This window comes from Wolbachia endosymbiont (group A) of Hylaeus communis (assembly GCF_947251915.1).
Lineage (GTDB): Bacteria > Pseudomonadota > Alphaproteobacteria > Rickettsiales > Anaplasmataceae > Wolbachia > Wolbachia pipientis.
The window spans coordinates 57,672-173,014 of record NZ_OX366396.1 but is presented as its reverse complement, the minus strand read 5'-3'; the positions used below and the strand labels follow the sequence as shown (position 1 = coordinate 173,014).

111 protein-coding genes, 5 tRNA genes and 13 pseudogenes (2 of these 129 cut by a window edge) are annotated in these 115,343 nt (G+C 35.5%); 61 read left to right on the top strand and 68 right to left on the bottom strand.

Annotation, left to right across the window (positions count from 1 at the left end; all coding sequences use genetic code 11):
* Nucleotides 1-486, bottom strand: a pseudogene (locus OPR52_RS00910) (IS5 family transposase); it reaches 347 nt to the left of the window's first position.
* Nucleotides 487-538: 52 nt separating this feature from the next.
* On the opposite strand from OPR52_RS00910, the pseudogene OPR52_RS00905 reads away from it, so the two are divergent.
* The 3 genes and pseudogenes from OPR52_RS00905 to OPR52_RS00895 form a co-directional block, all read left to right on the top strand.
* Nucleotides 539-1,246: pseudogene (locus OPR52_RS00905) on the top strand (magnesium transporter MgtE N-terminal domain-containing protein); the annotation flags it as partial.
* Between the two features lie 41 nt (nt 1,247-1,287).
* Nucleotides 1,288-1,779 (top strand): hypothetical protein, encoded by a 492-nt coding sequence (locus tag OPR52_RS00900; RefSeq protein ID WP_265038276.1) that lies wholly within the window; start codon nt 1,288-1,290, stop codon nt 1,777-1,779.
* A 97-nt stretch (nt 1,780-1,876) separates the two neighbouring features.
* Nucleotides 1,877-2,308 carry a hypothetical protein gene (locus OPR52_RS00895; protein WP_264723158.1) on the top strand — a complete coding sequence of 144 codons (432 nt, stop codon included), beginning with the start codon at nt 1,877-1,879 and terminating at the stop codon, nt 2,306-2,308.
* A gap of 77 nt (nt 2,309-2,385) precedes the next feature.
* Here OPR52_RS00895 and ccmE read toward each other — a convergent pair whose 3' ends face one another.
* The 8 genes from ccmE to OPR52_RS00860 are packed head-to-tail and all read right to left on the bottom strand — an operon-like array spanning nt 2,386 to nt 9,502.
* Nucleotides 2,386-2,778: a cytochrome c maturation protein CcmE gene (gene ccmE / locus OPR52_RS00890; RefSeq protein ID WP_265038275.1), complete on the bottom strand. Its 393-nt coding sequence runs from the start codon at nt 2,776-2,778 to the stop codon at nt 2,386-2,388.
* Nucleotides 2,762-2,899, bottom strand: coding sequence for a CcmD-like small membrane protein (locus OPR52_RS07810; protein ID WP_167482792.1), 138 nt, complete (start codon nt 2,897-2,899; stop codon nt 2,762-2,764). Before OPR52_RS07810 ends, ccmE begins: the two co-directional genes overlap by 17 nt.
* A complete protein-coding gene (locus OPR52_RS00885; RefSeq protein ID WP_265038274.1) occupies nt 2,896-3,939 on the bottom strand; it encodes a biotin--[acetyl-CoA-carboxylase] ligase in 1,044 nt (347 codons plus the stop codon). The genes OPR52_RS07810 and OPR52_RS00885 overlap by 4 nt, the downstream gene beginning before the upstream one ends.
* Nucleotides 3,940-3,956: 17 nt before the next feature.
* Complete coding sequence (locus OPR52_RS00880) at nt 3,957-5,321, bottom strand: NADH-quinone oxidoreductase subunit N (protein ID WP_265038273.1); 1,365 nt, start codon at nt 5,319-5,321, stop codon at nt 3,957-3,959.
* On the bottom strand, nt 5,318-6,760 hold the full coding sequence (locus OPR52_RS00875; protein ID WP_264373714.1) for a complex I subunit 4 family protein: 1,443 nt from the start codon (nt 6,758-6,760) through the stop codon (nt 5,318-5,320). Before OPR52_RS00875 ends, OPR52_RS00880 begins: the two co-directional genes overlap by 4 nt.
* Nucleotides 6,761-6,763: 3 nt before the next feature.
* The gene (gene nuoL, locus OPR52_RS00870; RefSeq protein WP_264723153.1) at nt 6,764-8,611 is read right to left on the bottom strand and encodes an NADH-quinone oxidoreductase subunit L; all 1,848 of its coding nucleotides are present in this window, start codon (nt 8,609-8,611) and stop codon (nt 6,764-6,766) included.
* 4 nt (nt 8,612-8,615) lie between these two features.
* Complete coding sequence (gene nuoK / locus OPR52_RS00865; RefSeq protein WP_010962953.1) at nt 8,616-8,924, bottom strand: NADH-quinone oxidoreductase subunit NuoK; 309 nt, start codon at nt 8,922-8,924, stop codon at nt 8,616-8,618.
* Nucleotides 8,915-9,502: an NADH-quinone oxidoreductase subunit J gene (locus tag OPR52_RS00860; protein ID WP_010962952.1), complete on the bottom strand. Its 588-nt coding sequence runs from the start codon at nt 9,500-9,502 to the stop codon at nt 8,915-8,917. The genes nuoK and OPR52_RS00860 overlap by 10 nt, the downstream gene beginning before the upstream one ends.
* 212 nt (nt 9,503-9,714) lie before the next feature.
* Between OPR52_RS00860 and OPR52_RS00855 the strand changes: the two genes are divergently transcribed.
* Both OPR52_RS00855 and OPR52_RS00850 read left to right on the top strand, forming a co-directional pair.
* A complete protein-coding gene (locus tag OPR52_RS00855) occupies nt 9,715-10,134 on the top strand; it encodes a WD_0964 family protein (protein ID WP_319803688.1) in 420 nt (139 codons plus the stop codon).
* A gap of 127 nt (nt 10,135-10,261) precedes the next feature.
* Nucleotides 10,262-12,178 (top strand): ATP-dependent helicase, encoded by a 1,917-nt coding sequence (locus tag OPR52_RS00850; protein WP_265038272.1) that lies wholly within the window; start codon nt 10,262-10,264, stop codon nt 12,176-12,178.
* Between the two features lie 154 nt (nt 12,179-12,332).
* Here the strand turns inward: OPR52_RS00850 and OPR52_RS00845 are convergent, their stop codons facing one another.
* From OPR52_RS00845 to OPR52_RS00825, 6 genes are all read right to left on the bottom strand, one after another.
* Nucleotides 12,333-12,545 carry a hypothetical protein gene (locus OPR52_RS00845; RefSeq protein WP_065094389.1) on the bottom strand — a complete coding sequence of 71 codons (213 nt, stop codon included), beginning with the start codon at nt 12,543-12,545 and terminating at the stop codon, nt 12,333-12,335.
* Nucleotides 12,546-12,707: 162 nt separating this feature from the next.
* Nucleotides 12,708-12,929 carry a hypothetical protein gene (locus OPR52_RS07565; RefSeq protein ID WP_341818000.1) on the bottom strand — a complete coding sequence of 74 codons (222 nt, stop codon included), beginning with the start codon at nt 12,927-12,929 and terminating at the stop codon, nt 12,708-12,710.
* Nucleotides 12,930-12,954: 25 nt separating this feature from the next.
* Entirely contained in the window at nt 12,955-13,089 is a 135-nt protein-coding gene (locus OPR52_RS00840; RefSeq protein WP_255324781.1) for a hypothetical protein, read from the bottom strand.
* A 33-nt stretch (nt 13,090-13,122) separates the two neighbouring features.
* Entirely contained in the window at nt 13,123-13,326 is a 204-nt protein-coding gene (locus OPR52_RS00835) for an IS5 family transposase (RefSeq protein ID WP_007549940.1), read from the bottom strand.
* Nucleotides 13,327-13,417: 91 nt separating this feature from the next.
* A complete protein-coding gene (locus OPR52_RS00830; protein WP_265038271.1) occupies nt 13,418-14,584 on the bottom strand; it encodes an aspartate kinase in 1,167 nt (388 codons plus the stop codon).
* Between the two features lie 404 nt (nt 14,585-14,988).
* Nucleotides 14,989-16,002: a hypothetical protein gene (locus OPR52_RS00825; protein WP_265038270.1), complete on the bottom strand. Its 1,014-nt coding sequence runs from the start codon at nt 16,000-16,002 to the stop codon at nt 14,989-14,991.
* Nucleotides 16,003-16,567: 565 nt separating this feature from the next.
* Here OPR52_RS00825 and OPR52_RS00820 point away from each other — a divergent pair.
* Entirely contained in the window at nt 16,568-17,842 is a 1,275-nt protein-coding gene (locus OPR52_RS00820; protein WP_010082345.1) for an APC family permease, read from the top strand.
* 259 nt (nt 17,843-18,101) lie between these two features.
* On the opposite strand, the pseudogene OPR52_RS00815 reads toward OPR52_RS00820, so the two are convergent.
* Nucleotides 18,102-18,934: pseudogene (locus OPR52_RS00815) on the bottom strand (IS5 family transposase).
* 117 nt (nt 18,935-19,051) lie between these two features.
* Here OPR52_RS00815 and OPR52_RS00810 point away from each other — a divergent pair.
* Entirely contained in the window at nt 19,052-19,219 is a 168-nt protein-coding gene (locus OPR52_RS00810) for a hypothetical protein (protein ID WP_265038269.1), read from the top strand.
* Nucleotides 19,220-19,332: 113 nt separating this feature from the next.
* Here the strand turns inward: OPR52_RS00810 and lon are convergent, their stop codons facing one another.
* The 5 genes from lon to OPR52_RS00785 form a co-directional block, all read right to left on the bottom strand.
* Nucleotides 19,333-21,786 (bottom strand): endopeptidase La, encoded by a 2,454-nt coding sequence (lon, locus tag OPR52_RS00805; RefSeq protein ID WP_265038268.1) that lies wholly within the window; start codon nt 21,784-21,786, stop codon nt 19,333-19,335.
* 15 nt (nt 21,787-21,801) lie between these two features.
* On the bottom strand, nt 21,802-23,079 hold the full coding sequence (gene clpX / locus OPR52_RS00800; protein ID WP_006279985.1) for an ATP-dependent Clp protease ATP-binding subunit ClpX: 1,278 nt from the start codon (nt 23,077-23,079) through the stop codon (nt 21,802-21,804).
* Nucleotides 23,079-23,705, bottom strand: coding sequence for an ATP-dependent Clp endopeptidase proteolytic subunit ClpP (gene clpP / locus OPR52_RS00795; RefSeq protein WP_006280254.1), 627 nt, complete (start codon nt 23,703-23,705; stop codon nt 23,079-23,081). Before clpP ends, clpX begins: the two co-directional genes overlap by 1 nt.
* Nucleotides 23,706-23,716: 11 nt before the next feature.
* Nucleotides 23,717-25,051, bottom strand: coding sequence for a trigger factor (gene tig, locus OPR52_RS00790; RefSeq protein ID WP_155968869.1), 1,335 nt, complete (start codon nt 25,049-25,051; stop codon nt 23,717-23,719).
* A 158-nt stretch (nt 25,052-25,209) separates the two neighbouring features.
* Nucleotides 25,210-25,291, bottom strand: a tRNA-Leu gene (locus OPR52_RS00785).
* A 140-nt stretch (nt 25,292-25,431) separates the two neighbouring features.
* Between OPR52_RS00785 and OPR52_RS00780 the strand changes: the two genes are divergently transcribed.
* Both OPR52_RS00780 and gshB read left to right on the top strand, forming a co-directional pair.
* Nucleotides 25,432-26,022: a BON domain-containing protein gene (locus tag OPR52_RS00780; RefSeq protein WP_236514819.1), complete on the top strand. Its 591-nt coding sequence runs from the start codon at nt 25,432-25,434 to the stop codon at nt 26,020-26,022.
* Between the two features lie 60 nt (nt 26,023-26,082).
* Nucleotides 26,083-27,012, top strand: coding sequence for a glutathione synthase (gene gshB / locus OPR52_RS00775; protein ID WP_265038267.1), 930 nt, complete (start codon nt 26,083-26,085; stop codon nt 27,010-27,012).
* Here the strand turns inward: gshB and murG are convergent.
* Nucleotides 26,997-28,028 (bottom strand): undecaprenyldiphospho-muramoylpentapeptide beta-N-acetylglucosaminyltransferase, encoded by a 1,032-nt coding sequence (gene murG / locus OPR52_RS00770; RefSeq protein WP_264722783.1) that lies wholly within the window; start codon nt 28,026-28,028, stop codon nt 26,997-26,999. The genes gshB and murG overlap by 16 nt on opposite strands.
* 69 nt (nt 28,029-28,097) lie before the next feature.
* Here murG and OPR52_RS00765 point away from each other — a divergent pair, with 69 nt between their 5' ends.
* The gene (locus OPR52_RS00765) at nt 28,098-28,490 is read left to right on the top strand and encodes a hypothetical protein (protein WP_006279962.1); all 393 of its coding nucleotides are present in this window, start codon (nt 28,098-28,100) and stop codon (nt 28,488-28,490) included.
* Nucleotides 28,491-28,495: 5 nt separating this feature from the next.
* On the opposite strand, the gene lpdA is transcribed toward OPR52_RS00765, so the two are convergent.
* Complete coding sequence (lpdA, locus tag OPR52_RS00760) at nt 28,496-29,869, bottom strand: dihydrolipoyl dehydrogenase (RefSeq protein WP_044471191.1); 1,374 nt, start codon at nt 29,867-29,869, stop codon at nt 28,496-28,498.
* 75 nt (nt 29,870-29,944) lie between these two features.
* Nucleotides 29,945-30,858 (bottom strand): annotated as a pseudogene (locus OPR52_RS07805) (IS110 family transposase).
* Between the two features lie 700 nt (nt 30,859-31,558).
* Between OPR52_RS07805 and OPR52_RS00745 the strand changes: the two are divergent.
* From OPR52_RS00745 to OPR52_RS00735, 3 genes are all read left to right on the top strand, one after another.
* Nucleotides 31,559-32,380 carry a hypothetical protein gene (locus OPR52_RS00745; RefSeq protein ID WP_265038266.1) on the top strand — a complete coding sequence of 274 codons (822 nt, stop codon included), beginning with the start codon at nt 31,559-31,561 and terminating at the stop codon, nt 32,378-32,380.
* A 33-nt stretch (nt 32,381-32,413) separates the two neighbouring features.
* Nucleotides 32,414-33,273 (top strand): IS630 family transposase gene (locus OPR52_RS00740; protein ID WP_265037751.1). Its coding sequence is split into 2 segments (ribosomal slippage): nt 32,414-32,738 and nt 32,738-33,273, totalling 861 coding nucleotides; the frame shifts between segments, so codons are not numbered across the junction.
* A gap of 90 nt (nt 33,274-33,363) precedes the next feature.
* A protein-coding gene (locus OPR52_RS00735) for an IS5-like element ISWpi1 family transposase (protein WP_265038265.1) occupies nt 33,364-34,196 on the top strand; the annotation gives its coding sequence in 2 pieces (ribosomal slippage) (nt 33,364-33,733 and nt 33,733-34,196; 834 coding nt in all).
* Between the two features lie 24 nt (nt 34,197-34,220).
* On the opposite strand, the pseudogene OPR52_RS00730 reads toward OPR52_RS00735, so the two are convergent.
* Nucleotides 34,221-35,210: pseudogene (locus OPR52_RS00730) on the bottom strand (DUF4815 domain-containing protein); the annotation flags it as partial.
* Nucleotides 35,211-35,226: 16 nt separating this feature from the next.
* On the bottom strand, nt 35,227-35,910 hold the full coding sequence (locus OPR52_RS00725; RefSeq protein ID WP_065095316.1) for a hypothetical protein: 684 nt from the start codon (nt 35,908-35,910) through the stop codon (nt 35,227-35,229).
* Nucleotides 35,911-36,161: 251 nt separating this feature from the next.
* Here OPR52_RS00725 and OPR52_RS00720 point away from each other — a divergent pair, with 251 nt between their 5' ends.
* From OPR52_RS00720 to OPR52_RS00695, 6 genes are read left to right on the top strand one after another with little or no spacing between them, the layout of a single operon-like run.
* Nucleotides 36,162-36,650, top strand: a complete 489-nt coding sequence (locus OPR52_RS00720; RefSeq protein WP_065095315.1) for a sigma-70 family RNA polymerase sigma factor — start codon at nt 36,162-36,164, stop codon at nt 36,648-36,650.
* Nucleotides 36,651-36,702: 52 nt separating this feature from the next.
* Nucleotides 36,703-37,515: an ATP-binding protein gene (locus tag OPR52_RS00715; protein ID WP_265038264.1), complete on the top strand. Its 813-nt coding sequence runs from the start codon at nt 36,703-36,705 to the stop codon at nt 37,513-37,515.
* 21 nt (nt 37,516-37,536) lie between these two features.
* Nucleotides 37,537-38,343 carry a helicase RepA family protein gene (locus OPR52_RS00710; RefSeq protein WP_265038263.1) on the top strand — a complete coding sequence of 269 codons (807 nt, stop codon included), beginning with the start codon at nt 37,537-37,539 and terminating at the stop codon, nt 38,341-38,343.
* Between the two features lie 32 nt (nt 38,344-38,375).
* Nucleotides 38,376-38,867 carry a hypothetical protein gene (locus OPR52_RS00705; RefSeq protein WP_065095312.1) on the top strand — a complete coding sequence of 164 codons (492 nt, stop codon included), beginning with the start codon at nt 38,376-38,378 and terminating at the stop codon, nt 38,865-38,867.
* On the top strand, nt 38,864-40,048 hold the full coding sequence (locus tag OPR52_RS00700; RefSeq protein WP_065095311.1) for an AAA family ATPase: 1,185 nt from the start codon (nt 38,864-38,866) through the stop codon (nt 40,046-40,048). The genes OPR52_RS00705 and OPR52_RS00700 overlap by 4 nt, the downstream gene beginning before the upstream one ends.
* 35 nt (nt 40,049-40,083) lie before the next feature.
* Nucleotides 40,084-42,165: an AAA family ATPase gene (locus OPR52_RS00695; RefSeq protein ID WP_082941387.1), complete on the top strand. Its 2,082-nt coding sequence runs from the start codon at nt 40,084-40,086 to the stop codon at nt 42,163-42,165.
* Nucleotides 42,166-43,272: 1,107 nt separating this feature from the next.
* Here the strand turns inward: OPR52_RS00695 and OPR52_RS00690 are convergent.
* The 3 genes from OPR52_RS00690 to OPR52_RS00680 form a co-directional block, all read right to left on the bottom strand.
* Nucleotides 43,273-44,388, bottom strand: a complete 1,116-nt coding sequence (locus OPR52_RS00690) for a hypothetical protein (protein ID WP_265038261.1) — start codon at nt 44,386-44,388, stop codon at nt 43,273-43,275.
* Nucleotides 44,354-44,542 (bottom strand): hypothetical protein, encoded by a 189-nt coding sequence (locus OPR52_RS00685; RefSeq protein ID WP_265038260.1) that lies wholly within the window; start codon nt 44,540-44,542, stop codon nt 44,354-44,356. The genes OPR52_RS00690 and OPR52_RS00685 overlap by 35 nt, the downstream gene beginning before the upstream one ends.
* A 113-nt stretch (nt 44,543-44,655) precedes the next feature.
* Complete coding sequence (locus OPR52_RS00680) at nt 44,656-45,585, bottom strand: hypothetical protein (protein ID WP_265038258.1); 930 nt, start codon at nt 45,583-45,585, stop codon at nt 44,656-44,658.
* A gap of 218 nt (nt 45,586-45,803) precedes the next feature.
* Between OPR52_RS00680 and OPR52_RS00675 the strand changes: the two genes are divergently transcribed.
* The 7 genes and pseudogenes from OPR52_RS00675 (at nt 45,804) to OPR52_RS00645 (ending at nt 53,910) form a co-directional block, all read left to right on the top strand.
* The gene (locus OPR52_RS00675) at nt 45,804-46,295 is read left to right on the top strand and encodes a crossover junction endodeoxyribonuclease RuvC (protein ID WP_265038256.1); all 492 of its coding nucleotides are present in this window, start codon (nt 45,804-45,806) and stop codon (nt 46,293-46,295) included.
* A gap of 59 nt (nt 46,296-46,354) precedes the next feature.
* Complete coding sequence (locus tag OPR52_RS00670; protein WP_265038254.1) at nt 46,355-47,518, top strand: DNA modification methylase; 1,164 nt, start codon at nt 46,355-46,357, stop codon at nt 47,516-47,518.
* 179 nt (nt 47,519-47,697) lie between these two features.
* Nucleotides 47,698-49,599 (top strand): hypothetical protein, encoded by a 1,902-nt coding sequence (locus tag OPR52_RS00665; RefSeq protein WP_265038253.1) that lies wholly within the window; start codon nt 47,698-47,700, stop codon nt 49,597-49,599.
* A gap of 183 nt (nt 49,600-49,782) precedes the next feature.
* Nucleotides 49,783-50,253 carry a hypothetical protein gene (locus OPR52_RS00660; RefSeq protein WP_265038251.1) on the top strand — a complete coding sequence of 157 codons (471 nt, stop codon included), beginning with the start codon at nt 49,783-49,785 and terminating at the stop codon, nt 50,251-50,253.
* Between the two features lie 18 nt (nt 50,254-50,271).
* Entirely contained in the window at nt 50,272-51,756 is a 1,485-nt protein-coding gene (locus tag OPR52_RS00655; protein ID WP_265038249.1) for an ankyrin repeat domain-containing protein, read from the top strand.
* Nucleotides 51,753-53,578, top strand: a pseudogene (locus OPR52_RS00650) (phage terminase large subunit family protein). The gene OPR52_RS00655 and the pseudogene OPR52_RS00650 overlap by 4 nt, the downstream one beginning before the upstream one ends.
* 107 nt (nt 53,579-53,685) lie before the next feature.
* Complete coding sequence (locus tag OPR52_RS00645) at nt 53,686-53,910, top strand: gpW family head-tail joining protein (RefSeq protein WP_065095024.1); 225 nt, start codon at nt 53,686-53,688, stop codon at nt 53,908-53,910.
* 81 nt (nt 53,911-53,991) lie between these two features.
* On the opposite strand, the gene OPR52_RS00640 is transcribed toward OPR52_RS00645, so the two are convergent.
* On the bottom strand, nt 53,992-55,317 hold the full coding sequence (locus OPR52_RS00640) for an IS4 family transposase (protein ID WP_265037763.1): 1,326 nt from the start codon (nt 55,315-55,317) through the stop codon (nt 53,992-53,994).
* Between the two features lie 65 nt (nt 55,318-55,382).
* Entirely contained in the window at nt 55,383-56,153 is a 771-nt protein-coding gene (locus tag OPR52_RS00635; protein ID WP_265038248.1) for an IS110 family transposase, read from the bottom strand.
* Nucleotides 56,154-56,612: 459 nt separating this feature from the next.
* Here OPR52_RS00635 and pheS point away from each other — a divergent pair, with 459 nt between their 5' ends.
* The gene (gene pheS / locus OPR52_RS00630; protein WP_264723232.1) at nt 56,613-57,656 is read left to right on the top strand and encodes a phenylalanine--tRNA ligase subunit alpha; all 1,044 of its coding nucleotides are present in this window, start codon (nt 56,613-56,615) and stop codon (nt 57,654-57,656) included.
* Complete coding sequence (gene glmU / locus OPR52_RS00625) at nt 57,657-58,949, top strand: bifunctional UDP-N-acetylglucosamine diphosphorylase/glucosamine-1-phosphate N-acetyltransferase GlmU (protein WP_320109385.1); 1,293 nt, start codon at nt 57,657-57,659, stop codon at nt 58,947-58,949.
* A 141-nt stretch (nt 58,950-59,090) separates the two neighbouring features.
* Here glmU and OPR52_RS00620 read toward each other — a convergent pair whose 3' ends face one another.
* Complete coding sequence (locus tag OPR52_RS00620) at nt 59,091-60,416, bottom strand: IS4 family transposase (protein WP_265037763.1); 1,326 nt, start codon at nt 60,414-60,416, stop codon at nt 59,091-59,093.
* A 340-nt stretch (nt 60,417-60,756) separates the two neighbouring features.
* On the opposite strand from OPR52_RS00620, the gene OPR52_RS00615 reads away from it, so the two are divergent.
* Nucleotides 60,757-60,924 carry a hypothetical protein gene (locus OPR52_RS00615; protein ID WP_265038244.1) on the top strand — a complete coding sequence of 56 codons (168 nt, stop codon included), beginning with the start codon at nt 60,757-60,759 and terminating at the stop codon, nt 60,922-60,924.
* An 85-nt stretch (nt 60,925-61,009) separates the two neighbouring features.
* Here OPR52_RS00615 and OPR52_RS07775 read toward each other — a convergent pair whose 3' ends face one another.
* The gene (locus tag OPR52_RS07775) at nt 61,010-61,267 is read right to left on the bottom strand and encodes a hypothetical protein (protein ID WP_213863100.1); all 258 of its coding nucleotides are present in this window, start codon (nt 61,265-61,267) and stop codon (nt 61,010-61,012) included.
* 219 nt (nt 61,268-61,486) lie between these two features.
* On the opposite strand from OPR52_RS07775, the gene rplU reads away from it, so the two are divergent.
* The 11 genes from rplU (at nt 61,487) to ruvC (ending at nt 68,133) form a co-directional block, all read left to right on the top strand.
* The gene (gene rplU, locus OPR52_RS00605; protein ID WP_006279565.1) at nt 61,487-61,789 is read left to right on the top strand and encodes a 50S ribosomal protein L21; all 303 of its coding nucleotides are present in this window, start codon (nt 61,487-61,489) and stop codon (nt 61,787-61,789) included.
* Nucleotides 61,790-61,799: 10 nt separating this feature from the next.
* Nucleotides 61,800-62,069: a 50S ribosomal protein L27 gene (gene rpmA / locus OPR52_RS00600; RefSeq protein ID WP_006279564.1), complete on the top strand. Its 270-nt coding sequence runs from the start codon at nt 61,800-61,802 to the stop codon at nt 62,067-62,069.
* A gap of 9 nt (nt 62,070-62,078) precedes the next feature.
* A tRNA-Ile gene (locus OPR52_RS00595) sits at nt 62,079-62,155 on the top strand.
* A gap of 57 nt (nt 62,156-62,212) precedes the next feature.
* On the top strand, nt 62,213-63,385 hold the full coding sequence (gene metK / locus OPR52_RS00590) for a methionine adenosyltransferase (RefSeq protein WP_265038243.1): 1,173 nt from the start codon (nt 62,213-62,215) through the stop codon (nt 63,383-63,385).
* A 126-nt stretch (nt 63,386-63,511) separates the two neighbouring features.
* Complete coding sequence (locus OPR52_RS00585; protein ID WP_265038242.1) at nt 63,512-63,646, top strand: hypothetical protein; 135 nt, start codon at nt 63,512-63,514, stop codon at nt 63,644-63,646.
* Between the two features lie 33 nt (nt 63,647-63,679).
* Nucleotides 63,680-64,539, top strand: a protein-coding gene (locus OPR52_RS00580) for an IS630 family transposase (protein ID WP_265037751.1) whose coding sequence is annotated in 2 segments (ribosomal slippage) — nt 63,680-64,004 and nt 64,004-64,539 — 861 coding nt in all. Because the reading frame shifts where the segments join, the coding sequence is not laid out codon by codon here.
* A 90-nt stretch (nt 64,540-64,629) separates the two neighbouring features.
* Nucleotides 64,630-65,462, top strand: a protein-coding gene (locus OPR52_RS00575) for an IS5-like element ISWpi1 family transposase (RefSeq protein WP_094189578.1) whose coding sequence is annotated in 2 segments (ribosomal slippage) — nt 64,630-64,999 and nt 64,999-65,462 — 834 coding nt in all. Because the reading frame shifts where the segments join, the coding sequence is not laid out codon by codon here.
* Nucleotides 65,455-66,066 carry a TenA family protein gene (locus OPR52_RS00570; protein ID WP_265038240.1) on the top strand — a complete coding sequence of 204 codons (612 nt, stop codon included), beginning with the start codon at nt 65,455-65,457 and terminating at the stop codon, nt 66,064-66,066. Before OPR52_RS00575 ends, OPR52_RS00570 begins: the two co-directional genes overlap by 8 nt.
* 44 nt (nt 66,067-66,110) lie before the next feature.
* Nucleotides 66,111-66,770 (top strand): TenA family protein, encoded by a 660-nt coding sequence (locus OPR52_RS00565; protein ID WP_265038238.1) that lies wholly within the window; start codon nt 66,111-66,113, stop codon nt 66,768-66,770.
* A 46-nt stretch (nt 66,771-66,816) separates the two neighbouring features.
* The gene (locus OPR52_RS00560; protein ID WP_264723237.1) at nt 66,817-67,644 is read left to right on the top strand and encodes a cytochrome c oxidase subunit 3; all 828 of its coding nucleotides are present in this window, start codon (nt 66,817-66,819) and stop codon (nt 67,642-67,644) included.
* Nucleotides 67,645-68,133 carry a crossover junction endodeoxyribonuclease RuvC gene (ruvC, locus tag OPR52_RS00555; RefSeq protein ID WP_209473140.1) on the top strand — a complete coding sequence of 163 codons (489 nt, stop codon included), beginning with the start codon at nt 67,645-67,647 and terminating at the stop codon, nt 68,131-68,133. It begins immediately after the preceding gene.
* Nucleotides 68,134-68,177: 44 nt separating this feature from the next.
* On the opposite strand, the gene ruvX is transcribed toward ruvC, so the two are convergent.
* On the bottom strand, nt 68,178-68,645 hold the full coding sequence (gene ruvX, locus OPR52_RS00550; protein WP_010082183.1) for a Holliday junction resolvase RuvX: 468 nt from the start codon (nt 68,643-68,645) through the stop codon (nt 68,178-68,180).
* Nucleotides 68,646-69,100: 455 nt separating this feature from the next.
* On the opposite strand from ruvX, the pseudogene OPR52_RS00545 reads away from it, so the two are divergent.
* Nucleotides 69,101-69,829 (top strand): annotated as a pseudogene (locus OPR52_RS00545) (IS4 family transposase); the annotation flags it as partial.
* A 24-nt stretch (nt 69,830-69,853) separates the two neighbouring features.
* Here the strand turns inward: OPR52_RS00545 and OPR52_RS00540 are convergent.
* The 14 genes and pseudogenes from OPR52_RS00540 to rpsD all read right to left on the bottom strand — a co-directional run bounded on the left by OPR52_RS00540 (nt 69,854) and on the right by rpsD (nt 80,949).
* Nucleotides 69,854-70,686, bottom strand: a pseudogene (locus tag OPR52_RS00540) (IS5 family transposase).
* 90 nt (nt 70,687-70,776) lie between these two features.
* A protein-coding gene (locus OPR52_RS00535; RefSeq protein ID WP_265037751.1) for an IS630 family transposase occupies nt 70,777-71,636 on the bottom strand; the annotation gives its coding sequence in 2 pieces (ribosomal slippage) (nt 70,777-71,312 and nt 71,312-71,636; 861 coding nt in all).
* Between the two features lie 155 nt (nt 71,637-71,791).
* Nucleotides 71,792-73,498, bottom strand: coding sequence for an arginine--tRNA ligase (argS, locus tag OPR52_RS00530; protein WP_265038237.1), 1,707 nt, complete (start codon nt 73,496-73,498; stop codon nt 71,792-71,794).
* A gap of 93 nt (nt 73,499-73,591) precedes the next feature.
* Nucleotides 73,592-73,810: a hypothetical protein gene (locus tag OPR52_RS00525; protein ID WP_010962563.1), complete on the bottom strand. Its 219-nt coding sequence runs from the start codon at nt 73,808-73,810 to the stop codon at nt 73,592-73,594.
* A 195-nt stretch (nt 73,811-74,005) separates the two neighbouring features.
* On the bottom strand, nt 74,006-75,712 hold the full coding sequence (locus OPR52_RS00520; RefSeq protein WP_265038235.1) for an ABC transporter ATP-binding protein: 1,707 nt from the start codon (nt 75,710-75,712) through the stop codon (nt 74,006-74,008).
* 68 nt (nt 75,713-75,780) lie between these two features.
* Nucleotides 75,781-76,899, bottom strand: coding sequence for an FtsW/RodA/SpoVE family cell cycle protein (locus OPR52_RS00515; protein ID WP_264723332.1), 1,119 nt, complete (start codon nt 76,897-76,899; stop codon nt 75,781-75,783).
* The gene (gene ubiE / locus OPR52_RS00510; protein WP_010962557.1) at nt 76,896-77,612 is read right to left on the bottom strand and encodes a bifunctional demethylmenaquinone methyltransferase/2-methoxy-6-polyprenyl-1,4-benzoquinol methylase UbiE; all 717 of its coding nucleotides are present in this window, start codon (nt 77,610-77,612) and stop codon (nt 76,896-76,898) included. Before ubiE ends, OPR52_RS00515 begins: the two co-directional genes overlap by 4 nt.
* A gap of 53 nt (nt 77,613-77,665) precedes the next feature.
* A complete protein-coding gene (gene lipA / locus OPR52_RS00505) occupies nt 77,666-78,529 on the bottom strand; it encodes a lipoyl synthase (protein WP_265038233.1) in 864 nt (287 codons plus the stop codon).
* Nucleotides 78,522-78,836, bottom strand: coding sequence for a 50S ribosomal protein L28 (gene rpmB / locus OPR52_RS00500; protein ID WP_006279619.1), 315 nt, complete (start codon nt 78,834-78,836; stop codon nt 78,522-78,524). Before rpmB ends, lipA begins: the two co-directional genes overlap by 8 nt.
* 37 nt (nt 78,837-78,873) lie before the next feature.
* The gene (locus OPR52_RS00495; protein WP_010082513.1) at nt 78,874-79,215 is read right to left on the bottom strand and encodes a DUF721 domain-containing protein; all 342 of its coding nucleotides are present in this window, start codon (nt 79,213-79,215) and stop codon (nt 78,874-78,876) included.
* A gap of 7 nt (nt 79,216-79,222) precedes the next feature.
* The gene (locus OPR52_RS00490; RefSeq protein ID WP_264723334.1) at nt 79,223-79,660 is read right to left on the bottom strand and encodes a hypothetical protein; all 438 of its coding nucleotides are present in this window, start codon (nt 79,658-79,660) and stop codon (nt 79,223-79,225) included.
* Between the two features lie 347 nt (nt 79,661-80,007).
* Nucleotides 80,008-80,208: a Fe-S cluster assembly protein IscX gene (iscX, locus tag OPR52_RS00485; RefSeq protein ID WP_007552114.1), complete on the bottom strand. Its 201-nt coding sequence runs from the start codon at nt 80,206-80,208 to the stop codon at nt 80,008-80,010.
* 30 nt (nt 80,209-80,238) lie between these two features.
* A tRNA-Leu gene (locus OPR52_RS00480) sits at nt 80,239-80,325 on the bottom strand.
* 9 nt (nt 80,326-80,334) lie between these two features.
* Nucleotides 80,335-80,949 carry a 30S ribosomal protein S4 gene (gene rpsD, locus OPR52_RS00475; protein WP_010962555.1) on the bottom strand — a complete coding sequence of 205 codons (615 nt, stop codon included), beginning with the start codon at nt 80,947-80,949 and terminating at the stop codon, nt 80,335-80,337.
* Nucleotides 80,950-81,062: 113 nt separating this feature from the next.
* On the opposite strand from rpsD, the gene tkt reads away from it, so the two are divergent.
* On the top strand, nt 81,063-83,105 hold the full coding sequence (gene tkt / locus OPR52_RS00470; protein WP_265038231.1) for a transketolase: 2,043 nt from the start codon (nt 81,063-81,065) through the stop codon (nt 83,103-83,105).
* Between the two features lie 240 nt (nt 83,106-83,345).
* Here the strand turns inward: tkt and OPR52_RS07800 are convergent.
* Nucleotides 83,346-84,311 (bottom strand): annotated as a pseudogene (locus OPR52_RS07800) (IS110 family transposase).
* Nucleotides 84,308-85,645, bottom strand: coding sequence for an IS110 family RNA-guided transposase (locus OPR52_RS00455; protein ID WP_265037784.1), 1,338 nt, complete (start codon nt 85,643-85,645; stop codon nt 84,308-84,310). The pseudogene OPR52_RS07800 and the gene OPR52_RS00455 overlap by 4 nt, the downstream one beginning before the upstream one ends.
* Before the next feature lie 263 nt (nt 85,646-85,908).
* On the opposite strand from OPR52_RS00455, the gene OPR52_RS00450 reads away from it, so the two are divergent.
* From OPR52_RS00450 to OPR52_RS00435, 4 genes are all read left to right on the top strand, one after another.
* A complete protein-coding gene (locus OPR52_RS00450; protein ID WP_265038229.1) occupies nt 85,909-86,148 on the top strand; it encodes a TrbC/VirB2 family protein in 240 nt (79 codons plus the stop codon).
* A 59-nt stretch (nt 86,149-86,207) separates the two neighbouring features.
* A protein-coding gene (locus tag OPR52_RS00445) for an IS630 family transposase (RefSeq protein WP_265037751.1) occupies nt 86,208-87,067 on the top strand; the annotation gives its coding sequence in 2 pieces (ribosomal slippage) (nt 86,208-86,532 and nt 86,532-87,067; 861 coding nt in all).
* A gap of 90 nt (nt 87,068-87,157) precedes the next feature.
* Nucleotides 87,158-87,990, top strand: a protein-coding gene (locus tag OPR52_RS00440) for an IS5-like element ISWpi1 family transposase (RefSeq protein WP_265037890.1) whose coding sequence is annotated in 2 segments (ribosomal slippage) — nt 87,158-87,527 and nt 87,527-87,990 — 834 coding nt in all. Because the reading frame shifts where the segments join, the coding sequence is not laid out codon by codon here.
* Nucleotides 87,987-88,193, top strand: a complete 207-nt coding sequence (locus tag OPR52_RS00435; RefSeq protein WP_265038227.1) for a hypothetical protein — start codon at nt 87,987-87,989, stop codon at nt 88,191-88,193. Before OPR52_RS00440 ends, OPR52_RS00435 begins: the two co-directional genes overlap by 4 nt.
* Before the next feature lie 11 nt (nt 88,194-88,204).
* On the opposite strand, the gene ubiG is transcribed toward OPR52_RS00435, so the two are convergent.
* Nucleotides 88,205-89,380, bottom strand: a complete 1,176-nt coding sequence (gene ubiG / locus OPR52_RS00430; RefSeq protein ID WP_264723381.1) for a bifunctional 2-polyprenyl-6-hydroxyphenol methylase/3-demethylubiquinol 3-O-methyltransferase UbiG — start codon at nt 89,378-89,380, stop codon at nt 88,205-88,207.
* An 867-nt stretch (nt 89,381-90,247) separates the two neighbouring features.
* Here ubiG and OPR52_RS00425 point away from each other — a divergent pair.
* The 7 genes from OPR52_RS00425 (at nt 90,248) to OPR52_RS00395 (ending at nt 96,699) form a co-directional block, all read left to right on the top strand.
* The gene (locus OPR52_RS00425; protein ID WP_264722787.1) at nt 90,248-90,676 is read left to right on the top strand and encodes a hypothetical protein; all 429 of its coding nucleotides are present in this window, start codon (nt 90,248-90,250) and stop codon (nt 90,674-90,676) included.
* On the top strand, nt 90,661-91,962 hold the full coding sequence (gene ltrA, locus OPR52_RS00420) for a group II intron reverse transcriptase/maturase (RefSeq protein ID WP_265037833.1): 1,302 nt from the start codon (nt 90,661-90,663) through the stop codon (nt 91,960-91,962). Before OPR52_RS00425 ends, ltrA (OPR52_RS00420) begins: the two co-directional genes overlap by 16 nt.
* A 152-nt stretch (nt 91,963-92,114) precedes the next feature.
* Nucleotides 92,115-93,752 carry an aminopeptidase P family protein gene (locus tag OPR52_RS00415; RefSeq protein WP_264723482.1) on the top strand — a complete coding sequence of 546 codons (1,638 nt, stop codon included), beginning with the start codon at nt 92,115-92,117 and terminating at the stop codon, nt 93,750-93,752.
* A 120-nt stretch (nt 93,753-93,872) separates the two neighbouring features.
* Entirely contained in the window at nt 93,873-94,238 is a 366-nt protein-coding gene (locus tag OPR52_RS00410) for a hypothetical protein (RefSeq protein WP_265038224.1), read from the top strand.
* Between the two features lie 409 nt (nt 94,239-94,647).
* Nucleotides 94,648-95,292, top strand: a complete 645-nt coding sequence (locus OPR52_RS00405; protein WP_006280463.1) for an alpha/beta hydrolase — start codon at nt 94,648-94,650, stop codon at nt 95,290-95,292.
* A 5-nt stretch (nt 95,293-95,297) separates the two neighbouring features.
* Entirely contained in the window at nt 95,298-96,104 is an 807-nt protein-coding gene (locus OPR52_RS00400; protein ID WP_264723180.1) for an SDR family oxidoreductase, read from the top strand.
* Between the two features lie 232 nt (nt 96,105-96,336).
* The gene (locus OPR52_RS00395) at nt 96,337-96,699 is read left to right on the top strand and encodes a transposase (RefSeq protein WP_265038116.1); all 363 of its coding nucleotides are present in this window, start codon (nt 96,337-96,339) and stop codon (nt 96,697-96,699) included.
* On the opposite strand, the pseudogene OPR52_RS00390 reads toward OPR52_RS00395, so the two are convergent.
* Nucleotides 96,674-97,506: pseudogene (locus OPR52_RS00390) on the bottom strand (IS5 family transposase). The gene OPR52_RS00395 and the pseudogene OPR52_RS00390 sit on opposite strands and share 26 nt — an antisense overlap.
* Nucleotides 97,507-97,630: 124 nt before the next feature.
* On the opposite strand from OPR52_RS00390, the pseudogene OPR52_RS00385 reads away from it, so the two are divergent.
* Nucleotides 97,631-98,274 (top strand): annotated as a pseudogene (locus tag OPR52_RS00385) (IS630 family transposase); the annotation flags it as partial.
* 11 nt (nt 98,275-98,285) lie between these two features.
* Here the strand turns inward: OPR52_RS00385 and OPR52_RS00380 are convergent.
* Nucleotides 98,286-99,611 (bottom strand): IS4 family transposase, encoded by a 1,326-nt coding sequence (locus tag OPR52_RS00380; RefSeq protein ID WP_265037763.1) that lies wholly within the window; start codon nt 99,609-99,611, stop codon nt 98,286-98,288.
* A 99-nt stretch (nt 99,612-99,710) separates the two neighbouring features.
* On the opposite strand from OPR52_RS00380, the pseudogene OPR52_RS00375 reads away from it, so the two are divergent.
* Nucleotides 99,711-99,908, top strand: a pseudogene (locus OPR52_RS00375) (transposase); the annotation flags it as partial.
* Nucleotides 99,909-100,090: 182 nt separating this feature from the next.
* A complete protein-coding gene (gene lepB / locus OPR52_RS00370; RefSeq protein ID WP_010962911.1) occupies nt 100,091-100,837 on the top strand; it encodes a signal peptidase I in 747 nt (248 codons plus the stop codon).
* A 7-nt stretch (nt 100,838-100,844) separates the two neighbouring features.
* Here lepB and OPR52_RS00365 read toward each other — a convergent pair whose 3' ends face one another.
* From OPR52_RS00365 to iscU, 4 genes are read right to left on the bottom strand one after another with little or no spacing between them, the layout of a single operon-like run.
* On the bottom strand, nt 100,845-102,809 hold the full coding sequence (locus tag OPR52_RS00365; protein ID WP_264722860.1) for an Hsp70 family protein: 1,965 nt from the start codon (nt 102,807-102,809) through the stop codon (nt 100,845-100,847).
* Nucleotides 102,787-103,245 (bottom strand): iron-sulfur cluster co-chaperone HscB C-terminal domain-containing protein, encoded by a 459-nt coding sequence (locus OPR52_RS00360; protein WP_320109392.1) that lies wholly within the window; start codon nt 103,243-103,245, stop codon nt 102,787-102,789. The genes OPR52_RS00365 and OPR52_RS00360 overlap by 23 nt, the downstream gene beginning before the upstream one ends.
* Nucleotides 103,238-103,651 carry a HesB/IscA family protein gene (locus OPR52_RS00355; RefSeq protein ID WP_007548854.1) on the bottom strand — a complete coding sequence of 138 codons (414 nt, stop codon included), beginning with the start codon at nt 103,649-103,651 and terminating at the stop codon, nt 103,238-103,240. The genes OPR52_RS00360 and OPR52_RS00355 overlap by 8 nt, the downstream gene beginning before the upstream one ends.
* 12 nt (nt 103,652-103,663) lie before the next feature.
* Nucleotides 103,664-104,047: a Fe-S cluster assembly scaffold IscU gene (iscU, locus tag OPR52_RS00350; RefSeq protein ID WP_151808025.1), complete on the bottom strand. Its 384-nt coding sequence runs from the start codon at nt 104,045-104,047 to the stop codon at nt 103,664-103,666.
* A 178-nt stretch (nt 104,048-104,225) separates the two neighbouring features.
* On the opposite strand from iscU, the gene ftsY reads away from it, so the two are divergent.
* Complete coding sequence (ftsY, locus tag OPR52_RS00345) at nt 104,226-105,137, top strand: signal recognition particle-docking protein FtsY (RefSeq protein ID WP_264722862.1); 912 nt, start codon at nt 104,226-104,228, stop codon at nt 105,135-105,137.
* Here ftsY and radA read toward each other — a convergent pair.
* From radA to OPR52_RS00290, 11 genes and pseudogenes are all read right to left on the bottom strand, one after another.
* A complete protein-coding gene (gene radA, locus OPR52_RS00340; protein ID WP_265038219.1) occupies nt 105,124-106,467 on the bottom strand; it encodes a DNA repair protein RadA in 1,344 nt (447 codons plus the stop codon). The two genes, ftsY and radA, sit on opposite strands and share 14 nt — an antisense overlap.
* 177 nt (nt 106,468-106,644) lie before the next feature.
* Nucleotides 106,645-106,812, bottom strand: coding sequence for a hypothetical protein (locus OPR52_RS00335; protein ID WP_265038217.1), 168 nt, complete (start codon nt 106,810-106,812; stop codon nt 106,645-106,647).
* A 329-nt stretch (nt 106,813-107,141) separates the two neighbouring features.
* A pseudogene (locus OPR52_RS00330) lies at nt 107,142-108,130 on the bottom strand (IS630 family transposase).
* Between the two features lie 116 nt (nt 108,131-108,246).
* On the bottom strand, nt 108,247-108,984 hold the full coding sequence (locus tag OPR52_RS00325; RefSeq protein ID WP_265038215.1) for a putative folate metabolism gamma-glutamate ligase: 738 nt from the start codon (nt 108,982-108,984) through the stop codon (nt 108,247-108,249).
* 1 nt (nt 108,985) lies between these two features.
* Nucleotides 108,986-109,465 carry a dihydrofolate reductase gene (locus tag OPR52_RS00320; protein ID WP_265038214.1) on the bottom strand — a complete coding sequence of 160 codons (480 nt, stop codon included), beginning with the start codon at nt 109,463-109,465 and terminating at the stop codon, nt 108,986-108,988.
* Nucleotides 109,462-110,742 (bottom strand): dihydropteroate synthase, encoded by a 1,281-nt coding sequence (folP, locus tag OPR52_RS00315; protein WP_265038213.1) that lies wholly within the window; start codon nt 110,740-110,742, stop codon nt 109,462-109,464. Before folP ends, OPR52_RS00320 begins: the two co-directional genes overlap by 4 nt.
* Nucleotides 110,739-111,125, bottom strand: coding sequence for a dihydroneopterin aldolase (locus tag OPR52_RS00310; protein ID WP_264722868.1), 387 nt, complete (start codon nt 111,123-111,125; stop codon nt 110,739-110,741). Before OPR52_RS00310 ends, folP begins: the two co-directional genes overlap by 4 nt.
* A gap of 39 nt (nt 111,126-111,164) precedes the next feature.
* A complete protein-coding gene (locus OPR52_RS00305; protein WP_265038212.1) occupies nt 111,165-111,821 on the bottom strand; it encodes a CADD family putative folate metabolism protein in 657 nt (218 codons plus the stop codon).
* Nucleotides 111,822-111,899: 78 nt separating this feature from the next.
* Nucleotides 111,900-111,976 (bottom strand) — tRNA-Ile (locus OPR52_RS00300).
* A 42-nt stretch (nt 111,977-112,018) separates the two neighbouring features.
* Entirely contained in the window at nt 112,019-112,342 is a 324-nt protein-coding gene (trxA, locus tag OPR52_RS00295; RefSeq protein ID WP_006279168.1) for a thioredoxin, read from the bottom strand.
* Nucleotides 112,343-112,458: 116 nt separating this feature from the next.
* On the bottom strand, nt 112,459-113,079 hold the full coding sequence (locus OPR52_RS00290; protein WP_265038211.1) for a ribonuclease D: 621 nt from the start codon (nt 113,077-113,079) through the stop codon (nt 112,459-112,461).
* A gap of 172 nt (nt 113,080-113,251) precedes the next feature.
* Between OPR52_RS00290 and OPR52_RS00285 the strand changes: the two genes are divergently transcribed.
* From OPR52_RS00285 to ltrA (OPR52_RS00270), 4 genes are all read left to right on the top strand, one after another.
* A tRNA-Gly gene (locus OPR52_RS00285) sits at nt 113,252-113,324 on the top strand.
* 1,037 nt (nt 113,325-114,361) lie between these two features.
* A complete protein-coding gene (locus OPR52_RS00280) occupies nt 114,362-114,487 on the top strand; it encodes a hypothetical protein (protein WP_265038209.1) in 126 nt (41 codons plus the stop codon).
* Complete coding sequence (locus OPR52_RS00275) at nt 114,477-114,905, top strand: hypothetical protein (RefSeq protein WP_264722787.1); 429 nt, start codon at nt 114,477-114,479, stop codon at nt 114,903-114,905. Before OPR52_RS00280 ends, OPR52_RS00275 begins: the two co-directional genes overlap by 11 nt.
* Nucleotides 114,890-115,343 carry the 5' end (the start) of a group II intron reverse transcriptase/maturase gene (gene ltrA / locus OPR52_RS00270; RefSeq protein WP_265038130.1) on the top strand. The gene runs 848 nt beyond the window's last position, so only the first 454 of its 1,302 coding nucleotides appear in the window; it begins with the start codon at nt 114,890-114,892; the stop codon falls past the right edge of the window. The genes OPR52_RS00275 and ltrA (OPR52_RS00270) overlap by 16 nt, the downstream gene beginning before the upstream one ends.

The following is a 115,343-nucleotide window of genomic DNA, read 5'->3' as shown; positions in this document are numbered from 1 at the left end:
TTAATGCTATTTTAATACCATCTCTATCATTTTCGTTAGCAGCGCCTACGTAACAACCTAGTATAAAACCCTGAGTGTCTGTAATTATATGCCTTTTTCTACCCTTTACTTTTTTACTTCCATCATAGCCTTTGATCCCCCCTTTTCTGTAGTCTTTACAGATTGACTATCTACTATACAGGCACTCGGCTGCTCATTCCTTCCTATTTTTCTTCTACTATATTTTGTAATTTCATAATTCATTTTCTCAAAAATTCCCTGCTTCTTCCATTGCCTGAACTGCTCATACACAGTCTTCCATAGCGGAAAATCATTTGGTAAATACCGCCATTGACACCCTGTACGCAATACATAGAAAATTGCTTCTAATATTTCTCTTTTGCTATACTTTGGCGGCCTTCCTCCTTTCTTGTATGATACTCTGAAGTGTTTTTCTATTCTTGCCCATTCCCTTTCGCTTAGATCTGTTGGATACTTTTTTCTCATCTTTACCCCGTACTAAAATTTCAGATATTATAGCCTTTTACTTGTTTCCGGACAACCTCTAAATCCAGAAAAGTTACAAATAATTGTTCCTATTTTAAATGATACTCAGCTTGAAGCTCTAGTGAGAAAATTAAATTCAGAGCAAGTAAAAGAAATTTTACCTCACTTAAAAGTGGATCAGTTCAAAGCACTTATTAAAACTTTAAATGACGAGCAATTTACAGTGCTTGCAAAAGACTTGGCTGAGCACCACTTGACAATACTCTCCAAAGAATTAGAAGGTGATCAGTTGAAAGCTTTAGTAAATAGTCTGCAAGAAGACCAACTGAAAGACTTAGTTAATAAGCTTGATCATGAGAAACTCGAATTAATTGCTCAAGATTTAACTGATTCTAATAGGATTCAGGTTATCATCAAGTCTTTAGTTAATAATCCAGAAAAACTTCAAGCTTTTGCTCGCAATATGTCTAATGAGCAGTTTAAAGAACTTTTGGATAACGTAAGCGCAGAAGAGCTTAAAGACATCATTCACAAACTGCCTTATGAGAAAGTGACAGCTGTGATTGGTGATCTCAGCAATCAAGATCAGTCTAAAGCTATTATTAATGCGTTAAAAGGGGAACTTGAAGAGCAGAGTAAACAGAACAAGGAAATGATTGAGATGCTCAAGCAAATCAAGGACGATATGCCAGGCATTGCAGAAGCTCCAGATTTTACAATAGTAGAAAACAATAACGATTCAATGCTACTTGTATGGTAGCAATTTATGAAAATCAATTTTTTTATAGGAGGTAACTTATTATGAGTAAAAACAATGTAGAATTATATTTTAATGAAAAGATTTCAGACCAAGAGAAATTAATAGAACTTAAGGACCCGAGTTTTACAAAACCAGATTTTGTAAAACCAAATATAGATTCAATAAAAATTGATAATAAAGACAAAAATGCTGATATTAAGAAGTTAGATTTTGATATAAATCAGCCACTGGACAAAATACCTGTAGAGCAAATGAAGCCAACAAACGTAGGTATAACATACCTTAAAAAGGTTTATGATGGCTTGATAGACAGTATTAATGAGTATAACACAAGTTTAAGCAGTAACATTACAACTGGCATAGTGGAGCCACTGTCAACAACTATATCAAATATAGGGAACAATACAACTGAAATAAAAAGTCAACTTCAAACTCTTCGAGATGAGCTTCAGGAATTTCGTGATGATCAGCCAGGCATTGCAGAAGCTTCCATATTCCCTCATGCTACTGGTGAAGAGAACGGGTTGCTTTAATAAAAAAGGTAATAGCTTGCTAGCTGTTACTCTTTCCACATACCACTTCAATGTAGCTGAGTTGATTTTAAAAGTATAATTTTTTATAGGAGTTAATATGAGTAATTACAGTGTAAAAGAAAGCGGAGAAGACTTTGAACCAGTAAGCAGAATAGTCGAAGACGAATATAGAATAATAGATGACATAGAAGTCAAAATTAAGCCTAAATCTTTTGAGAGCAATAAAGAAAAGAATGCGTCAGTTGGTTATGTTCACAAAGTTCTAGACAAACTAATCACAGAATTAAACGACACATTTGTTTCTGACTTGGATTACCAATTGAGGCTTAATGCAAACTATGTTCAGAATAAATTGAGTAAGGATTTATATGATTTGGACAAGGTAGTTATGGGTACTAATCAGAATTATGAAATTTTGGAAAAAAACTTTAATAATCTAAGAGAAGAAGTTGAAAAATTAAAAACAGGAACGGTTAGTGATGACAACATAGATGAATGGGAAGCACCAACTCACTCTGATATATTGTAGTAGTTAGGAAAGTCACAGCTTGCTAGCAGGCTGTGACTCTCTCTACATACCGTTTCAATACAGCCAGGTTAAGGAATCTATTTTAAGACTTTCGGCATATAGTTCTCATCATGTTTTGCAAACACCGTATCTGCAAGAAAGGTATTATTATCAGACATTTTACCTTGCACAACAACACCACTTTTTTCTGAAAACATCGGTGGAAGTATTCCCTGGTATTTTACCACAACGCTTTTGTTAAAATCTGTCATTTGAAAAACTACTTCACTTTCGCTCCGTATCACGCTATTTTCAACAACCATTCCACCAACACGGATTGGCTTTTGATTATTTGGCAAGACTATGGCTTCACTTACTGTATAGAAAAATGAGATATTTTCTTTGAGCGTCGTTAAAATAAAAAAGACTATGCAGCTTAAAAAGCAGAAAATTCCTGAAGTTATAAGTAATCGCTTATGTTTCTTCTTCATTATTATCTTTCAGGCTTTCTAGAATTTTTTTACTTTTAATATAGCAAGAAATGGTAAAAATCAGTTCTCCGGTAATCAACGTAAAACTAATAAGGTAAGCAAAAATTACATACGTATTCATAATGCACTGACAATAAATAACTCACCTGCATCAAAATAAATTAAGCTTCCATCCTTTTGCTGCAACACCAATTTACCACTTTTATCTATATCAGCAAAAATTCCTTCATACAATTTGTCAGCTAACTTTACACTGATTTGCTCATTCATTTTGAATGCTTTTTTTAACCACATTTCTCTTATAGCATAAAACCCATCAAATAGCCATTGCTTTCTTAGCTTATTAAAATTTATTATTAATTTTTTTAGTAGATCTATGTTAGACACAGACTCACCGTAATTGCTAATGCACGTTGTTCCTGGAAGTGGTGCATGATTGACATTAATTCCAATTCCTATAACCAGCCAACTTAAATTTGATTTTTTTTCAAGCAATATTCCACTTATTTTCTTGCCATCAATAAGGACATCATTTGGCCACTTATACTGGAGATTTAGACCATTTATAAATGACAGTATAGTATTTCCAACAGCAAGAGCAGTAACAAAAGTCAATTCTGTTAATTTGCTAACTTGATTCATTGAACCTCTTTCTATCATCCCAGTATTTTCCCCAGTGCTTGACACATAACTATGCGAACATTGCAATTTGCAGGTGGTATGTGGTGTCATTCCAGTGCGTGACACTGGAATCCAGTTCTTATTACACAGTTGCCTGATGTGCCCATTTGTAATTAAGTTTTCTGGATCCCAGTGTCTGAGCACTGGGATGACATCATCCTTGGTGGGAATACCACAACGTTTGTACAGTTGTGTGCTTGACCATTCTTCTTTTTTTCTAGATTCCAGCGTCACGCGCTGGAATGACACCGAAAGCTGGCTTTCACTTAGATAATCGTTAAAGAGGTTTATCACCAAACTCGCATAAAAATTACCCTCGGGAGAAATCCAGTTTTTTCCAATGCGCCCTCTACCCTCTGTTTGTTTGTCGGCAATAATAATGGTTTCATTTGATATTCCTTTATCAATTAAATCCAACGCTTCTTTATTAGTGCTTGAAACTTTTTTGTAATGATGAATATGAAAACCCTCAGGGGTCACCTTGTCAGCCCTTTAGTTCAATGAGTGAGTAAAACGTACAAGAAAAGAACGAGGTTGATCAGCGAAGCCACCAAAGTGATAATGAATAGGCCCTTAGAATAAGCAACCTTATTACCACTAGCTTTATCGAAATACATAGCTTTTATAATATTTAGATAATAGTAACACGATACAACACTCGCCACCACAAGGGTCAAAGACAGGCTGATAAAGCCAGAATTTATTAAACTTTTGAATATAAAAAATTTAGCGATAAAACCTGCAAGTGGAGGTATTCCCGACATCGAGAGTAACAGTACAGAAAGATGAAATGCTACAATTGGGTGTTTCTTCCCTATACCAGACAAGTTTGCGATATTGCAATCATCATCGTTCATTTGTATGAAATATGAGAATAGTCCTATGCTTGTGATGATATATATCACCAAATACATTAAGGCACTATCTGTTCCTGCTTGTGTAAAAATAGAAAGTGAAGCAAATATAAAACCAATGTGACCAATTGAACTGTAAGCAAGCAGCCTTTTTAAGTTTTGCTGACGCAAGGCCCCAAAAGCTGAGATAAGCACAGACAATGCTGAAACGTATAAGAAAATAGGCTGAACATAACTTTTTACATTTACTAACTCTTCATTCATCAATCGAATTAAAAATGTTACAAGTGCAGCTTTTGGGGCCGTAGAAAAAAACGCAGTTACTATGGTAGGTGCACCTTGATAGACATCTGGAGCCCACATATGAAAAGGAGCAATAGCAAGCTTGAAACACAAACCAATTAGGATAAAGACTAATCCAAAAACTATTCCATAAGTTATCTGATGGCTTTGCAAGAATGAACCGAGCTCAGAGAAATTGACTTGTCCTGTATATCCATAAAGCAGCGACATTCCATATAGCATAATGCAGGAAGATAGTGCACTAAGTGTAAAATATTTCACTCCTGCTTCACATGAATAAGCTGAATCTTTATTAAAGCTCGCAAGAACATACAAAGATATACTCATCAACTCAAAAGCTAAATAAAAAGAAATCAGACTATTTGCTGAAACCAAAGTTATCATGCCAAATAGCGCAAAAAGAATCAGTATTGAAAATTCATATTTATAGTCATATTTTGATAAATTCAGCATCAAAAGTATTAAAATTCCTGTGCTGAGAATTAACCCTTGGGCTGACCTGATGTATAAATTGAGTTTTAACAACGAATTAAAGAGAAAAATTTCATTGTTTTCTGCCGAAATAATTAAAATAATCAAAGTTACCACTGTGCAGCCAAGTGCTAATAAGTTGATAGTTCGGCGGTTAAATATAATTCCAAGCAGTAGCAACACTAACGAGGAGATAATAGAGAACGTTTCCGGCAATATCTGTATATAATTCATAGCGCATTATATTTGACTAACAAATTTGCCATACATGGCTTCAAATAATTCAGTGCAAGGGTTGGGTAGAATCCAAGCAAAATAACAAACACTGCAAGCAGAATTAAGACAGAAAATTCTATGCTATCCAAGCGGTTATTTAATAATTTAGAATAGCTAACCCCCCATATTATTTGCTTACATAAATTCAGCATATAAACTGCGCTTAAAATAGTGCCAAGTGCGATAAATCCTGTAAAAAACCCTATGCTCTTAAACATTCCAACCATAGCCAAAAACTCACCTATGAATCCAGATGTTCCAGGTAGCCCTATTGAAGCCATTGAAAATAAAATGAACATAAAACCAAATTTTGGCATTGTGTTTACTATGCCAAAATATTTTGCAATCTCCAAAGTTCCAGTTCGAGTATATAGCATTCCAACACACAAAAATAAAGCAGCAGAAATAAGGCCATGACTAATCATTTGAAATATGCTACCCAGTACTCCTTCCTCACAAAATGAAAAGAGGCCAGCAGTAACGATCCCCATATGTGCTATTGAAGAATAAGCTATTAACTTCTTTATATCATCTTGAGCAAACGCAACTAGCGAAGCATATATCACCGCAATAATGCTCAGCACAACAACGAAATTTGAAAAATATAAACTTGCCTGAGGAAGCATTGGAATAGAAAACCTTAAAAATCCATATCCTCCCATTTTAATAAGCAAGCCAGCTAAAATCACAGATCCAGAAGTTGGTGATTGTACATGCGCATCAGGAAGCCAAGTGTGAAATGGAAACATCGGTACTTTTATTGCAAAAGAAATAAAAAATGCAATCCACAGCAATGACTGCACTTCAAGATCAAGGCTTGGCACTAATGTAGCTAATTTTTGTATATTAAACGTTCCAAAAATGTTATAGATGTAAACCAATCCAAGTAGAAATAATAATGAGCCAGTTAATGTATAAAGAAACAACTTAAACGTTGCATATACCCTGTGTTTTCCTCCCCAGATGCCAATAATAAAGAACATTGGTATTAAAACAGCTTCAAAAAACACATAAAAGCTTATAGCATTCAGTGAAACGAAAAAACCGACTACAAAACTCTCAAGCAGTAGAAACAATGCCATATAGGCTTTTAGGGTCGTATAACTCATTTTGCAGTTGTAGAGTATACAAATTACAAACAAGAAAGTTGTAAGCAGAAGGAAAAGCAACGATATACCATCTATCCCTATTCCAACATTTCTAATTGGGTAGCTGACAAACTGAAAGTCCGCATTGTTATAATCAAATTCTATACAAGCTACAATGCTAAGCAAAAATGGAAGTACAGCAAAAAATAGAGCAAGGAATCTTAAGTGTATAGATTGATGATTAATCCTGATTAAGGATAAAATCAACGCTCCTATCAGTGGAAGCAAGAATATACTAAGTAACAACACCTTCTATTTAATTCCAATAATATATAAAGCACCGATTATTAGAGTAACAAACATAATAAATGCATAATCAAATATATAACCAGTTTGTAACTTTATAGAACTTTTTGAACATTCATTAACCAACCTTACAACACCATTTGGTCCAAATGAATCAATAGCCTTAACATCAAACTTCCATAGAAGCCTAGATATAAACCTTATCGGTGCAATTATAACAAACTCATACACCTCATCAAAGTACCATTTATTCTGCAAAAACTTAAGTAAAAATTTACTCTTAATTTGCCTAATTACTTGATATTGGTAAATTAGGTACGCAAGTGCTATTCCACTTAGGCTTGCTAAGGTTGGCAGTAGTTTTATAAAGAAATTATGAACTCCATGCTCATCAATCATCACTAAACTTGATTTCCAAAACGCATTACTAGTTATGTTCAAAATATTTGCTCCCCATATTCCAGAAAATACTGATCCAAAAGCGAGTATCAGTAATGGTATAAGCATAATCTTTGGTGCCTCATGTATATTAATTTTACTTTGTTTTTGGCTGTGGAACACAAGAAGCAATAACCTCCAAGAGTAAAACGCTGTGAAGAATGCAACAACTAAGCTTATTACAAAAGCAAAGCTATCCGTGCTATAAGCATGTTCAATTATCAAATCCTTTGAATAAAAACCTGCAAATGGGAATATCCCAGAAAGCGCAAGAGATCCAATCCACATGAGAGCGTAAGTGCAAGGGATTTTCTTCCAGCAATTTCCCATTTTCTGAATGTTTTGCTCATGATGCATTGCATGAATCACATTGCCAGCACCAAGAAATAGTAGAGCTTTAAAAAAAGCGTGTGTCATTAAATGAAAAATAGCAACATTGTAAGCAGAAAGCCCACATGCCATGAACATATAACCAAGTTGACTGCAGGTTGAATAAGCAATTATTTTTTTTATATCATTCTGAGTAATCGCAACGGTGGCTGCAAAAAAAGCAGTGAGTGCTCCAACGATAACTATTAATTCTCGTGCCACATTTGATAACTCAAACAATGGAGAACACTTTGCTACTAAAAATATACCTGCTGTTACCATCGTTGCTGCGTGAATAAGTGCAGAAACAGGAGTTGGCCCTTCCATTGCATCTGGCAACCAAACATGTAAACCAAGCTGTGCAGATTTACCCATACAGCCAATAAAAAGTAATATGCATATTATATGAATTATTTTAAATTCACAGCAGAACACACGAATGTTTTGAGTGCCAAGAAAATCAGGTGTATCAAATATATATGCAAATTCTAGAGAATTAAATGTGTAATAAATAAGAAAAATTCCAATTAATAGTGCAAAGTCTCCTACCCTATTCACAACAAATGCTTTAATTGCTGCATTATTTGCAGAATATTTTTGGAACCAAAATCCTATGAGTAAATAAGAACATAGGCCAACCCCTTCCCAGCCAAAAAAAAGCTGCACGAAATTATCGCTTACAACCAGCACAATCATGCAAAACGTAAATAGCGATAGGTAAGAAAAAAACCTCGACTTCCCCTTATCATGCTCCATATAACCGATAGAGTAGAGATGTACTACCAGTGAAACGGTGGTAATAACAATAAGCATTAAGGATGAGAGAGCATCCACACTAATTGCCCAATTTACTTTTAAGATGCTCAATGAAAACAAAGGAAATAAACTCAAGTGATAATTTTCAGAGAAGGTGAGAAAAACATACCAAGATAAAACTGCAGATATTCCAATCCCTGCCGTTGTAACTAACTGACTTTTTCTAAAAAGTGCTGCAAATAGCGAACCAAAAAGTGGCAAAAATACTATTAATTTCAGTATATCCATCATACTTTCATTCTTTCATTAAATTTGCTTGTTCAACATCTATATTGCCACGGCTTCTATAATATACAACCAATATTGCAAGCCCAACTCCTGACTCTGCTGCCGCAACAGTCAACACAAACATCACAAAAATTTGCCCAACTATATCATTCATAAAGGCAGAAAAAGCAACTAGATTGATGTTAATCGCCAACAATAATATTTCTATTGATAACAATATATTGATTATGCTCTTACGGTTGATGAAAATACCGCACACCCCAACAGTGAACAAAATAGCAGCAACTATCAAAAAATGATTTAATCCTATTTCCATTCCACTCCTTTTCCAAATTTAGCCTTAACCAATTTTACAGATGAAGATTGCGTCAATTGCTTTAATACATTCTGTTTTTTAACTCCTTTTTTCTTGTCCTGCAAAGTAAGAGCAATTGCACCGACAATTGCAACAAGTAGCAAAATTCCAGAAAGATGAAAAGCGTACATGTAGTCAGTGTAGAGCAAATTACCGATAGCTTTCACGTTATTGGCATTATAGTTTATAACATTACTTATATTCAGCGTTGAGCTGCGGATTACAAAACTGATAATCAAAAAAAACACACCACACAATATAGCACCAAGAGTGAAATGCTTCGCAAAACCCTGGCGCAATCTTATGTAGTCAATATCGAGCATCATAACTACAAAGAGGAACAACACTGCAACTGCACCGATGTATACTATCAGTACCATCATAGCGATGAATTCAGCTCCAAGGAGAATGAAAAGCACTGCAGAGTTAACGAAGGTGAAAATTAAAAATAATACTGCATGCACAGGATTTCTTACACTAATTACGCATACAGCAGATAAAATGCTAAGAATTGCAAAAAAATAAAAGAAAAAAGGCATTGATACTTTAACTGCAACAATAGTTACTAATTTAAAGTGACTATCGTTGTAAAGTCAATATTATATTAAACGTTTGAAAACATTGTACTACAAAGCTCCAGCTCCATTTTAAATTATTATACAGAGCGCTTTCTAAGTGCTTAATCAATACACTAAATCCTTAATTTATCAATATATAATATGTGTATGTTAGTAATTAATGGCGGCTCAAAATGTACAACATATTTGGTTATTTTAAAAGCAACAATAGTTCTAACGCACAAAGTAGCAGACTAGATGGAGAAAGTTATCAATACACCACAAGAGACTATATGACAATTTACTTTAATAACACACTAGCAAGTTTCAGTAGATCATTGAGAGAATTTAAAGAAAAAGCGTATGGATTTATGTATGATATCGGAACTTGGTTGAAAGAAACATATGAAAATCTCACTGAACGACCTGCAACGCATAATCGCTATACCCCAAAAGAAAAACCCCTTGTTGAAGTTGAAGAAATAGAAATGAAGGAACTAAACCGTACATATAAGCCATTCCAAACTCCACTTATCCACCCAACAACTGGTGCCAATACCTCAAATCAAGTTGTTGTTACTCGACATACACCTGAAACTACTAAAACAAAATAGATGTAAAACCTACGTTTAAATATATAGTACTTGAGTGAAGCATTCTTTAACTGTTCTATTCAATAAAACCTTTACAATATTTCAATCATAGGTTTAACTTTACGAAGTTATAATCTATAGGGCTACGATGAACTATTATCTCTCACTGCTAAATCCAGAACAACAATCAGCTGTAACTAACATAGATGGACCAGTTTTGATACTGGCAGGAGCCGGGACGGGAAAAACAAGAACGATTACTTCAAGAATAGCACACATAATTAGAAACTGTCACGCTTATTCTGATGAGATATTAGCAGTTACATTTACAAATAAAGCAGCAAATGAGATGGTATCAAGGGTACTTGAGCTAACGGGCACAAACATACCATGGCTTGGCACTTTCCATGCAATTGCAGCAAAAATCTTGCGCCTGCACGCAGAAATTGTGGGCTTAAACCCCAATTTTACAATCATTGGTGTGGATGACCAATTACAGGTAATAAAAAATATTATCAATGAAATAAATCCTGATTACCTATCAGAAAAATGTAAGACCATTATGAATATTATTCAGCAATGGAAAGAGAAGTGCTTATTGCCATCTGAAGTGGAAGATATTCAATCATTTAGGCCAGTATATGTAACTGCACTCAAAGTCTATCACCAGTATCAGGAAAGGTTGAAATTCCTTAATTCTGTCGATTTTGGTGACTTATTGCTATATAACATACAGCTCTTTAATCAAAAGACCGAAGTTCTGTCCTACTACCAAAACAAGTTTAAATATGTTATGGTAGATGAATATCAAGATACAAATGCGATACAATATCTTTGGCTAAAATACCTTGCAAAAGAGCACTCAAATATTTGCTGTGTAGGAGATGATGACCAGTCGATATATAGTTGGCGTGGTGCAGAAGTTGAAAATATTTTGAAGTTTTCTGATGATTTTAAAAATGCAAAAACCGTTAAACTAGAGTGTAACTACAGGTCAACATCCCACATACTTGCAACTGCGTCATATGTTATCAATCACAATAAGACTCGCTTAGAAAAAAAATTGTGGACAACAAACATTGAAGGGGAAAAGGTAAATCTAATAAAATTATGGGATGGGAAAGCTGAAGCAAGGTTCATAAGCGAACAGATATTAAAGCTCAATAAATACAGATTTAGTGACATTGCAGTGCTGGTAAGGGCCACTTTTCAAACTAGAGTTCTGGAAGAGTATTTTATAAAATATTCAATTCCCTACAAGATTATAAGTGGCGTAAAATTCTACGAACGTCAGGAAGTCAGGGATATAATTGCATATTTAAGACTTGTTACAAACAATAACGATGACTTAGCTTTCGAAAGGATAGTAAATCGGCCAAAAAGAAGCATAGGAGCTACAACTCTAAAGAAAATATACACGACTGCTCAGGATAACAAAATTTCTTTTTTTGAGGCAGCAAAAATATTAGTTAATAGTAATCAGGTAACCGAAAGAATTAAACTCTCACTCAACGATTTTTTAAATAAAATTAAAGCTTGGGAAGAAATAGTAAGCGTAAAACCACTGCATGAATTCGTTAAAATCGTAGCAAACCAATCAAGATATATTGAAATGCTTGAAAATGAGGAGGTAACAGGCTTAGCACGAATAGAAAATGTTAAAGAGCTCATCTCATCTTTAAAAAATTTCGATAATGCCACAACTTTCTTGGAGCATATAAGTCTGGTGATGGAAGTGGATAATATGAATAACGATGACACCGTATATGTTATGACTCTTCATGGAGCCAAAGGACTTGAATTCCCGTGCGTGTTTCTACCTGGTTGGGAAGAGGGATTATTTCCTCATCAAAGATCTTTTGATGACAAAAGTGGTAAAGCTTTAGAAGAAGAAAGGAGACTCGCATATGTTGGCATAACCAGAGCCAAAGAAAGGTTAATCATTTCATGTGCAGATAGGAGGGAAATTAACAACCAGTGGCAACCGATGCGCACTTCTCGGTTCATTAAAGAATTGCCAAGAGAAAATGTTGAGGTAATTAAAAGCAACATTGCCTACTGTTGAAGCTATAATTGCAGATAAACATATCTTACAAATCTGAATTACTTCAACTATATGTTTCTCCTGGCAAAAATTCTGTAACCGTTCACACTTAATTCTTCAATCTCATACCAATTTCTATTACATAACAAACAAATAGACAATAGAAGTGGGAAGGTTATACTAAGGCAGTATAATGATGGAGTTTTGGAATGGCATTGGTATCAGGTTGCAATTTTAGCTTACATTGTGCCAATCTTTCTTCGATTGCTGCTCGCATAAATTCTGCCTGTCTTTTAGTTCTGCAGTGCACTATCGCATCATCCACATATCTTTCAAATGGTACTGTTGGGTGATTTTGTTTCATCCATATATCAAATGCATGGTGCATAAATATGTTTGAAATGATTGGGCTTATTGAACCTCCTTGCGGAACTCCTTTTTTCCCTAACTACCTTACTGCCATCTGCTTGCTGAATAGGGAATTTCATCCACCTTTCAACATACAGTATGACCCATTTGCAGTCTGTGTGCTTCTTGATAGCCTGCAGTGCTAAATTGTGGTCCAGATTGTCGAAAAATCCTGTAACATCAACAGCTTTCTTGGTAATCGTATCCTGTCTCCAATAAACAGCGGTTTTGCTATGTATCCTTGACCAGCAAAAAACTTACGTAAAGTTGGAGCCTTGTATTTAGCTTGAGTGAAAAGATTTAGAGCACCATCACGATCTTGAACACTTGCACTATGAACATCAGCCGCAATAATTAAGCCCACTGTATCTACAACAATATGACGTTTTCTACCCTTTATTTTTTTTCAGCATCATATCCTCTGGATCCCCTTTTTGAGTGGTTTTTACTGATTGACTGTCAATTATTCCTACTGAAGGTGTTTCATTTTTACCAAACATTTTTCTTACCTCTTTTACTAGCATATTATGTATTTTTTCCAATTTGCCATTACTACGTCACCTGAGAAAATAGTCATACACCGTCTTCCATGGAGGAAAATCTTTCGGCAGCATTCTCCATTGACAACCACCTCTCATTATATACCTTATTGCATTAATAATTGTTCTGATATTGTGCTTTCTTGGCCTCCCTATCTTTCCTTGTGCAACATGTGGCTCCAAAATTTCCCATTCCTTATCACTTATATCACTTGGATACAATTTTCCCTCCTATTTTTTACTTACACTATCATATTTTTTTCCTCATTCCTTTTCAAGACATACTCTTAGACAACTGGACGTCAAGCCTATCCTAGTGCTGCATATCAAGCTCATACTCAGTATGTAAATCTTTGACTAAAGCTACAGCGCATTCTTTTTGAACAATTATACTGATTTTGATTTCAGATGTTGTGATAGCAAGTATTTCTATCTTTTTTTCGCTTAAAACCTTGAGTGTGCGGTGCATCACTTCAGTGTTAGACATAACACCAATACCAATTATTGAAATTTTAGCTACATTATCGTTTATAGCATAATTTTCATTCTTATTCAGTAACTTTTCCATTAAATCAATATCAAATTTGGAGATAACAAAACTTGACCCATGTATCATATCAATTTTAACGTTTGCTCCTGCTATATCTCTTAAAGTACGCAAGTTATTTGCAAGGTTAGTGAAAGTTACAAGAGCTTCATTAGTGCTATAAGTTATTCCAGTAATTAAGTATCTCTCTAGTACATCCCTTTTGTATAGCACTGTGGTGCCTTCTACTTCCTTAAAAGTGGATAGCACTTGCACTTTAATGTTATGTTTCATTGCAAGTTGTACTGAACGATTATGCAGTATTTTAGCACCAGATGACGACATTTCCAACATTTCATCGTAAGAGATAAATTTGAGCTTGCGTGCCTTTGGAACAATTCTCGGGTCTGCTGTATATATTCCATCAATATCAGTAAAAATTTCGCAAATTCTAACACCAAAGGCTACCGCGAAGGCAACTGCTGATATATCAGAGCCTCCTCTTCCAAAAGTAGTGATTCTATCATCATTTATACCCTGAAAACCAGCAATGATCGCAGCAGTATAACCCTCAGCAAAAGATCTTTTCACACGGTCAATCTTTATTGTTTTTATTTTAGACTCAGAATAAAAATCATCAGTTACAATTGGTAACTGCCAGGCAAGCCACGATTTAGCATTAACTCCGATCGATTGGAGAGTGATAGCTAATAGACCGCAAGAGATTTGTTCTCCTGCTGAAAGCATAACGTCATACTCTGATAACTCTTGTCTGCAACTTAAATTTGAGATTTGCCTAGCCTGAAAAGCCATTTGGTCAGTAAATCCTGCAACAGCAGATACAACAACGATTACATTACAACCTTTCTCAATATCGTTTTTTATCAAATTTGCAACTCGGTTTAAATCAGTTAGCGAAGTCCCACCAAATTTTTTTATGATTATTTTGTCCATAGTTACAATATAACTCTCTTCTGAAGAAAAACATAGTTTTTGTAGAGATAGCAGCTTGCAAGCCATTCAGAAAAGGGAAGATAAAACTATAAAAAACCATAGGCGCCAGTTGGTTTTTAGCTAAAGTCAAGTGTCTGGAATTTTAGGCATAGAATCCCCCATATGAACAAGATTCAGAAAAAATGCAACGCACATTGGGCAGAGATTAAGTATGCGTGTGCACCCACATACACTGAAGAAGATACGCCACATTTTTAACTGAAATTTAAATGAAAAGTCTGCAGACGGAGACAAATTTTGAGCTCGAGAAACATCTCTAATTGTCATTATAATGAGGTTTCAAGTATGCGGAAGTAATTTTTTTAGCTAAAGTCAAAATTTTCTACCATGACATGAGCCCACCACTAAGCAGCAGGAGACCTTGCATGACCTCCAAAAAATGCTTTTACTCTTTCAAGATAAGTAGGTGGTTCTGCAGGGATTTCTATATTATACATTGAATAATACACTGCTTCCTTTATACTATCATCTGTAACTAATTCCCTTAATTTTTGCTTTATGGCACCTCTTTGAATACTTTTTCCATACTCTTCGTAAAATTTTATGTAAAGCTCTTTAAAGACAAATTCTCTTATTTCTATTATTGATTGGTTAATGTTGCTCTTCACCTCATCGCTTATATTATTTTTATCCGCATAATCTTCGGAGTAAAAATCTTCAAACTTGTCTACCAAAATTTTTAATTTTTTATAATTGCAATATTCTTTTAAAAATCTTTCAGTAAATTTAGGTGTTAATACGTTCACTGCTCCATTTATTTGAACCAAGAAATTATTTTTCGCTTCAAGACAACTAAGCGAATAAATAATACGATCGAACATTCCCAGAGTACATAAACCAAGTCCATCCTTTAAATTCATTAGTAATAGTGAATTCACATCTGATTTTTGATTCTTAGCAGCAGTTGAAACTAAGTTTGTAGCTTGTGTGAGAGTTAGTCCAGTTTTTGATTCTTGCCAAGCTGCTTCATTGGAACCATTAAAGTTAAGATAAAGTTTTAATTGCTCTTTTTGCTCAGTTGTAAGCTCATCTGAATTATTTATGTAGTCTTCAAACTCTTTATTGAGTACATTTGGTTGAGTTCCAAATTTCTGTTTTAGTTCTTCAGCGCAGTTTATGACACTTTCCTCAAAACTTCTAGTATGAACACTTTGACTACCAGTGCCCACATCACTTACATTAAACAAAAAGCTTAGCTGCTTTACATTCAAACCCAAAGGTGAAAAGAGTTTTACTGATGGATATTTTATTAACTCAAGAAGTGCTACTGGAATTAGCAGTGCATAATTTAACAATAATAAACCAAAATTAAATATAAGAAACCCACGTAGAGCTGATACCTTTGATGCAATATACAAAAATGGAAGCTGTAGGTAATATATCAAGTGTATACTGAAGAATAAGATTTTGTCCTTTAATTTTATTGTTGGATCTTTATAAACCTCAAACAACATGCTATTGCTATCAATATTGTTGTTTTTAAAGGAGGTATAGTTGTTTATGATCTTCTCTTGCAAGGGAAGAAGCATTTTATTCAGGCAAATAAACGCAGCAATAACAATAAAACCTGTAGCCAAAAATGCTAGTGCAGGGCTAGAAGTGCTTGTAGATAAATAGGCATAAAGACCATCAACAATTAAGTTTTTGTATAATCTTTCAAAGGGACGAACTAGAATCGGGTCAAGGATATAGTTAACAAGAAGATTTAATAATACACGAGAAACAAAAGTGCAATCAAAAATGCAATAATACTACAAACAACCAAAAATGCTTTTAATCTCGGATTCATAACCCCCTCTTAATAATCTGTTAATATAATCTATTTTAGGAATAAATTGAAAAAATGCAAGTTTTTATGTTAAAAGATCAATTGAAATTTCTGAGTTTAGGGTATATTGTTAATCTATTTAGATAAGAATTATTGTGTCAAATAAAATAGGTTTTTGGGCTATTTTTGCCTTAGTGATTAGCAGCCAAATTGGCTCTGGAATTTTTATGCTTCCAATTAGCCTTGCTCCATATGGCATGTATAGCCTTATAAGCTGGATAATATCAGGGCTTGGTGCTATATCTCTTGCTTTAGTTTTTGCCTCACTCTGCGCAAAATTTCCGGAAACGGGTGGCCCTCACGTCTATGTAAAGCATGCTTTTGGCCCTGCTGCAGCTTTTTTTGTTGGTTGGACGTATTGGGTGATCTCATGGGTTAGCACAACAGCCGTAATAGTTGTGGGTGTTGGTTATCTTACACCATTTTTCCATGAAGATATTCAAAACGTACATCTGTTTTTAGAGATGTTATTACTTACAATTATTACACTAATAAATTTTAGAGGAGTAGCTACTGCTGGACGTGTTGAGTTTTTATTGACGGTGATAAAAATTTCTGTATTGCTTGTAATACCTATAGCAGCATTGTTTTTTTTTGATAGAAATAACTTCATCATAAGTGAAGAAATATCAAATCTTACAACATCGCAGATTCTTGCCCGTTCTACACTTATTACTCTATGGGGTTTTATTGGAGTTGAATTGGCAACAGCACCTGCAGGGTCAGTTGATAATCCAGCTAGAACAATACCAAGAGCTGTGGTACTTGGAACAATCTCTGTTGCTGTTGTGTATTTTATCAACAATCTTGCAATTATGGGATTAATAAATGGCAATGATTTAGCAAGTTCAAGAGCACCATATGTTGACGCAATAAAAATTATGGCCTCTGGCAATTGGCACTTGATTATTTCTATAACTGCGTTCATTTTTTGTGTTGGTACTTTAAACGCTTGGGTACTAGCTAGTGGACAAGTGGCCCTTGGCCTTGCAAAAGATAAACTGATGCCACAGTTTTTTGCTCAAAGAAACAAGCACGGTTCTCCTTTCTGGGGCATAACAACTAGCTCAGTTGGAACTGCAACTTTACTAATCCTCACTTCAAGCAACAATTTTGCTAAGCAGATCACATCAATTATCGACTTTTCTGTAGTTTCATTTTTATTTGTTTACCTTGCATGCAGTCTTGCTTTTCTCAAAGTTATTGTGCAAGAAAAGAGTTGTTACAAATTTTTAATTGGCAGTATAGCAACAACCTTTTGCTGCTGGGTAATATTTGAAACTTCTGTGAATACCTTGCTGATCGCAAGCTTATTCACTGCAAGTGGCGTACCTCTTTATTTATTTTGGTATCGCAGAGTTTCTGTATAGCAAATGTTATGTATCTGTTCAGCAGAGTGGCAAAATAAGGTAGACGAGAAAAGACAACTATAGGAAGAAATGGGTGTCATGCCAGTGCGTGACACTGGCATCCAGTTCTTTCGCGCAGTTCCATCAAAAACGTTGTAAAGGATTAATCGCTTTCGTGTTTACCAACTTAGTGCCCAATCTGGATCCCAGATACTGTCTCTGCTGTCAAACAAATTATCCAACAAAATTACAATTAGAGGTTGTCCGGAAACAAGTAAATTCAAGCATATTCCCTCTTTAACATAACCCTACTCATAGCTAGGTATATGAAATTCTCAGTGGATGTTGTGAGTAAATCATACTCCTTCGATAGCCTTCTATTCCTATTAACCCAAGCAAAAGTCCTTTCTACAACCCATCTTCTTGGCTGTACTTTAAACCCTTGTTCTCTTGTTGGTAGTAGCTCAGGTGGCGTATCTTTGTGCACCCAAAATCTACATGTAGGCCTTTTAACAATTTCAATATCTATGTCATATTCTTCCTTTATGTGATTCTTTAAATTTCTTCCTTGGTATCCCATGTCAGCCCACATTTTTTTAACTTTAGTATATTTTGTTCTCATATTGTTTAATGCTATTTTAATACCATCTCTATCATTTTCGTTAGCAGCGCCTACGTAACAACCTAGTATAAAACCCTGAGTGTCTGTAATTATATGCCTTTTTCTACCCTTTACTTTTTTACTTCCATCATAGCCTTTGATCCCCCCTTTTCTGTAGTCTTTACAGATTGACTATCTACTATACAGGCACTCGGCTGCTCATTCCTTCCTATTTTTCTTCTACTATATTTTGTAATTTCATAATTCATTTTCTCAAAAATTCCCTGCTTCTTCCATTGCCTGAACTGCTCATACACAGTCTTCCATAGCGGAAAATCATTTGGTAAATACCGCCATTGACACCCTGTACGCAATACATAGAAAATTGCTTCTAATATTTCTCTTTTGCTATACTTTGGCGGCCTTCCTCCTTTCTTGTATGATACTCTGAAGTGTTTTTCTATTCTTGCCCATTCCCTTTCGCTTAGATCTGTTGGATACTTTTTTCTCATCTTTACCCCGTACTAAAATTTCAGATATTATAGCCTTTTACTTGTTTCCGGACAACCTCTAAATCCATTACCAAAGCCAAAAATACATTTTTCTTTATATGCATAAGAGGGACGACTGTGAAAACTAATATTGATGAGCCGTGTGCGGGAAATCTGCAAGCACGGTTCTTTAGGGGGAGTTGTAGTAATAAAACTCAAACGAGAGGAGTAAAGCTACAGCTTCTACCGAACAAAAGGACTATTATAATATATCATCTACTTGAATTAAACTGGGAGATAGAATAAGTAAAAAATATGAATGACATAACAACAAAGCAAGTCATATCCTTATGGGATGCACAAGTTGGTGGATTTTTGCCGGATAAAAGAGAAATGGAGATTGATAATATTTTTTTAATCTAATGCTTCAATGTTTCCGACATAGGAAAAGTATCATCTTTACTTTCTATAGAGGAAGGCACACTATTTTGATTATCATCACCATCAATTGGAGTAGTAGGGTGCATTAAAGCAACTTTCATAACTTCATCAATATTCTTAGCAAAAACTACGTTGATCCCCTCTTTGATGCTTGCCGGAATCTCTTGCATATCTTTCTCATTTTCACTTGGTATAATCACAGTTTTGATTGATCCTCTGAGCGCTGCAAGCAATTTTTCTCTTAAGCCCCCAATAGCTAAAACTCTACCACGCAATGTCACTTCGCCTGTCATAGCAACATTTTTGTTAACTGGTATATTCGTCATAAGAGAAACAATAGACGTACATACCGCGCCGCCAGCAGAAGGGCCATCTTTTGGTACCGCACCCTCAGGTACATGTAAATGTATATCATTATTTTGGAATTTTTCGGGCTTTATACCAAAAAACAAACAATTTGATCGAATATAACTATACGCAGCTTTTATAGATTCTTGCATAACCTCTCCAAGCTTTCCTGTGTATTTTATTTCTCCCTTGCCCGGAATTAGGACTGATTCTATCATCAAAATATCACCACCTGTTTCAGTATAGGCGAGCCCAGTTACTATTCCTACTAAACTCTCATTTTCCGCAATGCCAAAGGTATATTTACGTACCCCTAAATAATCTTGTAAATTGTCAACCCCTACGGATATTTTCTTATTTTTATCAGTCAATATTTCTTTAACTGCCTTTCTCATGAGCTTTGCAAGCTCCCTTTCCATACTCCGCACACCACTTTCACGTGTATATAAACGTATCAACTCGTATAACGCCTCATTAGTTATGTCCCATTCCTTCTGATACAAACCATGCTCCTTCTTTAACTTCGGAATAAGGTGGTGTGTAGCAATACTGATTTTTTCATCTTCAGTATACCCGGACAATTGTATAATTTCCATCCTATCACGCAAAGGATGTGGTAAATTTAAGCTGTTTGCCGTAGCTACAAACATTACACTTGAAAGATCAAACTCAACTTCCAAGTAATGATCCGTAAAGTGTTTATTGTGCTCAGTATCTAAAACCTCAAGTAATGCCGATGCAGGATCGCCACGCGAATCAGAACCCATCTTATCTATTTCATCAAGCAGAAAAAGCGGGTTGCATGAATTAGCTTTTTTCATGTGTTGAATGATTTTACCAGGCATTGAGCCAATATAAGTTTTCCTATGCCCTCGTATCTCAGACTCATCACGCACACCACCAAGAGCTATGCGAACAAAATCTCTTCCTACTGCTCTTGCCATAGACTTAGCTAAAGAAGTTTTACCAACACCTGGCGGTCCAACTAAGCAAAGTATAGGACCTTTTATCTCTTTTACTCTTTTTAATACCGCTAAAAATTCTATTATTCTATCTTTTACTTTCTCTATGCCATAATGATTTTCATCTAAGATTTTCTTAGCTGCATTTAAGTTAATTTTTGCATCTTTGTACTTTCCCCATGGCAACTCAAGCAACCAATGCAAGTAACTAGATATAACTGTAGCTTCAGGAGAAATGGGATTCATTTTCTTGTATCTCTTCAAATCAGTTATAGCTTTCTCTCTTGCTTCCTGAGAAAGCTTTGTTTCATTTATCTTTTTTTCAAATTCATTGAGTATATTCCCTTCATCACCATTCTCAAATTCGCCTAATTCTTTCTGTATAGCTTTCAATTGTTCGTTAAGGTAGTAAACTTTCTGAGTGCTTTCAACTTGCGATTTAATTGTCTTATATAAACGGTTTTGTGCGTTCAAAATACTCATTTCTCTCTCAATAAAAGCAAAAGCTTTTTTTAAACGCTCTTCTGGGTCATAAGCCTCAAGTATGCTTTGTTTATCTGATACTTTTATATTTAAATGTGAAGCTACCGTTTCTACAAGTTGATCAACTTCTTTGATTTGATCAATGGAGTTAATGGCAACCTCGGGCTGATTTTTCTTGTTTAGCTTACACCAGCTATCGAACGCGTCTACAACAGATCGCCTTAAAGCTTCTAAGTCAATATTGTCTTCATCTTCTTTATAATAACTGTCTAACTCTACCCTGGCTTGTAATAAAGTATGAGAGCTAATATATTCTACAACTCTTCCCCTTCTTATCCCCCGGATTATAACTTTTACTGCATTGTCAGGTAATTTTATTAACGGTTGTACAATGCTTGCTAACACACCTACTTCATAAAGATCTTCAGGCTCTGGATTATCAACAGAGCCATCTTTCTGTGCTACAAGAAAAATCTCATTTTGGTGATTACTACTACTTATTGCATACTCTAGTGCATTAACAGATTTTTCTCTGCCTATGAATAAAGGCACCATTATATTTGGAAAAATTACTACATCTCTTAAAGGTAATACTGGCAATGCAGTAAAACTAGAGCTTACAGCACGTTCAATGTTCATAATATATGCCTCAAATTAATCATTAACCGTTATAACATTGCCATTGTTATTATGATTAACCGTTGCTTTTCCTAATTCTACCATTTTCTTAGTGATTACTATAGTGCTACCTTCAAAGCCTCCGTTTCCAGATGTATACATAATGTCAAGCAAAAGTGACTCCAAGATAGCACGTAACATTCTTGCACCTGTTTTGTAGCTTATAGCCTTTTTAGCAATAGCTGATATTGCTTCATCTGAAAACTCAAGGTTTACTTTGCTAAACGCAAGCAATGCTTTGTACTGTTTTATTAGTGCATTCCTTGGCTCTGTCAACACATGTATTAAATCTTCATGATCCAGCTCATCTAAAACAGCAGTTATTGGAACCCGCCCTACAAATTCGGGTATTAAACCGAATTTGATTAAATCTTCAGGTTGAACATCATGTAAAGCATTCTTTTTCTTTTGCTCTTTAGACTGACTTATATCTGCTCCAAAGCCAACTGACGTTCCCTTTTTTCTCGCTTCAATAATTTTATCGAGGCCTTCAAAAGCTCCTCCACAAATAAACAGTATGTTACTAGTATCCACTTGTATAAACTCTTGTTGTGGGTGTTTTCGCCCTCCTTGTGGCGGAACATAAGCAACTGTACCCTCCATAATCTTAAGCAGAGCTTGCTGGACCCCTTCACCTGAAACGTCACGGGTTATTGAAGTGCTTTCAGATTTTCTTGTAATCTTGTCTATTTCATCTATAAACACTATACCACGCTGTGCTTTTACAACGTCATAATTTGCAGCTTGTAATAAACGCGACAACACGCTTTCTACATCATCACCCACATAACCTGCCTCAGTTAAAGTTGTCGCATCAGCCATAGCAAATGGCACATCTGAAACTTTAGCAAGTGTTTTGGCTAGCAAAGTCTTACCAGAACCAGTGGGACCAATAAGCATTATATTTGACTTCTCGATTTCAATATCACTTATAGCATGAAATTGTACCATGGATTGACAATGGTTATACATAGCTACAGATAAAACGTGTTGCGCGTGTTCTTGACCTACAACATGCTTGCTGAGAAAGTTTTTTATATCCTCAGGTTTCTTTAGTAATAGCTTCATATCAGATATACGATCTGAATTAAAAGATCTATCTTTCTTTTGACTTATTGCTTTATGGGATAATTCTATGCACTCATTACAAATAAACACCTTTAAACCATCCGAAGAGTTAGTAATCAATTTATCTACTTCATCTTGCGCCTTGTTGCAAAAAGAACAGTAGTGTAAATCATTATTGTTATCCATTAACCCACCTTTTGTTTAACTTTAATATTTTCAATTTCAATATCTGTACGCTCAGCTATCACCCTGTCAATTAAGCCAATTTTCCTTGCTTCTTCAGGATCCATGAATTTATCTCTTTCCATCATTCCTTCAATTTTCTTCAGTGAATTTCCAGTATGTTTTTCATAAATTTGATTTAGTTTTTTCTTAACCCGCAAAATTTCATTAGCATGTATTTCTATATCAGTTGCTTGACCATGATAACCACCAGATGGCTGATGTATCATAATTCTTGAATGAGGTAGAGAGTAGCGCTTACCTTTTGTACCAGCTGCAAGCAATAAAGAACCCATAGACGCAGCTTGACCTATACATAAAGTTGAAACGTCTGGGTTTATATACTGCATTGTATCGTAGATCGACAAACCAGCAGTTACAACACCACCTGGTGAGTTGATGTACATACAAATGTCTTTATCGGGATTTTCCGATTCTAAAAATAAAAGCTGTGCTACTATTACACTGGCCATATTGTCTTCAATAGGACCTGTTACAAAAATTATTCTTTCTTTCACTAGTCTTGAATATATGTCATAAGCGCGCTCACCGCGACTAGTTTGTTCAACTACAATTGGTATAAGAGTCATACCTTTTCCTATTAAATATTATCAAATAATTCCTTTAATTCTTTCACAGAAACAATCTGCTCTTCTTTACTAACTTTTTCTATTATATAATCTGTCACTTTATACTCAAGCGCTTGCCCTCTAACTAATTCTTGAAATTGTTTATTTGATTCAAAATGCTTAAGTACTCTGTCAAATTGCACATCTTTACTGACATATTGATTTACAATAACACTCAAAACATCATTTTGAGTTAATGATATTTTATGTTCTGCACTAAATTTCATAAATAACATAGCAAGCTTTACACGTTTTTCAGCTTCTTTACGAGAATCATTTTGAGCACCCAATTCTCCTTCCATTCTTTGTTGCTCCTGTTTTACTATGTCTGTGGGTAAATCAAAACTATAATTAGCATCCAAATAATCAAACAGCTCCTTTTTAATTAAGAGATTTCTCATTTCGGTGCACTGATCACCAATCATTTTTTTTGCATGATTTATTAGCAAAGAATAATCTTTAAACCCAATACTCTTAGCTATTTCATCATCATTTTCAAAATCTTTGGCAATTTGAATCTCATTAACTCGCACAGAAAAATCAGCTTCCTGTCCTGCAAGGGAAATGGCTTGGTAATTTTCAGGAAATTTCAACTTAAAGTTCTTTGTTTCTCCCTTTTTCATACCAGTTAATTGATCTTCAAAACCATTAATAAATGTGCCAGACCCTAAATTAACGGCAAAATCTTTGCTACTTCCACCTTGAAAGAGCTTATTCCTAATCCTCCCTTCAAAATCAATTATCAATTTATCCCCATCTTTCGCTTGATAAGAAGCATCATCAACAGAGGCAAAATTGGGGAACTTTGTTTTGATAGAATCAATAAATTCTTTTATATCTTCCTCTTCAATCTTTGCTTCAATTTTCTTTAAGTTTATTTTGTCAAGATCTATCATCGGTACTTCAGGCATCGACTCAAAAGATAGCTTGTATACAAAATTGCCCTCCTCATTTTCTTTGCCCAGATCTGGTAATGATATAACATCAACCTTAGGATAAATGTGAGACTTGACTTCAATTTTTTTCATCAAATCACTTGAGCAATAATCAATTGTATTATTTATCACATATTCCAAAGCCTCGTTTTTATAATTTGCAACAACAAGGTCATAGGGCATCTTTCCAGCCCTAAATCCAGGTGATTTTGCATTTTCTGCTATCTCTTGCAACCTGGAATTTACCTTTTGTTTTATATAATCACTACCAACTGTGATTTCATACTCATACTTTAGTTTATCTATACTAAGCTCTTTGTAGGTATATACGCTACTTACTTCGACTGTATTTTGAGGTATATTATTAGACATCATAATTCATTTATTAACATTTTAATTCATATCTTAATAGAGTCATTTTACCAGAATTTAAGTTAAACACAATCCTTAAGAACAGGTTTTTACACAAACAAAAGTGTATTTAGTGATTATAAATTTTCCCTTAAAACCTAAGTTACATGACTTTAAAGTGCGGATAGAGGGACTTGAACCCCCACGAGCAAGCTCACCAGGACCTAAACCTGGCACGTCTACCAATTCCGCCATATCCGCAAGAAATTTTCAGTACCCTATTATAGGTATTCCATTAAAAATATTCAAGGTTTAAAGTCTTACTTAATTTATGGTATTTACACAATCAAAAAAGCTTATTAACATTTCTTAATGAAAGCTCTAAACCATGAAAATCAATAATGAGATTAATAACAAGCTTCTTACTCGCAATTTTTTTGATTACACAAAGTGGTTGCACAACCCTTATAATAGGTGGTGTGGTGGCTACAGCGACAGCAATAACAATGCAGGACAAATCCTTGGGAAATATCATTGATGATACGACTATGGTCATCAGAATTAATAAGGGGCTCTTAAAACATGGGCTATTTTCATCCATAAAGGTTAAAGTAAGTGAAGGAAGAGTATTGCTCATTGGAAGTGTTGACACTCCTGAAAAACAACTTACAGCAGAAAAAATAGCTTGGCAGCAAAAAGAAATTAAAGAAGTGATAAATGAAATAAGAGTAATACCAATTCAAATGGCTTCCATGCTAGACACCACTGTAGATGGCATGATAACAGCGGAAATAAGAACAAGACTCCTGGGAAAAAGAAATATTAAGTCAATTAATTATAGCGTTAATACGGTTGATAGAGTTGTTTATTTGATGGGTATAGCCCAAAATAAAGCGGAATTAAAAGCTGTAATAGCAATTGCAAGAAAAGTAAAGGGAGTAAAACAAGTTGTAAGTTATGTACGATACAGGTACAGTAAGTTACGCCATTAGGCAAAAATCGCTTTCAAATTATAACATTTGTACAGTTGTGACAATAGGTAGAGAACATAAATGAAAATTGCCTTTCAGATGGATGAAAATATAAATTTTGAAACTGACACTACATTCGTGCTAATAAAGGAAGCACAAAGGAGGAAGCACGAAGTTTTTGTCTATGCTCCTAACAATTTAGCACTAAAGCTAAACCATCCAATTGCTCTGGCTCAGAAAGTCAGCGTTGATGATTTTAGTTTTATCTCTAAAGAGGATGTAGCAATCAACTTGAATGAAATGGACATCATATTTATCAGACAGGATCCACCCTTTGATATGCGTTATATTACAACAACATATATCTTAGAAAAAACCAGCGCATTGGTAATGAACAATCCAACAGAAATAAGAAATTGTCCTGAAAAATTGATAACTTCATTATTTCCAGAGCTAATTCCGCCAACTTTGATTACTGAAAATATATCAATGATTAGAGATTTCTACTACAACTATCAAGATATTATTCTGAAGCCATTGTATAGTTATGGAGGAAACGATGTGATAAGAATACAAGATGAGAATAGTATTCAAGTAGTAGTGGATCTCATGATAGCAAAATACGAATGCCCTGTGATTGCACAATCATTTTGTAAAAACATAGATAAAGATAAAAGAATATTGCTACTTTATGGCCAACCAATTGGTGTAATGAAACGAATTCCAAAAATCAGTGGAGAGATCAGAACAAACATGCGACTTGGAGCAAGTTTTGAGCCCGCTCAAATGAACGATAGAAACAATGAAATATGTAACAAAATTGGTCCTGAATTAAAGAAAAGAGGGCTAATATTTGTTGGTATTGATATTATAGATGACTTCCTGCTCGAAATTAACACAACTTCACCCACGGGAGTAGTTTATATCAATAAATTGTATAATATATCGCTAGAAAAGGATCTTTGGGACGTGTTTGAAGAAAAAGCAAGCAGCCATCAACTAAACCTGTGAACAATCACCTTAACAAACTCAGTAGTCCCATTCTTTATCCCTGTTTTTTCTGTACTATTGGTCATATCACGCAATTTTTGAGAATTATTTAATAGATCAAATAGTACCTCTGTTAGATTTTTTTTTGCTTCACTATTCTGCTCAACTATTATAGCTGCTCTCGAGTTTTCAATATATTTTGCGTTATAAAATTGGTGATTATCTTTTGAGTAAGGGTAAGGAATATATATAGCAGAACGCCTAGCAAGAGTGATCTCCGCTATTGAAGTTGCTCCTGCTCTGCTAATTACCAAGTGAGCATTGGCCAGTCTATTCTCCATATCATCAAAAAATTCACTCAATTCACAATCGATCTTTTCACTTTTGTATAGACTTTTGACCTTGTTTACATTTTTCTTCGTACATTGCTGCGTCACTCTAATTTTCTTTTTCATTTTAATAGGTAAATCACAAATTACGCTGCTTACTACATCATCAAAAAAATTTGCACCTTGGCTGCCTGCTATGACCAATATATTTAGGATTTTCTCAGTGCTAGAATGGCTCTGTGCTTTTATATCAACAAAATTTCCTGTAAAAATACATTTATTGCCCTCTGCATATTTAGTCTCCGGAAAGCTGGTTGCAATTAATTTTGCACTCTTGAAAAAGAATCTATTTACTCTCCCTAAAACTGTGTTTTGTTCATGTAAAATTATAGGTATAGAAAGAACTCTTGCTGCAAGAAGAGTTGGAAAAGAAGCATAGCTACCAAAACCAATGACCGATTTTGGTTTTAATTTTCTTACTTGATACAGTGCTAACATAGAGCTGTATATCAAGAAAAGGAAAAACTTAAATTTGTTGCTGCTTGGTCTACGTAATGGTAAGGTGTAGCTTTCTATGTCGGTATTTTTATTTGTTTTTTTATCAGTGAATAATATGCAATTGTATCCTTGTGTCTTTAGTGCTTTTGCTAAAGCTATGGCCGGAAAGATATGCCCACCTGTGCCACCTGTTGCTAAAATAATATCCATCTGTAAATAATAAATCCTAGATTGTTAACTGTTATTTAACAATTTGCACGTAGAATTTTATTAAGCGTTATGATAGTTGAGTTAAAAATGCCTAAAAGTAATAGTAAAAAAGAACCTAATGAGAAAAATAAACCTCAAGAACAAAGAGAAGGCAGAAGCGGAGGTTTTTTAGAACTGCTAAAAAATATAATAAAAATTCTTTTCAATTCGGTCGTTGACCTACCTGAGCACGAGCAGCATAATAAAATGAAAAGCACTAATCTACAACAAGGTTTGGATACTAAAGGAAAAGGCCCAGAAGATCTTCATCCAAAGGCAAAGCTTGAAGTTAAAGAAGCAGCTAAGGGATTGAAAGAAGAGTTACAGAATTCTGATGCTGGTGGTAATCAATCTATTGAAACTAAAGTGCCTAATCAAACTACTACTCAAGACATTGACAACTCTAAAACGATGGAACGTTAGTTCAACTATTTAACATCTGCAGCAAGCACTGATTCATGTATCATCTCTGAAATGGTTGGATGAGGAAAAATCGTAGATTTTATGTCGAAGTCTGTTCCTTCTAGTTGCTTTGCAAGAGCAAAATTGCTAATTAACTCCGTTACTTCTGCACCTATCATGTGGCTACCCAGAATTTCTCCGGTTTTTTTATCTATAATCGTTTTCACTAACCCTTCAGTTTCACTGAGTGCAACAGACTTACCATTAAAGTTAGAGTGAAATTTTCCTATTTTTATATCATACCCACCTTTTATTGCCTGTTCCTCAGTAAGGCCGATGCTCGCTATTTGTGGATGAGAATAAGTGCAATTTGGTATGCATTCTTTTTTTAACGCATGAGCATTTTTACCAGCAATCTTTTCAATGCAGATCACGGCTTCATGGCTCGCTTTATGTGCTAAACATGGTGGGCCAGCTACATCACCTATTGCATACACATTTGATTCACTAGTTTCATACCATTCATTCGTTTCAATAAAGCCAGAAGGGCTTAATTTAATTTTTGTATTTTCTAAACCTATATTTTCAATATTTGCTTGAATTCCAACCGCAACAATCACCCTCTCAAATTCTTTGCTCTCACCACTACTTAGTAGCACTTGAGCAGAGTCTTTACTTTTAGTAAGAGCTTTTACGCTACTGCTTGTATATATTTCTATCCCCTGTTTTGTGAATATTTCTTGTGCTAAATCTGAAATGTCCTTATCCTCCAGCGGCAAAATAGTGCTCTTTATCTCTATGATTGTTACATCAACCCCCAAAGTACTATAAAAACTTGCAAATTCTATTCCAATTGCACCAGACCCTATAATTAGTAGCGATTTTGGTAATCTCTCTGGAGTCATAGCGTGCTGCGCATTCCATATTAAATCTCCATCTGCCTCTATTCCAGGCAGATTCCGTGCTCTCACGCCTGTTGCTAAAATGATATGCTTGGAAACAATTTCTTGTTCTTCCTTATCGCCAGCAACTTTTATAGTACCATTGCCTGCAAGTTTACCAAAACCTTGATGAACTTTGATATTATTTTTTTTCATCAAATATGCAACACCGCTTGACAATTTATCAACAACGTTTCTTGAGTATTTCACTATTGATTGTATATCAAAATTCGCTCCCTTTACTTCTATACCAAACTCTTTTGATCTTTTTATTAGCCTATAAACCTCAGATGCTCTAAGCAGTGATTTTGTTGGTATACATCCCCAATTTAAGCATATACCGCCTAAATTTTTTTCTTTTTCCACAATTGCAGTTTTAAACCCAAGCTGTGCCGCCCTAATTGCCGCTATATAACCACCAGGACCGCTACCTATAACCGTAATATCATACTCATTCATCAGTTTTCTTCGTATTCAAAAAGATTATATATAACAGATGGAACCCATACAATCAATGGTCTGTCATCTACCGTCTTAAGAGTCAAGATAAAAGTTGTTATTTTTTATCATGGCATTTAAACAAACGATAATTTTTCTCATGACAGCAACTAATGCAACCTTAGCAGCTTTGCCAGAATCAACCAAACGCTGATAAAACGCTTTCATTTTTCTGTTGTGGCGCATAGCAACAAAAGCTGACATGTATAGTGCTTTCCTTGCATAAAACCTGCCTCCTTTGATTTGAGCTTTGCCAACTTTTCTTCCACTTTCACTAGTTTTAGGTGCAACTCCAACTAAGCATGCAATTTCTCTATTCTCTAATCTACCAAGCTCAGGCACCTCTGTCAGTAGAACGCTCGCCGTCTTTGATCCAATACCTTTATAGCTGATTAAAAGCTCATTTTTTCCTTTCAATTCAGCTATTGCGTCTTCTATGTCTTGCCTAATTTCTTTCAATTGTTTTTCAGCAAACCCTATCTGTCTTTCTATGTATTCTCTAGCTTTTCCCGTCGCACTTTGCAGGCGACACTTGTTTGCATGAATTGCATCATTTAAATTACGCTCAACTGCCCCCAGCTCCTTTAATTCCTCTTGCTTTTTTGAAATTACACATCCTTTTACTTCACCGTCTTTACTGACAAATTCAGCGTATTTTTCCAGTAATTTAGCATCTAACTTGTCAGTTTTTGCAAAATGATTGCAAGCTTTGGCAAATGCATATACCCGATTCGGATGAGCTTTATGGACAGTTATCTTGCAACAATTTTATGATGAGCTTTTCATAGCCACCAGTTTACACATAACTTGATGGGTAAATCGACTATATTTGTTTCTATAAACTTAGATATAGCATCACTCACGTTTGCTATGCGCTTATGCTTGCCATTAATTGAGATGTCCAATGCTTCCTTGGAAACATCTACTCCCATGAAAATTATTCTAGCCATTTTTGTACCTATAAATATCATCAAACAATAATGCAAAATGCTGTATACAGGATTGTAATTCGATCTTTTAGATCCACCTACCGTTCGTACTACATTTTGCTTTAAGCCTTACTATTACCCACAAATAAAAACATAGTATTGTATTTATTCAAATAATTTAATTTTATTAACCTGAAAGCTTATTAGATTAAAATTATTAAACTAAGAGTTATAATTTTAGCAACTAAAAGCTGTAAATTGCACCATATAAACAGTTATTTCAAGCAAAAGTTATGCCATTAAGAGCTATGCAACAAACATTTATATTTGTGGGTAATAGTAAGATCTAAATCCGATAGAGCATTGTTGGCACACCATCAAAAGTCGCCTCAGACCTCTAATGCATCAATGTACAGACTTACACCTTTTAGTTGGTAATACCATTTTAGATGTTTATCATTCGTTTTAGAAAATACTATAGTAGCGGAATGACGAATTTTTGTTTTTCAAATTGTCAGTAAATCTAAGTCAGTTTAGCTATATAAAACATAGTATAAAAAGAGCTATTTTAGCAAAATTTTAAACAAATAAAGTTAATTACTTCACAATTGATACCTTACGAGAAAAGCACATTTGATACAGATTTAAAATACAAGTTAACGAATTATTATGATTTTTACCAAGATAATAATATAGTAAGGTTTGGTAGTGAGATATCAAAATGGGAAAATACACTAATGCATGGTTTTATAAGAAGACTGACCCAAATCATCACGATTGTGCAAATGATGGCACTTGCGGGCAATCTATACAAAATTGTGAAATTGGTAATACAGACATTTCTTTTTTTGATAGTAACAAAAACTTAATTGCCAAAGTACCTAAACTACCAAAGTATTCTAGTGATAAATATGGGCATCAATTGTATAAGGAAGCCGAGTCAAAGCAGTTCAATTATTTTTCCACAAATATACATGATATTTTGTCTAACAGCTTTACCGTTAAATACGGGTATATAAATTGTACTATAAAATACGACAACTTATCTGAGCAGGAACAAAACCAAATAGAAACAGACATTAAAACTGCCTATGGGGCATTTAAAGAAAAGTTTTGCTTCAAAGATAGTAGCATAATTAAAGATATAAAGGTTTACATTTTCAATAATAGAAGCGATTATATAAAGTATAACAATCTTCTCGGCATAGATGAAGACGGTGGTCCAGGATATATTACACGAGGAGTAACAGATTATCAGAATATTCTGACATATAAGCAAAGTGCCATGGATTTTGTTCTAGGTCATGAGCTAGGTCACATATTTCAATTACGTTTTTCACCATCAGCAACAGTCCGAACTTTGAATATTCTGGATACTGAACTCATAGCAAATGTTGTTGGACGAGAGGTAGAAGAAAAAAATTATAAAGCTATTTGCAAGCAGATGGGTGTAGATGAATATAAAGACCGTGGATGGATGTTTCAATTTAAATATAAGGACACAACTGGTAGTATAGCTCTTTCCATAAAAGTCCGGATGTGATAGGATAAGGGTAGATGATGATAAGGAGGTTGAATGCCAGCAGCATATAGTTATGATTTAAGAAAAAAAGCAATGGAAGCGCTAGACGAAGGAGAAAGCAGAGAAACAGTGGCAGCAAGATTTAAGATTGGACGAACTACTTTATGGGAGTGGCAGCAAAGAAGAAAAGAAACAGGAGACTTTCAATCAAAAAAACTTGGAAATGGGGGTTACAATCACAAAATTACCGACTGGGATACCTTTGCCAAATTTGCCAGAGAACACGGAGGAAAGACTCTATCGGAAATGGCTAAACTTTGGAACAACGTTAGTATCCAAACGATCTATCGAGCCCTTAAAAAAATTGAATTTACGCGCAAAAAAAGACATATGGATACAAGGAAAGAAACGAAGAAAAACGTGCTGAATTTTTGAAAATTATAGCGACAAAAGAACCTAAAAACTTAGTGTATATAGATGAGTCTGGCATTGATAACACCGAAGACTACCCCTACGGATATTGCCAGAAAGGACAGCGGTTTTATGCCTTAAAATCTGGAAAGAAAACTCAACGAATCAGTATGGTTGCAGCCTTAAGTGGAAGAAAGATAGTTGTTCCGTTAACCTTTGAAGGCCACTGTAATATGGATGTTTTTAATGGATGGTTTGAGCAATTTTTGACACCGATCTTGGAACCTGGACAGACTGTCATTCTTGACAATGCTACTTTTCATAAGTCTGATAAGATTATCGAGCTTGCTAAAGGGGTTGGTGCAGAAATTTTGTATCTGCCGCCTTATTCTCCAGATTTCAACAAAATTGAGCATCATTGGTTTGCTATAAAAAACAGAGCCAGGAAAAACATTCCTCTATTCGAATCCTTTCGTCGTGCTGTTGATTCTGCCTTCCTATGACCTGTTCGGACTATTATGAGAAATGCTATAAGAGGTTGTCCGGAAACAAGTAAAAGGCTATAATATCTGAAATTTTAGTACGGGGTAAAGATGAGAAAAAAGTATCCAACAGATCTAAGCGAAAGGGAATGGGCAAGAATAGAAAAACACTTCAGAGTATCATACAAGAAAGGAGGAAGGCCGCCAAAGTATAGCAAAAGAGAAATATTAGAAGCAATTTTCTATGTATTGCGTACAGGGTGTCAATGGCGGTATTTACCAAATGATTTTCCGCTATGGAAGACTGTGTATGAGCAGTTCAGGCAATGGAAGAAGCAGGGAATTTTTGAGAAAATGAATTATGAAATTACAAAATATAGTAGAAGAAAAATAGGAAGGAATGAGCAGCCGAGTGCCTGTATAGTAGATAGTCAATCTGTAAAGACTACAGAAAAGGGGGGATCAAAGGCTATGATGGAAGTAAAAAAGTAAAGGGTAGAAAAAGGCATATAATTACAGACACTCAGGGTTTTATACTAGGTTGTTACGTAGGCGCTGCTAACGAAAATGATAGAGATGGTATTAAAATAGCATTAAACAATATGAGAACAAAATATACTAAAGTTAAAAAAATGTGGGCTGACATGGGATACCAAGGAAGAAATTTAAAGAATCACATAAAGGAAGAATATGACATAGATATTGAAATTGTTAAAAGGCCTCCATGTAGATTTTGGGTGCACAAAGATACGCCACCTGAGCTACTACCAACAAGAGAACAAGGGTTTAAAGTACAGCCAAGAAGATGGGTTGTAGAAAGGACTTTTGCTTGGGTTAATAGGAATAGAAGGCTATCGAAGGAGTATGCTTTACTCACAACATCCACTGAGAATTTCATATACCTAGCTATGAGTAGGGTTATGTTAAAGAGGGAATATGCTTGAATTTACTTGTTTCCGGACAACCTCTAACTTATAGTCTATACTATTTTCATAAATAACATTGCCTTGTTTAATTTGAATAATCTCAAGTACCGCAGAGTCAGGTATTGGATCAACAGCTCCTGAGTATGAACCGTGAGTAATGGTAATGGTTTTTTGAACGGTTATATCTACTTTTTTGATTTCACTTATTGGAAAATCATTAACCTTCAGTTCCATTACTCTTTGGCTATTTGGCTGAAAAGTATGTGGTTCTGATTCAACTGATTTTATATCCGGATCTTCATCAAAAGAAACACGAATACTGTGAGGAAGTTCAATCTCATAGCCATCAACATGAGCTTTGCCCTCATTAATCACAAATATTTTTTTTCCTCCTTCTCCCTCTTCCTTTTGCAGGAACATTACTTCAAGACCATTTACGACGTAGGAACCATTTGCCTCTTTGTCATAACGAGCAAGAGCAGTAGTTACTATGTTTGCTTGTGGAGGTGGTGAATGTTCTATTAATACTCCATTTTCAATGTTATAGATTGGATAAAACTCTCCTTCAGAAAAACGTGGAGAAAGACCTTCTGCTTGATAACCCCAAGTGATAGTAGCTCTAAGCCTTGCAGCTCCTACTTCCTGATAGTTTCTTGTACCAATAGCAGGATCACGAAGGTTTTCATCCTCAAGTTCTGTAATCGTAGATTCTACATAATAAACACCTATGCGAACTGTGGTACTCAGTGGAATAACAAATTCTTCTTTTTCAACTTTTCTAACTGCACCGCGCAGATAGATTTTTCCTGATTCAAGCGTAACTTTACCAGTTTCTCTATCTATAATACAATTGCTTCCCGTTATCACATCACCATCACGAAATATTGCATCTCCTATGCCTTTAAGCTTAGAAAGAGCATACTCCTGAGTCTCATTTAATTCTGCAGACTGTAGACCTCTTCCAGCAAGAAATAAGCTTTTCTCATATTCTTTGTCAGGATTAAAGCGGTTATAATAGGCGTTTAAAGTCATTTAATGCTAGAAAAATTCAAAAAGTTACAACAAAGGAAAAAGTTTCCCGAGTTGCTGCAGTTCGAATAAGTGGTACCGTATGTTCAAGTACCAACAAAATTCCTGAATCTTCAATGTCTTTTGGCTCAAAATATCTCTGTCCTGTAGGTAATCCTTTTTTTACTTTAGTACCAACCATAACCCCAAGTTCCCTGATAACTTGATTTGCTGCGTCCGTGAAATCGAAAGTAAATTTAAGATAGAGATTATTAGTTGGTACATTTGAGGGCCTAAACCTTCCGGAGGGAGTAACAAGCTCTCCATTCTCATCACCTGTGCAGAAGAGCACTTCGTTCGCAGTACGTCTGCCAAGCTCATTGAGCAGTTTTTCAGAAGTTATCAGCTCTGGTGGTGTGCTTTCACTATATTCTACAGTAACTGCACTATTTGCCCTGATAGAGCTATTTTCCGTACGTTTTATTACACCACTACTGCTATCAACTATATAATCTATACTTGACTGATAAGTTGTTTGTCCTGTAAAAACCCTTACATCTTTAATAGTGTGGTGATCTAGAGCTATTTCACCCTCAACAAAAACTTTTTCGACCTGATGGCTACTTCCAGAGCTTGAATCACCTGTTCCCCAAGCAAGATGTATAACTTGCTCTTTTATGCTGGCTGCTATTGCTGCTCTTCCTGATTGTGTAAGAATTGACACCTGTGATGAGTTTGAAAGGCTTATATAATATATATTCAGGATTTGGAAAATTTTTGTCCAAAAAAAATGAATTTTTGCCTAATTTTTTGTTGCAGTATTATTTAAAAATCGAACTGTATTATTCTCGAAAAAAAACAATAGAATATCAATAGGTTAAAAATTGCATCTGTATTATTTATTTTTGCTCCTGTCCTACAAAGTGCACCTATAAGTTCTCATCCTTAAAGCATTAATTGTTTTAGGGAAAAGTTATGAAACTAAAAACTGCCATAGTTGTTCAAAATATACGGTATCAAGCTAAGAGATTAAAACTTTTTGAATGCTTTGCTCATGAAACTCATGAAGATCTTGAGCAAGAACTTTTCTGTGAAATTTGGACTTATCTTGATAGATATGATGAAAGTAAAGGTAGCTTTAACACTTTTGTAGCAAGATTAACTGAACGTCGTGCCAATAACTTATTGGAGAAACAACTATGTATTAAACGCAACATTAATAACTACGTCAATATTGAGAAAACAGAAGCTTTTGAAGATGAAGTAGCAAAACGTACTGATGTAGATTACATGATTTCAACGCTACCAAGAAAGATGCAAAAGATATGCGAACAACTCAAGTACTTTAACTTATATGAAGTTGCTAAGATGAACAACATATCAAGAACTACTTTAAATACTATGGTAAGAAAAATACGTATAAAACTCTCTTCCATCTACTACAAGAGCAAAAAGAAAAATTGAACATAAATTCTACCTTTCCTGAATATATAACATATACCATTGAGGTGAATAAATGACTTTTAAAATTTTAAACAATAATGAAAGATTGAAAACAACTACAGGCATAAAAGTAGTAATTTTTGGTCCTTACGGTATTGGTAAAACCAGCCTCTTAAAGACTATAAGTGAACCAACACTATGTCTTGACTTTGAAGCAGGTCTGCTTGCTGTTCAAAATTGGCAGGGAGATTCAATTAGTGTTCGTACTTGGAATCAAGCTCGGGATATTGCCTGCCTAATTGGTGGTCCAAACCCTGCGCTGAAATCTGACCAAGCATACAGTCAAAAACACCATGAACATGTATCTGGCAAGTATAAAGATCTTCTTTCTGAGACTTCTAAATACCGATGCATCTTTGTAGATAGTATAACCGTTGCTTCACGTTTATGTCTTTTATGGGCAAGGATGCAACCTGAGTGTTTTTCTGATAGATCGGGAAAAGAAGACAAAAGAGCTGCTTATGGGTTACTTGCTCAAGAGATGATGGCTTGGCTCAATCAGTTTCAACATATCAGAGATAAAGACATCATCATAGTTGGCACATTAGGTCAATATCTCGATGACTGCAATCGTCCAACTTGGCTACCTCAATGTGAAGGAGCTAAAACTGCTAGTGAGATTCCAGGTATTGTTGATGAGGTAATCAGCATGGTTGGAATTAAGAAAGATAATGGCACAGAAGTACGTTCATTTATCTGTCAGACTATTAATACTTGGGGATACCCTGCTAAAGATCGCAGTGGCTGCCTGAATATGGTTGAAGAACCGCATTTAGGTAAATTACTTGCGAAAATTAAAGCCAAAACCTTGGCTTCTATTATTTAATTAAAAATTGGAGAAATTATTATGGAACAAAGCTTTTTCAATATCGGTCAAAAAATTCCCTTTTTCAGTGTGAAAGAATACTTGAATGATCAATCGCCAATACCAGAAGATATAATTTCCCCTAGAATTCTAACTAAAAGAGGTTTGTTAGTACTAGGTGGCCCACCTAAAATTGGCAAGAGTGACTTTTTGATCTCTTGGCTTGTCCACATGGCTGCTGGTAGATCATTTCTTGGCATGACACCAAATAGACCTTTGAAAATTTTCTACATGCAAACTGAAATTGAGTATGAATACATGAAAGAGCGTTTACAGCAACTGACATTCGACCAAGAACTTTTGGATATAGCTGCCAATAACTTAATTATCACGCCAAGAGTGCAATTATCTTTCAGCAGTGAAGAAATAGATGAGATCAAAAGCACCGTTAAAGAGCGTTTCAAACCTGATATTATTGCAATTGATCCTCTTCGTAACATTTTTAACTCAAGTGAATATGGTAATGAAAATGACAACAGCGCTATGCTATTCTTTTTGCAAAAAACGCTTGAAAGACTGAGGAACATTATTAATCCAGATGCAGGTATAATCCTTACCCACCACACAAAAAAACTATCCAAAAAGATGCTGGAAGAAGATCCATTTCAAGGCCTAAGCGGTGCTGGATCTTTACGTGGATTTTATAGCACTGGCATGGTGATGTTTGCTCATGATGAAGAAAGCACTACCCGTCAAATAGTGTTTGAGCTGCGAAATGGTGAACGTGTGGCAAGCAAGCTTGTCGATAAGATAAATGGTCGTTGGAAACTTGTAGACCAATGGAGTTGATTCTTTTTTTTACTTAATTTATAGGGAACAATATGCTAACAGATTTTTTAACTGATTTTAATACTGCAAAATTACAGAGTAATTTAATACCAAAAGGTACAATAGTCAAGGTAAAAATGGCAATTAAACCAGGAGGTTATGAAAATTGGTTCACGAAAAGCTACACTACTGGCAGCATCTATTTAAACGTTGAATTTACTGTCACTGAAGGTCCATATGCAAAACGCAAGATTTTTCAAGTAATTGGTATTAAAAGTGGCAAAGCAAGAGTTGAAGGAGAAGATACTTGGGGAGAATCTGGTCGTTCTATGCTTAGAAGTATTTTGGAGTCAGCACGGAACATTCATTCAAATGACACTTCAGAAAAAGCAGCTATTGCTAGAAAAGTCAACTCTATAGCTGACTTTAACGGGGTAGAGTTTACTGCAAAAGTTGGCATTGAAGCTGATCGGTATGGAGAAAAGAACAAGATTGCTACGGTTATTACTCCAGAACAATCTGAAGTTGATTGGTTGCCATTTTGAAGTACGACGAAGAGAAGCTCTGGATTGCTGTAATTGAGAGAGCTATCAAAGATGCAGCAGGAAAAAATCTAGAGCTAAAGAAAGAAGCAATTAAATGGTTTGATTCAGAGTCTTTTGAAACTGTTTGTGAGCTAGCTAATCTCAGCTCTAAACGTATGAAAAGTATGTATGGGGGTTTTATGCAGAGAAAGGAAATAAAAGGATTATTGATTGATAATATTAAGGAGTGTGTACCTTACCTAATTCCAAACGGTAATTTTTATCGAGAGAGGACTTATGTTGGCAACTGTGACGGGGATATGATTACAGTTAAAATAGTGGGTAAAGAAGCTGGAAATTGGCATAATTTTACTAAAGGAATTAGTGGTGATATCATTGATCTTTGGACTTTAGTGAAAGGTGATATAAATTCCGCTAAGAAGTGGTTAAATACTAAAGAAAACACAACAAAACATAAAATTACATCGTTTTCAGCAAGGCATTACTTGAATGATAAATCACCAATGCCAAAAGATATAATAGGCCCAAGAATTCTAACTCCAAGTGGTCTTTTGGTCATAGGTGGAACTCCAAAAATAGGAAAAAGTAATTTTCTACTTTCCATGTTAGTACATTTAGCTGCTGGAGTATCATTTCTTGGTATGAAGCCTGCAAAGCCACTTAAGATATTCTATCTACAGAATGAAATGGAATATGATTACATAAGAGAGCGCTTACAGAAGCTAAGAATCAGCAAGAAAATCCTTGATGAAGGAACAGAAAACTTAGTTATTACTAAAAAAGTACAGTTAACTTTGAATGTGGAAAAAATAAAGGAAATTATGTCGGAAAATCTCGATGTAAAAACAGTTGATCTTATAGTAATAGACTCTGTTTTTGATTATAGGAGTATGATCTCTTTTCTGCAAAATAGTATTGATGAACTACGCTCTATAACTAATCCTACGGCTGGAGTAATAGTTACACATTACACAAAAAAAGTGTCAACAACCACGTTAAAAAAGAATCCATTTCAAGCATTGAGTGGTGCTAATGTTTTAAGAAGTTTATATACATCTGGAGTAATGATATTTAGGCCAGAAAGGAATACTCTGCAATTGATGTACGAACTTAAAAACGGCAAACCAATACCAACAAAATTCATAAACATGGTTAACGGACGCTGGATAGCCACAGCTTAACCAAATTTCTAAACTTTAAATATATTGGAGATTTTATGGGTATCTATTGTGATTTTAATACTGCAGCTCCACGAAAAAATGCACCGTTAGTAGAAAAAGAACAACTTAAAGCTCAGCTTCTGTTAAATATCAGATCATGCCTTTCATATCTATTACCAAGAGGAACTTTTCGTGGTGATAAGTTTTATGTAGGCAATGTACAAGGTGATAAAGGAAAGAGTCTAGTAGTAGAATTAAGTGGTAGTGAAGCTGGCCTATGGCATGATTTTGCAACAGGAGAAGGTGGTGACATTATCGACCTTTGGGCGGGAGTAAATAGAAAAAGTACAAGAATAGAGTTTCCTGAAGTAATGGCTTCTATAGCTGAGTGGCTTGGTCATTTCAAAACTTCAAGTAGTCCAACTGCATATTGGGATTATTACGGTGAAAACGGCCAAGCTATTGTTAGAATCTATCGTTACGATGATGATAATGGGAAGCGATATCTTCCTTTTGATATAAAAAAGTCCGACTTTGGTGCACCGAAGATAAGGCCACTCTATAATATTCCAGGTATTTTGAAGTCCGATAAAGTTATTCTTGTTGAAGGAGAAAAATGTGCAGAAGCGCTGATAGAGAAAGGAATAACTGCAACAACAGCAATGTCTGGAGCAAATGCACCTATTGAAAAAACAGATTGGACTCCACTTAAAGGTAAACACATTATTATATGGCCAGATAATGATGAAGCAGGTAAGAAATACGCTGAAAAATCTGCTATGAAACTTACTTGTCTTGGAGTTGAAGAACTTTGCATTTTGGAAATACCTAAAGATAAACCAAAGGGTTGGGACGCTGCTGATTGCGTGAAAGAAGGTGTAAATGTTAAAGAGTTCATCCTTAGTACAAAAAAGGCTCCTTCAAAAAAATCGTTGAGAATAGATACCAGAGCTTGGGCTAATATTGCTCCAGAAAGAGAATGGATTGTTAAAGATTGGCTTCCTATTGGAAGTGTTACGGCTCTCTACGGTGATGGTGGTATGGGAAAGTCTCTACTTGCTCAACAACTAATGACAGCAGCGAGCACAGGTAAATCTTGGTTGGGAATGGAAATTGAGCAGATGAAGACATATGGTGTATTTTGTGAAGATGATACAGAAGAGCTGTGGCGAAGACAGTGTGCTATAAATAGATTATATCAGTTAGATATGGAATCCTGTGACTTTCATGATAATATTGGCTTTTTATCGAGAGTGTGGAAAGATAATCTACTCATGATATTTGATAACAAAGATATAGGTAAATTAACTCATTGCTTTGAAGAATTACTTGAAGATATTAAATTGTTTCAACCAAAGCTAGTAGTTTTAGATACAGCAGCAGACTTATTTGGTGGCAATGAAAACAATCGCTCTCATGTGAGACAATTTATTCAAAGTTGTTGTGGAAAAATAGTGAAAGTAATAAAAGGAGCTGTATTATTATGTGCTCATCCTTCTGATTCAGGAATAATACGTAAAACAGGTACAGGTGGTTCAACTGCGTGGAATAATACAGTAAGATCTCGTTGGTACTTGTCAAAGCCAGATAAAGCTGATGCTTCTGGTAATGAACGAGTACTTTGCCGTAAGAAGTCAAATTATTCTGCATCTAACGAAGAAAAGATTTCATTTTATTGGCATAACGGTGCGTTTGTACAATCTGATGATACATTAAATTCAGAAAGAATAGTAAGGTCTAGCTATAATACTAAATTGGATTTAGAACGTCTAAGAAGATGTGATATAATTTTAGAGTTAATCTCTAATGAAGCGTATAGAGGAGAAGTATATACTGCAGCTAGCTTTGCAAAGTGTTTTGAAGGAAAGTTCGGACTTGGTAGTGATCGTAGCATTCGTGAAAGAATTAGTAATCTTGCAATGATAGGTCATATAAAATTTTTCAAGAAGTGTGATGAATATGGATTATCAAACACAAGATCGAAGCATGGTTACCTATGTGTAAAAGACATGGAGCTAAAAATTGCTGAAAATCAGTATGTATTGGTAAAACCAGATTACTATCTTGTACCAAACAATGGAGCGACTCTACCTGTGGAAAATAGGGATGTATGGGTCTTACATAACTCTGAGAAATAATATGGGAAAGATAATATACAATGTTAATTATTATTAGTGTAATGAAAATATAATGTTACTCAATCTTCATTATAGATAACATCTATAGGAAAGCTAAAGAAGCAAATAGCCTCTTTATAGATAGCAAACGAATTAGGGGTCTGAAACAAAAATTTTTTGGAAGTAAATACCCATTCAACAAAATAGCAAAGTAAATACAAATGCTAAAAAGATAATTATAGAACAGATATAAACATGTCTGGCAAGCCTTTTAAAAATATCTGAAAATTTGAATATAGTAGGACTAAGGAATTAAAGAGAGGAGAGAAAATACTATTTCAATGAGCTGCTTGAGAAAGATCAGGACCTAGGAGCACAGATTATACCAAAAATTTCCAAATTATTATCTTTTACCAAATGCAGTTAACAGCTAAAAACCAAGAAATGTATAACATTGCAAAAGGAGATAGTAGAATTATATATTAAGTTGCCAACTTGAAATATGTTCCAAAGTTCCCTTCTATGGCTGATTTGAGCAAGTTGGCAGAATGGCAGATTCCTTTATATATATAATATATTACATATTAGTAGTATGTAATATATCTATTGTGATTATTAGCACAGAAGCAGTTGAAGAAAAATTCATCTTGATAACAGTCTATTTTTTTAATTCCTATTTTTAATGCTTTTTAGAGTAATTATACCACTTGGTGGACCAAATTATAGGTTTAACCCAAAGAACTCTTGTAAACTACATTAAAAACCCAATGAGGGGCATGTGTAGCTTAACTCAATAGAAAACCTTGTGCAGCCATATCACGTTTTATTTTAGCTGTAAAGACTTAAGAAAAAACAAAAGCCTGAAAGAGACAAAAAACATACCTTATCTACAATAGGTGAATACTGTTTTTAGCAGGCTTGCATGGTGCCATTTTGGAAATCTCAACGAGTGAATCTTCTTTGAAGGAAAAAATTTGTCAATGCAAGGCAATATGAAGAGCAGTTAAAGCACCTATGCTGCAGGTGATATAAAACCAAAAGCTACTAGCCCTGCTCCAACTGTAAAATGGGAACTGGGAAACTATTTATAGGTGATTTGAACCGGAGAGACTTTAATCTACTAAAAACTTAACGAACTACTTTTATCAGCACAGTGAAAGGGTTAATACGGTAGCCATAATCTTTACGCGATGATCCAGGCCAACCAACTGTTTGAATCACATCATTACGTTCGATGTTTAATCCTAACTTTTTAGCTAAGGTGGTTTTTATTGTTCTTTGGATTGTGTTTAGTGGTTTTCTGATGTGATGTTCTGGATCTGCTTCTGGATCAAGATTTAGGCGCTTTTCTATTTCAGTTATGCTAAGCAACATGTGTTTTTCAGGAGGTAATTCTTTTTTACAATCATGCAAAAATTGTTCAAATAATATGCGAAAAACCTTCATACATGCTACAGCTTTCTTATTTAGAATCTCTATATTGTTTACGTAAAGTGAGCCCTCTATCAATTGCAACTTTAGCAATTCCTTCTCTTTAGGAGGTTCAATTAGATTAAGTGCAGTATGTAAGATTTGCATTGAAGTATTTGGTATGAACTCTAGTACTCCTCTTTGTGCTGCTTCTTGGAATACTTCAATTAACGTCTTATGCTGAAAGAAAAGGTCAACCATTTTTACTATGGGCAAATCAAGAGGTATGTTTGATGGATTTTTTCTCAGTATTATTAATACAGTTGAATTAGCTTTAAGCTTATCTATCGTTAAGAATGTTGGATTGGTGCAAAAATCAAGTATGATTAAACTTATAATCTTACCTTGTCCACCAACATGATAAACTCCACTTTCCACTTTTTGCCACATGAAATGCGTATTACTTAGCTGACCTTCAAACCAATTCATAAATTTCTCTGGGTTTAAATATGCAGATAAGCGGTGAAATCTTTGCTTCTTGTAGGTATTAGGTAAAATATCACGGTTGCAATTTTCACAAATTATATTATCGCATGCTTCGTTAAAGTTCTCATCAATGAAAATCTCATTGTTACAGTATGGATCAACTATATTTGGCCAATCTAATTTATCTTGTCTATGAGAGCAGATAATATAGGCCCTCTCTTGCATCTTAATTAATTCAAGATTCGACAAATACCTTGCTGCTTCGATATAATTTTGATTTGGATTAACCCAAGAGCTGCCAGAATTAAGAAGATCAGAGATTTGCTCTTGGCAAGATTGTAAGACCATAAAATTGTTTTATGTATGCTTTAAAATCCTCTCTTTCCCTTTTATTCAGAGGATGTTCAGAGTAGTAAATTGCTATATACTCATCACTTCGCTTGAAAAATAAGCCTATCTTTTTGCCTTGAAATATTACTTTAATCGACTCTATAAATGGCACTATGTCTCCTACAAATGGCTTTAAAACATGCAATTCCGGTGCAATAGGATCATATGGAGCAACAGTCAAAGTGATATTAGTATAGCTGTAATTGAAACGATTTGACTGAAATTTTAACTCAAAAGTGAATATATTTGAATCAGAGCCATCAACACAAACTTTAATGAATTATATACTTGCTCTGCAAAGTTTTTATCCTGCGCGTTTACAAAAACACATTCAGAGCTAAAATAACGACTCGCAATGCTATTTGCTATCTCTGTAGCTTGATCAATATTTTTGGCAGTAAGATCTACTTGAGTACCATTAACTAGAAAATCCAAAATCATCCAATCTGGCTTATGACCATGAATAACCTTATTTGAGTTTAGTAGTAAATCTATACCACTAGCTCTACGAACTAATACATATAAACGATTTTGATGGTAGAAGAAACCTTGTAATTGATTTTCAAAACCGTCATTGCGTTTAATGTCGTCTTCTTTCAGTATCTGCACTATGGTTTCCTGAGAGATGAAGTCTTTAAATGGAACATTTGGTTGTCGTGGTGTCTTTTGAAGAGCAAATGATACAGAACCTTTTCTTTGTATTTTTTCAAAGTGATAGACAGACTTTAAAAGGTTGTGATCTACATGAAACAATAGAAATAACAAAGACTTTTTGTCGTATTTATTGTTACCTTTTAGAAGGTAGGATTTCATGAGTTCCTCAGTCAATGCAGATCTTGCAATTTCACTGACAGTAGCTTCAAGCTTTGCACGTTCAAAACAGCTAATCAGGTAATAAATAACTAGAGAGTCTAAATGTTTAGCAATCACTTTGCGTTTATATTGTATGGATGTGTTATCGTAGTCTTGATCATCAAAGAGTTGACCATTTAGCTTGTCTTTAAAGCAGTGTTGAAAGATAACACTTAACTGCCTACCAGAAAGTGAATTCATCCAAGAATGACGGACTTCTGTATTGTGAAAACGCTCAAGTAAGTAGTTAACTGGTACTTCTAAATCATCTTCCCAGAATTTACGGTTTGGGTAAACGTTCATAAGAAATTAGCTAAGCTACGTTAGCATAATAGATTAATTACACTGTTAAGATAGAAATCTGAAAGCCTTGACCAATAATTATACAATGCTTGTTTACTGATTTTTAACCAAGTTTTTTTCTAAAAAGTTTATTTATGAAGAAGATTTTTTGGACAAAAATTTTTCAAATCCTGAATATATATTATATAGCACTCTAGCGAAACAAATTCTGAATATAAGTGTCAATCCTAACACTCGATCTCGGCAAACAAACAGGCTGGGCAATTCTAACAGATGGAATAATTGAAAGTGGAAGCAAAAGCTTTCATGGTAGTCGTTTCAGTGGAGGTGGCATGTGTTTTTTAAGTTTTCGCAATTGGCTTAATTCTTTGAAAGAGATTTCTGCAGTGTACTTTGAGGGGGTGAGAAGACATCTAGGAACTGATGCAGCTCATTGCTATGGTGGTTTTCTTGCAGTGCTGTCTGCTTGGTGTGAAGAACATCACGTACCATACAAAGGTGTTAATGTTAAAACTATAAAACGCTTTATAGCAGGCAAAGGCAATGCAAGTAAGAGTGAAGTTATTGAAGCTGTAAAGGAAAAAGGGGGGTTGCCTAAAGATGATAATGAATCTGATGCTTTGGCATTAATGTTCTATATTAGTAAAGATATTAATAAGCTCATAAAAAGTGGGTCCTTTCAGCCAGAATGGCGGGTTTGGTGGTGCTGACCCCAGGCCTTCTTTAGCGTCAGAGATATTTTGAATATTAACTTTTTAATTATTAAGATATGAATTTAGCAATCCACTACTATCCTGTTGAAAACCTCGTCGAATATAAGCGTAATTCTCGTAAAAATGATGATGTAGTAAATAGAATGTGTGCTTCAATCAGGGAATTTGGCTTTCGTATACCAATAGTTGCAAAAAGCAATGGAACTGTGGTTGATGGTCATTTAAGACTTAAAGCAGCAAGAAAACTTGGTATGGAAAGTATTCCAGTGGTCTTAAGTGATAATCTAAATGAACCACAAACCAAAGCTTTTCGATTACTGGCAAATCAATCAGCTAATTGGGCAAAGTGGGATGGTGAGCTTTTGAAAGTAGAAATTCAAGAGTTAGAAGATTTACAGTTTGATCTTAAAATGACTGGATTTGAATTAGAAAAAGTTCAAAACTTTCTTGATGATTTAGATGGTGAAAAAGAAGATCTTTCTGACTTAGTTGTTGATGACAAAAAAGTAGAAATAACAAAACCAGCTGATCTATGGATTTTAGGTGATCATCGAATCTATTGTGGTGATAGCTCTTTAGTTGAATCATATAAAGCGGTATTAGATAATAAAATGGCAGATATTACCGTATGTGATCCTCCATATAACGTTGATTACGGTAGCAGTCAGGAAAGAGAAGAGAAAAAAATATTAAACGATAATCAAGGTGAAAAGTACGAACTTTTTCTCTACGACATCTGTTCCCATATTTTAGCATATACGAAAGGTGCAATTTACATCTGCATATCATCATCAGAGTTTTCAACGTTACAAAAAGTATTTGAGGAAGCGGGAGGGAAATGGTCAACATTTATCATTTGGGCAAAGAATCACTTTACGCTAGGAAGATCAGATTATCAAAGACAATACGAAGCAATGCTCTATGGATGGAAAAGCGGCAATAAACGTGAGTGGCATGGGGGTAGAAATCAAAGTGATCTGTGGTTTTATGACAAACCAGTGCATAACTCATTACATCCAACAATGAAGCCAGTAGAGCTAATGGAAAGAGCAATAGTTAATAGCAGTAGATCAGGAGATATCGTACTTGATCCATTTAGCGGCTCTGGAAGTACACTGATTGCATGCGAGAGAACAGGAAGAATTTGTAGGACAATAGAGCTAGATTCAAAATTTGTAGATGTAACCATAAAACGTTGGCAAGTGTACACAGGTAGGTAAGCAATTCTTTCTGGTACTGGTAAAACTTTTTCAGAGATTCAAGAAGAAAAACAGTAAGAAAAAAGTGGAAAAGATAACGCAAACAGAAATTTAGTAAGCCTTGGTAGTTGTAATATTAATACTGGTATATACCGTATTTTAATGAGTTTAGCGTAACAAATAACTTTGGATTAAATGTGATGTACTCAATGAATCAAGAAAAGATGTTAGCTGGAGTAGTAACTTCGCAAACAAATAATGAAGCATCGTTTTCTGAAGAAGTAGAAAATAATGTTTCAAATTCTACACTATCTGTTAAGGAGAGAATTGAATTGTTTGAAAAAGGTACGAAGCAAGAACCTGACCTGAACACTGAATGCAAACTAGCTTCTTTAAATGTGATTAGCAATAGTAGCGATAGCAGTATTACAGCAAAAATAGACGAAGCAGGTGCTGATTTTTCAGTGAGTTGTTCTTCTTTAGTATTGGATGATGGTAAAGACATAGAGGACGAATTTAATGCAGTTTGTGAGGCAAATAGAATAGAATATAACCGTCCGTATTCTCTTGATCAGTTTGAGGCAGCATCCAACACATCTTCCAACCCCAAAATAGACAATACAAAAGAAATGCAAAAAGAGGAAGAGGATAAAGAATTAGGAGATAAACCAAAGCCGTTACCTAGGAATGGAATGTTGGAGAAGGACAATATTAGAAATGTAGCTCCACCTTCACCTAGAACAGCAGAAAATCATCGGTTGAGTATTATTCAGGATATTGCACCACCAAAGCTACCACATTCTTCTTTCCAATTAAATGGAGAAAAATGTGATGAGCAAGAAGCTATAGGAGAACCTATGTATGCAACTATAGACCAAAGTAAAAGATTCTCGAAAAGAGGTTTAGATGGTGAAATAAATGATCAAAGTCCAGAGATAGAAAAGTCAAATTCTGAAGAAACATCAATTAAGAAAGAATCAGAAGATATAACTGATGAACCTGTAGATCTGAATACGAAATTTTTAAAAAAGAGTTTGGAAGGAAGCGATAGTGGGATAGACAATAGAAGTGCAGAGGTGACAAGATCAAATTCTCAAGTAACAGAAATGAGTGAGTTTTGTGGCAGGCAAGGATGGGAGAATATGTCATTAAATCATGATAGTCCAGTTACACTTTCAACTAGCCCATCAGAAAAAAGTGATAATGAAGAAACCCCGTTAATTAAAAAAGAAAAGAAAACAAATAGAATTTTGCCAAGAGTAAAATATGCAATGCAGCAGAAGGAATTTGTAATTTTCGGTATAGCTGCTGTTGCACTTAGCGCTTCTGCAGCTTTGGTATATCTACAGGATAAAGGACAATTTATTGCATTTTTTGCAAACAGCCCTCTCTATATTACTATGCCAATGATAGCAATTACTTCATTGCTTGCAATTAGCACAATATTTTGTGGAATAAAGCAATTTAGAGATACTGAGGAGTGTCAAATAGGGGGAAAGAATGCGAATGAAACTTTGAATCAGGTGCTAAAGTATCAACCAAAAGATAAAGTAATAAAATCAGTCAAACTGGAATACAGCAATGGTACTCATTCACATTTTACACTTAACGCTTGGAAGGGTAAGAACAACTTCATTAATATTGACGACAAAGTCATTAGTAGAAGAAATAAAGTAGAATCAGTAATCAAAGATAGGCCATTATTTACAGCATTATTAAGCAGTTTGGTTGCTGCAAATATAGTATTGCCTTTATTACTGTATGTAGAAGGTGGTATTAATAGTGTACAGAAGTTTTACCAGAACGCTTTGATTAATAACGTAGGGTTATCACTACTTATAGGCTCGAGTATACTTGCACTATCAGTGATATTCCTTGGAGTACATTACTACAGAAAAACAAATTGCACAAATCTTGTATATTGTGAGGAAAGAATTGAACCAGAAAAAGTTAATGGAAAGTTCATCGAGGAAATAAAGGAAGCAAGGACAAAAGTGCTTGAAGAAAACCATAGTAAAGATGCCAAATGCAGCAGTTTAACGCTAGAGCAAGTAGTGGTTGAATCTCATAACTACAAAGATGCAATTTATAGTATTAGTTGAAAATAGCCAAATTTCACTATGTAAAAAGAAAGCAGCTATAAACCGGAGTACTTCGCTCTATATTAGTAAAATATCTCTAAGACGCCGGCAAGTATAAACAGGTAGGGAATTGCTGATACTGGCAAAACCTTTTCAGAGATTCAAGAAGAAAATTCGTAGAAACAAGAGAGAGGAGAAAAAAAAGTGAAAATCACACAAACAGAATGGGCAAGAGAGATAGGAGTATCAAAGCAATATGTCTGTTCTTTAGTAAAAAAAGGAATAGTTGAGCTGGAAGATGGACTTATTGACCGAGAACAAGCAAATGAAGCGGTAGCAGCAATAAGAGATCCAAGTCAACCACTTAGGAGAAAAGAGCGCGGAGAAAAACTTTCAACGATATTGCTAAAAACGCGAATAAAAAATGAAACGGAGCGTGGTAAACTTTTGGAAGCTAAAGTGAAAGCTGAAATAGGCAAATTTGTGTCAATTGAAGAGGTAAAAACTGAAGCATTTAACGTAGCAAGAGTTGTTCGTAATAATTTGCTTAATATTCCAAATAGAGTTTCAGCGCTGCTTGCATCACTGAGTGACACTGAAAAGATTCATATGGTGCTAACTGAAGAGATTACAAACTCACTCCAAGAATTATCTAACAATAGATTTCAAATATAAAAAGATTTTGAATGTAAAATGGCTGATAACTTAAGTTTAGAGTTAATAAAGTGTCTCATCAATCAACCTGGATTAGATGTTAATGTTAGAGGGTTGAATGGAAAGACACCACTACATTGTGCTATAGAGTTTGACGAATTAAGTATGGTAGATTTGTTACTCACAAAGAAGAACATTAATCCTTTTGTAGAAGATAATGACGGTAAAACATCTCTTGATTACGCCAAAGAAGGGAAAAAAGCAGAAATATTACAAGCGCTAATTAATAACAAATACGGATCAGAACAAGATAGCTTACTTCATTTAGCTGCAATGATAGGTGAAGTTAATGCAGTTAGATATTTGATAGGAAAAGGTATTGACGTTAATGTACGAAATGCTTTGCATCATACGCCATTACATCTAGCGGCAGGCATAGGACATGGAAATGTTGTCAAAATTTTAGTGGAAGAAGGAAACGCTGAAATAGATGTCTTTGATGCACGAAATCAGACACCAATGCACTATGCAGTTAATAACAAAAAGTTGGAGATAGTAAAGTTACTGCTAAAGCTTGGAGCAGATGTAAATAGCGCGCGCATGGGACAAAACTCAATGAAATTGTCACCTATTCATATAGCTGTAAGTAATACTAATTACGATGAAAGAGATTTGTGTTTGGATATCCTCAAATGCTTAATAAGGGAGCCTAATGCTCAAGTCAATTTGCAAGACTACGAAAATAAAACACCACTACACTATGCTGAAAGACTTAAAACAATAGAAGTTTTACTAACGCGAGAAGATATAGACCCTCTGGTACAAGACGATAGCGGCAAGACACCATTTGATTACGCTAAACCTGAGATAAAAAAGGCTTTGATGAGTAATAAATACGGTTCTGAAAAGAATAGTCTATTGCATTTAGCTGCACAAAAAGGAGAAATTGAGCTTATAGATGCAATTTTAAAGGAAGAAATTGATATTGATATTTCAAATAATAAAGGTTTATCACCGATTTACCTTGCTGCAGAAAAAGGGCATTTACATGTAGTAAAGTTATTGCTGAAAAAAGGAGCAAATTATACACCTATTTTACATTTAGCAATCAAATCAAACAATTTAGAATTACTAAAAGTTTTGTTTACTGAAAAAAATGGGGCATTGCTCTGTAGAGATACAGCTGTCAAATTTCCAACCCTTAATAATAAATATATAGCACAGAGAGAAATAGCAGATAAAAGGATGAAAAAGCATAATAACATTATCTGCATCTATATTACGGTCAGCGCAATAGCAGTAGCAGCATATATAGGTTTAACAGCAACAACAATAAGCAGTGCAATCATTTTTGCAACAATGACAGGGATATTTGCTCTTGCTGTAGCAATAATGCTAAGTGAGATAAGAAAAAGATATATAGAAAACGAATTTCAGAAAAAGATGTTTATGGAACTGGAAGAGTGTAGTCCTACTGTTAATGGTGTTGAGTTAGAACCAATTGTGAGTAGATGCAGGCAATGATATATGCTAGAGCTTTTTCTGAAGGTTTAAGACCAGATCCGCAGCTTAAAGTATCAGAGTGGGCGAATGAGTATCGAGTTTTAGCGCCAACTGCAGCATCAGAGCCAGGAAAGTGGAGAACAGAGAGAACTCCTTATTTAAAAGAAATCATGGATTCACTATCTCCATCTTCTCCAGCGGAAAAAGTAATATTCATGAAAGGAGCGCAGATTGGAGGAACAGAAGCAGGAAATAATTGGATAGGCTATATTATAGACCAAACACCAGGGCCAATGCTAGTAGTACAGCCAACAGTTGAAATGGGAAAGCGTTGGTCGAAGGGAAGATTTGCACCATTAATAGAGAGTACACCATGTTTAAAAAGTAAAGTAAAAGACCCAAGGTCAAGAGATTCAGGCAATACTGTACAGAGTAAGGAGTTTCCAGGTGGAATAGTAGTAATAACTGGAGCAAATAGCAGTGTAGGACTGAGATCTATGCCAGTAAAATACCTCTTTCTTGATGAAATAGATGCTTACCCTGGAGATTCAGGAGGAGAAGGAGATCCAGTTTTACTCAGCATAGCTCGAACCAATACATTTGCACGTCGAAAGATTTTTCTGGTATCAACACCAACGATTCATGGAATAAGCAGAATTGAGAAAGAATTTGAAGCAACAGATAAGAGATACTTTTTTGTACCATGTCCGTATTGTAATTACTATCAAGTTCTAAAATGGTCACAAATAAAATGGGAAAATAATGATTCGAGAACAGCACATTATATTTGCATAGAATGTAGCGGAAAGATAGAAAATCATCAAAAGACAGAGATGCTTGAGCGTGGAGAATGGAGAGCTATAGGGGTAAAAGAAGGGGAGAAAAAAGGATTTCATCTTTCAAGTCTTTATAGCCCAGTTGGCTGGTATAGTTGGCAACAAGCAGTAGAGGATTTTCTGCATGCCAAAGAAAGTGAACAATTACTGAAAGTTTGGATCAACACAACGCTTGGAGAAACCTGGGTAGATAAGGGAGAAGTACCAGATTGGAAGCAATTATTTAACAGGAGAGAATTTTTTCCCGTAGGCACAGTACCTAGGAGAGAAGTGGTACTTACCGCAGGAGTAGATGTACAAAAAGATCGTTTAGAAGTAGAAGTTGTAGCCTGGGGAAAAAGCCGCGAAAGTTGGTCAATAGACTATCGAGTATTTGAAGGAGATACTGGGGGTAGAGAAGTATGGAAAAAACTTTCGGAGTTACTCAATCATCATTTTATCGGTGAAAATGGTCTTGAATACATGATAAGCATGATGGCAGTTGATGCTGGATATGCAACGCAGGAAGTATATAACTGGGTGAGAAGTCATCAGAGCTGTGGAAGAGTAATGGCAGTAAAAGGTGCAAATAAAGCACTAGTGCCGCTGAGTAGCCCAAGCAGAGTAGATATAACAGTTGGTGGTCAAAAGCTAAAGAGAGGAATAAAGCTATGGCCAGTAGGAGTATCGATATTAAAGTCAGAGCTTTTTCAATTACTTAATGTTTTAAAAGAAGAAGAGGGAAAACTCTACCTGGATACTGTCATTTTCCGGAGTATGCACCTGAATATTTTAAGCAGCTAACGGCAGAGCAATTAGTCAGCAAGGTAGTGAAAGGATACACTAAACAAGAGTGGCAAAAGGTAAGAGAAAGAAATGAAGTACTAGATTGCCGAATTTATGCGAGAGCAGCATCTATTGCACTTGGGATTGATCGTTGGCCAGAGAGTAAATGGAGTAGTCTAAATGAAAAACCAGAAAGTAAAAAGTCGAAGAAGATAGTGAAAAGTAAATGGATCAGCAAGTAGTATAGCCTTTCTTATAATAGTCCGAATGCGATAAGATATGTGTTTATGGCTATAGCAGGCCAGTAGCATATTACGGTCTGTTCGGATTATTGTAAAAAGAGCTATAAATGTATAACGAAGATTATTTAATTCAAGTCGAAGAAGCGATAAAGAAGCTGCAAAGCGGAGAAAGAGTTGTCTCAATTGCATATGGTGACCATGTTGTGCGGTACGGAGAAGTTCAAATAAATGATTTATTGAATTTAAGACAACGAATTAAGGCTGAGTTAAAAGTTGCAGGCATGAGGCCAAAGAGGAAAATTGTTTTTTCAACGAGTAAAGGAATTTTATAAATGCTGCTAAAAACCTTCAAGCAATTATTTAACAAACCAAAGATAAAAAGCTCAGCGTGGGATGCAGCCATACGCGTCAAGTTAAGAGATTGTGAGCAAATTTAGAGAGGTTAAAGTGGATACTCTAGCCCTTCTACGTTTGTCTTTTAATGAAAATCGCGACCAAGTTATAGTGAGTTTTTTAAGAAATGCTTTTAAACTATTAATTTTGGTTAATACTAAAAATAACTCTCTAACCCGCCTTTTTAGCTCAATAAATGCCTTTGTTAAGCTAAGTTCTGTATTCTTTTTCACTTCTGTGCAAACAACTATGCCGTGAAATATAAGAATTGCGCACAATTTAGCATATAGTTCACATAATACTCTGCATGGCTTTCCTTTTAGCTTATCAAGTCTGATATGGCTTTTATACAATTTAAATAATAACTCAATTTGCCACCTTACTCTGTAAATCGTTAATACTTGCTCAGCACTAATTTTATTTTCTGGAACATTAGTTATAAATATTGACCAGTTCAACAATTTTTGATTTCTTTTAGAGGATGTATATCCCTGCGATCTTGCTAATCTATTAGCTTTCCTTCTTCTGGCTATAGACTGTTCTTCAGTTAGTTTCTGACATATAATTCTTACTCTAATTTTTGCTTCTTTTCCTAACAATACCTCGTTTTCTAAAAATAACTTATCCTCTAAACATTCTAATAACTCCATTTTTTGATTTGTTTCTACATCATATACGTTGGTATCGGATTTATAACGACTTATGAAATAAGCTCCTATTTCATTGATTTGTTTAAAAGAACTTGGCACAAAATAACCGAGATCAGATATTAGCAAATCATTGCTTGATATATTACTTAAATGTTTCCTATATCCCTGGTCTGATCTTATTCCCTCCGTTAAATTAAGTTGGTCTATTATCTGATTCATGTAATCGAAAACTAATTGTAACTTTATTCCAGACTTAGTATTGCTTTCATAGCCACTGTAGCTAGTACCATAACCTTTATACATCTCTTCCATACTGTTAGGTAGAGTAATATAGCTACTGTCCAATAATTTAACACTATTAAATTGCTGTAAGATTTTGCAATCAACTTGCAAGATATTTTTAAAGAGAACCACAGATTCATTATACATCCTTTTCATAAATTCCACTGCTTCTTCAGTAAATCTAAAATCCAAACCTTGTTTTGTTATATCTATCGAGTCCTCGTTTAGTAATTGACACATTGTTTCTACGCTACAATTATCAACTCCTATATTACCCAAGACCATGGCTTTTACGAATGATGAACCTTTTAGCTTTCTCTTTCTTTTTATAAACCTTGTTGTAATTGAGATTTTCTCTGCTTTTTCATTAAAAAATTCTTTGAGCTTTTTTGATAAGCAAGTTATTTTATTCATTGGTTCTCTCACTAAAAGTATATCTGGGAGAACTTATACCTTATTATTCTATCTCTTTCATACCTTTATTTCCTTAACTTGACGCGTATGGCTCCAACTGCATAAGATGTTTCAAACCTATATGCATCATCTATCGCAGCTTTGTATGTCATTGCTACTATAATACCAACTCCTGGAACAGTAGTTAATAATTTACAATCCTCATCTTTTTTACCTTGCTCTGAGAGCATTTTGTCAAGTTTTCTTATCGATTCTTCTATTGTTTCTAAGCTATGTACTAATACTTCAATTGAGTTCTTGCTAATTTCATCTAGCTCATTAATTATTTCTTGCACTTTTAAAACGAAACTTGTAGATCTGGCACGCTGATCAATTTTTATCCCGTATATTTTTAATAATCCTCTTATTGTTCCCTCAATTTTCCCTCTGCTACGTGTTAATTGTCTTCTGCTTCCAAGCATTATTTTAATCTGACAAGCTTCATCTGACTTTACTAATACCTCTTTAAATAGCCCAACTCTCATCATTTGTGCTATACCTCTTGCATCATTTTTATCATTCTTATTGATTCTTGCAGACAATGCTGCTGCCATATGCCTTGCATCTACACAAGTTACTGGCAATCCAAATCTCCTCAATTCTTTGCACATTGATATTGATAGTTGTCCACTTTCTATCCCTATTGCTTCATATTTTTTGCTTTGACTAAGCAAATACTCCGCTATTGTACTGCTTTCACTTACAATAACTTCTTCTTTAACAATTTTTCCTTTCTCATCAATGATACTGATAAAAGTTTCCTTGAGTGAGACATCTAATCCACTATAATATTTCATGAGGCTGCTCCTACTGTAAAAGTTTAAATTATTTTTGAAGAACTAATTCTATTGAACTTGTTACTTCGTGCTAAAATAATGGAGTATGTCTCTCCATCATTCAATAGCAATTACAGTATGTGTCTTTATCTGTTGCTGTTAGCTCAAATGAAAATTTTTGTATATTGCTTTCAATACTTCTCGAGCGAATAGCACTGATCTTAATTGTTTCGCTAGAAAATGCTTTACTTATGTTTTTGGATTTTTCCTTAAAGAGCTTAGGTAAATCCTCTATTTTATACTTATTCTTAGTTTCAGTGTTACTGTTGTGCATAGTTGATACAGTGAATTCATCAACGCAAAGGTAAATAAATAAGATTAATCAGTCAATAAATTAATAATCAGAATAGGGCAATTTTTCGAATTGTTGATGATATTTAAAATTTCACTATAATGAAAGTTTAAGCCAGCGTTTTTAAGATGAATAAAGAGTTATTAGATGACATACTTTCACTTGAAGATAAAGCAGTTTCCGAAATTGAGAATGCTTCTTTTTTGCAAGATTTAGAAAAAGTTAGACTATTATATTTGGGAAAAAAGGGTGTAGTTAGAGCGTATTTTGATAACTTAAAAAAGATAGAAAATGCAGAGAAAAAGCGTGATTTAGGCGAAGTTATCAACGTTTTACGTAATAAGCTAGATCAGCTTATAATGAATAAGGAAAATATACTAAAAGCCGAAGAAGTTAGCTTTAAATTGCAGAACGAGGCGGTTGATATCACGTTGCCCGTTAGACCAGAAAAAATGGGCAAGGTCCATCCACTCAGTAAGGTTATAAATGAAGTAAAGCTTATTTTTGCACATATGGGTTTTAAAGCAGTTGATGGCCCTGATATTGAAGATGAATTTCATGTATTTGATGCACTGAATACTCCAAGTCATCATCCTGCGCGAGAGGAGCAAGATACCTTCTACTTAAAGAACAAAATAGATGATAAAAGAATGGTACTGCGCACTCACACCTCATCTGTACAGATTAGAACCATGGAAAAAACAAAAAAGTTCCCAATTAAAATAGTAGCTGCAGGTAGAGTATACAGAAATGACTTTGATGCAACTCACACTCCTATGTTTCACCAGATAGAAGGGTTATATGTCGATGAAAGTGTCAATATGGGCCAGTTAAAATTTACTATCCATCACTTCCTTAATAAGTTCTTTAGCGATAAAGGGCTGAAGATACGCTTTCGTAATAGTTTTTTTCCTTTTACTGAACCCTCTGCGGAAGTGGACATAAGTTATAAAGGTAGTAAATGGATAGAAGTGCTTGGATGTGGTATGGTGCATCCAAATGTCTTTCAAAATGTTGGAATAGACCATACTAAATACAACGGTTTTGCGTTTGGCATTGGTATAGAAAGGCTTGCGATGCTAAAATATCAAATCAGCGACCTAAGAAGCTTTTACGATAACAAAATCAGTTGGCTTGATCATTATGGTTTTCATTTTTCATCTTTAAGATAAGTGATAAATAAAGCTCATACTTTTATCATACTTGCTGCCGGGCATGGCAGGCGGATGAATTCAGATTTGCCTAAGGTTCTGCACGAAATAGGCAATTTTTCCATGCTTCAGCATGTCATTTACAATGCAAAACAGTTAAATCCTGAAAATATTGCTGTTGTAGTTGATCAGCCTTTAATTGAAAGACTAAAGTGCTTTGAGGATATACAGTTAATTACACAAGAATCAACACTCGGCACGGGAGATGCAGTCAAAACTGCGATGAGAAACCTGAAAGAATTGCCAGATTTGAACATAGTTGTTGTGCAGTATGGAGATACTCCGCTCATAAAAAGCAGCACAATAACTAAAATGGTTAGTTATTTAGAAGGCAAGACTCTAGTTTGCCTAGGTTTTAGGGCAAGCAATAAAGAATATGGTAGGTTAATCATTGAGAATGGTTCCTTAAGAGAAATCGTAGAAGCAAAGAGTGATAAAAATAATCATGAAGAATTTCTTGCCAATGCTGGAATAATGGTGGCATGTGCAAAGAATTTACGTGAATTGGTGGAGAAAATAGAGTGCAATCGCTCAACTCATGAATATTATTTGACTGATATAGTTTCTATTGCAGTGAAGAGTAATTTAAATGTCGGTTACGTTATTACCGGTGGAGAAGAGGCAACTGGAATAAATAACAGAAATGACCTTATAAAAGCTGAATTTTACTTTCAAGAAAATAAAAGAAAAGTTTTTACCGACTCCGGAGTAACGCTTGTTGCACCAGAGACTGTTTTCTTTTCTCTTGATACGCAAATTGCCAGAGATTCAGTTATTTACCCATATGTTTTTTTCGGTACTGGAGTGAAAATAGAGTCTGGTGCGAAAATACTGCCATTTTCGCATTTAGAAAATTGCTTAATTAAAAGTAATGCTGAGGTCGGTCCATTTACCAGAATACGCGGAAACACAACAATTGGTAATAAGGCAAAAATAGGAAATTTTGTGGAAGTGAAAACAAGTGAAGTTGGTCGAAACACTAGAATAAAACACTTAAGTTATATAGGAAATGCTAAAGTAGGGCAGGAGAGTAATATAGGAGCAGGCACTATTGTTTGTAATTATGATGGGAAAAATAAACATGAAACGAATATAGGGAGCAATTGCTTTGTTGGCGCCAATAGCTCACTAATTGCGCCGCTTAATATTCATGATGAATCTGTAATTGCAGCAGGTAGTGTTATAGTTGAGGATGTACCAGAAAAAAGCCTTGCAATAGCAAGAGAAAAGCAAGTAACTAAGAGAATAAAGTAGTCTAATTTAATTATGTTGTTGTGTCATTTTTAATATTAGACTTCTTGCATAACCATATAACAAACTTTTATTGGGAATAGAAACAAAAAAACTTCCTTGACAAACTCCGCCAGCCCCCTTATCATAACCATACGCGTCAAGTTAAGAGATTGTGAGCAAATTTAGAGAGGTTAAAGTGGATACTCTAGCCCTTCTACGTTTGTCTTTTAATGAAAATCGCGACCAAGTTATAGTGAGTTTTTTAAGAAATGCTTTTAAACTATTAATTTTGGTTAATACTAAAAATAACTCTCTAACCCGCCTTTTTAGCTCAATAAATGCCTTTGTTAAGCTAAGTTCTGTATTCTTTTTCACTTCTGTGCAAACAACTATGCCGTGAAATATAAGAATTGCGCACAATTTAGCATATAGTTCACATAATACTCTGCATGGCTTTCCTTTTAGCTTATCAAGTCTGATATGGCTTTTATACAATTTAAATAATAACTCAATTTGCCACCTTACTCTGTAAATCGTTAATACTTGCTCAGCACTAATTTTATTTTCTGGAACATTAGTTATAAATATTGACCAGTTCAACAATTTTTGATTTCTTTTAGAGGATGTATATCCCTGCGATCTTGCTAATCTATTAGCTTTCCTTCTTCTGGCTATAGACTGTTCTTCAGTTAGTTTCTGACATATAATTCTTACTCTAATTTTTGCTTCTTTTCCTAACAATACCTCGTTTTCTAAAAATAACTTATCCTCTAAACATTCTAATAACTCCATTTTTTGATTTGTTTCTACATCATATACGTTGGTATCGGATTTATAACGACTTATGAAATAAGCTCCTATTTCATTGATTTGTTTAAAAGAACTTGGCACAAAATAACCGAGATCAGATATTAGCAAATCATTGCTTGATATATTACTTAAATGTTTCCTATATCCCTGGTCTGATCTTATTCCCTCCGTTAAATTAAGTTGGTCTATTATCTGATTCATGTAATCGAAAACTAATTGTAACTTTATTCCAGACTTAGTATTGCTTTCATAGCCACTGTAGCTAGTACCATAACCTTTATACATCTCTTCCATACTGTTAGGTAGAGTAATATAGCTACTGTCCAATAATTTAACACTATTAAATTGCTGTAAGATTTTGCAATCAACTTGCAAGATATTTTTAAAGAGAACCACAGATTCATTATACATCCTTTTCATAAATTCCACTGCTTCTTCAGTAAATCTAAAATCCAAACCTTGTTTTGTTATATCTATCGAGTCCTCGTTTAGTAATTGACACATTGTTTCTACGCTACAATTATCAACTCCTATATTACCCAAGACCATGGCTTTTACGAATGATGAACCTTTTAGCTTTCTCTTTCTTTTTATAAACCTTGTTGTAATTGAGATTTTCTCTGCTTTTTCATTAAAAAATTCTTTGAGCTTTTTTGATAAGCAAGTTATTTTATTCATTGGTTCTCTCACTAAAAGTATATCTGGGAGAACTTATACCTTATTATTCTATCTCTTTCATACCTTTATTTCCTTAACTTGACGCGTATGCTTATCATAACAGTGAAGCTATTGTATTTGCTTTCGCCAATCTGCAGATTAAAAGGTAAGGATTACTTAATGTATCGGCGTCTTATGTTCAATTTTTTGCAGTATATAGATACTGTATGTCTTTACAAAACTTCATCTACATCTAGATTTTTATCTAAATAAGCTGAACGCGCTTATAAAGCGTTACAAGACATCAAAAAATGCCAATACTCGACAGAGATAGTAAAAGACTAGCTAACTCGGGGATTCTTTGTCTTTTTTTCTGCTTAGTAAACTTCTTAAACATTTGCAGCGTAAGTTAGTTGCAATTAAAAGCAGCTTAATCTTGCTTGTCAAGCGTTTAAAACATAAAAAACGCCAATATTTTAAAGCGGACAATAACCACGGGGCTTCTTTTGCCTTTTTTTTCGCTTGGTAAATTTCTTAATATTTATAGCAACATGAATTGGGCAGGAAGGTGTCATTCCAGTGCTCCTTTTTTTGTCACCCGAGCCCCTATGATGTCATTCCAGTGCTTGACACTGGGATCCAGTTTTCCATATAATCTCATCGAAAATGTTGTAACCACTTTCTATGCTAGTTTGCTTGCTCACAAGCAAACTTTCCTGGATCCCAGTGTCTGGGCACTGGGATGACAGAAGAAGGAGGCGCTGCCGTCTTGGATGAAAAGGCTGGATTCCAGTGTCAGCTACTTTCATGACATCATCATAAGGTAAACCAGTGTCAGCTACTCGGATGACAGGAGAAGGGGCTACTTGCATGACGGTGTCGGTAAACTTAGAGCTATAATAACTATTTGCCTTTTTTCTGCTTAGGTTATGCAAGAAGTCTACTGTCTGAGAAAAGGTAGATAAAAGATGAAAACAAATAGAAGTATTTTAGTAGCTCAAAAAGAACGTTAAGTCATGCTTTTTATTTATATTGACAGCGTATATGACATCGTTTACGATTAAAGTTAATAACAATAATTTATATTTATCATGTTTGCAGTAATTGAGACTGGTGGAAAGCAATATTTAGTAAAAGAAGGTAGTATAATAAAGGTAGAGAAGTTAGAAGCTGAAGAAAAAAAAGAGGTGGAAATCAATAAGGTGATTTGTATTTCAAATAATGGCTTATCTTATTCATCTAATGCTACTGTTAAAGCTGAAGTGTTGGAGCAGTGCAGGGGGGAAAAAATTATAATCTTTAAGAAGAAAAGAAGAAAAAATTACCGTAGGAAAACTGGTCATAGGCAGTATATAACTGTTCTTCGTATAAATGAAATTAGTCTTCAAAAGTAAGAGGTAAGATATGGCAACTAAAAAATCAGGTGGTAGTTCCTGTAATGGTAGAGATTCAGCGGGTCGTAGGTTAGGAATAAAGAAGAATGGGAAGGTTATTCCTGGTAACATAATTGTGCGCCAAAGAGGCACAAAATTCCATCCTGGGAAGAATGTTGGTATAGGTAAAGATCATACGATTTTTGCTAAAATAGAAGGCTGGGTCAGCTTTAGAAGGTCAGCAAATAAAAAGACTTTTATTGATATCGTGCCTACAGATAATATGAAAGCTTCAGCTTGAATAAATCATGGGTCTGTAGCTCAGGTGGTTAGAGCGCACGCCTGATAAGCGTGAGGTCGGAGGTTCAACTCTTCCCAGACCCACCATTTAGTAGTTACTAACTGTGTTTTCTATAGCGGTTTTGATATTGTATAAGCAAAAACATGAGTTTATATAAAAATTTAGTAACCAGTGAATCAGTGGCGGCTGGTCATCCAGATAAAGTAGCAGATCAAATTTCAGATGCAATACTTGATGAGTACCTTTTTACTGATCCTTTTGCGCGAGCTGCAATAGAGACTTTAGTCACCAAAGATAACGTTATTATAGCTGGGGAAGTGTTTGGGCCTAACATCAAAAATAGCAGGATTGAAAGTATTGTACGGAATACAATAAAAGATATTGGTTACAAGCACGATGGGTTCCACTGGAGAAAAGTGAAAGTAAATATATTGCTGCATGAGCAATCAAATGACATTGCAATAGGGTTGGATCAAGGTGCTGGAGATCAGGGCATAATGTATGGCTATGCAACAACAGAGACAGAAAACCTTATGCCGGCACCCATTTTTTATGCACACTCGATTCTGAAAAATATCATGAGCGCAGTTAAAGAAGCAAAACTTGGTCCAGATGCAAAGTCACAAATCACTTTGGCATATGAGAATAACCTCCCGGTACGTGCTGAAAGTATTATTGTCTCAATACAGCACCCTGAGGATTTGGATCAATCAAAAGTAAAAGAAATAATTTACCCTTACATAGTTTCATCTTTACCTGAAGGATGGATGTGTCCTGAGGAAAATCTCTTAGTCAATCCAACTGGTAGATTTGTTATTGGTGGACCGGTTAGTGATTGTGGATTAACCGGACGAAAAATTATGGTTGATACTTATGGAGGTTATATCCCACACGGTGGAGGAGCGTTTTCCGGAAAAGATGCAACCAAAGTTGATAGATCTGCGGCTTATATGGCAAGATATCTTGCTAAAAATATTGTCTTTGCAGGTTTGGCTGAACGTTGTCTTGTGCAGCTTTCTTATGCAATTGGTGTATCAAAACCTACTTCATTCTATATTGATACATTTGGTGCGAATAAGGTAGAGGAAAGAGTAATTAAAAAGTTTATCGAGAATAATATAGATTTATCAACAAAAGGCATAATCAAGCATTTATCGCTTAATCATCCTATATATAAACGTACAGCCTGTTATGGACATTTTGGTAAACAGTCGGAAAGGGACGGTGGATTTTCTTGGGAAAGCATGAACTTGTCTGCTGATCTTTGTAGAGAATTCAATATAGAAGGTAATAGTAAAATTTCTTTAGATTGCTAAAATTTTTGATTTACAGCCCCATATTTATATACTAGCTTATTGTTAAAGCATAGCACGCTTTTTCATAATAATTATACCACATTAGTAATAATTTTTATATTCAATTTTTATTGTGAGGCTTATAAAGTGTATAACGAAATAGAAGGAGAACTGTACAACGTAATTGTAAAAGAGTTTTCTGATCTTATTGATAAAATAAAAGAACACCCTTTTAATGTTGAATTGATAAATATAGCTCTTTCCATAAAAGTCCGGATGTGATAGGATAAGGGTAGATGATGATAAGGAGGTTGAATGCCAGCAGCATATAGTTATGATTTAAGAAAAAAAGCAATGGAAGCGCTAGACGAAGGAGAAAGCAGAGAAACAGTGGCAGCAAGATTTAAGATTGGACGAACTACTTTATGGGAGTGGCAGCAAAGAAGAAAAGAAACAGGAGACTTTCAATCAAAAAAACTTGGAAATGGGGGTTACAATCACAAAATTACCGACTGGGATACCTTTGCCAAATTTGCCAGAGAACACGGAGGAAAGACTCTATCGGAAATGGCTAAACTTTGGAACAACGTTAGTATCCAAACGATCTATCGAGCCCTTAAAAAAATTGAATTTACGCGCAAAAAAAGACATATGGATACAAGGAAAGAAACGAAGAAAAACGTGCTGAATTTTTGAAAATTATAGCGACAAAAGAACCTAAAAACTTAGTGTATATAGATGAGTCTGGCATTGATAACACCGAAGACTACCCCTACGGATATTGCCAGAAAGGACAGCGGTTTTATGCCTTAAAATCTGGAAAGAAAACTCAACGAATCAGTATGGTTGCAGCCTTAAGTGGAAGAAAGATAGTTGTTCCGTTAACCTTTGAAGGCCACTGTAATATGGATGTTTTTAATGGATGGTTTGAGCAATTTTTGACACCGATCTTGGAACCTGGACAGACTGTCATTCTTGACAATGCTACTTTTCATAAGTCTGATAAGATTATCGAGCTTGCTAAAGGGGTTGGTGCAGAAATTTTGTATCTGCCGCCTTATTCTCCAGATTTCAACAAAATTGAGCATCATTGGTTTGCTATAAAAAACAGAGCCAGGAAAAACATTCCTCTATTCGAATCCTTTCGTCGTGCTGTTGATTCTGCCTTCCTATGACCTGTTCGGACTATTATGAGAAATGCTATATGAGGTTGTCCGGAAACAAGTAAAAGGCTATAATATCTGAAATTTTAGTACGGGGTAAAGATGAGAAAAAAGTATCCAACAGATCTAAGCGAAAGGGAATGGGCAAGAATAGAAAAACACTTCAGAGTATCATACAAGAAAGGAGGAAGGCCGCCAAAGTATAGCAAAAGAGAAATATTAGAAGCAATTTTCTATGTATTGCGTACAGGGTGTCAATGGCGGTATTTACCAAATGATTTTCCGCTATGGAAGACTGTGTATGAGCAGTTCAGGCAATGGAAGAAGCAGGGAATTTTTGAGAAAATGAATTATGAAATTACAAAATATAGTAGAAGAAAAATAGGAAGGAATGAGCAGCCGAGTGCCTGTATAGTAGATAGTCAATCTGTAAAGACTACAGAAAAGGGGGGATCAAAGGCTATGATGGAAGTAAAAAAGTAAAGGGTAGAAAAAGGCATATAATTACAGACACTCAGGGTTTTATACTAGGTTGTTACGTAGGCGCTGCTAACGAAAATGATAGAGATGGTATTAAAATAGCATTAAACAATATGAGAACAAAATATACTAAAGTTAAAAAAATGTGGGCTGACATGGGATACCAAGGAAGAAATTTAAAGAATCACATAAAGGAAGAATATGACATAGATATTGAAATTGTTAAAAGGCCTCCATGTAGATTTTGGGTGCACAAAGATACGCCACCTGAGCTACTACCAACAAGAGAACAAGGGTTTAAAGTACAGCCAAGAAGATGGGTTGTAGAAAGGACTTTTGCTTGGGTTAATAGGAATAGAAGGCTATCGAAGGAGTATGATTTACTCACAACATCCACTGAGAATTTCATATACCTAGCTATGAGTAGGGTTATGTTAAAGAGGGAATATGCTTGAATTTACTTGTTTCCGGACAACCTCTAATACATTAGATTATGAAAAATTCAAATTCTACCTTCAGCAGGATTTTCTGTATTGTATAGATTGCGCTCGTGCTTTTTTAATTGTTGCAGCTAGAGTTGATGATATTGAAATGATGAGTAGTTTAATCAATTTGGCACAAGGAGCATTTTATGTTCGAGAACAGTATAAAAAATATTTTGAAGATTGTGATCTATCTGATGATCACAAAAAGTCAAGAGCTTGTTCTGCCTTTACTGACTTTTTCATGAGTGCCGCATATCACAATTCTGTTAATGAAGCTTTAGTAGCATCTTATTCTTGCTTTAACATATACCAAATCGTTATACGTCATATGGTAAATGAGATAACAACTAAAGGGGTTAAAAATAACAAATACAAAGAGTGGATCAACATTTATAGTAGCGAAACAGTAAATGCTGTAATTGATGAGGTTACTGATATTACAAATAAGCTATATAAAAAAGCTAGTGACTGTGAAAAAAAGAGGATGTATGAGTTTTTTAAGAAAGGGCTGGAATTAGAAATAATGTTTTGGGATGAGGCATATTACTCTAATATATCTAGCAAAGAATATTAGCAGCGGATTATTTACGTTAACTTGATCTTTTATCGGTAACTACAGTGTTCAGTGGCATAATTAGGAGCTGTTACGGGTCAAATCTTTTAAAGGATATAATTGAGCATCCTTTTAATGTTGAGTTAGCGAATAACACCCTAAATATAGAGAACTTCAAATTCTATGCTCAACAAAAGACGTTGTTCTTAGGTGATTATATTCGTACCACCTTAATTACTGCATCCAAAATGGAAGATTATAGTAGTATTATCTCGCTTGCTGAAGTAGCCCAAAGAGTAGTGACTGTTAATAGAATGCTATATGACTACTACTTTACTATGTACGGTATAAGTCGCGAAAAGAAATCTCTTGAGTGTTTTAATTTCACTAATTTTCTTTTATCCATCTCGCATAGTAATACCTATGAGGCTATGACGGTTTTGTATTCTTGCATGTTTATATACAAGACTGTCGTTGATAGCATGAAAAATAGATTCAAGAAAAATAATAGATATAGGGATTGGTTTAATTTTTGTTACAGTGATTCAGTAAAGTCTGGATGCATTATTTTGGAAAATATTGTTGATGGATATTGCAGCAGAGCAAGAGAAAACGAAAAGAGCAGAATGCTTGAGTTGTTTAGAATAACTGCACAATTTGTGTTAGATTTTTTGAATGGTGCATATAGTTTTTCAAAATTCAATCAAGATTTTGAGAAATATTGACAATTTTAAGCTAATTTGTATTCTTAGTATGTATTTTTAAGATGGTATGAAAAGTAAGGAACATGATTTTCATTTAGTGGACCCAAGCCCTTGGCCAATTGCTATATCAGCAGCAATTCTTATTCTTGCACTTGGATTAGTTGGCGCGCTTCATAAACAAATTTTCGGAATGTTTTGTTTAGTTCTGGGAATCTCCGCAGTATCAGGGGTGCTGTTTTATTGGTGGAGAGATGTAATAAGGGAGGCCATTTATGACAAATGTCACACTGCCATTGTAAAACATGGACTCAAATTTGCAATGTACTTATTTATTCTCTCGGAGGTCGTATTTTTTATAGTGTTCTTTTGTTCATTCTTTAAAGCCTGGCTTGATCCAGTTTTTTTATTTGAGGCGTTTTCTCCTGCAAAAAAAGTTGAATGGCCCCCTGAGGGAATTTTGCCACCTGATCCGTGGTCACTACCGTTCATGAATACGTTAATATTATTGCTTTCTGGTACAACAATTACTTGGGCAAATCACTCTTTACTTAAAAATGATAAAAAGAGCATGATTAAAATGCTGTCCATAACTATATTGCTTGGAGTTTTTTTTATAATAGTGCAAGCAATAGAGTATCATGAAGCGAGTTTTTCTCTACAAGAAACAGGAGAAAAGCTTATTTATACATCCAATTTTTATATGATTACCGGTTTTCACTGCGCACACGTTATAATAGGAATAATATTTTTATCAGTGTGTTTATTTAGAGCACGGAAAGGCCAATTTACACTTCAGGACCATTTGTGCTTTGAGTTTGCCTCCTGGTATTGGCACTTTGTAGATGTAGTCTGGATATTTTTATTTTTGTTTGTCTATTGGTTAAGCGTTTATTAAGTGGTTAAAATAATAGGTCTAGATCCAGGAATAAGCAAGACTGGGTGGGCCATTATCAGCCTGAACGAAAAGAATAATATTGAATTTTTGGGCGGCGGTACCATATCAACTGATGGTAAATTGGGTACAGGTGAACGCCTACATACAATTTTTGAACAATTAAAGAAAGTAATTTCCCTATACTCTCCGAATGAAGCTGCGGTGGAGAAAATTTTTGTTAATAAAAATCCTAAATCTTCACTAACTTTAGGATATGCAAGAGGGGTTGTAATTTTAGCGTTAAAAATAACAAAGCTAACTATGAATGAATATGATGCAAACTATGTAAAAAAAAGCATTACCGGAAATGGCCATGCTGATAAGGATCAGATTATATTTATGGTGAAGCAAATAGTTAAAAATTTGAGTATAAAATGCCACCATGCTGCTGACGCTCTTGCTGTAGCAATTTGTCATGCTTATACGAAAGGTTCTTGTTTTGTTGAGTAACTTTTATATGGGATTCAGTTTGAAGATTTCCAGATCTGGAAAAACTATTTGATTGTATTTATCTTGTCTAACGTTCGTTGCAAAATAATACATGCGGAGATTTTATCATCTATTTTTTTCGATTTTGTGATTGATATTCCAGTAATTTTTAGTGTATGAGTTGCGATAGATGTTGAGAAGCTTTCGTCTTGTAAGTATATATTTACTTTATATTTTTTTATTATTTTATTTGCGAATTGGATTATAGTTTTACACCATTTAGTTTCTTGCTCGTCCATTTTTAATGGTAGTCCTATTACCATTGATCCAGATTCATTTTCTTTGAATATTCTATGCAGATAACCTAAATCTTTGCTCATATTTTTTCTGTGATATATGCTATGAGCTGTGGCTATGAGCTGTGTTTTATCGCTAAATGCTATGCCTATTTGCTTTTCTCCCATGTCAAGGCACATTATGCGCTTATCTTTTGGAATAGACTTTAGAAACTCATCTGGATTTCTATGTAGCATCTATTAGACTTCCTTTAAAGTGACCTTACCAAAAAAGTGGAGAGAAAGTTAAGAAAATTTTTTACAAAAAGAATAATGAATCAAATTGCTCAGGAATGCAATAGACTTCTTGCATAACCCAAACTAAGTAGAAAAAAGGTATCATCTAAGTAGCTGACACTGGTTTCCATCCAAAAGGGCAGTGCCCCTATGATGTCATTCCAGTGCTTGACACTGGAATCCAGACTTTAATTGTTATACTTGTAAATAAGTCTGGTGAGAATAGACGTTCATCTCAAAATGCAGTATTTTTGTTGAAATAGCTCAACTGGATTCCAGCGTCACGCGCTGGAATGACACCTTTGTGTTTGCACAGCTGTACGAACCATACGCGTCAAGTTAAGGAAATAAAGGTATGAAAGAGATAGAATAATAAGGTATAAGTTCTCCCAGATATACTTTTAGTGAGAGAACCAATGAATAAAATAACTTGCTTATCAAAAAAGCTCAAAGAATTTTTTAATGAAAAAGCAGAGAAAATCTCAATTACAACAAGGTTTATAAAAAGAAAGAGAAAGCTAAAAGGTTCATCATTCGTAAAAGCCATGGTCTTGGGTAATATAGGAGTTGATAATTGTAGCGTAGAAACAATGTGTCAATTACTAAACGAGGACTCGATAGATATAACAAAACAAGGTTTGGATTTTAGATTTACTGAAGAAGCAGTGGAATTTATGAAAAGGATGTATAATGAATCTGTGGTTCTCTTTAAAAATATCTTGCAAGTTGATTGCAAAATCTTACAGCAATTTAATAGTGTTAAATTATTGGACAGTAGCTATATTACTCTACCTAACAGTATGGAAGAGATGTATAAAGGTTATGGTACTAGCTACAGTGGCTATGAAAGCAATACTAAGTCTGGAATAAAGTTACAATTAGTTTTCGATTACATGAATCAGATAATAGACCAACTTAATTTAACGGAGGGAATAAGATCAGACCAGGGATATAGGAAACATTTAAGTAATATATCAAGCAATGATTTGCTAATATCTGATCTCGGTTATTTTGTGCCAAGTTCTTTTAAACAAATCAATGAAATAGGAGCTTATTTCATAAGTCGTTATAAATCCGATACCAACGTATATGATGTAGAAACAAATCAAAAAATGGAGTTATTAGAATGTTTAGAGGATAAGTTAGAGGTTGTCCGGAAACAAGTAAATTCAAGCATATTCCCTCTTTAACATAACCCTACTCATAGCTAGGTATATGAAATTCTCAGTGGATGTTGTGAGTAAATCATACTCCTTCGATAGCCTTCTATTCCTATTAACCCAAGCAAAAGTCCTTTCTACAACCCATCTTCTTGGCTGTACTTTAAACCCTTGTTCTCTTGTTGGTAGTAGCTCAGGTGGCGTATCTTTGTGCACCCAAAATCTACATGGAGGCCTTTTAACAATTTCAATATCTATGTCATATTCTTCCTTTATGTGATTCTTTAAATTTCTTCCTTGGTATCCCATGTCAGCCCACATTTTTTTAACTTTAGTATATTTTGTTCTCATATTGTTTAATGCTATTTTAATACCATCTCTATCATTTTCGTTAGCAGCGCCTACGTAACAACCTAGTATAAAACCCTGAGTGTCTGTAATTATATGCCTTTTTCTACCCTTTACTTTTTTACTTCCATCATAGCCTTTGATCCCCCCTTTTCTGTAGTCTTTACAGATTGACTATCTACTATACAGGCACTCGGCTGCTCATTCCTTCCTATTTTTCTTCTACTATATTTTGTAATTTCATAATTCATTTTCTCAAAAATTCCCTGCTTCTTCCATTGCCTGAACTGCTCATACACAGTCTTCCATAGCGGAAAATCATTTGGTAAATACCGCCATTGACACCCTGTACGCAATACATAGAAAATTGCTTCTAATATTTCTCTTTTGCTATACTTTGGCGGCCTTCCTCCTTTCTTGTATGATACTCTGAAGTGTTTTTCTATTCTTGCCCATTCCCTTTCGCTTAGATCTGTTGGATACTTTTTTCTCATCTTTACCCCGTACTAAAATTTCAGATATTATAGCCTTTTACTTGTTTCCGGACAACCTCATATAGCATTTCTCATAATAGTCCGAACAGGTCATAGGAAGGCAGAATCAACAGCACGACGAAAGGATTCGAATAGAGGAATGTTTTTCCTGGCTCTGTTTTTTATAGCAAACCAATGATGCTCAATTTTGTTGAAATCTGGAGAATAAGGCGGCAGATACAAAATTTCTGCACCAACCCCTTTAGCAAGCTCGATAATCTTATCAGACTTATGAAAAGTAGCATTGTCAAGAATGACAGTCTGTCCAGGTTCCAAGATCGGTGTCAAAAATTGCTCAAACCATCCATTAAAAACATCCATATTACAGTGGCCTTCAAAGGTTAACGGAACAACTATCTTTCTTCCACTTAAGGCTGCAACCATACTGATTCGTTGAGTTTTCTTTCCAGATTTTAAGGCATAAAACCGCTGTCCTTTCTGGCAATATCCGTAGGGGTAGTCTTCGGTGTTATCAATGCCAGACTCATCTATATACACTAAGTTTTTAGGTTCTTTTGTCGCTATAATTTTCAAAAATTCAGCACGTTTTTCTTCGTTTCTTTCCTTGTATCCATATGTCTTTTTTTGCGCGTAAATTCAATTTTTTTAAGGGCTCGATAGATCGTTTGGATACTAACGTTGTTCCAAAGTTTAGCCATTTCCGATAGAGTCTTTCCTCCGTGTTCTCTGGCAAATTTGGCAAAGGTATCCCAGTCGGTAATTTTGTGATTGTAACCCCCATTTCCAAGTTTTTTTGATTGAAAGTCTCCTGTTTCTTTTCTTCTTTGCTGCCACTCCCATAAAGTAGTTCGTCCAATCTTAAATCTTGCTGCCACTGTTTCTCTGCTTTCTCCTTCGTCTAGCGCTTCCATTGCTTTTTTTCTTAAATCATAACTATATGCTGCTGGCATTCAACCTCCTTATCATCATCTACCCTTATCCTATCACATCCGGACTTTTATGGAAAGAGCTATATTAACCAGAAAATACTACTATAAACTATAACATTTTTACTTAATTTTGTCAACTTCTCTATTCGTTGAAAAAACAATCTTGCATAAAAAAATCAACTCATCTCTTCCAAAGGCTCTATATTGAAGATAGAAAGTCCAGAAGGGATGACGTGTGCTAAGGCCTGCACGAGAAACATTCTTGCAGCGGTGAGGTTTAAGTTGTCTTCCAGTATGAAACGCATGTTTAAATCACTCTTGCCATACCCCCATAAAACGTGAAACGCTTCTGCAACTTCAAGTAAGTAGAAAGTAATTCTGTGTGGCTCACAAAGCCTTGCTGCAATTTCTACCACATCTGGCCACTTTGCTAAGGTTTTTATGAGGAAGAGCTCTCCACCTGTCCTTAAAAGTGAAGGATCTGCTGTTGGGAGCTCTTTTGGAGCATTACGCATTAACGAATGAGCACGAGCATGCGCATATTGCACGTAAAAAATAGGGTTGTCTTTTGACTGTTCTTTAACTTTAGCAAAATCAAAGTCCAAGACCATATCATTCTTGCGTGTTAGCATTATAAAACGAGTTATGTCCCTGCCAACTTCTTCCACTACATCCCTTGCTGTGAGGAAATTTCCTGATCTTTTGGACATCTTAACAGGTTTGCCATTCTCGAAAAAATTCACAATATTATGCAGTTTTACCTCTATTTTTGCTTGATCATCACTTAGCGCAGAGACGACTGCTTTAAGTCTTTTGACATAACCGCCGTGGTCACTACCAAGCTCTACGATCATATTGTTAAAACCACGTGATATCTTATCAAAATGGTAAGCAATATCCGAGGCAAAATAAGTCCAACTGCCGTCCTCTTTTTTCAGTGCGCGGTCAACATCATCGCCAAATTTTGTAGAGCGAAATAACATTTCTTTTCTGGAAGTCCAATTTTCACTTTCTTTGCCTTTTGGTTTCTCCAAGTACCCTTCATACACTAGACCCTTGTCAGACAATATCTTTATACTCTCTTCAATTTTGCCACTTTTTTGTAGCTCATACTCTGAAGTAAAAACATCATGACTTACTCCAAGTAAGTTCATGTCTTCCTTTATGAGTTCTAAGATAGAACTTAAAGTATAGTCTCTAATTATCTGATTATCTTGCTTTTTTAGAAGCTCCTTGCCATATTTTTTAGCCAGCTCCTCCCCTATCGGTTTTAAATATTCACCTGGGTATAAACCTTTTTCTATACTGATTTTTTCTCCCAGAGCTTCTTTGTACCGCAGATATACTGACTTTATTAGTGTATCTATCTGCGCTCCAGCATCGTTAATATAGTATTCCTTAGTAACTTTATAACCAACTTTTTTCAATAAATTTGCCAGAACGTCACCAAATACTGCCCCTCTTGCATGACCAATATGCAGTGGACCAGTTGGATTTGCAGATACAAATTCAACATTGATGGCCTGATTGTTCCCTATATCTAGGGTGCCAAACTCTGTTTTTAGCTCATTTATTTGTTTTAAAATCCCATGCCATACTTTTATTTTTAAGTGTATGTTGATGAAACCAGGGCCCGCTATTTCCACTTTTGCAACTTCATCAAAAAGTTCAAATTCTTTGGCTAAAACCTCTGCAATTTCAATGGGATTCTTCTTTTCATGCTTTGCGAGCACCATAGCAACGTTTGTGTAAATGTCTCCATGTGCTCTGTTACTTGGGGGTTCTACGATAAAGTTTGTTGTATCTGTATTTATAATACCCCTTTGCTTCAACTCATTCAATTTACTAAAGATTAGAGAGGAAATCTGCTTAAAAATGTTCATTCACTATATTGCTATAAAATCTATAGCAGTATAGTGAATAAGTGGGACTAGTTGAAGGTTTATCTTAACTATTTTATCTTCCTGGATCAGAGTTTATATTAAGTCGTTGCCGTAACCATGGTAAGAGAAAGCCATACCTTCGCTGTAACCATCATTACCAGCATCAGGCTCTTCAACATCATCAGTTACTACCTGATCTTCAGTTGTGATTTTATCCTTGATCGTCTCGTCTACACCCTCATCACTATAAGAAAATTTGTTAGTATATGAATAGCGATTATTGATTTTATCACTATAGTTATGTTTTAACATAGAGACCTCCTATACAGTCAAAATTGGAATTACATTAAGATAGAACAAGCTATGAATATAACGTGAATGAAAGAAACTACAGATCACGAAATTTCCGGATAACTATGGAACCATTATAAAATAATAAAATTAAAAATTTAATAATTTTAATTATAAATCTAGCATATCAACTAACGGTATGATTTAAATTTTCTTTCAATTCCACTGTATCTTCGCCAGTTTTGCATATAGCCCGTCTTTACTTATTAGAGAGTCATGAGTGCCTACTTCTTCTACTTTTCCATGATTAATTACTATAATCTTGTCAGTCTTGAGTGCGGTTGATAGCCTGTGTGTAATTACGATTGTTGTTCTGTTTTGCATTAACTTGCTCAATGCTTTTTGCACGAGGTTCTCACTTTTGTAATCAAGGGCAGAGGTTGCTTCATCCAGTATTAAAACCTGAGGATTGTTGAGTATGGCCCTTGCTATTACAATACGTTGTTTTTGTCCTTCAGAAAGTTTTAATCCTCTTTTTCCTACAAATGTATCAAATTTATCAGGCAGTTTATCAATAAATTCCATCGCATAAGCGCTGATGGCTGCTTGCTTCACTTCCTCATATTCGGCACCTGGTTTGCCATATAGTATATTTTCCATTATTGAGCAAGAAAATATCATGTGATCTTGTGGCACTAAGCCAAACAACGATCTGAGGTCATTTAGCGCAATTGACTTAATATTGTGCCCATCGATAGTAATGCTACCTTTGTTTGGATCATGAAAACGGAGCAGAAGCTTTAAAATGGTGCTTTTACCACTGCCAGATGGTCCAACAATTGATACTGCTTGACCTGCCTCTATAGAAAATGATACGTTATCTAATGCTGGCTTATCAGCATAAAAAAATGTTACGCCATTAAACGAAATTCCCTTTTGAACACTACAAATTTTTATAGGATCATCGGGATCTGCTATAGAGCTTTTCATATTTTTAAATTCAAATAAACGCTCTACTATTCCAAGACCTCGTTGTAAATCACTGATATTATCGCTCAAATTATTTATAGCTCCTGCTGCGAGCGCTGAATAAAACACAAATGAGGAGAGTTCTCCAATAGTTATATTATTGCTTAAGACTTCTTTAATACCAAAAAAGAGCAAAACAACTAGTGAACCTATCACACACGTGATAACTAGAGTTACTAAAATAGCACGCAAGAGTACTAATTTTACGTATGATTTTGATACTGAGTTTAAATGTTCCTTAAAACGGATTTTTTCGTTTTCCTCGAGTACAAACGATTTGATAGTCACTATAGATCTAAAATTTTCCTCACTAAATGACGCAAGCTCACTTAATTTATCCTGAGCAAAGCGTGCATAGCTACGCACTTTTTTTCCAAGTGAGGTCATGATAATGAGTAGTATAGGTATTATTGCGGCTGCATACGCAGTTAGTTGTATATTTGTATATAATAACATAGCAACACTGCCAATCAGAATCACAAAATTTCGTAATATGGTTAGTAAGCTGCTGTTTATTATTGATTGCAGCACAGAGGTATCAGTAATTAACGCTGAGATAACATCTTGTACGCCTGTGTTCTCAAAGAAACTTGGTTGCAAGTTAGTGATACTGCTATATAAGTCATATCTGATTCTTGCGATAACTTTCTCGCTGCCAATGCCAATGAAATATAACCGAGTAAATGCAGTGAGAGAAATGGCTAAAACTATAAGTATTGCAACTAATAGTTTGGTAGTAAAATCGTGCTCTGTGCCAGAATCAATTATATTGCTTAAGCCTCTGCCAAAGAGGAGGATCGTTAAGGCTGAAAATAAAACTGCAATAAAAGCTATGACAAAATAGGATAGATTAGGCTTTATATAGTAAAATAACTGCCTAATATTAGATCGCATCGTATTTTAAAGTTTCTAAAGTTAAGTATATAGATTCTAGTTTCAGGGGAAAGGGAAAAGGTATGGCATTAGTCTACAGCATGTCTTCCAAGCATAACACGCTCACGAAACTTTAATGCGATAGCTTGGTTTCTACTGAAAGACAGCATTATGCCAAGTGCGATGCTCGAAGATAAAAGAGAAGAACCACCATAGCTAAGTAACGGCAGGGTTATGCCGGTGGTAGGAAAAACACTCAATGTTACCCCTATGTTTATTATGAATTGTGTGATGAATTGCATTGAGATACCGAGAATCACTAACAGATTAAATAATTCATTTTCCCTATATGCAACGTAAAGCAAGCGGGCGGAAATGATACCAAATAACATCAATGTGGCTAAGCACGTAATCAAACCAAATTCTTCTGCTAAAACAGAAAACACAAAATCTGTATGACAATCAGGAAGAGAGGCTTTTACGCTACCTTCACCAGGTCCAACTCCAGTTAATTGACCTCTTTTGAATGCTTCTAATGATTTTGTGACTTGAAAGTTATCGCGCTGCGTAAAAAAGACAAAATTGTAAATCCTTTGCTTTATATGTGGGAGGCATAAGTAAGCTATTGTAGTTCCAGTTGTGGCCATTCCTATTATGCATAGAAAGTATAAAAATGGTATACATGCAATAAACATTTGACCGATAAAAGAATATGTTAAAAGCATAGACATACTGAAATCAGGTTGCAAAAGTAACAACACAAAAACTAACAGAAATATTATGATTGATATGTGCATTTTAAACCTCATTTCGCTGGCCAAGATACTAGCTATAACAACAGAAAAAAATGGCCTTACAAACTCAGATGGTTGAACAGAAATTTTGACAATATGTAACCATCGTTTCGCACCTTTTACCTCTATACCAAGTATTATCGCAGTTGCTACTAGAATAGTAAATAAAGCGAAACCTGCGAATGAGAGGTTAAGTATAGTTCTTGTGTTGAGAAAAGAAAATGTCACCAAGGTAATTAGTGACAGGACTATATAAATTGTATGGCGCCGTATAAAATAATCCTGTGGTAGAGAAAGACGCTGCGCAATTACAGGGCTTGCTGAATAAACAAGAATGAAGCTTATAGTGAGCAAAAAAAACACTGGAAGGATGAGATAATAATCCAGCGTTCTATACCAGAGTTTAATATTCATTTTGTTCCAATGTGTAATGCCACTATTCCATAGCTCATATTATGAAACTCAACATTCTTAAAGCCTACCTCTTCAATTTCCATTTTAAAATCAGCCTGAGTTGGAAACTCTCTAATGCTCCTCACTAAATATTCATAAGAACTCTTGTCTTTAGCAACTATGCTGCCAATTTTAGGAATTACTTTAAATGAATATAAGTCATAAAGTTTGGTAAATATCTCATTTTGATAGTGCATAGGGGCAAATTCTAAGCAGATAAATTTCCCATGTGGTTTTAATACCCTGTGCGCCTCATTTAAAGCCTTCTTGCGGTCAGAAACATTTCGAATGCCAAAAGCTATTGTGCAATAATCAAATTCGGAGTCTTCAAATGGTAAACTTTCTGCACTTGCACATACCCAATCAAAATTAATTTGGTTTGAATTTATAGCTTTATCACGTCCTCTGTTTAGCATGTTTTGATTTATATCGCATACTGTAACCTTAGCACTTGGCTCTTTTCTTACTACTCTTATTGCTATATCTCCAGTTCCTCCAGCAACATCTAAAACCTTAGAGTTTTTTGTAAAATGCACACTATTTACCATCTTATCTTTCCATAATCTGTGCATTCCGAGGCTCATTATATCATTCATGGTGTCGTAGCGACTTGCCACGGAATCGAATACCTCTTTAACTAATTGTGATTTCTTCTCGATTTTTATAGTAGACATTACGTAAAAACTCCTTTATAATTAGTAAAAATTAATTTGAATTAACACAAATGTCAACGACAGGCCTTAAGCCTGTTAAAATCTTCTTCAGCGTGGTATGATGACCGAGTTAGTGGGCTTGATGCAACCACTAGGAACCCTTTGGAGTAAGCGATATATTTATAATGCTCAAATTCCTCTGGGGTAACATACCTATCAAGTTTTGCATGTTTTGGAGTTGGTTGTAGATATTGACCAATTGTAATAAAATCAACCTCAGCACTGCGCAAATCGTCCATAACCTGCAGTATTTCCTCTTTTGTTTCTCCAAGACCAACCATAAGCCCTGACTTTGTGAAAACTTTAGGATTAATCTGCTTTACCATCTTCAGCAAATATAGTGAATGAAAATAGCGAGCTCGTGGTCTTATTTTTGCATACAATCTCGGCACTGTTTCAATATTGTGGTTATAGACATCAGGTGATGCAACAGCAATTGCTTCAAATGCTCCTTTCTTATTTAAAAAATCAGGAGTTAAAATCTCTATTGTTGTTTCTGGAGTTATCTTTCTAATTTCTTCTATGCACTGTATAAACTGATTTGCGCCACCATCTGGTAAATCATCACGATCAACAGAAGTAATGACAACATGTTTTAAGTTTAACTTTTTTATTGCTTTTGCTAAATTTTCTGGTTCATGAGGGTCTAGTTTATCAGGAATGCCAGTTGCAACGTTGCAAAATGCACAAGCACGAGTGCAAACAGAACCGAGAATCATCACAGTAGCATGACGTTTATTCCAACATTCACCAATGTTTGGACATGCAGCCTCTTCGCACACTGTATGCAAGTTATGCAGTTTAACGATGTTTAAGGTTTCATTGAATACTTCACCGGTCGGAGCTTTTGCTCTGAGCCATTGAGGTTTGCTATGCATCTGAAACTGCTAACTCTACCTCTTGCTTTACTAAAACTTTTTTCAACCTTCTTTTTATCTTCTGCGCTTTCTCACTTAGTTTAATCGTTCTTGTGTTGAGCAAAAAAGCATCTAAATCACCTTTGTAATCTATAGTTCTCAAAGTTCTTGTTGCCACACGAAATCTAAACTTTTTATTCAATATATCACTCGTCAACGTAACTTTATGTAAGTTTAAAAGAAAGGTACGCTTTGTTTTACGATTCGAATGTGATACCTTATTACCAAAAGATTTTTTTCTATTTGTTAATTCACAAACTCTACTCACTTCAATATACCAAATTATTCTATGTACTTAGATTACCTTATATAGTCAAATAGTCAATACTCTCTTGCTTAATTTTTATACCATATACTGCTTTATAACCAAAAAATATCGTAATTTTTTCTATTATAAGAGAAATCATATGCTGAATTTCCAATGCTTTGCTGCCATTTGTTACTACCAGATGCAACACACCCGAATTTATATTCTGTGCATATGAGATCTTTTTCGGTTTTGTACACTCTGCTATTTCTTTCCCTACTATATTTCGCCAGTTTAAAATAAGACGTATTTCATTTTTACTAATCTTATTTTTCATGCATTTTAATGCATAGTTTTCAATTATAGACTTTAATTTTTTTGGACCGCTACGTTTGAGCATTTTTCTGCTATGAACCAGATTCTTCCATGGTTACAACATAGTGTGATGGATATTGTTTATAAGCTCCAGTAACTGTGTCAATCACAAAACCAGGCAACCACAGTAGGTTTAATAAAACAACCTTATTAAAACTTTCACCTACCATCACATTTAATTGTTTATAACCTGCTTTTTTACAATCAACAAACAGTGACCATGAACCTCGCTGAATAACCACTACCCCAGGGTTAGATGTAATAGAATGGCTCATTCCAGATGGGTCATGTACGACGCATCTAACTTTTTCTATCAAGTCACCATTATCATCTACTACTTTCATTTGAATTGCTTGTGTAGAACCGGAAAACATTGTTGCAAAACAACCGGTTAGTAACACAGTTATAGACAATATTAAACAAATATTTAGTAATCTAGAATGCATGCAATATTGATATAATCCAAACATAATAATCTCAAAAATCAATTTTTATCATTCTATAAATTTAATATAGAGTACAATTGTTTGTCAATCCCAGTGTTACAACTGGGATTGTAGCTGCTTTAACAACAACTCTACCCTCTGGCCTCACACCGTAAAAGCAGTATTTTTATGCAAAACTTATCTCAACGTAGCACTTGCCAAGATCGTTCCATTTACCAAATTTTGTGCTGTCATCTTTGCCTCATAATTAACCTTATAGCTGTTTTAATTGTAATTAGTTAAATTATTATTAACTTGCCAGGCTAGATCCAAAAAATAGCATAATCAATATGCAAATTGTAATAGAAATCACGTTTGCGTATGGTTTATTGCTATGCGGTTAATCTTTCCTCAATCCAAGCTGCTTGAATAGCTTCGAGTATTTTTTCGTTACAGCGTTTTTCATCATCATCAAATTCCTCTAAACTCAAGACCTTTTTTTTAAGCTCAGTGAATCTGATACTAATTATATTCTCATTTGGAAATTTTTCCTCCAGAGCTTCCACAATATCTTCTATATCAAGCCATTTCATACTTTTTTGTATTTATCTGCTAAGTTAAATTGGTGCCCATGGGGAGACTTGAACTCCCAAGGTCGCAAAACCCACGGATTTTAAGTCCGCTGCGTCTACCGATTCCGCCACACGGGCTTTTTTTATCTATCTAGAGTAAAACTCTACTACTAAATTGACTTCCATGTCTGCTGAATAAGGAACCTCAGAATATTGAGGTGACCTCAAATACTTCACTGAATGCTCTTTACTATCTGCTTCTAAATAATCCGGAGCCTTGCGCTCTTGTTTTTGTTCAGCCTCTACTACTACAGGGATTTTTGCTGCCCTTTCTCTTATTTTTATTATATCACCTGGCTTCACTCGATAACTCGATATGTTAACCACCTTATCATTAACTGTAACGTGCTTGTGAGATATGAGCTGCTTTGCTGAGTAAATTGTTGGAACAAGACCAGAGTGGTATAAAACAGAACTTAATCTCGATTCTAAGATACCGATAAAATTATCAGCGGTATAACCCTTTCTGTTATAAGCATCTAAAAATGTACGTCTGAGCTGCTTACTTGAAATCGCATAGTAAAACTTAAATTTCTTATGCGCAGCAAACTGCTTACCAAAGTCGGATAACTTCTTGAATCCAAGAATACCATGTTGACCTGGAGGGTATTTCCTTTTGTTTACTGGGTCTTTAGCTCTACCCCATAAATTTACACCAAGTCTACGGCTAATCCTATACTTTCTAGTGATAACAGTTGTCATATAAAAACTCTCACGATTTAACTTTAGATTATTAAGGATTTTAGCACTCAGTGTCAACTTGTTTTTGCTGATATAATCTTTTATACTTCATTTTTAAGTTTTTCTATTAACACATGAATCATTCACATTTAAAATCTATGGCAAACGCCATCCGTTTTTTATCAATTGATGCAGTACAAAAAGCAAACTCTGGACACCCAGGTATGCCACTTGGCATGGCAGATGTTGCAACTGTTTTGTTTGCTAAATATCTGAATCATAATCCTGATGATTCTAAATGGTTCAATAGAGATCGCTTTGTTTTATCAAACGGTCATGGGTCAATGTTACTATACTCAATATTATATTTGACAGGTTATATTAGCATAGATGAGCTAAAAAACTTCAGACAAATGGGATCCAAGACCCCAGGTCATCCAGAGTTCGGCTTGACTTCCTGGGTAGAGGCAACAACAGGCCCGCTCGGTCAGGGGTTTGCCGCTGCTGTTGGCATGGCACTTGCTGAATCAATCCTTAAAAAGCAATTCAGAATCAATCACTACACTTACGTGATGCTAGGGGATGGCTGTCTTATGGAAGGAATAAGCCATGAAGCAGCATCACTTGCTGGGCATCTTAAATTGAATAAGCTTATAGCTCTTTTTGATGATAATGATATTTCTATAGATGGCGCTACTTGCCTTTCCTGCTCTGATGATGTAGAGAAACGCTTCTTAGCGTATGGATGGAATGTTGACAAAATTGATGGCCATGATTTTGATGCCATATCCCTTGCAATAGAGCAAGCAAAAAAGTCTGATAAACCTACAATGATCTGCTGCAAAACTATTATCGGAAAATGTTCAAGCCGTGCTGGCACATCCTCTGTTCACAGTGGTGCTTTTTCGGAGGAAGACATCAAACAGATGAGAGAGAAATTAAACTGGAATTATGAACCATTTCATGTACCAGAAGATGTGAAAAACGCCTGGATGAAAACTGTTGAGAGAGCAAAACAAAATTACACGATGTCATTCCAGCGCGTGACCAGGAAAGAAGAAAAAGAATGGATCCCAGTGTCAAGCACTGGGATGACAAAAAGTGGAGCTGGGGTAACAGGATATCATGTAGAACTTCAAAGACGGTTAGATAAACATCTACCAGACAATATCGCTGGTGTTTTAGCTGACCTGAAGAAACAAATATGTGAGCTAATGCCAAACGAAGCTACTCGATCTTCTTTTGGTAGGGTAATGGAACTTTTAACACAACATATGCCGGAATTAATCGGCGGTTCTGCTGATCTTACCGGGTCAAATTGCACTAAATATAAGCACATGCAGGTAATAAATAGCAATAATTATAGTGGCTCTTATGTCCACTATGGAGTGAGAGAGCACGCTATGGCAGCATGTATGAATGGTATGGCACTTCACGGCGCGATTCTTCCTTATGGCGGCACTTTTTTGGTATTTTCCGACTATTGTCGTCCTGCTATACGTCTTTCAGCTCTGATGAAGCAGCAGGTTATGTATGTCATGACTCACGACTCAATTGGAGTGGGAGAAGATGGCCCAACTCATCAGCCAATAGAGCATTTAGCCTCTTTGCGTGCTATACCAAATCTATATGTTTTTAGGCCAGCCGATGCAGTTGAAACTCTGGAGTGTGTTAGCATTGCACTCGAAAAGAAAGAATCTCCAGCACTGTTTGCGCTCTCAAGGCAAAACGTAAGTTACATGCGCAAGTTCTACTCTGATATCGATCAATCTGCTAATTTATCGAAGTTTGGTGCATATATTTTGTGTGAATGTTCAAAAGAATTAAAAGTGACGATATTTGCTACGGGGTCCGAGGTTGAAATTGCAGTTGAAGCAAGGGAGAAATTGCAGGAAAAGGGTATAGGTACAAGGATTGTTTCTATGCCATGCTGGAGGCTTTTTGACGAGCAAAGCGATGAATATAAAGCGGCAATATTAAATAATGACAGCATTAAAGTTGCAATTGAAGCCGGAAGTGAAATGGGTTGGCATAAATACATAGGTTCAAACGGTATATTTATTGGCATGAAAAGCTTCGGAGAATCAGCACCTTATAAAACACTTTATGAGCATTTTAATATCAACGCTGATCATGTGGTAAAATGTGTGTGTGAGAAGTTAGGTTGCATTCAGTAAACCTCTTGCATAACCATATGAAAGCCCACTCTTCTTTGTCATTCCAGCGCGTGACGTTATTTCCATCCAAGATGGTGTCATTCCAGTGCTCCTTTTTTTGTCATCCCAGTGCGTGACACTGGGATCTAGCCTTTATTATTTGGTTGAAATTAAGTCTTCTGGATCCCAATGTCAGCTACTTTCATGACATCATCATAAAGTAAAATGAGATCCCAGATACTGTCTCTGCTGTCAAACAAATTATCCAACAAAATTACAATTAAATGGTTGATTATTTTTAAGAATACCAAAAAAGACATGCATTAATTTTCGCATTAACGCAAGAACTATGACTTTTGGACATTTGCCTTTACTTGCTAGACGCTGACAAAACTTTTGAAAATGATTATTATGGTTTTTGACTACTATAGCTGGCATATAAAGAGCTTTTCGAATACGCTCAGATCCTATTTTGCATATGCAACTTCTCTTACTTACTGACGATCCCGATTGATAATGTCCTGGATTTAGACCAGCAAAAGCTGTAAATTGTTTAGCATTGTCAAAGTTATCAACTGATGGCATTTCTGCGACAACAGCAACAGCAGTAAGATATCCTATACCTTTTATAGTCTTAAGGTTTTCCACCATATTTTTTAGATGTGGATAGTTATTTATATGCTCATTAATTTCTTTTTCGAGAACAATAATTTGCTCCTCTATTGCCAAAATTACTTTAGATATAGCTTCTTTGCAACTGGAATGCATATTTTTGTTTTCCAAGCGATTTGTCTGTTGCACCTTATCATCTTTTAGCGATTGCATGCAACGGTAAAGCTCCCTCAAATGCCTCATTTCAGGTGCAATGGGCTTCCAAAGAGCAGGTTTGTTGGCGATACAAAATCTAGCTATCATAGCTGCATCTGATTTATCTGTCTTATTTCTGAGCAGCTCACTTTTGCCAAAAGCTTTCTGGGTTTACTATACTGACATTATGTCCTAAATCGTGCATAAAAGTAGCCAAATCTTCTCCATACCAACTAGTTGCTTCAAGACATAAATGAGTAAGATTTGCTCCATGGCCATTGCACCAAACTACAAGTTTTGCAAAACCATCTTGATTATTTTGAAAGACTTTGTGTCGTTTTTTACTGTCCACTAACAAACATCAAATTTCTTTTTTGAAATATCCACACCCAAAATAGCATTTACTCCTAAGAAACTCACTCAACTAACTCTTCTTGTTGAACTAATATGTAGCCAAATTCGCTCGCTTTTTTGATCAAATTTTTTACAGTTCTATCTTTATAGCGTGTTTCATAGTATTCCATTCCTTTTTCTACATATTCCTGTCCGTATTTGAGCATACTATAAAATATGCATGCCATTTTTCTTGCAGTAGCTGTTATTGCTTTTGGTGCTCCTAGTCGTTTTTTCAATCTTCTGTAGTATGCACCCAACGCACTTTTACTATTTCCTACAGAATGAGCAGCTATTCGCAAAGCATTTGCAGCACGGTTAATGACTTTACGTGTTCTTGTGTTAAACACTTTTTCCCCTGTAACTTTATTAGCAGGACTGAGTCCCAACCACGATGAAAAGTGCTTTTCTGTTGGCCATTTACTATGGTTTATACCAACTTCTGAAATTATGGTTTGTATACTTAATACATCAAATCCAGGAATTTTAGTGAAATCCATACCAGTTATTCGGTGCAGTTCCTCATACAAAGCAAAGCTTGGCTTACTTTTGCTATTTTTATTCTTTTGCTTACTTAGCTGTTTGCTTTCACAAGACTTTGTTTCAAACGTTTTATAATAGGCTTCAATATTTCTATCACATTCTGCTATTTTTTCTTGATAAATATTATATAGTTCAAATTCTTGCTTTAGCGTGAATAAGTGTTCCTCTCTATAGTCACCAGCTAACGCTTTTGCAATAGTAGACTGATCATTTTTCATTCGCACGTCCCTGAATTCTGCCAATTTTTCAGAATCTCTTTCGCCTTCAATTATAGCTTCAATGATTTTCATACCAGTTATCCCAGTAATATGACTAATAACCTTGTGTAATTGTATATTCATTTGAATTAATGCCTTCTGCATACGCAGAATATGTGTAGATGCACTTTCAGTGAGATTTTTGCGTTGCCGCACGTAACTGCGCAATACACACATCTGATTATCTGGCCTAAACGATCCATGAAGCAGTCCGTAGCTATGCAGTTGTTGGAGCCATTGGCAATCTTGAACGTCAGACTTCCTACCAGGTACATTCTTTACATGCCGTGCATTTACCAATCTTACCTCGAATTTGTATGACTTAAGTATTTGAAATAAAGGAATCCAATATACTCCTGTTGATTCCATAGCTACTGTTGTAACTTTACACTTTTTCAACCACTGTGCTAAGTTATGAAGGTCTTCAGTAAAGCAGCCAAATTTCTGAACGCGTTGTTCATCTCTTCCTTCAGGTACACACACATAGTGTACAGCTGAACCAATGTCTATTCCTGCTGCATTAGGATTCACTATTTCTAATTTACTTTTTGCTTTTTTCATGGTAACTCCTACATATAATTTGTAATAGGGAAACGCTTCAGCTTGGAACGGTTGATAGTACAATCTCCTAACCGAGGTAGTCTAAATGACTCCATCAATGATTTGACCGTTCCTTCCAAAACCATGCTTGCATACGGGCACTTAGGCACCATTGAAAATGTCGGTCATAACTGCAAAGGCGCTCCCTGTACAACTATACTTGAAAACTACTAAAAACTTAAATTTGTGTGTTTCTTTCTGATTTGACAGATTTCGTCTGTTCGATGCTTGTAATTCTATTTATAGTTTTCTATGCATTTGATGCACACGCTGATGGAGCAACAGATGTAATGTGTAATGTAATAGGTTACGTTCATGGAATAGGTGGACCAATGATTACAGTGGTAATAATTGGTTCAAGCTTACTTGCAATATTTGGCAGAATGCCTTGGCCTGCACTTTTCGCACTGGGTATGTTTGTTGCTGTGTTTTTTGGTGCTCCTCAAATTGTAACAAAGGTATAGCTCTTTCCATAAAAGTCCGGATGTGATAGGATAAGGGTAGATGATGATAAGGAGGTTGAATGCCAGCAGCATATAGTTATGATTTAAGAAAAAAAGCAATGGAAGCGCTAGACGAAGGAGAAAGCAGAGAAACAGTGGCAGCAAGATTTAAGATTGGACGAACTACTTTATGGGAGTGGCAGCAAAGAAGAAAAGAAACAGGAGACTTTCAATCAAAAAAACTTGGAAATGGGGGTTACAATCACAAAATTACCGACTGGGATACCTTTGCCAAATTTGCCAGAGAACACGGAGGAAAGACTCTATCGGAAATGGCTAAACTTTGGAACAACGTTAGTATCCAAACGATCTATCGAGCCCTTAAAAAAATTGAATTTACGCGCAAAAAAAGACATATGGATACAAGGAAAGAAACGAAGAAAAACGTGCTGAATTTTTGAAAATTATAGCGACAAAAGAACCTAAAAACTTAGTGTATATAGATGAGTCTGGCATTGATAACACCGAAGACTACCCCTACGGATATTGCCAGAAAGGACAGCGGTTTTATGCCTTAAAATCTGGAAAGAAAACTCAACGAATCAGTATGGTTGCAGCCTTAAGTGGAAGAAAGATAGTTGTTCCGTTAACCTTTGAAGGCCACTGTAATATGGATGTTTTTAATGGATGGTTTGAGCAATTTTTGACACCGATCTTGGAACCTGGACAGACTGTCATTCTTGACAATGCTACTTTTCATAAGTCTGATAAGATTATCGAGCTTGCTAAAGGGGTTGGTGCAGAAATTTTGTATCTGCCGCCTTATTCTCCAGATTTCAACAAAATTGAGCATCATTGGTTTGCTATAAAAAACAGAGCCAGGAAAAACATTCCTCTATTCGAATCCTTTCGTCGTGCTGTTGATTCTGCCTTCCTATGACCTGTTCGGACTATTATGAGAAATGCTATAAGAGGTTGTCCGGAAACAAGTAAAAGGCTATAATATCTGAAATTTTAGTACGGGGTAAAGATGAGAAAAAAGTATCCAACAGATCTAAGCGAAAGGGAATGGGCAAGAATAGAAAAACACTTCAGAGTATCATACAAGAAAGGAGGAAGGCCGCCAAAGTATAGCAAAAGAGAAATATTAGAAGCAATTTTCTATGTATTGCGTACAGGGTGTCAATGGCGGTATTTACCAAATGATTTTCCGCTATGGAAGACTGTGTATGAGCAGTTCAGGCAATGGAAGAAGCAGGGAATTTTTGAGAAAATGAATTATGAAATTACAAAATATAGTAGAAGAAAAATAGGAAGGAATGAGCAGCCGAGTGCCTGTATAGTAGATAGTCAATCTGTAAAGACTACAGAAAAGGGGGGATCAAAGGCTATGATGGAAGTAAAAAAGTAAAGGGTAGAAAAAGGCATATAATTACAGACACTCAGGGTTTTATACTAGGTTGTTACGTAGGCGCTGCTAACGAAAATGATAGAGATGGTATTAAAATAGCATTAAACAATATGAGAACAAAATATACTAAAGTTAAAAAAATGTGGGCTGACATGGGATACCAAGGAAGAAATTTAAAGAATCACATAAAGGAAGAATATGACATAGATATTGAAATTGTTAAAAGGCCTACATGTAGATTTTGGGTGCACAAAGATACGCCACCTGAGCTACTACCAACAAGAGAACAAGGGTTTAAAGTACAGCCAAGAAGATGGGTTGTAGAAAGGACTTTTGCTTGGGTTAATAGGAATAGAAGGCTATCGAAGGAGTATGATTTACTCACAACATCCACTGAGAATTTCATATACCTAGCTATGAGTAGGGTTATGTTAAAGAGGGAATATGCTTGAATTTACTTGTTTCCGGACAACCTCTAACAGAAAAAGAAGTTTGTTGTCTTTTTAAAGGTCAAACCTTGGAGAATGGAAAGTGTGTTGCTGCTCCTGGATATGAACGTGTAGGTACAGGTTATGCTTGTCGTTCCGGTTGGGCGCTAACTAATAAAGGCTACTGTATAAAAGCTGGCCAAGATCCTTCAAAGTATTGGAAGTGAAAATGGTGCTTTTATAGAGTTAAATCTAACAAACCGCAGAGTATATAATTAACATCCACGCCTTTAGTTAGATTCCACTCACGCTTTATTACGTTGTACTCCATGCCAGCCATGTTTTGCAGCGTTACATTATTTTCTCTTAAGTGATTTGCAATTTCTGACGGCTTGAGAAATTTATTCCAGTTATGTGTACCTTTTGGCAGCCAATTTAATATGTACTCTGCACCAATTATTGCAAGGCAGAAGGATTTGATAGTTCTATTTATTGTGGATATAAATATCAGCCCATTCGGTTTTAGCAGTTCTATCGCTTTTTTCATGAAAAGCTCTAAATTATCCACATGTTCAACTACTTCCATCAACAGAACCACGTCGTACTTCTTGTCATTGCTTAGCTCTTCAATGCTGGTGTGTATATATTCTATATTTAACCCTACTTTTTTTGCATGTGAATGCGCTACTTTTATGTTTTCTTCACATACATCTATTCCCACAACGTTAATGCCAACGCGTGCCATTGACTCTGACAAAATGCCACCACCGCATCCAACATCAAGCAATGATAATTCTTTCAAATTGCATTTTTTTAACTCTTTTATTTTCTCAATAATGTAAGATACTCTAACAGGATTCATTATGTGCAATGGTTTGAATTTGCCGTTCTCATCCCACCACTGGCCTGCCATTTTAGCGAATTTTGATATTTCATCTTCGTTATAAGTTTTTGTTTTTTTTTTCTTAGAGGTTATATTGCTGAGTTTATCAAGGCGTTTTTTATGTCTGCTTTCTTTTGAAAATTCTGTTTCGAGGAATTGTTTGACTATGTCTTTTGCTAATCCACTCGCAGTAAACCCTGCACCAAGACACAGTACATTTGCGTTGCCATGCTCGCGAGCTAATTTTGCGATCTCAACACTGTTACATAAAGCAGCGTAGATTCCTTCAAAACGATTTGCCACAGTACTCATGCCCAAACCTGTACCACAAATTAATATCCCATAATTTGCTTTTTTGCTTGTTATATCTTCTACAACTTTAACAGCATAGTTTGGGTAATCTACACACTTTTGCTTAGCAGTGCAGCCTTGATCTACTACTCTGTAACCTAGGGCTTCCAGGTAAGGTTTTATTTCTGATTTTAATTCATAACCAGCATGATCTGAGGCAATTGATACTACATCTAACATATAAGAAATAAGGACATTTTATATGGGTTTGAACTTTCTGTCAAGTCATTCAATGCTTCTGACCTTTTGGGAGTTCTAAAGCTATAGCTAAGGTTTTCCTACGTCATACCGCAATTCATTCCACAACTGTACGAACATTGTGATTTGAGAATAATCTCCGCCAGGAAGGGTGTCATCCCAGTGCTTTGGCACTGAGATCCAGAAAACTTAATTTTAAATAAGTACACCAGATAGCTGTATAATAAGAGCTGGATTCCAGTGTCAAGCACTGGAATGACACCTTCTGTATAAATATTAAGAAATTTACCAAACGAAAAAAAAGGCAAAAGAAGCCCCGTGGTTGGCTAATTACTTACATTATACTTTCAAGTATGGCGTTTTTTTATTCTAAACACTTAATAACCGCGATTTAGCTGCTTTTAAGCCGCAACTAATCTAAATTATAAACGTTAAGAAATTTACTAAACAGAAAAAAAGGTAAAAGAAACCCTAGGGTAGCTAGTTATTCACTATCCATTTTTTAAGTTGGCGTTTTTTAATGTTTTAAATGCTTTATAAGCGTATTTTAGCTTGTGTAGGTCAAAACCCGGAAATTTGATAAAGACATAAGGTGCACATAGTGCAAAAAATTAAACATGAGACGCCAGATACGTTGAGTTTTTTTGTCATTTAATCTGTACAGAGAAGATAAATAAATAGCTTCAGTTTCATGATAAGGGCGCTGGCGAGGTTTGTCAAGGAAGTTTTTTGTTTCTGTGGGCTACCTGGATGACAGGATTGCTCATGGTGCGCCAAGAAGTGCTTGGAGAACAGTTGGTGAAAATCCAACACAAACAAAGTCTAGCCAAAAGTTTGGAACAGACCACTATGTTGCATGAGGTAACGAGTGTAATAGAGCTAGTGGGATGGACAATGCAGGGCACAACGGAAGTGAAGGAGTGGAGTCCCGAAATACCTGAAGACATAGAGGTCGACATGTTCATGGCCATGGAAGACAGCATGAAGGATAACGTAAAGGCAAGTTATCACTCACTCTATCGGGATCTGAGACCGTGCCATGTATTGAAATGGACTTCAAGTGAACTTGGGAGATCCCATGCATTCCTATTAAGGTACGTTGGAACAAGTCAACAAAGGCAAGAACTAGCGGAAGATGCAGGGGAAGTCGGACTGATTGATAGTACTCAGAATGTGGGAAAGCCACGTACAAGGGGAAGCGATCAGCAATATAGTAACTGGAATAGGGATTGCTATGCCAATACAACGGAGGTAGGAATAACATGCGATATAAACTAAACCAGATAGCAGTAAGAGCAAAGCAAGATAAGCGACTAAAATTCACATCGTTAGTCCATCTGATAAATACAGAGAATCTTGCGAGATGTTATAAAGAACTGAAGCGTAACAAGGCTTGTGGAGTAGACCAGATAACAGTGGAATCATACGGAGAAAATCTGAATGAGAAACTCGAAGTGCTAGTAGAAAGTATGAAGAGGAAGCAATATCAACCACAACCAGTAAAGAGGGTATATATACCGAAAGCTGGAAGTAAAGAGAAACGCGGACTCGGAATACCATCGACCGAGGATAAATTAGTACAGATTATGCTGAAGAAGATATTAGAAAATATTTACGAGGCAAACTTTCTGGACAGCTCATATGGATTTCGACCTGGAAGAAACTGTCATCAAGCGGTAAATGCACTAGATAAAGCAGTTAAGTACAAGCCAATAAACTACATTGTAGAAGTGGATATCAAGAAGTTCTACGATAATATACAGCATAAATGGCTAATGAGGTGTCTAAGGGAACGAATAACTGACCCAAATTTGCTGTGGTTAGTAAAGCGGTTTCTCAAGGCAGGGATAGTCGAAGCTGGAAATTATGAAGCAACAAAACAAGGTACACCACAAGGCGGTATAGTAAGTCCTGTATTAGCAAATATATACTTACATTATGTGTTGGATTTATGGATAGAAAAGAAATTTAAATCAAGATCCAGAGGATATATACAACAAATAAGGTTTTGCGATGATTTTGTGGTTTGTTGCGAAAGTAAGGTAGACGCGGAAGAATTTCTGGAATTACTGAAACAAAGGCTAAATAAATTTGGGTTGGAAGTATCTGAAAACAAGACCAGAGTAGTAAAGTTTGGCAAGAGGGAGTGGCAACGAGCGATAAGAGAGAAACGAAGGACGGAAAGTTTCAATTTTCTGGGGTTTACGCACTATGGTGCAAAAAGTCGTCGTGGTAGATTAATGATGGGACATAAAACCTCTAAGTTAAATCTAGCCAGAAAACTAAAAGAAATCAAGGAGTGGTTGAAAATAGTCCGCGGAAGTATTCGACTTAAAGATTGGTGGCAAGTACTGAAGGCTAAATTAACAGGACACTATAATTACTTTGGTATTAGCGGAAATTATTGGTGTTTGAAACAATTTTACACATCAGTAAGAAAGCTAGCATTTAAATGGATAAATCGGCGTAGTCAGAAAAAGAGTATGACCTGGGAACAGTTTGTACACTACGTAGAAGTAAATCCATTACCAAAGCCAAAAATACATTTTTCTTTATATGCATAAGAGGGACGACTGTGAAAACTAATATTGATGAGCCGTGTGCGGGAAATCTGCAAGCACGGTTCTTTAGGGGGAGTTGTAGTAATAAAACTCAAACGAGAGGAGTAAAGCTACAGCTTCTACCGAACTCAAAAATCGAAGAATTTCGTTCTTTTATGCACGAAATAAACGTTGATGCATTTGTGTTGCATACTAAAGATGAATATTTAAATGAGTATTCAGAGGAGCTAACAAAGCTGTGTGGCTTCACAGGAACAAATGGGCTGCTCATTGTTACAAAAAACAACAAGTGCCCATTTTTTACAGATGGACGCTATATCACACAAGCTCGCAATCAGCTCGATCGGGGCAATTTTCAAGTATATAATATACAAGAAGAGGATCCACGCGAATGGATAAAAGCAAACTTAACATCGACTGCCTCACTAGGTTATTATTTGCAATATTTTACCATAGAAGATATAAGAAAGTATGAGAATATCTGTAAATTAATACCCTGTTTAGCTGGAAAAAAAAGTGACTATCGAAAACAAGCAGTGGTTTTACATTCTATTGAATATGCTGGTGAAAGTAGTAAGGACAAATGTGAAAAAGTCGCTAAAAGTATAGATAAAGAAGCTGAAGCAGTGCTTTTAACTGATCCAAATTCAATTTCATGGTTATTAAATTTAAGAAATGAAAATGCTAAATATACTCCATGTATATTGGGCCGTGCTATATTGTATAAAAGCGGTAATGTTGATTTGTTTATTCAAGATAAAGAACATTCAACTATAGAAGCAAATTTAGGCAACCATATAAATATTTTTGATATTAGTGGGCTAGAAAATTCGCTGCACAAGCTAAATTCAATAGTTATAGATCCAAACACAACTCCAATGAGTATCATGGCTGTAATAAAAGATAAACAGGTAGCTGAAAGAGAGGATCCTTGTTTAATTCATAAAGCAGTAAAAAATCAAACTGAAATAGCTGGGGCTATAAATGCGCACATCAGAGATGGAGTGGCAGTTACAAACTTTCTACATTGGCTTGAAAATAATGTTGGTACAGAGCTTGAAGCTGAAGAGAAACTCTTAGAATACAGAAAAGAGCAGAATTTGTTTAAGCAACTAAGTTTTCCAACAATTTCAGCATTTAATGAGAATGGAGCAATAATTCACTATCGTGCAAGCAGTAAGACGAATAAAGTAATTCAGAAAGATGGACTGTATTTGATTGACTCTGGTGGCCAGTACCTTGACGGCACAACTGATGTGACAAGAACTGTAGTAGTTGGTAATCCGACCAATGAGCAAATAACCCACTATACAATAGTACTCAAAGCTCACATTGCTATAGCAAGTGTCGTCTTTCCCCCCGGCACTACTGGTGGAGAATTGGATATATTGGCACGTACGCATTTATGGAAATTTGGAATGGACTATATGCATGGTACAGGGCATGGAGTAGGAAGTTACCTATCAGTACACGAAGGACCACAAGCAATATCAAAGGGAAATAAAGTGAAACTCACGCCAGGCATGATACTATCCAACGAACCTGGCTATTACATTCCGGGAGAGTATGGAATAAGAATTGAAAATCTGATATATGTCGACAGACAAGAAGACGGCTTCTTAAACTTTAAACAACTGACCTCTATTCCATATGATAGAAGACTAATAAATGTGCAAATGCTTACTAAGGATGAAATTGAATGGATAAATGGCTACCATCAATTTGTCTATAAAAACTTAGAAAATAGCGTCAAAGATAAGGGGTGGTTAAAGAAAGTATGTGACTCTTTATAAGCAAAGGAGCATTTTTTGTTGTTTAAAAAGTATTAATGCAATTGTGATGAGTATTTTGTATTGTTTTTAATTTAAAAACAATATATAATAGAAAATCGATATTTTCAAGTAGGTGTAATTATGACAGGTAAAGTGCAAGAAGATGAATTTATGAAGCAGTATATGGATACTTGCAAAGAGCAAATAGAAAAATTAGCCAAGGATCCTGAATTGCTTAATCAGACTTTAAAACCATTTATGCAAATGTCTCAGCAGCTTATGGCTGGCGGTATGTTAGAAGGGGCTATGCCCAACATGATATCTGATTTGGGTAGTATGGATATCAACAAGATGATTGCTCAGATGAAGAAAATGATTGACTACATAAGAGGTAACTATAAGGAACTAATGAAAGAGCACAGCTCGCAGATTCAAGAGCTTGATGAATCCAGTAAAAAGCTAAGAGGCTTAGTTAAAAAATTGATAGAAAAGATCGAAAGTAAATAAATAACATCTGGATTTCTGTCATTCTATATACAACTTTCTAGTTGGACGGTAAGTCGAGGTCAATTATTGATGTCATGAAAGTAGCTGACACTGGTTCCTTTATGACGGCAGTGCCCAGAGGTGTCATCCCAGTACTTGACACTGGGATCCAGTTCTTATTACCTGGTGTAAAGTTAAGTTTCCTGGATTCCAGTGTCAAGCACTGGAATGATAGCAATCCTACGTCATACCGCGATTCATTCGCGGTATCTTAGTATAGATTCCGCTAACAAGTAGCGGAATGACGGTTTTTCAAATCGTCGATGAACCTAAGTCACTTTAGCTATAGTATCGGGAACGTAATTGCACATTGGTTTTACAAATTTGAAAATTAGTGTTAGATAAAAATATAAACGCAAAAGGAAAAAAAATGATTGAACTTAGAGGTCCAGAAATTTGTGCAGGCGGAAATAAGAAAAATTTGATTGTTTTTTTACATGGTTGGGGCTCAAGTGGCGATAATTTCATTCACCTTGCTAAAGTTATGAGCAAGTTTTTACTGGGTTCATATTTTGCAGTACCCAATGCTCCGTTTGAAAGAGAAATAGGTGATGGTTATCAGTGGTTCAGCTTGGAAGATCGTAGTGAGGAAGCGCTATATAATGGAGTAAAAAATGCTACATCAATTGTAAATCATTTCATTGATACAAAATTAAAGGAGCTTAATTTAAAAGATACGCAACTTTCTTTAGTTGGATTTTCTCAAGGAGCAATGCTTGCAATACATACAGCTCTCACCCGCTCTCAATCCTGTGCATCAGTTGTTGCATACTCTGGTAGATTTCTTTCACCTTCAAAAACTGCACCAGAGATCAAGTCAAAACCTAACATATGTGTTATCCATGGTGATGCTGACGACGTGGTACCTTTTTCGTCTCTCGACTTAGCGGTTAAAGCTCTGAAAGAAAATGGAGTAAATGTTGAAGGACACCCAATTCATGCATTAGGGCATATTATTAATGAAGAGGGAATAAAATTAGGAGTAGAATTTATCAAGAAGAATTTTAAAAATTAATTTTCATGCACTTGTTTTGCTTTGGTTATGGATATGTAGCTAAATTTTTATCGAAAAAATTACTGAACTTAGGTTGGAAAGTCAGTGGCACATCAAGAAGTAAAAATATACAAGATGTAATCCTCTTTAATTATGAGAAAGTTAGTCAAGATCTGCTTAAAAGCGCAACGCACGTTTTAATTTCTATTCCTCCAGATGGCGATGATGTTGTGGAGAGATACGGTGATTGCCTGCAAAATGTAAAATGGCTTGGTTATTTGTCTGCAACTAGCGTCTATGGTGATCACTCTGGTAATTGGGTGAATGAGGAATCTGAAACAAAACCTATAGAAATCAGAGGAGAAAAACGCCTTAAATCTGAAAGGAAGTGGCTAAATAGCAAACTGCCTGTACATATTTTTCGTTTAGCTGGAATATACGGTCCTGGTAGGAACGTGTTAATTGACTTGCAGCTTGGCAAAGCAAGAAATATGAAAAAAGAAGGGCATTTTTTTTCTCGTATTCACGTTGAAGATATATCGAATATTCTATTTTCTTCCATGCAAAACATAAAACCTGGTGAAATATACAATTGTGCAGACGATTTACCCACTACACAATCTGAAGTGGTAATATATGCGACCAAACTTCTCAATGTTAGCCCTCCAGAACCAATTGAGTTACCAGATTATGCACAGAGTTTTTATTTAGGATCAAAAAAAGTAAGTAATGTTAAAATTAAAAAAGATCTTAATGTCTCTCTAATTTATCCTAACTACAAGGTGGGATTAGAGAGTTTGCACGTAAACAAAACTGAAATCACATCAGAATGATAGATAGGCTTATTGTCACTGCCATTAAGTTAAGGAAAGAATGGTTAAAAACTGAACTAAAAAGTCAGAAATAATTAAGGATTTATGACAAATGCTGAAACAGAATAGAGTAAACTTTAAAGCAGATAAACTCTGAAGTGTAAATTACTTAAGAAATAGTGACCTTACCCAGAAAAAGTGGAGAGAAAGAAAGGAGTTTTTTCGGGTAAAATAAAATTTTGGAGGATTAGAAATGGCAAGAGAATATACGGCAGAATTCAAATTGGAAGCTGTTAAGCTGGCAAATGAACAAAGAAAGGTAGGTCAACCAGTTGCAAAAGTAGCAAGAGATCTAGGAATAAGGGATAGTGTATTAGGAAAATGGATGAAGAAATATAACGAAAAAAAGTCAGCGGCAAATGCATTTCCAGGTAGAGGTAACATGGCTCCTTACGACAAAGAGAGGTTTGATTTACAAAGCAAGAGTAACAAGGGAAAGAGACATTTAAAAAAAAGCCCTGGCCAGTCAAAAAGAGTAAAATATTTTTTTATAAAAGAGCATATTAGAGGTTGTCCGGAAACAAGTAAATTCAAGCATATTCCCTCTTTAACATAACCCTACTCATAGCTAGGTATATGAAATTCTCAGTGGATGTTGTGAGTAAATCATACTCCTTCGATAGCCTTCTATTCCTATTAACCCAAGCAAAAGTCCTTTCTACAACCCATCTTCTTGGCTGTACTTTAAACCCTTGTTCTCTTGTTGGTAGTAGCTCAGGTGGCGTATCTTTGTGCACCCAAAATCTACATGTAGGCCTTTTAACAATTTCAATATCTATGTCATATTCTTCCTTTATGTGATTCTTTAAATTTCTTCCTTGGTATCCCATGTCAGCCCACATTTTTTTAACTTTAGTATATTTTGTTCTCATATTGTTTAATGCTATTTTAATACCATCTCTATCATTTTCGTTAGCAGCGCCTACGTAACAACCTAGTATAAAACCCTGAGTGTCTGTAATTATATGCCTTTTTCTACCCTTTACTTTTTTACTTCCATCATAGCCTTTGATCCCCCCTTTTCTGTAGTCTTTACAGATTGACTATCTACTATACAGGCACTCGGCTGCTCATTCCTTCCTATTTTTCTTCTACTATATTTTGTAATTTCATAATTCATTTTCTCAAAAATTCCCTGCTTCTTCCATTGCCTGAACTGCTCATACACAGTCTTCCATAGCGGAAAATCATTTGGTAAATACCGCCATTGACACCCTGTACGCAATACATAGAAAATTGCTTCTAATATTTCTCTTTTGCTATACTTTGGCGGCCTTCCTCCTTTCTTGTATGATACTCTGAAGTGTTTTTCTATTCTTGCCCATTCCCTTTCGCTTAGATCTGTTGGATACTTTTTTCTCATCTTTACCCCGTACTAAAATTTCAGATATTATAGCCTTTTACTTGTTTCCGGACAACCTCTTAGAGCTCTTTCCATAAAAGTCCGGATGTGATAGGATAAGGGTAGATGATGATAAGGAGGTTGAATGCCAGCAGCATATAGTTATGATTTAAGAAAAAAAGCAATGGAAGCGCTAGACGAAGGAGAAAGCAGAGAAACAGTGGCAGCAAGATTTAAGATTGGACGAACTACTTTATGGGAGTGGCAGCAAAGAAGAAAAGAAACAGGAGACTTTCAATCAAAAAAACTTGGAAATGGGGGTTACAATCACAAAATTACCGACTGGGATACCTTTGCCAAATTTGCCAGAGAACACGGAGGAAAGACTCTATCGGAAATGGCTAAACTTTGGAACAACGTTAGTATCCAAACGATCTATCGAGCCCTTAAAAAAATTGAATTTACGCGCAAAAAAAGACATATGGATACAAGGAAAGAAACGAAGAAAAACGTGCTGAATTTTTGAAAATTATAGCGACAAAAGAACCTAAAAACTTAGTGTATATAGATGAGTCTGGCATTGATAACACCGAAGACTACCCCTACGGATATTGCCAGAAAGGACAGCGGTTTTATGCCTTAAAATCTGGAAAGAAAACTCAACGAATCAGTATGGTTGCAGCCTTAAGTGGAAGAAAGATAGTTGTTCCGTTAACCTTTGAAGGCCACTGTAATATGGATGTTTTTAATGGATGGTTTGAGCAATTTTTGACACCGATCTTGGAACCATACGCGTCAAGTTAAGAGATTGTGAGCAAATTTAGAGAGGTTAAAGTGGATACTCTAGCCCTTCTACGTTTGTCTTTTAATGAAAATCGCGACCAAGTTATAGTGAGTTTTTTAAGAAATGCTTTTAAACTATTAATTTTGGTTAATACTAAAAATAACTCTCTAACCCGCCTTTTTAGCTCAATAAATGCCTTTGTTAAGCTAAGTTCTGTATTCTTTTTCACTTCTGTGCAAACAACTATGCCGTGAAATATAAGAATTGCGCACAATTTAGCATATAGTTCACATAATACTCTGCATGGCTTTCCTTTTAGCTTATCAAGTCTGATATGGCTTTTATACAATTTAAATAATAACTCAATTTGCCACCTTACTCTGTAAATCGTTAATACTTGCTCAGCACTAATTTTATTTTCTGGAACATTAGTTATAAATATTGACCAGTTCAACAATTTTTGATTTCTTTTAGAGGATGTATATCCCTGCGATCTTGCTAATCTATTAGCTTTCCTTCTTCTGGCTATAGACTGTTCTTCAGTTAGTTTCTGACATATAATTCTTACTCTAATTTTTGCTTCTTTTCCTAACAATACCTCGTTTTCTAAAAATAACTTATCCTCTAAACATTCTAATAACTCCATTTTTTGATTTGTTTCTACATCATATACGTTGGTATCGGATTTATAACGACTTATGAAATAAGCTCCTATTTCATTGATTTGTTTAAAAGAACTTGGCACAAAATAACCGAGATCAGATATTAGCAAATCATTGCTTGATATATTACTTAAATGTTTCCTATATCCCTGGTCTGATCTTATTCCCTCCGTTAAATTAAGTTGGTCTATTATCTGATTCATGTAATCGAAAACTAATTGTAACTTTATTCCAGACTTAGTATTGCTTTCATAGCCACTGTAGCTAGTACCATAACCTTTATACATCTCTTCCATACTGTTAGGTAGAGTAATATAGCTACTGTCCAATAATTTAACACTATTAAATTGCTGTAAGATTTTGCAATCAACTTGCAAGATATTTTTAAAGAGAACCACAGATTCATTATACATCCTTTTCATAAATTCCACTGCTTCTTCAGTAAATCTAAAATCCAAACCTTGTTTTGTTATATCTATCGAGTCCTCGTTTAGTAATTGACACATTGTTTCTACGCTACAATTATCAACTCCTATATTACCCAAGACCATGGCTTTTACGAATGATGAACCTTTTAGCTTTCTCTTTCTTTTTATAAACCTTGTTGTAATTGAGATTTTCTCTGCTTTTTCATTAAAAAATTCTTTGAGCTTTTTTGATAAGCAAGTTATTTTATTCATTGGTTCTCTCACTAAAAGTATATCTGGGAGAACTTATACCTTATTATTCTATCTCTTTCATACCTTTATTTCCTTAACTTGACGCGTATGGTCAAGAATGACAATGCTACTTTTCATAAGTCTGATAAGATTATCGAGCTTGCTAAAGGGGTTGGTGCAGAAATTTTGTATCTGCCGCCTTATTCTCCAGATTTCAACAAAATTGAGCATCATTGGTTTGCTATAAAAAACAGAGCCAGGAAAAACATTCCTCTATTCGAATCCTTTCGTCGTGCTGTTGATTCTGCCTTCCTATGACCTGTTCGGACTATTATGAGAAATGCTATATGTGTCACGCTACTTGGATGACACCGTTGAAAGAAATGAACCGCCTTTTCAAAATTGTTTTGAATAGAGGAATAACATTCACAAGTAAAATTTCATATTACCATTTTTTAATTTATGTATTATAATAAGCTTAATTTATAAGAAAAACAAAGTTGGAAGAACTAAGCAAAAACTGGGTGATAAGAACGGGAAGATTTTTATCTTCATTGTTTTTTTTACTGTTGATTGCGCTATCAATACGTAGTTTTTTATTCGAGCCATTTCATATACCTTCTGGTTCAATGAAAAGCACCCTACTTGAAGGGGATTACATTTTTACTAGTAAATATTCATACGGTTACAGTAAACACTCCTTTCCATTTTCTCCAAACATTTTTAGCGGCAGGATTTTTTACACCCCTCCAAAGCGTGGCGACATAGTAGTTTTCAAACCCACAAGAAATGACAGCATCAGGTTTGTTAAGCGAGTAATAGGAACACCAGGTGACAAAGTGCAAATGATAGAGGGAGAATTATACCTAAATGATCAGAAAGTAGAGCGAAGGCAAATTGAAAGTTTTTTTGATTATGAGTCAAATCGTAACATACCAAGATATATAGAAACGCTTTTAAGTGGCAAGGAACATGAGATTTTGGTAGATGACATTTCTAATAAGCTATCATATAATACTCCGGTTTATTATGTACCTAACGATCAATTTTTTGTTATGGGAGACAATAGAAATAATTCTTTAGATAGTAGGTTTCCTGAAGTTGGTTTTGTACCAATGGAAAATATCATTGGGCGTGTAAGCATAGTTGGTTTATCGTTTAAATTGGGAAAGGTCGATTGGTTACCATTTAATTTCAGATTACCTGTTGCTTTGAGATTAAATAGGGTATTGCACAAGGTTGTGTAAGCTTTTTCTACCTATTTGTTAATTCACACAACTCTAAAGAAGAATTTTCTAACTCGGCGATAGTGTTGTTAATTTCATTCAAGTCATTGCCTTGTAAAGCTTTTTTTGCATTTTGTAATAGGTTTTTCAACTTTTGATCAGTGGAAAAGTTATTATTGTTTTCAACCAAGTGTATGAGTTTATTTCCATTAATTTTAGCACCTGCAAGGGAACGAGCCTTCATATCTTCATCAAAGCTGTTTATTGACTGGTTAACCATATTTTGAACATCAGCTTCACTCAAGCCAAAACTTGAATTTACTTCAACTGTCTGCTCGATTCCAGTAGTTTTTTCTCTTGCAGTAACAGTCAAGATTCCGTCAACGTTAACTATGAATTCTATTTCAACTCTTGCAGAACCTGCAGGCAGTGGCGGTATACCTTTTAGTTCAAACTGCGCTAGAGATTTGTTATCCTCTATCATTTCACGTTCTCCCTGACAAACGTGAATTTTCATTGCTGTTTGCCTATCAACATAAGTTGTAAACTCTTTTATCTCTGAAACTGGTAGTGGCGTATTTCTTGGTATGATTTTTTCAACTATGCCTCCCATAGTTTCTATGCCAAGTGATAAAGGTAGAACATCCAGGAGAATATTCCTATCTTTTGAGCTCGAAGTTAAATCATGAGCCTGCAGAGCTGCCCCAATGGCAACTGCTTTATCTGGATCCACGTCATTTAGTACTTTATTTCCAAAGAGTTTGACTAGTGAATTTTGAACCAATGGTGTTCTAGTTGCACCACCAACTAAAATTACTCCTTTTATATCGTCAATTTTAAGATCTATATCGCTTATAGTACGAGTGACTATATTGATAGTCTTATTGACCAAAGAACTGATTGCCTGCTCGAATTCTTCTCTGGTAATTTCACATTCAAATGGCTTGCCGTTAATGCTGAATTCAAAAATGCCTGAGGTGTTTTTGCTCAGATATTCCTTCACAGTACGCATATTGTAGATTCCAGCGTCACGCGCTTCAGGTTGCAATTTGCAGGTAGTTTGCGCAGCAGGTGGTGTCATTCCAGTGCTTGACACTGGAATCCAGTTCTTACTATACAATTGCCTGGTGTGCTCATTTGCAATTAAATTTTCTGGATCCAAGTAGTCAGGGCACTGGATGACATCTTTCTTAATGGAAATCATACTTACATCACAACGTTCGTACAGTTGCGCGTCAAGCGCTGGAATGATATTTGATACTTTCTCTCTATACTTATCAATCACAATTGAACTCAGCAAATGATCAAAATCATCACCGCCGAGTTTGGTGTCACCACCAACTGCAAGAACTTGAAACACTCCTTGATGCAATTTCAATATCGAAATATCAAATGTTCCACCACCAAGGTCATACACTGCATATATTCCACTGCTATTGTTCTTTTCAATGGAGTAAGAAAGCGCTGCAGCGGTTGGCTCGTTAACGAGGCGAAGAACTTCTATTCCAGCTAATTTTGCCGCATATTTAGTTGCGTTACGTGCTGAATCGTCAAAGTAAGCTGGCACAGTAATCACTGCTTTTTTTACTTCCAGTCCCTTAGACTTTTTTACCCTCTCACATAAAGCTTTTAATATCTCAGCAGAAATCTCAATAGGAGTAAGATACTTTTCCTCTGCGCATTTTATTCTAATAACTTTTTCGCTTTCATGATCTATTTCAAAATTGACGCCTTCTTTATTTAATTCTTCAACACTTTTACCCATTAAACGCTTTATTGAGTAGATTGCATTTTGACCGACGTCACAGCCAGTTTTCAATGTATTATTTTCATACGAAATAACAGAAGGCAGTAGCTCTCTTCCCTGTTTATCTTTAAATATCTCCACATTGCCAGCTTTATTCACCATAGCAATCAAAGAATTGGTGGTGCCAAGGTCTATACCAAAAACTACTTCACTTGAATTTGGTTCAGAAATTTGAATTGGTTGCATTCTTTTTCACCTCCTCAAATGACTTATATAAATATTTCAATCTTAAGACTTGTGTAGCAGCTCCATCAAAATTCTTTACAGCAAAAGTGTTAATTAGGTTTTTAATGCAACCTTTTATTTTTTCATCAATCATCCTGCTTGCAAATTGTAGATCGTCGCAGTCTAGTAAGTACTCTCTTATTTCCATTGATTCACTTAATATTTCAGAATTTAAGTAGTCCTTTTGGCTTTTCACATTAAAAAAATCCAGCAAATGCTCAGCACGTTTTAGCGGTGACTTTAGTATCTGATAAACTCTGTTAATATTTTCCATGTTTTGGGACTGTCTTTCATTTATATCAGTCCTGCTTAGCTCAATATATTTTTTCTCTAACTCATCAAAGCTGATATTGAAAGCTGGTTCAATTTCAAACAATGCAAAATAGTTGCTAGACATGAAAACTCTCTCCACAACCACATTTTCCTTTCTCATTAGGATTTTTGAAAACAAAACCCGATGAAAATTTTTCTTCTACATAATCCATTTCAGAGCCAAGAATAAACATGACGGATTTTGGGTCGATCAACACTTTAACTTTTTGGCCATCACTACAGTTTTCCTCAATTATCGACTCTAAAGGACGAGTATCATATGCATATTCAATGTCATATTTTAAACCAGAACATCCTTTTTGCTTAATTAGCACTCTTATTCCTATTGCTTCTTCCGGTTTCTCAAGGTTAGTATGCTTCTTTTGGTCCAATAAATACCTTATCCTTTCTACTGCTTCCGCAGTTATAGTGATAAGTTTTTTATTCTTTTTTACAGTTTCACCTCCGCCTACTTCTTGATATTCACCCATGTTCGTAGCTTCTTAATTCTTTTGTTTACTTTGATAGTCATGAATAGCAGCCTTTATAGCATCTTCAGCAAGTACCGAACAGTGTATCTTCACTGGAGGTAAAGACAACTCTTCCACTATTTGAGTATTCTTTATCTGTGTAACGTCACTGATGGTTCTTCCCTTTATCATCTCTGTTAACAAGGAACTTGAAGCAATGGCAGAACCACAACCAAAAGTTTTAAATTTTGCATCTTCAATAACACCTTTGTCATTGACCTTTATCTGCAATTTCATTACATCACCGCACGATGGTGCACCAACTAGACCAGTGCCAACACTTGGATCATTTTTATCCAGAGAGCCAACATTCCTTGGATTTTCGTAATGATCTAAAATTTTCTCATTATAACTCATAAAATTACCTGTGAACCGCTATTCTACATTATAACATATTTAGGTTAAAAACTAAAGTAAAATACACTAGCAAACAGTATATTTTACTCACAAAATATATGGGTTACGAGTGTATTTACTTTACAAATACATGTAGTGCATGTCATTCTCTATATTGTAATTAAAAAGGAGTATTCTCTTGAGTTTATTTGGTAACCTTTATAAAGGCTTGTTAAAAACTTCTTCTCGCTTTAGCGACGGGGTGAAAAGTATTTTTTCTGGCAAAAAAAAATTAGATCAGTCGCTTTTAGATGAGCTAGAAGAATTGCTAATTAGCATGGACATTGGTCATAAAACTTCCAAGTTGATTATTGACAGGCTCACAAGCATCAAGTTTGACAAGGAAGTTGAACATAATATTATCTCGCAGCAGTTAATGAACGAAATAGAAGCTATATTGAGCCCAGTTGTACAGCCGTTAATTTTAAATAAAAAACCACATATAATAATGGTATGCGGAGTAAACGGTAACGGTAAAACCACAACTATAGGTAAGCTCGCATATAAATACAAGGAGATGGGAAAATCCGTTATGCTTGTTGCATGCGATACATTTAGAGCTGCTGCTAGTGAGCAATTAAACATTTGGGCAGAACGTTCTGATTGCTTAATTGTTACTGGAGAGTACGGTAGCGACTCTGCAAGTGTGGCATATAGAGCTGTAAGTCAAGCTATAAAAGATAACATTGATGTTGTTCTAATTGACACAGCAGGAAGGCTGCAAAATAATGTGAACCTTATGGAGGAGTTATCAAAAATATATAGAACGATAAAGAAATTGGATGACACTGCCCCTCATGACGTTATTTTAGTTCTTGATGCAACTACCGGCCAAAATGCTTATAGCCAATTAGAAGCATTTAGCAAAATGGTTAATGTTACCGGGCTAATCGTAACAAAGCTAGATGGCACTGCTAAGGGTGGAGTGGTAATTGGACTCGCAGAAGCCTATAAGATAAAGTTATATGCTATAGGAATTGGCGAAAGTATAGAGGACTTAAGGGAGTTTACTAGCAAAGAATTTGCTGAAGCGTTATTTAATTGTAATTAAAGACTTCTCTTAATTCCCTTACGTGACCAAGCTTGATTATTTCAATATCATGAGAAGAATAATTGCCATTTTTAGGCATAATTGCTTTTTTGAATCCTAACTTTTGTGCTTCTTTTAGTCTGAGATCAGCATGCGAGATGTTCCTAATTTCTCCTGAAAGTGCAACTTCACCGCAGATTATTGAAGAAGTTGGCAGCGGTAAATTTACTACACTTGAAATAAGGGAAGCAGCAACAGCAAGATCAGCCGATGGTTCCTGTATTTTGAGTCCCCCTGCAATGTTTAGGTATACCTCTTTATCATGCAAAAACATTTTGCAACGAGCATTTAGCACCGCAATGATCATAGCCAATCGATTAATATCCCACCCAACTACTGCCCTTCTTGGGGTTGCCATATTAGTCCCTGCTATTAATGCTTGCACTTCCATTAAAATTGGTCTTGAACCTTCAATTCCTGCAAATACGGCGCTGCCAACTACTTCTCTGTCATGGGCCATCAGAAACAATGATGATGGGTTATCAACAGGCACAAGTCCTGCTTCAGACATCTCAAAAACACCAATTTCATTTGCAGGGCCAAATCTATTTTTAATAGTACGTAAAATGCGGTATTGATTGCTATTTTCACCTTCAAAATATAATACCGTATCCACCATATGCTCCAAAGTTTTAGGTCCAGCTATTTGTCCATCCTTAGTTATATGGCCAACTATTAAGAGGGAAATACCATATTGTTTCGCAAGAATGGTTAATTCATGTGCGCAAGTGCGGACCTGAGTTACAGTTCCTGGTGCTGATGTAATTCTGCTATCATACATTGTTTGTATAGAGTCAATTACTAAGAATTTAATACTTTTGTTTTCCTTTATTGTTGCTACTACATCAGTTAAAGACACTGTAGACAAAAGCTTAATTTTAGGTTCATTTATCTTAAGACGCTTTGCTCTGAGGCTCACTTGCTCTAAAGATTCCTCGCCGGATACATAAAGACATTCAAAAGAGGAAAGTTGCACAACATTAGCTGCAATTCTAAGCAAAAGGGTAGATTTCCCAATTCCAGGTTCGCCACCAATTAAAATGCTAGCACCTTGAACGATACCCCCACCAAAAACTCTATCTAATTCTTCTATTCCTGTTAAAAAACGACTTGGAGTGATAATTTCGCTACCCGATAACGTCTTTATTAAAATTGGCGCAGATATACTTCTTTTGCCCGTTTTTACTGCTATTTCCTCAACAACTGTATCCCAATTGTCACATGCAATACACTTCCCTACCCACCTACCAGTGCTGTGGCCACAGGATTGACATACATATACAGTTTTCATCAAAGCCAAAATTATTTTGTTGTAATTGTAATAAAAATTAGCTGAATATGCGAAGTAAATCTATAGCTAACCCAAGAAAGGGTTCCCTATGTCATACCGCGATTCATTCGCGGTATCTCAAAGCATAGATCCCGCTGCGGGATGACGATTGTCGTTTAGCTATAAATATTAAGAAATTTACCGAATAAAAAAAAAGGCAAAAGAAGCCCTGGGGTTATTATCCGCTTTAAAATATTGGCGTTTTTTATGTTTTAAACGCTTGACAAGCAAGATTAAGCTGCTTTTAATTGCAACTAACTTACGCTGCAAATGTTTAAGAAGTTTACTAAGCAGAAAAAAAGACAAAGAATCCCCGAGTTAGCTAGTCTTTTACTATCTCTGTCGAGTATTGGCATTTTTTGATGTCTTGTAACGCTTTATAAGCGCGTTCAGCTTATTTAGATAAAAATCTAGATGTAGATGAAGTTTTGTAAAGACATACAGTATCTATGTACTGCAAAAAATTAAACATAAGACGCCGATACATTAAGTAATCCTTACCTTTTAATCTGCAGATTGGCGAAAGCAAATACAATAGCTTCAATTTTATGATAAGGGGGCTGGCGAAGGGTGTCAAGTAAGTTTTTTGTTTCTATTCCCAATGTTATATGGTTATGTAATACCAATTCTCATTACTAGTGAATCAAATAAGCGGCATTGCAGAGTTTTTTAATTGTGGAGTGAGAAAGAGAGGTAATAAATTTGCACAAAGCGCTCTCGAGCAAAGCAATTGTGTCGTAGATTTTGTTACGCAAAATGTTCTGTTTTATATATAACCAAAACCTCTCAACAGGATTGAGGTCAGGTGAGTATGGTGGTAGGTATATAATGTCGATATTTTTAGGTACTTTTAAATTTTTTGACTTATGCCAACTAGCACAATCCATGATAAGAAATGCCTCCCTTGTTCCTAAATATTGTGACATCTGCTCAAGGAATATATTCATACAATCAGTATTGACGTTTGAGCTAGAACTTTCTCCATTTCTGGGATTAACTGCACTATAGAGATAAAAATTTTGCCTACCTAGTTTTACCTTAACCTGTGTCCTAATGCCTTTTTTAAACCACCCGTGTCCAATCTTTGAATGTGTGCCAAACCCCGATTCATCGAAGAAAAATAGCTCTTTTTCAGGATACATGACAATAGTTTCATTAAGATTTTTTTTTAAATTCCTCTTGTTTACTTTTATCTTGTCCGTTATGCACTGGTCTTGGTGTGATATATGAGAATTTCATTCTTTGCATATTACGGTGTACTGTAGATTTGCTGATATTCAAACCAAACTTTTCTTGAATTCTTATTTTCATTTCTTTTATAGTAATATTGGGGTTTTCCTCTATCCACACCTCAACTTGTTCACGTTGACTTTGATTCAATATAGTTTTTCTACGGCGTTGAGGCGGAGCAAATAATTTTTCTTCTCTGCCAAATTTTAGGTCATGCAGTAAGTGCCTTTCTTGAAATGCAGCATATCTTTGCTACGGCTGTTATACTGTGCTTTTTTGCTGCAATTACAGCATTTAGTTTTTTTGCAACATATGCGTTATTTCTTACTTTCTTCAGCATTTCTTTTGCTGATTCCACCACTTTTTCATCCAATAATTTTGATCTTAATGCCATTTAAACCTCGCTACTTTACTTACTTCAGTATGGCTTTTTTTCTATTATTGTCTATCCGTTACTTGTGTAGCGGGAATTGGTATAAGAAGTCTAATAGCAAATTTTTAAGTTCCTCTTTAACTCTTTAACCAGCGGGCTCGCATGAGGAGAGGAGAGTAAAGGTCCTCTTCCATAGATATCTTCACACTTTTTTCTTCTTCTGTAGTTGGCGGACGAGTAAGAAAGTGAATCTTTGGTGCGCCACTAATTATTGCCATTGGTGTTTGCTCCGCCCCTTCTCCCATAACTAAAACAGCAGACGTTGCCAGCGCATCAAGAAGATTGACTTGTGTTACTTGCAGTGGTTGATCATAAAGATCTGGCTTGCCTATATAGGAATAAAATGGTTCAAATCCACACCAACCAAGAGCAACGCCCGTAACCCCAAGGCGCATAGGTGTTATGTTACTATCTGTAATCAAAATACCAAGATGTTTTATGCAGTGTTTTGTCTTGAGATAGTTCCATATTGATAGAGCTGTTTTCTGAACATCCTTTGGGTATAAAATATACATTTCATTACCATTTGATTCATCAATACCAGCAGATGGAATTAAGATATTGTCTTTGATTGTTAAATAGATGCCGTAAGAATTATGGTCTACATCAACAATTGCATCAGCTTCTCTTTTGATTAGCTCTTCTTTAGAACAAGCAGTTTTGCAAACCACTTGTTTTTGACAAATAGAAATGATTTTTGATGTGATAGCAAGAACAACTTCCTCTCCTAGCAACTCTGAAACATAGCGATCAAGAAACTGCTCTAATACTTCCCCACATTCAATGCGGTGGGTATAAATTGCTTTAACATGCATATTAACGTATTAGCCTACATATAGTATAATCTTTCGTTTTGGTGAGAATAGTTTTATGCCATCCATCAAGAAGTGTTAAGTTGAAATATACATCACCTTTATAGGGTTTGTGAATTTCTGTTATGATAAATTCTGAGATTAGATCATACTCCAAAAAAAGATACGCTATTTGTGCTCCACCAATCATGAAGACTTTAGAATTACTTTGGATTGACAAAAACTCTTGCATAGAAGAAATAATAGTGCATTTTACTCCTCTGTTAAAACAAGAATTTAATTTGTCACGAGAAAAAACAACAGGGATACGATCCTTTAATATGTTTTGAGACATAGTTTCAAATGTTTTTCTTCCCATAACAATAACTTGTTTGTCAGTCACCTGACGAAAATGATCTAACTCACTTGGATAATGCCAGGGCAATCCATTATTTATTCCAATTACCCCCTTGGGATCAACAGCCATAATTCCGATAACTATCATCCCTGTAAAGCAGCTTGAGCTACAAAGAATCGCATGTGATCACGCACATTATGCACTCGAAGGAAATCAACCTTGTTGTGCAATGCAGATGATAAAGCAATTGTTTCTAAATCTCGGTTAAAGACAGGTTCTATAGAAAAAGAAGAAATAAATGACTTTCTAGAATGACCAACCAGAACTTTGCAGCCAAAACTTTGCAATGCTTCTATATTGCGTAAAATCCAGATATTCTGATATAGAGATTTGCCAAAACCAATACCAGGATCAATAATGATCGAGCTTTGATCAAAACCTAGAGCTAGTAATCTATTAATGTTCCTTTCTGCCCAATTATTTATGGTATCAATTGGATCAATGTCACTTGGGATAATGTTGTCACTATATGGTGGTATGGAGAGTGAATGCATAATAACGATACTACATCCACTGCTAGCAATCGCTTTTAAGGTATTATCATCTAGATCTCCCTTCTGATCGTTTACCCAGGCAATGTTGTAGTGCTCCAAAACGTTCAAAATAACATCTGGCCAGAAACTATCAATGCTGACTTTAATGTCACCAACTTTCATATATTGATTAAGGTCATCAAGTACTGGTTTTAAGCGTGCATACTCTGCTTTTGGAGTTTGTATTGAGGAGCCAGGTCTTGTTGATTGAGCACCAAGTTCAACTATGCTTGCACCATCTGATAACAGCCGCAGTGCCTGCTTGGTTGCTTGATCTGCATCATAATAAAGACCACCATCTGAAAATGAATCAGGAGTAATATTGACAATACCTATAAGCTCTGGTGAAAGCGTAAAACTCCTTAAAAAGCAATCCTTAATGTTAGGGTTAACAGTACCAAACGTTTTGTTAACTACTGCCATAGGGTTCAGCATTGTCATCAAGTGAAGCAAAAATGGTCTGTTTATCAATTCTGGGTGAGGAATCTTAAGGTAGGGTGTATCAAGTGTCAGGTCATCCCATAACAAAATATCCAAATCAATAACGCGAGGTGCCCATTTTTCATAGACCTGCAGACGGCCAATGTCACATTCAATTTGTTTAAGGCCCTTTAACAGCTCTTCAGGAGAAGAAGAACAACTTCCATACACAACCATATTTAGAAATGGCCTGTCCCACCCAGGTGGAGCATCATTTGGTAAAATAGCCTTAGTTTCCAGAATAATTGAAGATTTTAAATTTTTAAAATAGCGTTCCTGCAGTAACTGAGCAGCCTTTTGTAAATGGGAAAAGCGATTCCCCATATTTGAGCCAATAGAAATGTAAATCATTCTTGCAACGCATTACGATAAGTAAAGAAAACACCTCCATGCACACTGGGGACAGGTGGTGCAACTTTGTGAATAGTTACGCCTATAGAAGAAATAATAAGCTTTTTTTGCATCACAAGGTTATTAATGGTCCTGTATATATCATGAGTTAAATGCTCGATTAAGTTGAATTGCTTGCTTTGAACGAGAGATTGAATACTCTGAACTACCTCCAAGTAGCATATAGTATCCTCAAGCCGGTCAGTTGTAAGTCCTAAAGGGGGGGATTTAAAGGTAAAATCAATATTAACACTAACTAATTGAGAATGATACTTCTCTTCTGCACTATAGCCTAAATGAACCCAAAGCCGTAAGTCAGATATAAGAAGATTACATGCAAACATTGCATTCCAACATCACTGAGTTTAAGCTACTTACAACTACTAACACACGCTAGCATTCATCATTCCATCAAGAAAACCCCACAAGAGCCTTGCTCCCTTTTGAGCACCCTGCATAACTTTATCTTGCTCTTTTTCATCTAGATCTTCAATAAGATTTGCACATTCCTCAGAATGCCATTCATCAGCATGCATATGGACCGTAAAAAATTGAAGAGAACGCTCATCACTTATTGAATAGTGTTTTTTTAAACCTTCAATTTTAGACTTAGAAACCTCTGGAGTTTGACGTTCATAAGCATAAAGTGCACCCAAACCGGAAGCAAAATCTGATCGTACAATATCAAAGTAACCGTCAACTAATTCTTGTGTCTCCTTAACTTGTGCATCTTCAAGAAGATCAGACCGTGCTACTCCAAGTCCTTCAGCAAAACGCTTCCATAACTCTGGATGATTTTCATCACCTTGTTCTTCTTCTATCAAATTACCAAGCAAAACCTGTCGCATTTTTAGATCTGGGCACAGAAAATGTATACCACTGATATAACGAGGAAACGCAGCAACGTGGTGATAATATTCCTTAGCGTAGGTTTGTAGAGCTTCAAGGCTCAATTTTCCTTCATTCCATGACTGGTAGAATGGATGATTTAGTAAGTGCAATTCATCTAACTTGTTATTTAGAGACTTAGTAAATTCCATCATTTCCCCCATTACATTAATATATAGTTCATATACTATAGTTTTCTCATTGTTACGATCATGCTAAGATCAATACAATGGTGGGATTGGTAGGACTCGAACCTACGACCAATTCGTTATGAGCGAACTGCTCTAACCGACTGAGCTACAATCCCTTTTATCAATATTTATAATACACACAAAAGCAAATTTGTCTATTAGCTTATTTCACTATCAACCCAACTTGACAAATCATTTGTTGCACCAATTTTGCGTGCAATTTCCTTACCATCTTGAAATATGATTAAAGTGGGTATAGATTGCACTCCATACTTACTCGGCACTTCAGTCCCTTCATCTATGTCGAATTTGCAGATCTTAATCTTGCCTTTCCTGTCTTTAGCCAATTGTTCGATACGTGGCATTAGACTTTTACATGGCCCACACCATTCTGCCCAAAAGTCTATCAGAACAAACCCTTTATAGTCAGTGACTTCAGATTTGAAATTTTGATCATTTACCGATGTAATATCATCACTCATAAAATACCTAAATTTTTGTAAAATATAGCTTATCTATTAGCAACTAATCAACTAAATTCTTACCGCAGAGCTTGAAAAATTGCCCTAGAGTGTTTTGCACAAACAAAAAACTTCTATTACATCTGGTGGTTAAAGATATCCACGTTTTCCCAACCCATTAAATCCAACTCAATACGAGTAGGAAGAAATTCAAAGCACTTTTGGACCAATTCTTTTCTATTTTCACGGTCCAACATTAAATCTAGCTTTTCCTTTATCCTGTGGAGATACAAAACATCAGATGCAGCATAACTTTTTTGCTTGTCTGTCAAATTTTCATTTCCCCAATCAGAAGATTGCTGCTGCTTATTTAGTTTGGTATCAAGCAGCTCTAAGCACAACCCTTTTAAGCTATGATTATCTGTGTAAGTGCGAACTAAACGTGAAGCTATCTTTGTGCAATAGCACGGAAGTGCCCAAGTTTCCAAGTAATAACGTATTATGCTCACATCAAATCGCGCGAAGTGAAATATTTTAGTTATATTTTTATCCTCTAATATTTTTCTCAAATTTGGCGCTGTATAATCGTTCTTGAGTTGAACTAAGTGAGCGTTGCCATCATTAAAAGAGAGCTGCACAAGGCATAATCTATCTCTGCTATGAAGTAGCCCCATTGCCTCGGTATCAACAGCTATAGACCTTATATCATCTGGTATTGAACTAGCTGGCAAGTCGTCTTTATATAAAAATATTCCCATAAAGCTTTGTGGAATAATTAAAAACTTATGATAATCAAAAATAAGCCTTAAGTATACGAAAAGATCATAGAAGGAACCACGCAAATTTATGGGCTCTCACATTTTTCATGTACACGTGGTTTACAAATCGCTGTATATGCCTATAATTAAGTAAATTTAGGTTAATTTAATTGCGGGAGTAGCTCAGTTGGTAGAGCGCAACCTTGCCAAGGTTGAGGTCGAGGGTTCGAACCCCTTCTCCCGCTCTTTGCTTTCAAAATCATTTCGTCAAAAATCCCTTGACAAACTCCGCTAGCCCCCTTATCATGAAACTGAAGCTATTGTATTTGCTTTCGCCAATCTGCAGATTAAAAGGTAAGGATTACTTAATGTATCGGCGTCTTATGTTCAATTTTTTGCAGTATATAGATACTGTATGTCTTTACAAAACTTCATCTACATCTAGATTTTTATCTAAATAAGCTGAACGCGCTTACAAAGCGTTACAAGACATCAAAAAATGCCAATACTCGACGAAGATAGTAAAAGACTAGCTAACTCGGGGATTCTTTGTCTTTTTTTCTGCTTGGTAAATTTCTTAAACATTTGCAGCGTAGGTTAGTTGCAATTAAAAGCAGCTGAATTTCGCTTGTCAAGCGTTTAAAACATAAAAAACGCCAATATTTTAAAGCGGACAATAACCACGGGGCTTCTTTTGCCTTTTTTTTCGTTTGGTAAATTTCTTAATGTTTATGGCTAAACGACAACCGTCATCCCGCTACGTGTTAGTGGGATCTCTTGTTAGCAGCTGAGATACCGCGAATGAATCGCGGTATGACGTAGGACTGCTGTCATTCCAGCGCGTGACGCTGGAATCCAGTTCTTATTACCTGGTGTAAAGTTAAGTTTCCTGGATCCCAGTGTCTGGGCACTGGGATGACAAGAAAGAGGCTACTTGGATAACAGAAGAAGGAGGCTACTTGGACAACACCCTGACAACCATCATCCCGCTACGTGTTAGCGGGATCTGGAAATACCGCGGCGGTATGACGTAGGACTGCTGTCATTCCAGTCTGGAATCCAAAAAAGGATGATGTCATCCCAGTGCTTGACACTGGGATCCAGCTTCTGTGCAACCTCATCAAAAACATTCATTTAGTATAAACTTTCCATGCTAGTTTGCTTGCTTACAAGCAAACTTTCCTGGATCCCAGTGGGCTTTGTTGCATCGCTCAAGTGAAAAGAACTGGCAGTTACTGACAAAATTCATTATAAATAGCCATTTAACTGTTGAAGAAAAAATATGCCACAAAAAATGAGAGTCAGTAACTGCCAAGGTGCGCCAAGAAGTGCTTGGAGAACAGTTGGTGAAAATCCAACACAAACAAAGTCTAGCCAAAAGTTTGGAACAGACCACTATGTTGCATGAGGTAACGAGTGTAATAGAGCTAGTGGGATGGACAATGCAGGGCACAACGGAAGTGAAGGAGTGGAGTCCCGAAATACCTGAAGACATAGAGGTCGACATGTTCATGGCCATGGAAGACAGCATGAAGGATAACGTAAAGGCAAGTTATCACTCACTCTATCGGGATCTGAGACCGTGCCATGTATTGAAATGGACTTCAAGTGAACTTGGGAGATCCCATGCATTCCTATTAAGGTACGTTGGAACAAGTCAACAAAGGCAAGAACTAGCGGAAGATGCAGGGGAAGTCGGACTGATTGATAGTACTCAGAATGTGGGAAAGCCACGTACAAGGGGAAGCGATCAGCAATATAGTAACTGGAATAGGGATTGCTATGCCAATACAACGGAGGTAGGAATAACATGCGATATAAACTAAACCAGATAGCAGTAAGAGCAAAGCAAGATAAGCGACTAAAATTCACATCGTTAGTCCATCTGATAAATACAGAGAATCTTGCGAGATGTTATAAAGAACTGAAGCGTAACAAGGCTTGTGGAGTAGACCAGATAACAGTGGAATCATACGGAGAAAATCTGAATGAGAAACTCGAAGTGCTAGTAGAAAGTATGAAGAGGAAGCAATATCAACCACAACCAGTAAAGAGGGTATATATACCGAAAGCTGGAAGTAAAGAGAAACGCGGACTCGGAATACCATCGACCGAGGATAAATTAGTACAGATTATGCTGAAGAAGATATTAGAAAATATTTACGAGGCAAACTTTCTGGACAGCTCATATGGATTTCGACCTGGAAGAAACTGTCATCAAGCGGTAAATGCACTAGATAAAGCAGTTAAGTACAAGCCAATAA

Excerpts from the sequence above, each read along its gene's own strand:
- OPR52_RS00855 (WP_319803688.1), top strand. The coding sequence starts at position 9,715 with ATGTACAACATATTTGGTTATTTTAAAAGCAACAATAGTTCTAACGCA.
- OPR52_RS00395 (WP_265038116.1), top strand. The coding sequence starts at position 96,337 with ATGGCAAGAGAATATACGGCAGAATTCAAATTGGAAGCTGTTAAGCTG.
- OPR52_RS00425 (WP_264722787.1), top strand. The coding sequence starts at position 90,248 with ATGTTGCATGAGGTAACGAGTGTAATAGAGCTAGTGGGATGGACAATG.
- OPR52_RS00720 (WP_065095315.1), top strand. The coding sequence starts at position 36,162 with ATGAAACTAAAAACTGCCATAGTTGTTCAAAATATACGGTATCAAGCT.
- OPR52_RS00845 (WP_065094389.1), bottom strand. The coding sequence starts at position 12,545 with ATGCACCATGCATTTGATATATGGATGAAACAAAATCACCCAACAGTA.
- OPR52_RS00655 (WP_265038249.1), top strand. The coding sequence starts at position 50,272 with ATGGCTGATAACTTAAGTTTAGAGTTAATAAAGTGTCTCATCAATCAA.
- OPR52_RS00305 (WP_265038212.1), bottom strand. The coding sequence starts at position 111,821 with ATGGAATTTACTAAGTCTCTAAATAACAAGTTAGATGAATTGCACTTA.
- OPR52_RS00695 (WP_082941387.1), top strand. The coding sequence starts at position 40,084 with ATGGGTATCTATTGTGATTTTAATACTGCAGCTCCACGAAAAAATGCA.
- OPR52_RS00895 (WP_264723158.1), top strand. The coding sequence starts at position 1,877 with ATGAGTAATTACAGTGTAAAAGAAAGCGGAGAAGACTTTGAACCAGTA.
- OPR52_RS00780 (WP_236514819.1), top strand. The coding sequence starts at position 25,432 with ATGAGATTAATAACAAGCTTCTTACTCGCAATTTTTTTGATTACACAA.
- OPR52_RS00280 (WP_265038209.1), top strand. The coding sequence starts at position 114,362 with ATGCCACAAAAAATGAGAGTCAGTAACTGCCAAGGTGCGCCAAGAAGT.
- OPR52_RS00515 (WP_264723332.1), bottom strand. The coding sequence starts at position 76,899 with ATGAATATTAAACTCTGGTATAGAACGCTGGATTATTATCTCATCCTT.
- OPR52_RS00640 (WP_265037763.1), bottom strand. The coding sequence starts at position 55,317 with ATGAATAAAATAACTTGCTTATCAAAAAAGCTCAAAGAATTTTTTAAT.
- OPR52_RS00495 (WP_010082513.1), bottom strand. The coding sequence starts at position 79,215 with ATGCTCAAACGTAGCGGTCCAAAAAAATTAAAGTCTATAATTGAAAAC.
- OPR52_RS00665 (WP_265038253.1), top strand. The coding sequence starts at position 47,698 with ATGTACTCAATGAATCAAGAAAAGATGTTAGCTGGAGTAGTAACTTCG.
- OPR52_RS00310 (WP_264722868.1), bottom strand. The coding sequence starts at position 111,125 with ATGTTTGCATGTAATCTTCTTATATCTGACTTACGGCTTTGGGTTCAT.
- OPR52_RS00290 (WP_265038211.1), bottom strand. The coding sequence starts at position 113,079 with ATGGGAATATTTTTATATAAAGACGACTTGCCAGCTAGTTCAATACCA.
- OPR52_RS00490 (WP_264723334.1), bottom strand. The coding sequence starts at position 79,660 with ATGTTTGGATTATATCAATATTGCATGCATTCTAGATTACTAAATATT.
- tkt (WP_265038231.1), top strand. The coding sequence starts at position 81,063 with ATGAATCATTCACATTTAAAATCTATGGCAAACGCCATCCGTTTTTTA.
- OPR52_RS00355 (WP_007548854.1), bottom strand. The coding sequence starts at position 103,651 with ATGGGTGAATATCAAGAAGTAGGCGGAGGTGAAACTGTAAAAAAGAAT.
- argS (WP_265038237.1), bottom strand. The coding sequence starts at position 73,498 with ATGAACATTTTTAAGCAGATTTCCTCTCTAATCTTTAGTAAATTGAAT.
- OPR52_RS00620 (WP_265037763.1), bottom strand. The coding sequence starts at position 60,416 with ATGAATAAAATAACTTGCTTATCAAAAAAGCTCAAAGAATTTTTTAAT.
- lpdA (WP_044471191.1), bottom strand. The coding sequence starts at position 29,869 with ATGAATGAGTATGATATTACGGTTATAGGTAGCGGTCCTGGTGGTTAT.
- OPR52_RS00670 (WP_265038254.1), top strand. The coding sequence starts at position 46,355 with ATGAATTTAGCAATCCACTACTATCCTGTTGAAAACCTCGTCGAATAT.
- OPR52_RS00645 (WP_065095024.1), top strand. The coding sequence starts at position 53,686 with ATGTATAACGAAGATTATTTAATTCAAGTCGAAGAAGCGATAAAGAAG.
- tig (WP_155968869.1), bottom strand. The coding sequence starts at position 25,051 with ATGTCTAATAATATACCTCAAAATACAGTCGAAGTAAGTAGCGTATAT.
- OPR52_RS00360 (WP_320109392.1), bottom strand. The coding sequence starts at position 103,245 with ATGTCTAGCAACTATTTTGCATTGTTTGAAATTGAACCAGCTTTCAAT.
- folP (WP_265038213.1), bottom strand. The coding sequence starts at position 110,742 with ATGATTTACATTTCTATTGGCTCAAATATGGGGAATCGCTTTTCCCAT.
- trxA (WP_006279168.1), bottom strand. The coding sequence starts at position 112,342 with ATGAGTGATGATATTACATCGGTAAATGATCAAAATTTCAAATCTGAA.
- OPR52_RS00365 (WP_264722860.1), bottom strand. The coding sequence starts at position 102,809 with ATGCAACCAATTCAAATTTCTGAACCAAATTCAAGTGAAGTAGTTTTT.
- ccmE (WP_265038275.1), bottom strand. The coding sequence starts at position 2,778 with ATGAAGAAGAAACATAAGCGATTACTTATAACTTCAGGAATTTTCTGC.
- OPR52_RS00635 (WP_265038248.1), bottom strand. The coding sequence starts at position 56,153 with ATGAAATATTATAGTGGATTAGATGTCTCACTCAAGGAAACTTTTATC.
- rpsD (WP_010962555.1), bottom strand. The coding sequence starts at position 80,949 with ATGACAACTGTTATCACTAGAAAGTATAGGATTAGCCGTAGACTTGGT.
- OPR52_RS07810 (WP_167482792.1), bottom strand. The coding sequence starts at position 2,899 with ATGAATACGTATGTAATTTTTGCTTACCTTATTAGTTTTACGTTGATT.
- radA (WP_265038219.1), bottom strand. The coding sequence starts at position 106,467 with ATGAAAACTGTATATGTATGTCAATCCTGTGGCCACAGCACTGGTAGG.
- gshB (WP_265038267.1), top strand. The coding sequence starts at position 26,083 with ATGAAAATTGCCTTTCAGATGGATGAAAATATAAATTTTGAAACTGAC.
- OPR52_RS00690 (WP_265038261.1), bottom strand. The coding sequence starts at position 44,388 with ATGGTCTTACAATCTTGCCAAGAGCAAATCTCTGATCTTCTTAATTCT.
- OPR52_RS00570 (WP_265038240.1), top strand. The coding sequence starts at position 65,455 with ATGCTTGAATTTACTTGTTTCCGGACAACCTCTAATACATTAGATTAT.
- OPR52_RS00705 (WP_065095312.1), top strand. The coding sequence starts at position 38,376 with ATGCTAACAGATTTTTTAACTGATTTTAATACTGCAAAATTACAGAGT.
- OPR52_RS00850 (WP_265038272.1), top strand. The coding sequence starts at position 10,262 with ATGAACTATTATCTCTCACTGCTAAATCCAGAACAACAATCAGCTGTA.
- ubiE (WP_010962557.1), bottom strand. The coding sequence starts at position 77,612 with ATGTCTACTATAAAAATCGAGAAGAAATCACAATTAGTTAAAGAGGTA.
- OPR52_RS00325 (WP_265038215.1), bottom strand. The coding sequence starts at position 108,984 with ATGCATGTTAAAGCAATTTATACCCACCGCATTGAATGTGGGGAAGTA.
- OPR52_RS00900 (WP_265038276.1), top strand. The coding sequence starts at position 1,288 with ATGAGTAAAAACAATGTAGAATTATATTTTAATGAAAAGATTTCAGAC.
- OPR52_RS00745 (WP_265038266.1), top strand. The coding sequence starts at position 31,559 with ATGGGAAAATACACTAATGCATGGTTTTATAAGAAGACTGACCCAAAT.
- OPR52_RS00275 (WP_264722787.1), top strand. The coding sequence starts at position 114,477 with ATGTTGCATGAGGTAACGAGTGTAATAGAGCTAGTGGGATGGACAATG.
- OPR52_RS00830 (WP_265038271.1), bottom strand. The coding sequence starts at position 14,584 with ATGGACAAAATAATCATAAAAAAATTTGGTGGGACTTCGCTAACTGAT.
- nuoL (WP_264723153.1), bottom strand. The coding sequence starts at position 8,611 with ATGATGGATATACTGAAATTAATAGTATTTTTGCCACTTTTTGGTTCG.
- metK (WP_265038243.1), top strand. The coding sequence starts at position 62,213 with ATGAGTTTATATAAAAATTTAGTAACCAGTGAATCAGTGGCGGCTGGT.
- rplU (WP_006279565.1), top strand. The coding sequence starts at position 61,487 with ATGTTTGCAGTAATTGAGACTGGTGGAAAGCAATATTTAGTAAAAGAA.
- OPR52_RS00680 (WP_265038258.1), bottom strand. The coding sequence starts at position 45,585 with ATGAACGTTTACCCAAACCGTAAATTCTGGGAAGATGATTTAGAAGTA.
- rpmA (WP_006279564.1), top strand. The coding sequence starts at position 61,800 with ATGGCAACTAAAAAATCAGGTGGTAGTTCCTGTAATGGTAGAGATTCA.
- OPR52_RS00380 (WP_265037763.1), bottom strand. The coding sequence starts at position 99,611 with ATGAATAAAATAACTTGCTTATCAAAAAAGCTCAAAGAATTTTTTAAT.
- murG (WP_264722783.1), bottom strand. The coding sequence starts at position 28,028 with ATGGATATTATTTTAGCAACAGGTGGCACAGGTGGGCATATCTTTCCG.
- pheS (WP_264723232.1), top strand. The coding sequence starts at position 56,613 with ATGAATAAAGAGTTATTAGATGACATACTTTCACTTGAAGATAAAGCA.
- lon (WP_265038268.1), bottom strand. The coding sequence starts at position 21,786 with ATGAACATTGAACGTGCTGTAAGCTCTAGTTTTACTGCATTGCCAGTA.
- OPR52_RS00400 (WP_264723180.1), top strand. The coding sequence starts at position 95,298 with ATGCACTTGTTTTGCTTTGGTTATGGATATGTAGCTAAATTTTTATCG.
- ltrA (WP_265037833.1), top strand. The coding sequence starts at position 90,661 with ATGCGATATAAACTAAACCAGATAGCAGTAAGAGCAAAGCAAGATAAG.
- lipA (WP_265038233.1), bottom strand. The coding sequence starts at position 78,529 with ATGCATAGCAAACCTCAATGGCTCAGAGCAAAAGCTCCGACCGGTGAA.
- OPR52_RS00525 (WP_010962563.1), bottom strand. The coding sequence starts at position 73,810 with ATGTTAAAACATAACTATAGTGATAAAATCAATAATCGCTATTCATAT.
- OPR52_RS00715 (WP_265038264.1), top strand. The coding sequence starts at position 36,703 with ATGACTTTTAAAATTTTAAACAATAATGAAAGATTGAAAACAACTACA.
- iscU (WP_151808025.1), bottom strand. The coding sequence starts at position 104,047 with ATGAGTTATAATGAGAAAATTTTAGATCATTACGAAAATCCAAGGAAT.
- clpX (WP_006279985.1), bottom strand. The coding sequence starts at position 23,079 with ATGGATAACAATAATGATTTACACTACTGTTCTTTTTGCAACAAGGCG.
- ruvX (WP_010082183.1), bottom strand. The coding sequence starts at position 68,645 with ATGCTACATAGAAATCCAGATGAGTTTCTAAAGTCTATTCCAAAAGAT.
- OPR52_RS00840 (WP_255324781.1), bottom strand. The coding sequence starts at position 13,089 with ATGCTAGTAAAAGAGGTAAGAAAAATGTTTGGTAAAAATGAAACACCT.
- nuoK (WP_010962953.1), bottom strand. The coding sequence starts at position 8,924 with ATGGAAATAGGATTAAATCATTTTTTGATAGTTGCTGCTATTTTGTTC.
- ubiG (WP_264723381.1), bottom strand. The coding sequence starts at position 89,380 with ATGTTAGATGTAGTATCAATTGCCTCAGATCATGCTGGTTATGAATTA.
- OPR52_RS00320 (WP_265038214.1), bottom strand. The coding sequence starts at position 109,465 with ATGATAGTTATCGGAATTATGGCTGTTGATCCCAAGGGGGTAATTGGA.
- OPR52_RS00860 (WP_010962952.1), bottom strand. The coding sequence starts at position 9,502 with ATGCCTTTTTTCTTTTATTTTTTTGCAATTCTTAGCATTTTATCTGCT.
- OPR52_RS00710 (WP_265038263.1), top strand. The coding sequence starts at position 37,537 with ATGGAACAAAGCTTTTTCAATATCGGTCAAAAAATTCCCTTTTTCAGT.
- OPR52_RS00880 (WP_265038273.1), bottom strand. The coding sequence starts at position 5,321 with ATGAATTATATACAGATATTGCCGGAAACGTTCTCTATTATCTCCTCG.
- clpP (WP_006280254.1), bottom strand. The coding sequence starts at position 23,705 with ATGACTCTTATACCAATTGTAGTTGAACAAACTAGTCGCGGTGAGCGC.
- OPR52_RS00415 (WP_264723482.1), top strand. The coding sequence starts at position 92,115 with ATGCACGAAATAAACGTTGATGCATTTGTGTTGCATACTAAAGATGAA.
- OPR52_RS00450 (WP_265038229.1), top strand. The coding sequence starts at position 85,909 with ATGCTTGTAATTCTATTTATAGTTTTCTATGCATTTGATGCACACGCT.
- OPR52_RS00410 (WP_265038224.1), top strand. The coding sequence starts at position 93,873 with ATGACAGGTAAAGTGCAAGAAGATGAATTTATGAAGCAGTATATGGAT.
- OPR52_RS00765 (WP_006279962.1), top strand. The coding sequence starts at position 28,098 with ATGATAGTTGAGTTAAAAATGCCTAAAAGTAATAGTAAAAAAGAACCT.
- OPR52_RS00520 (WP_265038235.1), bottom strand. The coding sequence starts at position 75,712 with ATGCGATCTAATATTAGGCAGTTATTTTACTATATAAAGCCTAATCTA.
- OPR52_RS00455 (WP_265037784.1), bottom strand. The coding sequence starts at position 85,645 with ATGAAAAAAGCAAAAAGTAAATTAGAAATAGTGAATCCTAATGCAGCA.
- OPR52_RS07775 (WP_213863100.1), bottom strand. The coding sequence starts at position 61,267 with ATGCAAGTAGCCCCTTCTCCTGTCATCCGAGTAGCTGACACTGGTTTA.
- OPR52_RS00560 (WP_264723237.1), top strand. The coding sequence starts at position 66,817 with ATGAAAAGTAAGGAACATGATTTTCATTTAGTGGACCCAAGCCCTTGG.
- OPR52_RS00405 (WP_006280463.1), top strand. The coding sequence starts at position 94,648 with ATGATTGAACTTAGAGGTCCAGAAATTTGTGCAGGCGGAAATAAGAAA.
- iscX (WP_007552114.1), bottom strand. The coding sequence starts at position 80,208 with ATGAAATGGCTTGATATAGAAGATATTGTGGAAGCTCTGGAGGAAAAA.